This window comes from Streptomyces sp. Xyl84 (assembly GCF_059731885.1).
Map to the genome: position 1 here is coordinate 1885405 of NZ_AP029182.1, position 115343 is coordinate 2000747.

The 115343-nt window shown below is 71.7% G+C and carries 83 protein-coding genes, 1 tRNA gene, 3 rRNA genes and 1 pseudogene (2 of these 88 only partly in view); 28 read left to right on the forward strand and 60 right to left on the reverse strand.

The window, feature by feature from the left end; genetic code table 11:
* Together AC6I72_RS08020 and AC6I72_RS08025 are read right to left on the reverse strand one after the other, a co-directional pair.
* Positions 1-397: the start of an amylo-alpha-1,6-glucosidase gene (locus tag AC6I72_RS08020; RefSeq protein WP_498000173.1), read on the reverse strand. The gene continues 1766 nt to the left of window position 1, outside the view; only the first 397 of its 2163 coding nucleotides appear in the window; it begins with the start codon at positions 395-397; its stop codon lies beyond the left edge, outside the window.
* A 608-nt stretch (positions 398-1005) separates the two neighbouring features.
* On the reverse strand, positions 1006-2721 hold the full coding sequence (locus AC6I72_RS08025) for a DUF4192 domain-containing protein (RefSeq protein WP_498000174.1): 1716 nt from the start codon (positions 2719-2721) through the stop codon (positions 1006-1008).
* A 241-nt stretch (positions 2722-2962) separates the two neighbouring features.
* Between AC6I72_RS08025 and AC6I72_RS08030 the strand changes: the two genes are divergently transcribed.
* Together AC6I72_RS08030 and AC6I72_RS08035 are read left to right on the forward strand one after the other, a co-directional pair.
* Positions 2963-5128 carry a RecQ family ATP-dependent DNA helicase gene (locus AC6I72_RS08030; RefSeq protein ID WP_498000175.1) on the forward strand — a complete coding sequence of 722 codons (2166 nt, stop codon included), beginning with the start codon at positions 2963-2965 and terminating at the stop codon, positions 5126-5128.
* A 381-nt stretch (positions 5129-5509) separates the two neighbouring features.
* Positions 5510-6124: a hypothetical protein gene (locus tag AC6I72_RS08035; RefSeq protein WP_498000176.1), complete on the forward strand. Its 615-nt coding sequence runs from the start codon at positions 5510-5512 to the stop codon at positions 6122-6124.
* 282 nt (positions 6125-6406) lie between these two features.
* On the opposite strand, the gene AC6I72_RS08040 is transcribed toward AC6I72_RS08035, so the two are convergent.
* From AC6I72_RS08040 to AC6I72_RS08060, 5 genes are all read right to left on the reverse strand, one after another.
* The gene (locus AC6I72_RS08040) at positions 6407-7036 is read right to left on the reverse strand and encodes a hypothetical protein (protein ID WP_498000177.1); all 630 of its coding nucleotides are present in this window, start codon (positions 7034-7036) and stop codon (positions 6407-6409) included.
* Positions 7037-7103: 67 nt separating this feature from the next.
* Entirely contained in the window at positions 7104-7805 is a 702-nt protein-coding gene (gene rnhB / locus AC6I72_RS08045; RefSeq protein ID WP_498000178.1) for a ribonuclease HII, read from the reverse strand.
* A gap of 365 nt (positions 7806-8170) precedes the next feature.
* Positions 8171-9079 (reverse strand): ADP-ribosylglycohydrolase family protein, encoded by a 909-nt coding sequence (locus AC6I72_RS08050; RefSeq protein ID WP_498000179.1) that lies wholly within the window; start codon positions 9077-9079, stop codon positions 8171-8173.
* 11 nt (positions 9080-9090) lie between these two features.
* Positions 9091-9750 carry a histidine phosphatase family protein gene (locus tag AC6I72_RS08055; RefSeq protein WP_498000180.1) on the reverse strand — a complete coding sequence of 220 codons (660 nt, stop codon included), beginning with the start codon at positions 9748-9750 and terminating at the stop codon, positions 9091-9093.
* Positions 9751-9866: 116 nt separating this feature from the next.
* Positions 9867-10472, reverse strand: a complete 606-nt coding sequence (locus AC6I72_RS08060) for a YdbC family protein (RefSeq protein WP_498000181.1) — start codon at positions 10470-10472, stop codon at positions 9867-9869.
* Between the two features lie 158 nt (positions 10473-10630).
* Between AC6I72_RS08060 and AC6I72_RS08065 the strand changes: the two genes are divergently transcribed.
* Positions 10631-11164: a TerD family protein gene (locus AC6I72_RS08065; protein WP_498000182.1), complete on the forward strand. Its 534-nt coding sequence runs from the start codon at positions 10631-10633 to the stop codon at positions 11162-11164.
* A gap of 73 nt (positions 11165-11237) precedes the next feature.
* Here AC6I72_RS08065 and AC6I72_RS08070 read toward each other — a convergent pair whose 3' ends face one another.
* Positions 11238-14126 carry a vitamin B12-dependent ribonucleotide reductase gene (locus AC6I72_RS08070; protein WP_498000183.1) on the reverse strand — a complete coding sequence of 963 codons (2889 nt, stop codon included), beginning with the start codon at positions 14124-14126 and terminating at the stop codon, positions 11238-11240.
* A gap of 162 nt (positions 14127-14288) precedes the next feature.
* Positions 14289-14849, reverse strand: coding sequence for a transcriptional regulator NrdR (gene nrdR / locus AC6I72_RS08075; RefSeq protein ID WP_498000184.1), 561 nt, complete (start codon positions 14847-14849; stop codon positions 14289-14291).
* 579 nt (positions 14850-15428) lie between these two features.
* Between nrdR and lexA the strand changes: the two genes are divergently transcribed.
* Positions 15429-16208 (forward strand): transcriptional repressor LexA, encoded by a 780-nt coding sequence (gene lexA / locus AC6I72_RS08080; protein ID WP_037856788.1) that lies wholly within the window; start codon positions 15429-15431, stop codon positions 16206-16208.
* Positions 16209-16432: 224 nt separating this feature from the next.
* Here the strand turns inward: lexA and AC6I72_RS08085 are convergent, their stop codons facing one another.
* The 5 genes from AC6I72_RS08085 to AC6I72_RS08105 all read right to left on the reverse strand — a co-directional run bounded on the left by AC6I72_RS08085 (position 16433) and on the right by AC6I72_RS08105 (position 24339).
* A complete protein-coding gene (locus AC6I72_RS08085) occupies positions 16433-18421 on the reverse strand; it encodes an ATP-dependent DNA helicase (RefSeq protein ID WP_498000185.1) in 1989 nt (662 codons plus the stop codon).
* A 250-nt stretch (positions 18422-18671) separates the two neighbouring features.
* Positions 18672-19484 carry a GNAT family N-acetyltransferase gene (locus tag AC6I72_RS08090; RefSeq protein ID WP_498000186.1) on the reverse strand — a complete coding sequence of 271 codons (813 nt, stop codon included), beginning with the start codon at positions 19482-19484 and terminating at the stop codon, positions 18672-18674.
* A gap of 199 nt (positions 19485-19683) precedes the next feature.
* Positions 19684-21654, reverse strand: coding sequence for an IucA/IucC family protein (locus tag AC6I72_RS08095; RefSeq protein ID WP_498000187.1), 1971 nt, complete (start codon positions 21652-21654; stop codon positions 19684-19686).
* A gap of 189 nt (positions 21655-21843) precedes the next feature.
* Positions 21844-23418, reverse strand: coding sequence for a diaminobutyrate--2-oxoglutarate transaminase family protein (locus AC6I72_RS08100; protein ID WP_498000188.1), 1575 nt, complete (start codon positions 23416-23418; stop codon positions 21844-21846).
* Between the two features lie 330 nt (positions 23419-23748).
* Positions 23749-24339, reverse strand: coding sequence for a cysteine hydrolase family protein (locus AC6I72_RS08105; protein WP_498000189.1), 591 nt, complete (start codon positions 24337-24339; stop codon positions 23749-23751).
* Between the two features lie 213 nt (positions 24340-24552).
* Here AC6I72_RS08105 and AC6I72_RS08110 point away from each other — a divergent pair, with 213 nt between their 5' ends.
* The 3 genes from AC6I72_RS08110 (at position 24553) to AC6I72_RS08120 (ending at position 28340) form a co-directional block, all read left to right on the forward strand.
* Positions 24553-25575, forward strand: a complete 1023-nt coding sequence (locus tag AC6I72_RS08110; protein WP_498000190.1) for a GlxA family transcriptional regulator — start codon at positions 24553-24555, stop codon at positions 25573-25575.
* 179 nt (positions 25576-25754) lie between these two features.
* On the forward strand, positions 25755-26993 hold the full coding sequence (locus tag AC6I72_RS08115; RefSeq protein WP_498000191.1) for a trypsin-like serine peptidase: 1239 nt from the start codon (positions 25755-25757) through the stop codon (positions 26991-26993).
* A gap of 138 nt (positions 26994-27131) precedes the next feature.
* Positions 27132-28340 (forward strand): trypsin-like serine peptidase, encoded by a 1209-nt coding sequence (locus AC6I72_RS08120; protein ID WP_498000192.1) that lies wholly within the window; start codon positions 27132-27134, stop codon positions 28338-28340.
* 86 nt (positions 28341-28426) lie between these two features.
* On the opposite strand, the gene hflX is transcribed toward AC6I72_RS08120, so the two are convergent.
* The 6 genes from hflX to miaA all read right to left on the reverse strand — a co-directional run bounded on the left by hflX (position 28427) and on the right by miaA (position 37224).
* Complete coding sequence (gene hflX / locus AC6I72_RS08125) at positions 28427-29920, reverse strand: GTPase HflX (protein WP_498000193.1); 1494 nt, start codon at positions 29918-29920, stop codon at positions 28427-28429.
* Between the two features lie 220 nt (positions 29921-30140).
* Entirely contained in the window at positions 30141-31736 is a 1596-nt protein-coding gene (locus tag AC6I72_RS08130; protein WP_498000194.1) for a M1 family metallopeptidase, read from the reverse strand.
* 265 nt (positions 31737-32001) lie between these two features.
* On the reverse strand, positions 32002-34296 hold the full coding sequence (locus tag AC6I72_RS08135; RefSeq protein ID WP_498000195.1) for a RelA/SpoT family protein: 2295 nt from the start codon (positions 34294-34296) through the stop codon (positions 32002-32004).
* Between the two features lie 301 nt (positions 34297-34597).
* Positions 34598-35467 carry a diaminopimelate epimerase gene (dapF, locus tag AC6I72_RS08140; protein ID WP_498000196.1) on the reverse strand — a complete coding sequence of 290 codons (870 nt, stop codon included), beginning with the start codon at positions 35465-35467 and terminating at the stop codon, positions 34598-34600.
* Between the two features lie 177 nt (positions 35468-35644).
* Entirely contained in the window at positions 35645-36178 is a 534-nt protein-coding gene (locus AC6I72_RS08145) for a hypothetical protein (RefSeq protein ID WP_498004623.1), read from the reverse strand.
* 107 nt (positions 36179-36285) lie between these two features.
* Positions 36286-37224, reverse strand: coding sequence for a tRNA (adenosine(37)-N6)-dimethylallyltransferase MiaA (gene miaA, locus AC6I72_RS08150; protein WP_498000197.1), 939 nt, complete (start codon positions 37222-37224; stop codon positions 36286-36288).
* Positions 37225-37407: 183 nt separating this feature from the next.
* Here miaA and AC6I72_RS08155 point away from each other — a divergent pair, with 183 nt between their 5' ends.
* Both AC6I72_RS08155 and AC6I72_RS08160 read left to right on the forward strand, forming a co-directional pair.
* Positions 37408-37731 carry a hypothetical protein gene (locus AC6I72_RS08155; RefSeq protein ID WP_498000198.1) on the forward strand — a complete coding sequence of 108 codons (324 nt, stop codon included), beginning with the start codon at positions 37408-37410 and terminating at the stop codon, positions 37729-37731.
* A 24-nt stretch (positions 37732-37755) separates the two neighbouring features.
* Entirely contained in the window at positions 37756-38160 is a 405-nt protein-coding gene (locus AC6I72_RS08160; protein WP_498000199.1) for an antitoxin, read from the forward strand.
* A gap of 225 nt (positions 38161-38385) precedes the next feature.
* Here the strand turns inward: AC6I72_RS08160 and AC6I72_RS08165 are convergent, their stop codons facing one another.
* Both AC6I72_RS08165 and miaB read right to left on the reverse strand, forming a co-directional pair.
* Entirely contained in the window at positions 38386-39099 is a 714-nt protein-coding gene (locus AC6I72_RS08165) for a class III extradiol dioxygenase subunit B-like domain-containing protein (RefSeq protein WP_498000200.1), read from the reverse strand.
* Positions 39100-39366: 267 nt separating this feature from the next.
* Complete coding sequence (gene miaB / locus AC6I72_RS08170) at positions 39367-40887, reverse strand: tRNA (N6-isopentenyl adenosine(37)-C2)-methylthiotransferase MiaB (RefSeq protein WP_498000201.1); 1521 nt, start codon at positions 40885-40887, stop codon at positions 39367-39369.
* Between the two features lie 288 nt (positions 40888-41175).
* Between miaB and AC6I72_RS08175 the strand changes: the two genes are divergently transcribed.
* Positions 41176-42411: a glycosyltransferase family 87 protein gene (locus AC6I72_RS08175; RefSeq protein WP_498000202.1), complete on the forward strand. Its 1236-nt coding sequence runs from the start codon at positions 41176-41178 to the stop codon at positions 42409-42411.
* A 15-nt stretch (positions 42412-42426) separates the two neighbouring features.
* Here AC6I72_RS08175 and AC6I72_RS08180 read toward each other — a convergent pair whose 3' ends face one another.
* Entirely contained in the window at positions 42427-42831 is a 405-nt protein-coding gene (locus tag AC6I72_RS08180; RefSeq protein WP_498000203.1) for a pyrophosphohydrolase domain-containing protein, read from the reverse strand.
* 213 nt (positions 42832-43044) lie between these two features.
* On the opposite strand from AC6I72_RS08180, the gene AC6I72_RS08185 reads away from it, so the two are divergent.
* The gene (locus AC6I72_RS08185) at positions 43045-44043 is read left to right on the forward strand and encodes a TAXI family TRAP transporter solute-binding subunit (RefSeq protein ID WP_498000204.1); all 999 of its coding nucleotides are present in this window, start codon (positions 43045-43047) and stop codon (positions 44041-44043) included.
* 82 nt (positions 44044-44125) lie between these two features.
* Here AC6I72_RS08185 and AC6I72_RS08190 read toward each other — a convergent pair whose 3' ends face one another.
* Both AC6I72_RS08190 and AC6I72_RS08195 read right to left on the reverse strand, forming a co-directional pair.
* Positions 44126-45568: a sensor histidine kinase gene (locus AC6I72_RS08190; protein WP_498000205.1), complete on the reverse strand. Its 1443-nt coding sequence runs from the start codon at positions 45566-45568 to the stop codon at positions 44126-44128.
* Positions 45569-45577: 9 nt separating this feature from the next.
* Positions 45578-46264, reverse strand: coding sequence for a response regulator transcription factor (locus tag AC6I72_RS08195; protein ID WP_366727269.1), 687 nt, complete (start codon positions 46262-46264; stop codon positions 45578-45580).
* 295 nt (positions 46265-46559) lie between these two features.
* Between AC6I72_RS08195 and AC6I72_RS08200 the strand changes: the two genes are divergently transcribed.
* From AC6I72_RS08200 to AC6I72_RS08235, 8 genes are all read left to right on the forward strand, one after another.
* On the forward strand, positions 46560-47336 hold the full coding sequence (locus AC6I72_RS08200) for an amino acid ABC transporter ATP-binding protein (protein ID WP_498000206.1): 777 nt from the start codon (positions 46560-46562) through the stop codon (positions 47334-47336).
* Between the two features lie 342 nt (positions 47337-47678).
* On the forward strand, positions 47679-48512 hold the full coding sequence (locus tag AC6I72_RS08205) for a glutamate ABC transporter substrate-binding protein (RefSeq protein WP_498000207.1): 834 nt from the start codon (positions 47679-47681) through the stop codon (positions 48510-48512).
* Positions 48513-48588: 76 nt separating this feature from the next.
* Positions 48589-49254, forward strand: a complete 666-nt coding sequence (locus AC6I72_RS08210; RefSeq protein ID WP_037856832.1) for an amino acid ABC transporter permease — start codon at positions 48589-48591, stop codon at positions 49252-49254.
* Positions 49251-50138, forward strand: a complete 888-nt coding sequence (locus tag AC6I72_RS08215; RefSeq protein ID WP_498000208.1) for an amino acid ABC transporter permease — start codon at positions 49251-49253, stop codon at positions 50136-50138. The genes AC6I72_RS08210 and AC6I72_RS08215 overlap by 4 nt, the downstream gene beginning before the upstream one ends.
* Before the next feature lie 175 nt (positions 50139-50313).
* Positions 50314-51915: an FAD-dependent monooxygenase gene (locus AC6I72_RS08220; RefSeq protein ID WP_498000209.1), complete on the forward strand. Its 1602-nt coding sequence runs from the start codon at positions 50314-50316 to the stop codon at positions 51913-51915.
* 36 nt (positions 51916-51951) lie between these two features.
* Positions 51952-52419, forward strand: a complete 468-nt coding sequence (locus AC6I72_RS08225) for a putative leader peptide (protein ID WP_498000210.1) — start codon at positions 51952-51954, stop codon at positions 52417-52419.
* A 167-nt stretch (positions 52420-52586) separates the two neighbouring features.
* Positions 52587-53165 (forward strand): cupin domain-containing protein, encoded by a 579-nt coding sequence (locus AC6I72_RS08230; protein WP_498000211.1) that lies wholly within the window; start codon positions 52587-52589, stop codon positions 53163-53165.
* A 32-nt stretch (positions 53166-53197) separates the two neighbouring features.
* The gene (locus AC6I72_RS08235; RefSeq protein WP_498000212.1) at positions 53198-53611 is read left to right on the forward strand and encodes a rhodanese-like domain-containing protein; all 414 of its coding nucleotides are present in this window, start codon (positions 53198-53200) and stop codon (positions 53609-53611) included.
* A gap of 313 nt (positions 53612-53924) precedes the next feature.
* On the opposite strand, the gene recX is transcribed toward AC6I72_RS08235, so the two are convergent.
* Together recX and recA are read right to left on the reverse strand one after the other, a co-directional pair.
* Positions 53925-54830, reverse strand: a complete 906-nt coding sequence (recX, locus tag AC6I72_RS08240) for a recombination regulator RecX (protein WP_498000213.1) — start codon at positions 54828-54830, stop codon at positions 53925-53927.
* Positions 54831-54832: 2 nt separating this feature from the next.
* On the reverse strand, positions 54833-55960 hold the full coding sequence (gene recA, locus AC6I72_RS08245) for a recombinase RecA (protein ID WP_498000214.1): 1128 nt from the start codon (positions 55958-55960) through the stop codon (positions 54833-54835).
* Positions 55961-56262: 302 nt separating this feature from the next.
* Here recA and AC6I72_RS08250 point away from each other — a divergent pair.
* Positions 56263-56608: pseudogene (locus AC6I72_RS08250) on the forward strand (hypothetical protein); the annotation flags it as partial.
* Positions 56609-56620: 12 nt separating this feature from the next.
* Here the strand turns inward: AC6I72_RS08250 and AC6I72_RS08255 are convergent.
* Together AC6I72_RS08255 and AC6I72_RS08260 are read right to left on the reverse strand one after the other, a co-directional pair.
* Positions 56621-57964, reverse strand: coding sequence for an AI-2E family transporter (locus AC6I72_RS08255; protein WP_498004624.1), 1344 nt, complete (start codon positions 57962-57964; stop codon positions 56621-56623).
* A 60-nt stretch (positions 57965-58024) separates the two neighbouring features.
* Positions 58025-58219, reverse strand: a complete 195-nt coding sequence (locus AC6I72_RS08260) for a DUF3046 domain-containing protein (protein WP_037856847.1) — start codon at positions 58217-58219, stop codon at positions 58025-58027.
* 80 nt (positions 58220-58299) lie between these two features.
* On the opposite strand from AC6I72_RS08260, the gene AC6I72_RS08265 reads away from it, so the two are divergent.
* A complete protein-coding gene (locus tag AC6I72_RS08265) occupies positions 58300-59244 on the forward strand; it encodes a hypothetical protein (protein ID WP_498000215.1) in 945 nt (314 codons plus the stop codon).
* Positions 59245-59263: 19 nt separating this feature from the next.
* On the opposite strand, the gene AC6I72_RS08270 is transcribed toward AC6I72_RS08265, so the two are convergent.
* Genes AC6I72_RS08270 through AC6I72_RS08280 form a run of 3 tightly spaced genes read right to left on the reverse strand, consistent with a single transcriptional unit; the run spans position 59264 to position 61301 of the window.
* Complete coding sequence (locus AC6I72_RS08270) at positions 59264-59572, reverse strand: AzlD domain-containing protein (protein WP_498000216.1); 309 nt, start codon at positions 59570-59572, stop codon at positions 59264-59266.
* Entirely contained in the window at positions 59569-60408 is an 840-nt protein-coding gene (locus AC6I72_RS08275) for an AzlC family ABC transporter permease (RefSeq protein ID WP_498004625.1), read from the reverse strand. The genes AC6I72_RS08270 and AC6I72_RS08275 overlap by 4 nt, the downstream gene beginning before the upstream one ends.
* Entirely contained in the window at positions 60306-61301 is a 996-nt protein-coding gene (locus tag AC6I72_RS08280) for an AraC family ligand binding domain-containing protein (RefSeq protein ID WP_498000217.1), read from the reverse strand. Before AC6I72_RS08280 ends, AC6I72_RS08275 begins: the two co-directional genes overlap by 103 nt.
* A gap of 109 nt (positions 61302-61410) precedes the next feature.
* Between AC6I72_RS08280 and AC6I72_RS08285 the strand changes: the two genes are divergently transcribed.
* The gene (locus AC6I72_RS08285) at positions 61411-66384 is read left to right on the forward strand and encodes an ATP-dependent helicase (RefSeq protein ID WP_498000218.1); all 4974 of its coding nucleotides are present in this window, start codon (positions 61411-61413) and stop codon (positions 66382-66384) included.
* A gap of 318 nt (positions 66385-66702) precedes the next feature.
* Positions 66703-67581, forward strand: coding sequence for an Fpg/Nei family DNA glycosylase (locus AC6I72_RS08290; RefSeq protein WP_498000219.1), 879 nt, complete (start codon positions 66703-66705; stop codon positions 67579-67581).
* A gap of 7 nt (positions 67582-67588) precedes the next feature.
* Here AC6I72_RS08290 and AC6I72_RS08295 read toward each other — a convergent pair whose 3' ends face one another.
* From AC6I72_RS08295 to AC6I72_RS08335, 9 genes are all read right to left on the reverse strand, one after another.
* Positions 67589-68311, reverse strand: coding sequence for a hypothetical protein (locus AC6I72_RS08295; RefSeq protein ID WP_498000220.1), 723 nt, complete (start codon positions 68309-68311; stop codon positions 67589-67591).
* A 348-nt stretch (positions 68312-68659) separates the two neighbouring features.
* Positions 68660-69037 (reverse strand): helix-turn-helix domain-containing protein, encoded by a 378-nt coding sequence (locus tag AC6I72_RS08300; RefSeq protein WP_037856860.1) that lies wholly within the window; start codon positions 69035-69037, stop codon positions 68660-68662.
* A 109-nt stretch (positions 69038-69146) separates the two neighbouring features.
* Positions 69147-69692, reverse strand: a complete 546-nt coding sequence (locus AC6I72_RS08305) for a CinA family protein (RefSeq protein WP_498000221.1) — start codon at positions 69690-69692, stop codon at positions 69147-69149.
* On the reverse strand, positions 69689-70531 hold the full coding sequence (gene pgsA, locus AC6I72_RS08310) for a CDP-diacylglycerol--glycerol-3-phosphate 3-phosphatidyltransferase (RefSeq protein ID WP_498000222.1): 843 nt from the start codon (positions 70529-70531) through the stop codon (positions 69689-69691). Before pgsA ends, AC6I72_RS08305 begins: the two co-directional genes overlap by 4 nt.
* On the reverse strand, positions 70528-72000 hold the full coding sequence (rimO, locus tag AC6I72_RS08315; RefSeq protein ID WP_498000223.1) for a 30S ribosomal protein S12 methylthiotransferase RimO: 1473 nt from the start codon (positions 71998-72000) through the stop codon (positions 70528-70530). Before rimO ends, pgsA begins: the two co-directional genes overlap by 4 nt.
* Positions 72001-72138: 138 nt before the next feature.
* The gene (locus AC6I72_RS08320) at positions 72139-72984 is read right to left on the reverse strand and encodes a helix-turn-helix domain-containing protein (RefSeq protein WP_498000224.1); all 846 of its coding nucleotides are present in this window, start codon (positions 72982-72984) and stop codon (positions 72139-72141) included.
* A 400-nt stretch (positions 72985-73384) separates the two neighbouring features.
* Positions 73385-76189, reverse strand: a complete 2805-nt coding sequence (locus AC6I72_RS08325; protein ID WP_498000225.1) for a DNA translocase FtsK — start codon at positions 76187-76189, stop codon at positions 73385-73387.
* Between the two features lie 181 nt (positions 76190-76370).
* The gene (locus tag AC6I72_RS08330; RefSeq protein WP_498000226.1) at positions 76371-77051 is read right to left on the reverse strand and encodes a response regulator; all 681 of its coding nucleotides are present in this window, start codon (positions 77049-77051) and stop codon (positions 76371-76373) included.
* Between the two features lie 601 nt (positions 77052-77652).
* Positions 77653-83181, reverse strand: a complete 5529-nt coding sequence (locus AC6I72_RS08335; protein WP_498000227.1) for a HAMP domain-containing protein — start codon at positions 83179-83181, stop codon at positions 77653-77655.
* Between the two features lie 338 nt (positions 83182-83519).
* Between AC6I72_RS08335 and AC6I72_RS08340 the strand changes: the two genes are divergently transcribed.
* On the forward strand, positions 83520-86279 hold the full coding sequence (locus tag AC6I72_RS08340) for a SpoIIE family protein phosphatase (protein ID WP_498000228.1): 2760 nt from the start codon (positions 83520-83522) through the stop codon (positions 86277-86279).
* Positions 86280-86343: 64 nt separating this feature from the next.
* Here AC6I72_RS08340 and AC6I72_RS08345 read toward each other — a convergent pair.
* The 8 genes from AC6I72_RS08345 to thyX form a co-directional block, all read right to left on the reverse strand.
* Positions 86344-86416 (reverse strand) — tRNA-Thr (locus AC6I72_RS08345).
* A gap of 41 nt (positions 86417-86457) precedes the next feature.
* A complete protein-coding gene (locus tag AC6I72_RS08350; protein ID WP_498000229.1) occupies positions 86458-87153 on the reverse strand; it encodes a DegT/DnrJ/EryC1/StrS family aminotransferase in 696 nt (231 codons plus the stop codon).
* A gap of 99 nt (positions 87154-87252) precedes the next feature.
* A 5S ribosomal RNA gene (rrf, locus tag AC6I72_RS08355) occupies positions 87253-87369 on the reverse strand.
* A gap of 88 nt (positions 87370-87457) precedes the next feature.
* Positions 87458-90576, reverse strand: a 23S ribosomal RNA gene (locus tag AC6I72_RS08360).
* A 312-nt stretch (positions 90577-90888) separates the two neighbouring features.
* Positions 90889-92413: ribosomal RNA gene (locus AC6I72_RS08365) — 16S ribosomal RNA — on the reverse strand.
* Together the 16S, 23S and 5S rRNA genes form the textbook arrangement of a ribosomal RNA operon.
* A 526-nt stretch (positions 92414-92939) precedes the next feature.
* Positions 92940-94625, reverse strand: coding sequence for a ribonuclease J (locus AC6I72_RS08370; RefSeq protein ID WP_498000230.1), 1686 nt, complete (start codon positions 94623-94625; stop codon positions 92940-92942).
* Positions 94626-94819: 194 nt separating this feature from the next.
* Complete coding sequence (gene dapA, locus AC6I72_RS08375) at positions 94820-95719, reverse strand: 4-hydroxy-tetrahydrodipicolinate synthase (RefSeq protein WP_037861968.1); 900 nt, start codon at positions 95717-95719, stop codon at positions 94820-94822.
* A gap of 234 nt (positions 95720-95953) precedes the next feature.
* The gene (gene thyX / locus AC6I72_RS08380) at positions 95954-96694 is read right to left on the reverse strand and encodes an FAD-dependent thymidylate synthase (protein WP_498000231.1); all 741 of its coding nucleotides are present in this window, start codon (positions 96692-96694) and stop codon (positions 95954-95956) included.
* Positions 96695-96927: 233 nt separating this feature from the next.
* Here thyX and AC6I72_RS08385 point away from each other — a divergent pair, with 233 nt between their 5' ends.
* Positions 96928-97161 carry a hypothetical protein gene (locus AC6I72_RS08385; protein ID WP_498000232.1) on the forward strand — a complete coding sequence of 78 codons (234 nt, stop codon included), beginning with the start codon at positions 96928-96930 and terminating at the stop codon, positions 97159-97161.
* Between the two features lie 114 nt (positions 97162-97275).
* On the forward strand, positions 97276-97830 hold the full coding sequence (locus AC6I72_RS08390) for an SCO5741 family PH domain-containing membrane protein (protein WP_498000233.1): 555 nt from the start codon (positions 97276-97278) through the stop codon (positions 97828-97830).
* Between the two features lie 60 nt (positions 97831-97890).
* On the opposite strand, the gene AC6I72_RS08395 is transcribed toward AC6I72_RS08390, so the two are convergent.
* The 5 genes from AC6I72_RS08395 to rpsO all read right to left on the reverse strand — a co-directional run bounded on the left by AC6I72_RS08395 (position 97891) and on the right by rpsO (position 103512).
* Positions 97891-98346, reverse strand: coding sequence for a hypothetical protein (locus AC6I72_RS08395; protein ID WP_498000234.1), 456 nt, complete (start codon positions 98344-98346; stop codon positions 97891-97893).
* Between the two features lie 11 nt (positions 98347-98357).
* Entirely contained in the window at positions 98358-99110 is a 753-nt protein-coding gene (dapB, locus tag AC6I72_RS08400; RefSeq protein ID WP_498000235.1) for a 4-hydroxy-tetrahydrodipicolinate reductase, read from the reverse strand.
* Positions 99111-99207: 97 nt separating this feature from the next.
* The gene (locus AC6I72_RS08405) at positions 99208-100587 is read right to left on the reverse strand and encodes a M16 family metallopeptidase (RefSeq protein WP_498000236.1); all 1380 of its coding nucleotides are present in this window, start codon (positions 100585-100587) and stop codon (positions 99208-99210) included.
* A complete protein-coding gene (locus tag AC6I72_RS08410) occupies positions 100584-102803 on the reverse strand; it encodes a polyribonucleotide nucleotidyltransferase (RefSeq protein ID WP_498000237.1) in 2220 nt (739 codons plus the stop codon). The genes AC6I72_RS08405 and AC6I72_RS08410 overlap by 4 nt, the downstream gene beginning before the upstream one ends.
* Positions 102804-103224: 421 nt before the next feature.
* Positions 103225-103512, reverse strand: a complete 288-nt coding sequence (rpsO, locus tag AC6I72_RS08415) for a 30S ribosomal protein S15 (RefSeq protein ID WP_498000238.1) — start codon at positions 103510-103512, stop codon at positions 103225-103227.
* A 282-nt stretch (positions 103513-103794) separates the two neighbouring features.
* On the opposite strand from rpsO, the gene AC6I72_RS08420 reads away from it, so the two are divergent.
* On the forward strand, positions 103795-104094 hold the full coding sequence (locus tag AC6I72_RS08420; protein ID WP_498000239.1) for a DUF397 domain-containing protein: 300 nt from the start codon (positions 103795-103797) through the stop codon (positions 104092-104094).
* 72 nt (positions 104095-104166) lie between these two features.
* Here the strand turns inward: AC6I72_RS08420 and AC6I72_RS08425 are convergent, their stop codons facing one another.
* Both AC6I72_RS08425 and eccD read right to left on the reverse strand, forming a co-directional pair.
* Entirely contained in the window at positions 104167-105675 is a 1509-nt protein-coding gene (locus tag AC6I72_RS08425; RefSeq protein WP_498000240.1) for an outer membrane protein assembly factor BamB family protein, read from the reverse strand.
* Between the two features lie 131 nt (positions 105676-105806).
* Positions 105807-107321 carry a type VII secretion integral membrane protein EccD gene (gene eccD / locus AC6I72_RS08430; RefSeq protein ID WP_498000241.1) on the reverse strand — a complete coding sequence of 505 codons (1515 nt, stop codon included), beginning with the start codon at positions 107319-107321 and terminating at the stop codon, positions 105807-105809.
* Between the two features lie 339 nt (positions 107322-107660).
* Here eccD and eccCa point away from each other — a divergent pair, with 339 nt between their 5' ends.
* Positions 107661-111626 carry a type VII secretion protein EccCa gene (gene eccCa, locus AC6I72_RS08435; RefSeq protein ID WP_498000242.1) on the forward strand — a complete coding sequence of 1322 codons (3966 nt, stop codon included), beginning with the start codon at positions 107661-107663 and terminating at the stop codon, positions 111624-111626.
* Positions 111627-111695: 69 nt separating this feature from the next.
* On the opposite strand, the gene AC6I72_RS08440 is transcribed toward eccCa, so the two are convergent.
* The 4 genes from AC6I72_RS08440 to eccB form a co-directional block, all read right to left on the reverse strand.
* Positions 111696-111998 carry a WXG100 family type VII secretion target gene (locus tag AC6I72_RS08440; protein WP_037861952.1) on the reverse strand — a complete coding sequence of 101 codons (303 nt, stop codon included), beginning with the start codon at positions 111996-111998 and terminating at the stop codon, positions 111696-111698.
* A 59-nt stretch (positions 111999-112057) separates the two neighbouring features.
* Entirely contained in the window at positions 112058-112399 is a 342-nt protein-coding gene (locus tag AC6I72_RS08445; protein WP_498000243.1) for a WXG100 family type VII secretion target, read from the reverse strand.
* A gap of 302 nt (positions 112400-112701) precedes the next feature.
* Positions 112702-113952, reverse strand: coding sequence for a type VII secretion-associated serine protease mycosin (mycP, locus tag AC6I72_RS08450; protein WP_498000244.1), 1251 nt, complete (start codon positions 113950-113952; stop codon positions 112702-112704).
* Positions 113953-113969: 17 nt separating this feature from the next.
* Positions 113970-115343, reverse strand: the 3' portion of a protein-coding gene (gene eccB, locus AC6I72_RS08455) for a type VII secretion protein EccB (RefSeq protein WP_498000245.1). The gene runs 147 nt beyond the window's last position; 1374 of the gene's 1521 nt are visible here — the last part of the coding sequence; the start codon falls outside the window, past its right edge; it ends in the stop codon at positions 113970-113972.

Consider the following 115343-nt stretch of genomic DNA (forward strand, 5'->3'; position numbering starts at 1 on the left):
GGGCCTGGACGGCGAGCGGTTCGCGACCGGCGACCCGGACCTGGCAGCGGGAGAGCAGGCGTTTGCCGGCGCGGTAGAAGCCCTCCAGACCGCGACCGGTCAGCTGCCCCTGGGCGGTCGAGATCGCCAGCCCGGGGAGGGCGACGCAGATCAGGGCGTCGTGGGTGGGAGGCAGCTCGGCGGAAGGACGGGCGGCCGGCTGCCGCGCCGCGACCCTGGAGCCGCCACTGAGGGGCGCGGCGACGCGCGCGGGCGGAGAAGGGGGAACGGACGGGACAAGGCGTGTCTCCCGGACCGCCGTCCCGCGCCACGCCGGCCCGGCCGCCCACGTCTCGGAAGGGAGCACGGCCCCGGTGGGGGCGTCGCCGGTGGGGCAGGGCGGCGTCGGCTGGTGCATGGGACGGCTTCCTCTGCGCTCTGTGGGCCCCGGGCAGGCGGGGCGCCTGGCGTCGGCCCGCAGGGGGCCTGGGAACGGCGGCGGGGTGGCCCGGCCGGGCGCTCCGCCACTCAGGTGAACGCCGGGGAGCCGTCCCGGGTCACGCCTGCGGCGGGGGAAGCCGACCGAATGGCGGCTGTACGGAACCCACCGGCCGACGGGGTCGCCGACGCCCGGCCGCCGGTCCTCGTCCTGCGCGACGCGAGCCGCTCTTTCTGCCGGTGGCGGCGTTCCGGCCGACGAGAGCCGGACCGCGCCGCGCCGTCCCCCACCGCATCCTCCCGCGCCCGTCGGCTGATCGCCCGGTTCGCTGTCGCCCGCAGGCCGGTGGCCCGGCTCATGGTGCGGAGCCGACCGACCGTCCAGGCACGGCTCCCCGCGCTTGGCGGGCATCCCGCGCCCGCCCGGCCCCTTCCGCTCGCCCCGCCTCCCGCGCCGGCCCCGCCCCTCGCGCTCACCGTGTCTCCCGGGCGGACCGGGCAGCCGGTGACCGGACCGGTGACCGGCCGGCTTCCCCTGGGCCGCCGGGCAAAGCTTGAACCACCACCTCTGGATCGAACGGAGCGGGTTCATACGCCGTCCTCGGGCCTGTCGACCCGGGGCTTGCCGGTCGGCCGGCACCCGCCGCGGCGGTGTACGTCCCCCTTGGTCCGGGACCCGGCGCGTGGGCGGGTGCGTCCGGGCGCCCTGGAGGCCCCGGGGCGCGGGTGACCGCTGTCGGTGCGGGAGGTGACCGGGCGGGCCCCCTCCGCGCCGCCACCGTCCGGGACGGGTGTGTCGTGTCGCAGCCGGCGCCGGCGTCCGGACGACTCGCCCTTCACCGCCGGTGAGTGACCGCTGTCACCGGCGGTGACCAACGGCCGCACCGGGCCGCCCCCGGTTTCTGCCCCTTCCTCTTCCTCCGCCCTCCGCGCGCTGACCGCGTCCGCGGGGTCTTCCGCCTCTCCCGCCTCCCCCGCTTCTTCCGTCTCTCCCGCCCTTTCCGCTGCCGTGTCCACGACGGCTGCGTCCTGCGGGGCCATGGCGTCCGTCCCCTCCGCTTCCTCGACAGCCGCTGCCTGCGCAGCCGCGTCCCGTCCCGCGTCCTCGCCGACCGGTTCCGCGTCCGCCGGCCACGCGCGTCCCGCCCGTTCCGCACGCAGGCAGCGGCGGACCGATTCCGGATCCAGACCCTCGTTGCAGGCCTGGTGCAGCAGGCGGGCGAAGAGGTAGTCGGGGTCCGCGCCGAGCGCCATGGCGAGGGCTTCGCGAGCCTCCAGGTCGTCGCCCAGGGACCAGGCGACCCAGCCGGCGAGTGTCAGCGGCGCGGCCGCATGCTCCCCGTAGGTGCCGACGCAGCGGCGGGCCAGTGCCCGCCACAGACGGAGCGCCGCAGCCGCTTCCTCCCCTTCCATCCACTCGGCCGCCCGGTCACGCGTCGTCCGGTCCTGCAGGCCGAGGATCAGGAAGGCCGCTTCCTCGTCCTCCAGCAGTCGGTCGTCGCGCAGGTCGGAGGGGAGCGCGCCGGCGATGCCGGGCGCCTCGGCGAACCGCCACAGGACCCGCTCGGCCAGGTCGAGGGTCTCCTCGGCCACCGCGACACGGCTCGCCTCGTCGAGGATCCTGGGCACCAGGGCCCTGCCCGCCTTGTCCAGCGCGGTCTCCTGAGCCCGTGCGGCAGGGGTCTCCCAGGGAAGCAGCCTGGCCCGCAGCTCGCGCAGGCTGCCGCGCACCTGGATGCCCGCGTACGTCGCCGCGGCGGCCAGCACCGAGGTGCCGGGCAGCCCCATGGGCCATCCCTCGTCGGGGCAGCACCCGTCGGTCGGACAGCAGTAGGACCAGAAGCGGCCCCCGGAGATGCACAGGGCCTCGATCACCGGGACATCGAGGCGGCCGCACTCGGTGCGCAGTTTCTGCGCCAGCGGCTGCAACCGCCGTACGACGTCGCGCGGCGACTCACCGCTCGCGGGCTCCTGGCAGAGGAAGGCGACCATCTGCTCCGGTTTGGCGCCTCGGCGCTCGCTGCCCATGATCAGGCCGTGGGCCAGTTGCCGGGCCGCCGAGGGCCAGTCGCCCCGGCTCGGCGGAATACCGAGCCTGGCCCGGCCGCCGAACCTGCCCCGGCCGTCCTTGTCGTGCAGGGCGACCAGAACGATGCTGTCGTCCGGCCGGTAGCCGAGCAGATACGGGAGGGCGTCGGCCAGCTCGGCCGGAGTACGCAGGGTGACCTGATGTTCGGGTCCCGGTCCGTCGTAGGTGATGTGGCCGTTTCCGAAGGGTCCGGTCGTTTCGCTGTGGTTCGTCATGCGCCGACGATCTCGCGGAATTGAATCTTCCGCTTTTGCCTGTGGATAACCGCCCTGTGGACAAGCCCGGCGGGGACACGGCGGCGCAAGCCCCGGCCGCGGGCCCATGGCCGGGGCCCCGCCGCTGCGGACAGCCTGCCTCGTCCGGCTGTCTCCGAGCCCCGGCGGCCCCCACTCTCTCCGGTGACCGCCACCGTCCCGCTGTCTCCGATTGTCAGTGCCGTCCTGTTGTATGGGACGCATGGAGCACACGAGCAACGCGGAACTCCGGGCGGCGGCCGACGCGGTCCTCGCCCGCCTCGTCGGCGACGGCACGGGCACGGCCCGGCTGCGCGAGGACCAGTGGCGGGCGATCGAGGCGCTGGTCGCCGAGGGACGCCGGGCCCTGGTCGTCCAGCGCACCGGCTGGGGCAAGTCCGCGGTGTACTTCGTGGCCACCTCTCTGCTCCGGGCGCGCGGGAGCGGCCCCACGGTGATCGTCTCCCCCCTGCTGGCGCTGATGCGCAACCAGGTCGAGGCCGCCGCCCGCGCCGGCATCCACGCCCGTACGATCAACTCCGCGAACCCGGAGGAATGGGACACCGTCCAGGCGGAGGTCGCACAGGGCGCGGTCGATGTCCTGCTGGTCAGCCCGGAGCGGCTCAACAACCCCGACTTCCGGGACCAGGTCCTGCCGAAGCTCGCCGCCGCCACCGGTCTGCTCGTCGTGGACGAGGCCCACTGCATCTCGGACTGGGGGCACGACTTCCGCCCGGACTACCGGCGGCTTCGGACCATGCTCGGTGAACTCCCGGCGGGTGTCCCGGTGCTCGCCACCACCGCCACCGCCAACGCGCGTGTGACCGCCGACGTCGCCGAGCAGCTGGGGACGGGTGACGCCTCGGGCACGCTGGTGCTCCGCGGGCCCCTCGACCGGGAGAGCCTGAGCATGGGCGTGCTGCGGCTTCCGGACGCCGCACACCGGATGGCCTGGCTGGCGGACCACCTCGACGAGCTGCCCGGCTCCGGGATCATCTACACGCTCACCGTGGCCGCCGCCGAGGAGGTCACCGCCTTCCTGCGGCACCGCGGGCACGCCGTGGCGTCGTACACCGGCAAGACGGAGAACGCCGACCGGCAGCAGGCCGAGGAGGATCTGCTGGCGAACAAGGTCAAGGCCCTGGTGGCCACCTCGGCCCTCGGCATGGGCTTCGACAAGCCGGACCTGGGCTTCGTCGTGCACCTCGGTTCCCCGTCGTCGCCGATCGCCTACTACCAGCAGGTGGGCCGGGCCGGCCGCGGTGTCGAGCACGCGGAAGTGCTCCTTCTGCCCGGCAAGGAGGACGAGGCGATCTGGGAGTACTTCGCGTCGCTCGCGTTCCCCTCCGAGGAGCTGGTGCGCAGGACCCTCGACGTGCTCGCCCACGCCCCGGGACCGATGTCGCTGCCGGCTCTTGAGCCGCTGGTAGAGCTGCGCCGTTCGCGCCTCGAGGCGATGCTCAAGGTGCTCGACGTGGACGGGGCGGTCAAGCGGGTCAAGGGCGGATGGATCTCGACGGGCCTGCCGTGGACCTATGACGCGGAGCGCTACGACTGGGTCGCGCGGCAACGGGCGGCGGAGCAGCAGTCGATGCGCGAGTACGCGGCGACGACGGGCTGCCGGATGGAGTTCCTGCAGCGCCGGCTCGACGACGAGACCGCCAGGCCGTGCGGCCGCTGCGACAACTGCGCGGGGGCCCGGTTCACCGCCGACACCTCGGCCTCGGCGCTGGACGCCGCGCGCGTGGACCTGGGCCGGGCCGGGGTGGAGGTGGAACCGCGGCGCATGTGGCCGACCGGTCTCGCGGCGATCGGTGTCGCTCTCAAGGGGCGCATCCCGCCCGCCGAGCAGGCCTCTGAAGGGCGGGCACTGGGACGTCTGTCGGACATCGGCTGGGGCAACCGGTTGCGGCCCATGCTCGCTCCCCACGCGCCGGACGGCCCCCTGCCGGAGGACGTGGCCCGGGCCGTGGTGGGCGTGCTGGCCGACTGGGCGAAGGCACCGGGTGGCTGGGCCACGGGCGCGCCGGACGCGCAGCCGCGCCCGGTCGGTGTCGTCACCATCGCCTCGCGCACCCGGCCCCGGCTCGTCCAGTCCCTGGGCGCGCACATCTCCCAGGTCGGCCGGCTGCCGCTGCTGGGCACCGTCGAATACGCCGGGGACGCGCGTCCCGTGTCCCGCAGCAACAGTGCGCAGCGGCTCAAGGCCCTCGACGGTGCGCTCACCGTGCCGCCCTCGCTGGCCTCGGCACTCGTCGACCGTCCGGGGCCGGTGCTCCTCGTGGACGACTGCACCGAGACCGGCTGGACCCTCGCGGTCGCCGCCCGGCTGCTGAGAAAGGCGGGGGCCCAGGCAGTGCTGCCTCTGGTGCTCGCCGTCCAGGGCTGAGCGGAGCCGGTCGCGGCAGCCGGGCGGCGGCCGCTCCCGTCCGGCGGCCGGGTCCCGGGTGTCAGGCCCTGCTCGTCACGGTCCGTGGCGCGTGTGTGCCGTGGAAAGCGCGGTACCTGCTCCCCACCGGCGGTGGAGGCGTGACCGGCCGTGCACTTCAAGGCGTCGCGGGGCCGACCGCTGGGTAGGGATATAAGGCACGGGTCATCTGATAACGGTCGGTGACCCCAATTGCTCGTTGCCGCAACCCAGTTCGACAGGAAGAATTGAAGTCCGCTCCCCGCGCGGCCCCGGCCCGATCCGGGTAGGGCTCCGCCGCGGTGGGCGCTCCCCCGAATCCGACCCCGCCCGCAGTATGGGCGCGTAGCCGAAGGGAGGAACGTGACCTTCGGATTCGCTCCGTCCTCGGCGGCCTCGTTGTCGACGACCGCCGCCTCGGCCCATCGTGTACTCGAACCCGCGGAGTGGGCCGCCGCGGGCATTCCTCTGCTGCGCAACCCCCGGGAAGTCGTCAGCGGACTGCACTCCCGGCACCGTCCGGGGCCGGCCACCGCCGTGGTCGCGGTCCTCGACCCGGACGAGCGGCTACGGGCGAGCGCGTCGTTCATCCGCCGCCCCTCGCCCGCCGACGGCTGGATGTTCCGCAACGCGCTGCTCGCCCAGTTGCGCCGCGTCGTACCGCACGATCTGCGGCGCCGTACCCCGGTACGCACCGCGGTGCTGCTCTACTGCCGCGAGGGCGACGCGCGTTGGACGGAGGAGGACGGCGCGTGGATGTGGGGACTGCGTGACGCCTGCACCTTGCACGGGCTGCGCTGCGGGGCGTACATCACGCTGACCAGGGACGGGTGGCAGGTCCTCGGTGAGGGGCGAGGTGGCCGCAGACCGAGCGCCGTCTCGACGCCCGAAGCCCTCGGCACGGCGGAGGCACCGCCGCCGTCACCTCGTACCGGAGGCGCGGCCTCCGAGGTGCTGCGCCGCGCAGCGGCCCGCTGACACCGGCGCCGAACCCCGGCAGCACCGTTCCACGCCGCCCGGCGTGCACGGACGTCCACGACTGCAACCAGCCCGCACCCGAGCCCGGAGTGCGCCGTCCCGTCCGCGCCGCGGGCGCACAGAGGGACGCCACCGTGCAGGACGGCCGGACGCTCCCGGGCCACCGCCCATGCCGAAACAGCCGTCGCGCGGTGCTCCGCGACGACGGCTGTCGCCCACTGCGCCGGACGGACAGGCCGGACCGGGCGGGCAGGAGTCCCCGGCCGAGCTGCCGGGAACCCCTCAGACGCCTGCGCCCAGTACCGAGTTGATCTGCTGCGGGTCACCGCAGACGATCAGCAGCGCTCCGGCCCGGGTGTGGGCCAGCGGCAGGGCGGCGGCGACGGCGTCGGCGGTGCCGCCGTTGACGGCGACCACGACCACCGGCCGGGAGGCGGCACGCGAGGTTCCGGCGGCGTCCGTGTAGAAGACGTCGTCGCCCGCGTCGTGCTGCGCCCAGTAGGACGGTTCACCGAAGGACAACTCGTGGGCGGCCCAGGGGTGCGGGTCGCCGGTGGTGATCACCAGCACCTCCCCGGGGGCACGACCCGACTCCAGGAGCAGGTCGACCGCTTCCTCGGCGGCGTCGAGGGCACCCTCGGCCGAGGCGGGGATCAGCTGGATCTGCGGAGCCGCCGAGGCGGCGGGGACAGCCGGACCCGAAGGGGCGGGCTTGGTCGCGGCCACGTCCCGCGGCGTACGCTGCGCCGGCGGCGCGGGCCGCACGGGGCCGGGACGACCGGGACGCGACGGAGCCGCGGGACGGGGGCCGGGTACGGGACGGGGGGTCGGCGCGGTGCGGCCGGTGGCCGGAGTGGCGCGGGGACCCTGGGCACTCTCGTGAATCTGAGGCTCCTCGGGAATGAGAGGCATGAGCTGATATTTATCAAACGTTGGTACGGCCCGCGTGGGCGGGGGGCACATCCGGGCGAGCGGCCCGTCAGAAGTCGAAGCCGAGCTGGCCCTCGATCTGCGGAACGTTTCCCTCCAGCCAGACCCGGGCCTTCTTGAGGTGCTGCCAGCGCGGCAGCGCATCAAGATACGCCCACGACAGCCGGTGGTACGGGGTGGGCCCCCGCTCCTCCAGCGCGGCCTTGTGCACAGGCGACGGATAACCGGCGTTGGCCGCGAATCCGAAGTCTGCATGGTCGACACCCAGTTCGGCCATCATTTTGTCGCGGTGCACCTTGGCGATCACCGAGGCCGCCGCGACGGCCACGCACGAGCGGTCACCCTTGATGACCGTACGAACCCGCCAGGGAGCGCCGAGGTAGTCGTGCTTCCCGTCGAGGATGACCGCGTCAGGACGGACGGGCAGTCCTTCCAGGGCGCGCACGGCGGCGAGCCGCAGTGCCGCCGTCATCCCAAGCTCGTCGATCTCCTCCGGTGCGGCGTGCCCGAGGGCGTACGCCGTCACCCACTTCTCCAGTTCCACGGCGAGTTCCGTGCGCCGCTTGACGGTGAGCAGCTTGGAGTCGGTGAGCCCCAGAGGAGGCCGGCGCAGTCCGGTGACCGCGGCGCAGACGGTGACGGGACCGGCCCACGCACCCCGCCCCACCTCGTCGACACCTGCGATGACCTTGGCTCCGGTCGTTGCGCGAAGGGAGCGCTCGACGGTGTGAGTGGGTGGTTCGTACGGCATGGCGCCCTTAGCGTACGCCGCCCTGATCCCGATGCGACACCCCGGTTTCCCCCGGCGCTCGCAGCGCTTCCGCAGACCCCGTGGCCCGGGCAGCTGTCTTCACTCATGCACACCTTCGCGCGCGGGTCGGCGCAGCCGGTGCGGCAGCGAGGAGACGGGCGTCGGCCGCGCCGCTCAGCCCTCACCGGCCCGCTTCGGCGTCACCACGACACGGTGCGTGACCAATTCTCCCCCAGGCGGCGGCTCCGCGGATCCGCCCCACCGGGCTCGGGTCGCATTCGTGAATCACGCAGCGAAGCGCGGGACGCGGTACGGAGCGGAGCTGCCCCAGGGGTCCCGCCGGGCACAGCGGGCACGGAAGCGGATCAGGCCGGGACGGGCAGCCAGTCGGGCAGCGCCTCCGTGGAGCGCACCCATTCGGCGGGCGGACTGCCCGCCCCGCCCCCGGCGAGCACCCCGCCGACGATGGCGCAGGTGGTGTCCACGTCGCCGCCGGCCTGGGCCGTCCTCCAGAAGGCCTCCTCGAAGTCGCCTAGGCACCGGGCGGCCGACCAGAGCGCGAAGGGCACCGTGTCGTGGGCCGTCGTCCGCCGGCCGCAGCCGAGGACGGCCGCGACCGTGCTCGCGTCGCCGTAGTCGAGCATGTCGCGGGCGCGGCGCAGCCCGGCGCCGACGGCGCTGCGGGCGGGCACCAGCGCGATGACTCCGTCCAGGAGTGCTTCGGGGCGCGGCGGCCCGTCAGGGGCCGCGGCCAGGGCGGCTGCCGCTGCGACCGCCATGGCGCCCACGACGGCCTCGCGGTGCTGATGTGTCGGGTACGCCGAGATCTCGGCCTGGTGGGTGGCCTGCTCCGGGTCGTCCGCGTACCAGGCGCCCAGCGGGGCGATCCGCATCGCGGCACCGTTGCCCCAGGAACCCTGGCCGTTGAAGAGGGCCGCGGCCAGTTCCCGCCAGTCCCCGCCCTCCCGGACGAGACGCAGCAGGCGGTTCACCGCGGGGCCGTACCCCCGGTCGACGTCGTGGTGGCGGGCGAAGGAGTCGGCCAGGGCGTCCTGGTCGATGCGGTGGTGGGCGACGAGGACGGCCACCACGGAGCAGGCCATCTCGGTGTCGTCGGTCCACTGCCAGGGGCCGGGCGGCAGCTCACGGCGGTGAAGGAGGGGGTAGTTCGCCGGCACGAAGAACTGTGAGCCCAGCGCGTCCCCGACCGCGAGTCCGCGCGTGCTGGCCAGGGCGCGCTCCAGGCGCCCGCCGGGAGAGGAGTCTGAGGTCATCGCTCGCCACTCTATCCAGTCATCCCGTACGGTTCCGGGTCCCGCCACCGCTCGAACGGCCGGTCCATGGCGTACCTGCCGTCGTCACCGAGAACGAGCATCCGCATCTCGGCGTTCCCCGGATTCGACAGCGCCTCGAACTCCGCGACGGTCCAGTGGAACCACCTCATGCAGAACAGGCGCATCGCCAGGCCGTGGGTCACCAGGAGGACGTTGGGCGGGTGGTCGGGGGCTTCGAAGCTGCGGAAGAGGCTCTCCAGGAAGCCACCGACCCGGTCGTAGACGTCGGCGCCGGACTCACCCTGGGCGAAGCGGTAGAAGAAGTGGCCGTAGGCGTCCCGGTAGGCCTTCTGGAGGCGTACGTCGTCGCGGTCCTGCCAGTTTCCCCAGTCCTGCTCGCGCAGCCGTGGTTCCTCACGCACCCGTATGAGGCCGGGGTCCAGGTGGAAGGCATGGAGGGTCTCGTGGGTGCGGCGGTAGGGGGAGACGTACACGCTCACACGTTCGCGTCCGAACAGTTCGCGCAGTTCCTTGCCGGTGTCCTCGGCCTGCTGCCTGCCCCGCTCGGTGAGCGCCAGCGCGTGATCGGGCTCGCGCTCGTAGACGGAGTCATCGACATTGCCCGTCGACTCGCCGTGCCGGACAAGAACGATGCGCCGTGGTCGTGCCATGCCAAAACACTAGATCGGGCGAGGGCCGTTCGGAGAATCGAGCGGCCCTCGTACGGTGTAGGTCACACGTCCAGGCGTCATGGCCCGTCGGGGGCGCGTCCGGGCTCCCGCGCGGGTCACACGGTCCAGGTGGGCTCCAGGTCCACGATGGCGCCCGTCATGGACGCCACATCGGCCTCCGTCTGAGCACGCAGCGCCAGGCGCTCGACACGCTCGGTGCGGTACTTGCCGTGCTCGGCGGAGGACTGCCACATGGACAGGACGAGGAATTCGCTGCCCGGTGCCTCACCGAACAGGCCCCGGACCATGCCGGGCGAGCCGGCCATCGCCGGGTTCCACACCTTCTCCTGCATCAGGGTGAAGTGCTCGGCGCGCTCCTCATGGACCCTGCAGAGCGCGGCCCGGACCAGGTCGGCGTCCGTGAAGCGCGGCTGGAACCCCGTCTTCACATCGAATCTGTGATCGAAAAGCCGGATCTGCGCGTCCTTGAACGTTCCGGACTGGGCGGCCGCCAGCCGGTCGTGGGAGCGGGCCATGAACGAGTCGTAGAAGGCGCGGCTCTCCCAGAAGGCGAAGACGTGGGCCACCCCGTCCCGCCCCCGGCTCCAGCCGCCCCCCTGCCCCCGAAACCCCGGCTCTCCCAGAAGCCCCGCCCACTTTCGCTGCCCCCGCTCGAAGCCCCGGCGGTCCACCACGGTGCAGCGAATCCACTTGACCAGCACCGCGCCATCGTACGGCCCTGGAGCGTGGCGTCGGTCACTCTCCCGAAGACAACGCCCGCCCAGACGCACCGGCCGGCATGGCACGATGGACAACAAACGTTCGCATGCCGGAAGTTGGGGCAGGCGGGGCAACCGGAGCACGGGGAAGGGGGAGTCCGGTGAGCGGGCTCAGCAAGGGAATCCGCAAGATCGAGGTGGCGCTCAAGTGGGACCCCAGTCCGGCGGGGCAGCCGCCCACGGACCTGGACATCGTGGCCGGCACCTATCTGGCGGACGATCCGTACGGCGACCCCGTCTACGTGGTGCACTTCGACAGCCGCTCCCCCGACGGCACGATCTACCTGAACCGGGACAGCACGGACGGCAGGGGCTTCGGCTGGGACGAGGTCATGACGCTCGAACTCGACCGGCTCGACACCAGGTACGCGCGCGTGGTCGTCGGTGTCGTGATCCAGCAGCGCGCCGCGCACCGCGCCTTCGCCGACGTCCTCGACCCCGGGCTGCGGATCCGCGAGGGCTACACCGTCCTCGCCCAGGACGACTTCGGCGGTGTGCCCAGGGCCCGGGCCGCCGCCGTCGCGGAGTTCGCGCGCGACGAGTCGGGCGGCTGGGTCTTCCACCCCGGCGTCCACGGGTTCGACGACGACCCCGCGACGTTCACCCGCAGCATGGGGCGCATCCACCGGCCGTAGCCGGAGCGACGGGACGAAGGTGAGGGGCGCCGGCCGTGGCCGGCGCCTCTCACCTCATGGCCTGCCCGTCAGGTCAGCTGCAGCCGCTCGTGGAGCCGCAGCCCTCGCAGATGTAGCAGGAACCGGCGCGCTGCATCTTGGTGCCGCAGGAGAAGCAGAGCGGGGCGTCGGCCTGGATGCCCAGCTGCATCTCGACCAGCTCAGCGCTGGTGTGCGCCTCCTTCGGGGCGGGCGCGGCCACCTCGGCCTCGGCCTTCGGCGTGGCGACGGCCTTCAGGTCGGTCTGCCGGGGCGCCGACTGGGCCAGCCCCTCGACGTCGACCTCCTCGTCGATCGGCTCGTAGGAGCCGGTCTCCAGGTGGCGCTGACGCTCCTCGGCGGAGTGGATGCCGAGCGCGGAGCGCGTCTCGAAGGGCAGGAAGTCCAGCGCCAGGCGGCGGAAGATGTAGTCGACGATCGACTGGGCCATCCGCACGTCCGGGTCGTCGGTCATGCCGGCCGGCTCGAAGCGCATGTTGGTGAACTTCGAGACGTACGTCTCCAGCGGCACGCCGTACTGGAGGCCGACGGAGACCGCGATGGAGAAGGCGTCCATCATGCCCGCGAGGGTCGAGCCCTGCTTGGACATCTTCAGGAAGACCTCGCCGAGACCGTCGTCCGGGTAGGAGTTGGCGGTCATGTAGCCCTCTGCGCCGCCGACGGTGAAGGAGGTGGTGATGCCGGGCCGGCCCTTCGGGAGACGCTTGCGGACCGGGCGGTACTCGACGACCTTCTCGACCTTGGGCTGCTTCTCCTCGGCGGCCTCGGGCTTCTTGTCGGAGTCCTTGGTCTTGGCGGAGAGCGGCTGGCCGACCTTGCAGTTGTCGCGGTAGATCGCCAGCGCCTTGACGCCCAGCTTCCAGGCCTCGAAGTAGATCTCCTCGACCTCCTCGACGGTCGCCGACTCCGGCATGTTGACCGTCTTGGAGATGGCACCGGAGATCCACGGCTGGATCGCGGCCATCATGCGGACGTGGCCCATCGGGGAGATGGCGCGCTCGCCCATGGCGCAGTCGAACACCTCGTAGTGCTCCTGCTTGAGACCCGGGGCGTCGATCACATTGCCGTGCTCGGCGATGTGGGCGACGATCGCCTCGATCTGCTCCTCCTGGTAGCCCAGGCGGCGCAGGGCCTGCGGGACGGTGCCGTTGACGATCTGCATCGAGCCGCCGCCGACCAGCTTCTTGAACTTGACCAGCGCGAGGTCGGGCTCGACACCGGTGGTGTCGCACGACATCGCGAGGCCGATGGTGCCGGTCGGCGCGAGGACGGACGCCTGGGAGTTACGGAAACCGTTCTTCTCACCGAGGCGCAGCACGTCCTGCCAGGCCTCCGTGGCGGCGGCCCACACCGGGGTGTCCAGGTCGTCCATGCGCACGGCGACAGCGTTGGCGTCGGCGTGCTGCTTCATGACGCGCTGGTGCGGCTGCGCGTTGCGGGCGTAGCCGTCGTACGGTCCGACGACCGCGGCCAGCTCGGCGGAGCGCTTGTAGGCGGTGCCGGTCATCAGGGAGGTGATGGCACCGGCCAGCGCGCGGCCGCCGTCGGAGTCGTAGGCGTGGCCGGTCGCCATCAGCAGGGCGCCGAGGTTGGCGTAGCCGATGCCCAGCTGGCGGAAGGCGCGGGTGTTCTCGCCGATCTTCTGGGTCGGGAAGTCCGCGAAGCAGATCGAGATGTCCATCGCGGTGATGACCAGCTCGACGACCTTGGCGAAGCGCTCGGACTGGAAGGACTGGTTGCCCTTGCCGTCGTCCTTGAGGAACTTCATCAGGTTCAGCGAGGCGAGGTTGCAGGACGTGTTGTCCAGGTGCATGTACTCGCTGCAGGGATTCGAGCCGTTGATCCGGCCGGACTCCGGGCAGGTGTGCCAGTGGTTGATCGTGTCGTCGTACTGGATGCCCGGGTCGGCGCAGGCCCAGGCGGCCTCGGCCATCTTGCGGAAGAGGGACTTGGCCTCCACCTCCTCGATGACCTCGCCGGTCATCCGGGCGCGCAGACCGAACTTGCCGCCCTGCTCGACCGCCTTCATGAACTCGTCGTTCACACGGACGGAGTTGTTGGCGTTCTGGTACTGGACGGACGTGATGTCGTCGCCGCCCAGGTCCATGTCGAAGCCCGCGTCGCGCAGGGCGCGGATCTTCTCCTCCTCCTTGACCTTCGTCTCGATGAAGTCCTCCACGTCGGGGTGGTCGACGTCGAGGATGACCATCTTGGCGGCGCGGCGGGTGGCACCACCGGACTTGATGGTGCCGGCGGAGGCGTCGGCGCCGCGCATGAAGGAGACGGGGCCGGAGGCGTTGCCGCCGGAGGAGAGCAGTTCCTTGGAGGAACGGATCCGGGAGAGGTTCAGGCCGGCGCCGGAGCCGCCCTTGAAGATCATGCCCTCTTCCTTGTACCAGTCGAGGATCGACTCCATGGAGTCGTCGACGGACAGGATGAAGCAGGCGGAGACCTGCTGGGGCTGCGGGGTGCCCACGTTGAACCAGACGGGGCTGTTGAAGCTGAAGATCTGGTGCAGGAGGGCGTACGCCAGCTCGTGCTCGAAGATCTCGGCGTCGGCGGGCGAGGCGAAGTACTTGTAGTCCTCACCGGCCTTCCGGTACGTCTTCACGATGCGGTCGATCAGCTGCTTCAGGCTGGTCTCGCGCTGCGGGGTGCCGACGGCACCGCGGAAGTACTTGCTGGTGACGATGTTGACCGCGTTCACCGACCAGAAGTCGGGGAACTCGACGCCACGCTGCTCGAAGTTGACCGAGCCGTCGCGCCAGTTGGTCATGACGACGTCACGGCGCTCCCAGCTCACCTCGTCGTACGGGTGTACGCCGGGGGTGGTGTGGATGCGCTCGATGTGCAGCCCCTTGTTCCCAGCCTTGCCGCCCTTGGCGCGGGAACCTCGTGCCGGACCGCTCGCCGTCTCTGTCATGCCGCCTCCCTGATACGGGCGAAAACGCCCTGAAGTGTCCCGATGTTCCGAGACACGGTGTTCTGTCTGGTGCTGCGGGCACCCCTGTCGCTGCCGCCCGCAACCGTCTTCCTCGCCGCCGCACAGCCGGGTCCGGACCCGCGGTCCGGACCGGCCCGCCGATCAGTCGGCGGCGCGTGCGGGCAGGGGGACCTCAGCCGTCCCACCGCGCCCGCGATCGTCTTCCTGGCTCCCCGTGACGGCGCCGTCGCCGTCCTCCTCCTGCGCGCCGGGGCGTCGCGTTCCTTCCCTCAGCTCCGCGATGGCGGACTCGAAGTCCTCCAGCGAGTCGAACGCCCGGTACACGGACGCGAACCGCAGGTAGGCGACGAGGTCCAGCTCCCGCAGGGGGCCGAGTATGGCGAGCCCCACCTCGTGAGCGGCCACCTCGGCGCTCCCGCTGGCCCGCACCGCTTCCTCGACCCGCTGCCCCAGCTGGGCCAGCGCGTCCTCCGTGACAGGCCGCCCCTGGCACGCCTTGCGCACGCCGTTGATGACCTTGGTGCGACTGAAGGCCTCGGTGACTCCGGACCGCTTGACCACCATGAGCGAACACGTCTCGACGGTCGTGAACCGGCGAGAGCAGTCAGGGCACTGGCGGCGCCTGCGGATCGACGTGCCGTCGTCCGTCGTACGGCTGTCGACGACACGGCTGTCGGGGTGCCTGCAGAAGGGGCAGTGCATGGACTCCAACCCTCCTCACAGCAGACTCAATGGCTACGCAGGACCTCATGGGCCCCGCCGAAGCAGCCCCAAGCATAGGCGATGCCGGGAGGACCGAAGACCCGGGGGAACACAACTTGTGGGCTGCTGTAGCTATCCAACCACTAGATGTAGGGATTGGCTGGTACGTGCCCCGCAGGGCACGCGTGTCGCGGAAGGACGGGCCCCGGCCCGCGGAGCCGCCTCGGGCCCGCGCGGCGGAGGAAGACACGCCGACGCCCGCCGGCACCGCCCGCGGGCGTACGGAGATACCGTGAACGCCGCACGGAGGACGCGTGGGACTGTCCGGCAGATGAGCGACCGGCACCCTGTCGACGGGCCGCCGGATGGCAGACTGGGGCAGCGGTCCGAAGGGGCCGCACCCCGGCGGTGAAGAGTACAGCAATGGGCCCTTTTGCCTGCCGGGCACCGCGCCACCTATACACCCAGAAACATGATCAAGCCAGACCATTCGCGGTTTTTCACTCGAACGTGTGTTTGGCGCAACCTTTCGAAAGCAACTACCGTTGTGCCGGAGGGAGACCATCGAGAGGGGCCGACGTGACCACCACCGCAGACAGTGCCACCATCACTGCCCAGGACCGCCCCCAGGGCCGACTCGAGCCGGTGCATGCGATGAACGAAGCCGCGAACCCCGAGGGACACAAGCGCTCCCTGCCGGGGCGACCTCCAGGCATCCGGGCCGACAGCTCGGGACTCACCGATCGCCAGCGCCGGGTGATCGAAGTCATCAGGGACTCGGTGCAGCGACGGGGCTACCCGCCGTCCATGCGGGAGATCGGCCAGGCCGTGGGGCTGTCCAGCACCTCGTCGGTGGCCCACCAGCTGATGGCGCTGGAGCGCAAGGGCTTCCTGCGGCGCGACCCGCACCGCCCGCGCGCGTACGAGGTCCGCGGCTCCGACCAGGCCGCGACGCTGCAGCCCACGGACACCGTGGGCAAGCCGGCCGCGTCCTACGTCCCGCTCGTCGGGCGGATCGCCGCCGGCGGCCCGATCCTCGCCGAGGAGTCCGTCGAGGACGTCTTCCCGCTCCCCCGGCAGCTGGTCGGCGACGGTGAGCTGTTCGTCCTCAAGGTCGTCGGCGACTCGATGATCGAGGCCGCGATCTGCGACGGCGACTGGGTGACCGTCCGCCGCCAGCAGGTCGCCGAGAACGGCGACATCGTGGCCGCCATGATCGACGGAGAGGCCACGGTCAAGCGCTTCAAGCGTGAGGACGGGCACGTCTGGCTCCTCCCGCACAACGCGGCGTACGAACCGATCCCCGGTGACGACGCGACCATTCTCGGCAAGGTGGTCGCCGTCCTGCGGCGCGTCTGAGACCACCGCCGGACGGGTCCACCGACCCGCCCCTGACCGGGCCCCGGAACCCCTGCGCCGGTTCCGGGGTCCTGTGCTGTCCGGCCACCGACAGGCCGCGGCCCCGGCTCCGTGCCGTGCTCCGGGCCGGCTGGGGGGCCACGCGCACGACCCCGGGACAGGCGCGGACAGACGTGTTCCCCTCGCGGGGTGGCCTGAGCGGCGCCGCTCAGGCCACCCCGCGATCACTTCGCGACCTGCTCGCCCTCCACCTGCTGCGCCGCCGCGTCGATGGCCGCGAGCGACTTCCGCACCTGGTTGCGGTCGGTGGTGTACCAGAAGTCCGGCAGCGAGGCCTTCAGATAGCCCCCGTAGCGGGCCGTGGCCAGCCGCGGATCCAGGACGGCGACCACCCCCCGGTCCCCCGACGCACGGACGAGGCGCCCGGCGCCCTGGGCCATCAGGAGCGCCGCATGCGTCGCGGCGACGGCCATGAAGCCGTTCCCCCCGGCTTCCTCCACCGCCTTCTGGCGGGCGCTCATCAACGGGTCGTCCGGACGCGGGAAGGGGATCTTGTCCATCACGACCAGCTGGCAGCTGGGACCGGGGACGTCGACGCCCTGCCAGAGCGAGAGGGTGCCGAACAGGCAGGTCTTCGGATCGGCCGCGAAGTTCTTGATCAGCTCGCCCAGCGTCTCCTCACCCTGGAGCAGGATCGGGAACTCCGGGACGCGCGAGCGCAGCTCCTCCGCGGCGAGCTGGGCCGCCCTCATCGACGAGAACAGGCCGAGCGTCCGGCCGCCGGACGCCTGGATCAGCTCCGTCAGCTCGTCGAGCATGTCCCCGCGGTCACCGTCCCGCGCGGGGCGCGCCAGGTGCTTGGCGACGTACAGGATGCCCTGCCTGCGGTAGTCGAACGGCGAACCGACGTCCACCCCCTTCCACTGCGGCACGTCCTCGCCCTGCGTGCCCTCGGGGGCGAGGCCGAGCGAGGCGCCGACGCCGTTGAAGTCGCCGCCGAGCTTCAGGGTCGCGGAGGTGAGCACCACGGAGCGGTCGGTGAAGAGCTTCTCCCGCAGCAGGCCCGACACGGACATGGGGGCGACGCGCAGCGAGGCGCCGAAACGGTCGTGGCGCTCGTACCAGACCACGTCCCACTCGGAACCGTTGGTGATCCGCTCCGCCACATCGTGCACGTTCTCCACGGAGGCGAGCGCCTGTTTGCGGACCGCGTCCTCGTCCTGGACCGACTTGTCACGGGTGGCGCCGATGGCCGAGATGACGGTGCGGGAGGCGTCCCGCAACGCCATCAGCGCATAGCCGAGATCCTCCGGGATCTCCTCCAGACGACCGGGAAGGGCCAGCTCCATCAGCCGCTCGAAGCCCTCGGCGGCCGTCTGCAACTGGTCGGCGGCCTTCTCGTCGACCAGCTTCGCGGCGCGGCGCACGGCGCGGTTGACCTGCCCCGGGGTCAGCTCACCGGTGGCCACGCCCGTCACCCGCGAGACAAGCTCGTGCGCCTCGTCGACGATCAGTACCTCATGCTGCGGAAGGACCGGCGCGCCCTCGATGGCGTCGATCGCGAGCAGCGCGTGATTGGTGACGACCACCTCGGCGAGCTTGGCGCGCTCGCGGGCCATCTCGGCGAAGCACTCCGCCCCGTAGGCGCACTTCGAGGCGCCCAGGCACTCCCGGGAGGAGACCGAGACCTGCGCCCAGGCCCGGTCCGAGACGCCCGGTGTGAGGTCGTCCCGGTCCCCGGTCTCCGTCTCGTCCGACCAGTCGCGCAGCCGCAGCAGGTCCTGCCCCAGCCTGCTGGTGGGTGCTGCCGCCTCGAACTGGTCGAACAGGCCCTCCTCCTCGTCCTGCGGCACACCCTCGTGCAGGCGGTGCAGGCACAGGTAGTTCGACCGGCCCTTGAGCATCGCGAACTCCGGGCGGCGGCGCAGCAGCGGGTGCAGGGCGTCGACCGTGCGCGGCAGGTCCCGCTCGACCAGCTGGCGCTGCAGGGCCAGCGTGGCCGTCGCCACCACGACCCGGCCTCCGTGCGCGAGCGCCGGCACGAGGTAGCCGAGGGACTTTCCGGTGCCGGTGCCGGCCTGGACCAGCAGGTGCGAACCGTCGTCGATCGCGTCGGAGACGGTCTGGGCCATGGTCACCTGGCCGGGGCGCTCCGTGCCGCCGACGGCGGCGACGGCGGCATGCAGGAGTTCGGGGAGAGAGGGCTTCGTCATAGCGCGACCACCCTACGGCTCCGGACTGACAAACGGGTCCCGGACGCCGGGACGGGCGGCGGTGCACCGGTGCGCGGGACCCCCGGTCCGGTATCGGTGCCCGGCCCGTCCGGTCCGGTAACGGTGCGCGGCCCTTCCCGCCCGGGGCGCGGGGTGGAGCCGGAAGAGGGCGGCCCGGGACGGGGCGCTGGAAGGGGGAACCGATTCGCGTCGGCCGGTGCACCAGACGTGACGAGGACGGGGCGGACTGTCACAGCGGCCTGCGGGAGGTCCGGTCGCGAAGCATGAGCGCGGCCCGTTTGCCGGGCAGGTCCACCTCGGCGGAGAGCCGGAAGCCGGCGGCCCGGAAAGCGGAGAGGGAGGGGCCGTTGCGAAGATCGGGTTCCGCGACCACGCGGGAACAGGCGGGGCGCTCGGCGAGTACGAGGTCGGCCACCGCTCTCAGCAGGGCGCTGCCGACACCCCGGCCGCGGTCGGCGGCACTGCCGATGAGGAGGTGGACACCGGTGTCGTGCGGACGTGCGCAGTAGTGCCGGGCCAGCGGATCGAGATCGGCCCGGTAGATCTCCCAGTAGCTCATCGGCATGCCGTCCAGCAGTCCGATGCAGGGAACGCTGCGCCCGTCGCCGTCCACCTGCGCGCGCAGGTGTTCCTCGGTCACGCTCGGTGGCCCGGCCAGGTGCCAGAACTCGGCGACCGCGGGCTCGTTCATCCAGCGGCTGACGACCGGCAGGTCACGCTCGACCAGGACGGTGACCAACTGGAAGGTGCCGACGGGCGTGACGGTGGGTCCCCAGTCTCCGACGCCGTCGAGGAGGTCGGCCCGGCCGGCGGTGCGCGCTCGGGCCGGGTCGGCGAAGAGCGCGACGAAGTCCTCGGGCAGACGCAGGTCGAGCGTGTCCTCGGCGTCGGCGCACTCCTCGGCGGCCCGGGGGCGCGAGACGGGACCGGTCGTGCCCGGACCGGTGTCGCGGAGGCGGGCCGGGGGGCCGGGGTCCGTTCCGGCGGGGGACGGGGTGGCGGGGCCGTGGCAGGCGGCGGCGCCGGCGTCGATGGGAGACATGGGGCGCTCCTCTCGGAAGGCGGTGGCGGGAACGAGGTGGGACACGGTCCTCGGTGGCACGGGGCGCGGGGCTTGGGGCGTGCGGCGTGGGGCGTGGGGCGGGGCTGAACGAGGCTGACCGGAGGTGGAGCGGCGAGGAGGATCCGGTCCGGGACCGGCCCGTGGCACCGGCGGAGCCGTCGCGGGACCGTGGCGGCGTTCAGGAGTGGAGGGGGTTGGTGACGGTGACGTAGACGGACTGGGTGTCGACCGGACCGACGAGTTCGTCCAGGCCGTGCAGCCGGGTCAGCAGGTTGGCCTTGCAGGGCAGGACCGGTGAGTCGAGCAGGCGGGCCGGCAGTGTGGAGCGCATGCGCCCCGGACCGGTGGCGGCGTCGGCGAGGAAGCGGCGGAAGGCGGCCAGGAGCAGGCTCTCGTCGCCGAGGCGCTGGGAGCCGAAGGCGCCGATGAGCCCGAACACGTTGTTGAAGCCGAGGTAGTAGACGAAGCGGTCGTCGGTGACCTCGTCGGAGACGAAGGTGTCGCTGCGGGCGCCGATGCCGGGCAGCCGGGCGTCGAGTTCCGCGTGCCGCGAGGCGCGGAAGTAGTAGCCCTGGTTGTCGCGGTAGCGACCGCCTGCGGGCCAGCCGTCGGCATCGAGCAGGACCAGCGTGTTCTGCTGGTGCGCTTCGAGGGCGATCCCTGCCTCGCCGTCCAGCCACAGCACGGGCCGGATCACCTGTTCGAGGTAGCGCAGGAACCACTCGGCGGCGACGGCTCCCCGCGGACGTCCGGTTCGGGCGGCGAGACGCATGACGACCTCGGCGAGGCGGGAGCGCGTCGTCCGACCGGCCGCCGGCCGGGACCGGCTCCCCACCGGTGGCGGGCACGGCGCGCTCCGGGGGGAAGGCCTGGGGGCGACGAGCCCGGCGACACAGGAGACGTCGTCCGCCGGACGGAAAGGATTGTGCCGGATCATCACGTCCAGTCCGGGCACGGGAGTCCCGTCCGGGTCGTCGACGGCCAGCCAGGCCGGGTCGCGCACGATGTCGAAGCCGGGGTGGGCGGCCCGCCACTGCTGGGAGAGACCACCGCGCAGCAGGCGGTGGACCTCGACACCGCGGTGCAGTTCCTTGCGGAGGTTCTCACGACGGGAGTTGGTGATGCGAAGGCCCAGGGAGAGCTTGAGCATGGCGGGCGCGCCACTGCGGTGGACGGTCCGTACGGAGGAGGTCGGATGCCAGTCGGGGCCGTGAGGCCCGAGGTCGCGCAGCAGGCCCGCGGCGAGGAGTGCCCTCACCTCGGGGCGATGCAGTACCTCGCGCATCTGCCAGGGGTGCAGGGGCAGGAGGGCATGGCCGTCGGGCACCCTCGGTCCGTCCCCGGCGAGCCGGGCGGTGATGCGGTCGGCGGACACGGGTCGCCCGGACTCGGTCCAGGCCGAGTCGGCGGCGAGGACGGCAGGTGCCACTGCCATCCAGTGCAGGGCGAAGGACCCCCGTGACTCGGGTGAGCAGTGCCGGGCCTCGGTTTCCGAGAGCCCCTCGCGGCTCTTGGGGGCCGGGTGCAGCGGATGCCCGAACAGAAGGGCTTGTTCGGCGGAGAGGAAGCGGTCGGGGCCGTCGGCCGGGTCGGCGCGACGGTCGGCGAGGAAGAGAGCGGTACGTCGGACGGAGTCGGCGACGCGGGCCACCAGATCGGCCGCCTCGCCCTGGGGTCCCCTGGCGGAGGAGGCTGCCGGCGCCTGCGGTGTCAGGGGTGGGGCGGCCGGACCGGCCACTTCCCGGGCGAGCAGCGCGGCGACCGTGACGGCATCGGCCGGTGCGGCGCCCTGGGGAGCGTCGGCCAGGTGGGGCGGCCCGAAGCGGTGCCAGCCGGCCGGTGACCGGTGGTGGACCTGCACCAGCAGCGCGGTGCCACTGGCCGGGAGGGGGATGCGGAGGAAGCCGTCCCGGGGGGCGGAGACACCGGTCTCACGGACCCAGCAGCGCAGCAGGTTCTCGACTCCGGCGGCCTGGGCGGCTGTGAACGGGTCGGGGTGATCCAGCGGGTCGGCCGGGACGTCCGGGCCGGCAGCGGCCGTCGCCCGCGGCGGCTGGTGGGGGGAGGAAGTGCCCGGCTGGTGAGGGACTGTGTCGTTCGTTCCGGGGGGAGGTACGGAGTGACCGCGGTGTGTGGGGGTGGTGTTCAAGGCGGTTCCTCGGTGTCGGGGGCCGTCCGTGTCGCACGCGCTGCCTGCGTCGGCAAGGTCGGCCGCGTCGTCTGTGGTCTGTGTGGTCTGTGCGCCCTCTGCGCCGTCTGGGGTTCGCGGCCGTCTGTCCGTGCGCGCCCGGGGACAGGGCGGGCGGCGCGGTGGGCCACGGGGGTCTCGCCGCGGGCGTCAGCCCGTTCCGTCCGGACCGGTGGTGGACGGCGGTCGCCGTCGGAGCGGGGGGAACTGCCCGCCCACGCGTCCGGGCCGGCTCACGGCTGCGGCTTCGACCGCGTCGCACAACCGGTCGAGCACCGCCGCCGCCTGCTCGTCGGTGAGGGTCAGCGGGGGCAGGAGCCGGACCACACTGGCGTGACGGCCGCCGAGTTCGACGATCAGACCCCGTCGCAGGCACTCCCTCTGCACGGCGGCTGCGATCCCCGGCGCGGCGGGCGGCCGGCGCACCGCGGGGCCGGCCGGGAGCGCGACGGACCGCCGGGTGCCGTCGTCCGCAGCGGGAACCTCCGCCGGGCCGGCGGGGCCGGTGCCCGCACCGCTGCCCCGGCCCGTCGCGGTGGCCGCCCTCCGGCCCGGCTCCGTGGCCGCTTCCGACTCCGCATCGGGGTCGACCAGTTCGAGGCCGAGCATCAGCCCGCGGCCCCGCACGTCACCGACGCAGGCGTGGCGCCCGGCCAGTTCACGGAGCCGGGAGAGCATGCGGGAACCGAGGACGGCGGCGCGTTCGGCGAGACGGTTCTCGCGGACGTGGGCGAGGGTCGCGGTGCCCGCCGCCATGGCGAGCTGGTTGCCGCGGAAGGTTCCCGCGTGGGCTCCCGGTTCCCAGACGTCGAGGTCGTCGCGGTAGACGACGACGGCCAGCGGCAGGCTGCCGCCGATGGCCTTCGAGAGCACCATCACGTCCGGCGTCACCCCGCTGTGGTCCACCGCCCAGAAGGCGCCCGTGCGGCCGACTCCGGTCTGGATCTCGTCGGCGATCAAGGGCACGGACCGCTCCTCGGTGAGCTGCCGGATGCGGCGCATCCAGGAGTCCGGCGCGGGGATCACCCCGCCCTCGCCCTGCACGGGTTCAAGGATCATCCCGGCGGGCAGCGGGACCCCGGACTTGGGGTCGTCCAGCACGGACTCCGTCCAGCGGGCGGCGAGTTCGGCCCCGCGGGAGCCGCCGAGCCCGAAGGGACAGCGGTAGTCCTGCGGATAGGGCAGCCGGGCGACCCGTACGTCGCAAGCGTGGCCGGACGCGGCGAGCGCGGCCTCGGTCATCCCGTGGTAGGCGCCGGTGAAGGCCATGATGCCGCCGCGTCCGGTGGCCGTCCGGACGAGTTTGAACGCGGCCTCCACCGCGTCCGTCCCCGCGGGCCCGCAGAACTGCACGCGGGCCCGGTCCGCGAGGCCGGCCGGCAGGGTGCGGAACAGCTCGGTGACGAAGGCGTCCTTGACGGGGGTGGCCAGGTCGAGGGCGTGCAGGGGCGCACCGGAGTCGAGGACCTTGCGGATGGCTTCCAGGACGACCGGGTGGTTGTGCCCGAGGGCCAGGGTGCCCGCGCCCGAGAGGCAGTCCAGGTAGCGCCGGCCGTCCGCTCCCTCGATGGTGAGCCCGCGCGCCCTGACCGGCACGATCGGCAGGACGCGCGCGTAGGTGCGGGCCGCCGACTCACGCGCGGACTGGCGCCGCAGGATCCCGTCGTGCAGGAGGTGCGCGTCGTCCGACGCGCACCCCTCGTGCGCAGACTCCGTCACGGTCACGGCTCCCTGTCCTCCGCTGTCCCAGGAGACCGGCCAGCGCCATCGGCGGCGGGCCGGACTCGGGTCCCGCTGCCGCACGGCATCGGACGCCTGCGGCCCCCTCGGCCGTGTGGCGTCGATGTCGCGGCTCCGCTGAGGGCCGTACGCCGCGCGCGGACGCGGGCACCGACGGCGACGGCGTCTTCGGCGGTGCGGCGTTCGAGGGCGCGTGGGTCTGGTCATGGACAGCGGGAACCCCACCGCTATAACCGCGGACGATCCTCGCGGTTACGGGTCGGCCCGGGATCACGGTCAGGCGGGCGCGGGACCCGCTGCACGGAGCAGCCCGGCTCAGGTCAGGGACGCCTGCGACTCGACGACGACGCCGTAGAGGTCTCCGATCGTCGCCAGGGCGCTCTGGTGGATCTGCCGGGCGTCCAGCCAGGTGCCCACCGCCTGGAGCGGGCGCGTCGCGCACGCGTCGGCGACCACCGTGGGCCGGTTGCCGCGCAGGAAGGCGCCCTCGGTGGTGAACAGCACGCACATGTGCGTCATGAATCCGATGACGATGACGTCCTCGTTGCCGGCCGCGTCGACGTGCTTGCCGAGTTCGGTGTCGACGAACGCGTTGGGCGCCTTCTTCACGACTACGGGCTCGCCCTCGGACGGCGCGACGCTCGGGTGGATCCCGCCGATCTCCGCGCCGATGTCGTACGGGGTGCCTTCGCCGCCGTCGTGGACGACGTGGATGACCTTGGCGCCCGCCTGCCGGGCCCGGGCCAGCAGGGCGGCGGCGGAGTCGAGCGCGGCCTGCCAGCCTTCCAGCTCCATCACTCCGCCGACGTAGGTGTTCTGGTAGTCGACCAGGATCAGGGTCGAGTGCGCGAGCGAAGCCGGCGTCGCGTCGAGGCCGTTCAGTTCGCGGAGAGTCGTGGTCGTCATGGAAGTACCCCTCAGCCGATGCACCGGGCAGTCGAAGTCGCCCGGGTTCCTGGAACGCGGCCGTCCGTGCGGTGACCGGCCACGCACTTGAACCTACGAGCCGCCGCCGCGTGTCGGCAATGTCGCCTAACCTGCAGATCCAGACATCAGTTCCGGACGCAGGTTCCGGGAAGCAGCAGCGGACACCGGTTCCGCCGAACGGACGGAGATCCCGTGAGCGTCGTGGAACGACTCGTCGTCATCGTTCTCTTCGAGGGGGTCGACCTGCTCGACGTCACCGGTCCGCCCGAGGTGTTCTCCCTGGTCCAGCGCGAGATGCCGGAGCCGACGGGTTACCGGGTGGTCCTCGCCGCCGAGACGAGGGACCCCGTCACCACGTCCGCCGGTGTACGCCTGCTCCCCGACACCACCTTCGAGGAGGTGGCACGAGGCGGCGTCGACACCCTCATCGTGCCCGGTTCCGTCGAGGCGGACGGCGGGCAGGGGGTGCGGGCCCGGACCGACCCCTTGGTGGTCGAACGGGTGAGGACGCTCGCCCGCCGGGCGCGGAGAGTCGCCTCCGTCTGTGTGGGGGCGCACCTCCTGGCCGCCGCGGGTCTCCTCGACGGCAAACGCGCCACCACCCACTGGTCGACCGCCCGGCAACTCGCCGACGAGCACCCTGCGGTGCAGGTCGACGCCGATCCGATCTTCATCCGGGAGGGCGACACCTGGACCGGCGCGGGGATCAGCGCCTGCCTCGACCTGTCGCTCGCTCTCGTCGCCGACGACTTCGGCGAGACGGTCGCGCTGCGCGTCGCCCGCCAGTTGGTGATGTACCTGAAACGGCCCAGCGGGCAGAGCCAGTTCAGCGTTCCGCTGGAACCCGTGTCGCGGACGCGGCGCGTGGAGGAACTCCGCCACCACATCCTGCGGCACCTCGGGGAACAGCTCACCGTGGCGGACCTGGCCGAGCACGCCCGTCTCAGCGAGCGGCAGTTGACCCGGGTCTTCAAGGCGGAGCTGGGCATGACGCCGAGCGCGTACGTGGAAGCGGCCCGCGTGGAAGCGGCGCGCGGTCAGCTGGAGTCCACCGACGCCACCCTCGAACGCATCGTGTCGGTGTGCGGGTTCGGGACGGCGGACACGCTGGTCCGGGCGTTCCGCCGCCGGCTCGGCACGACGCCCACCGAGTACCGGCGCCGTTTCCGCTCCCCCTTCGGCGAACCGGTGCCGAACCGGGAGGTCTCCGGATGACCGGCCAGGTCAGACGGCTTGTAGCCGAACCGTTGCCGTTCCGTGGGCGGTGGCCCACAGCGAACGCATAGTGTGTGGTGCCGTTCCGGCCGCCGTGGCCGAGGCCCGTGTCCCACCCGGGACCGGTGTGCCGGCCCGGCGGTATCAGCATGTCCGTTCACAGCAGGGGGAGTCGAAACATGCGACCCATACGCCCATCCGTCACCGTTCGCCGGGGAGGGCGCGCCCGGCGCTCGCCGTTCCCCTCGCTGGCCGCCGTCGCACTGGTCTCGACTCTCGCGCTCACCGCCACCGGCTGCAACTCGGACGACACCGACGCGGCCGGACGGCCCTCCGCCTCCGCGGCCGCCGGTGACTCGGGGGCCACGGGCGACGGCAAGATCACGATCCCGGACGACATCCGGAAGAGGCTCAAGGAGCACGGGATCGACATCGACAAGTGGAAGAACGGCGCCTGGAAGAACTGGAACAAGGACGACTGGCTGCGCGAGGCGAACGACTTCGTCAACCCGATCATCCAGGGCCTGTGGGACCCGGACCGGATGCGCCGGGCCAACGACCCGGACAAGCGCGTCGACGACAACGACATCTCCGGTGACCAGGGCGTCACGGACCCGGCTCCGGCGCCCGTGCAGGCGCAGAAGGTGGCGCCGCCCTACCACACCAACGCGGCTACGGCGGGCAAGGTCTTCTTCGACTCCCCCGAAGGCACGATGGTCTGTTCGGCCACGGTCGTCGAGGACCCGGCCCACCCCGGCAAGTCCGACCTGGTGTGGACGGCGGGGCACTGCGTGCACGCCGGCAAGAAGGGCGGCTGGTACCGCAACATCGCCTTCGTGCCGTCGTACAACGACGCGGGCCGCAGCACCGCTCAACTGCAGGGCGCCGCACGGGAGCAGGTCGCCCCGTACGGGGTGTGGTGGGGCGACTGGGCGCAGACCTCCGACCAGTGGATCAAGCAGGGCGGCGCGACCGGCGGGCAGGGCGCGAGCTATGACTTCGCCGTCATCCACGTCACTCCGGAGAAGGGCGGCAAGGGCAAGTCGCTGGAGGAGACGGTCGGTTCGGCGCTCCCGGTGAACTTCGACGCGCCGGCCGTACCGAAGGTGCAGAGCATCACCGCGACCGGCTACCCGGCCGCGCCGCCGTACGACGGACAGTCGCTGTACCAGTGCCAGGACAAGCCGGGACGCCTGTCGGTCGCGGCCCCCGACCCGACGATGTACCGCATCGGCTGCACCATGACCGGCGGTTCCTCCGGCGGCGGCTGGGTCGAGAAGGGCACGGACGGCAAGCCGGCGCTGGTGTCCAACACCTCGATCGGCCCGGTGACGACGGGCTGGCTGGCCGGTCCGCGGCTGGGCACGGTGGCCAGGGGCGTCTACGACTCGGTCAGCAAGAAGTTCGCCGGGCAGTGAGCACGGCCGCAGGCCGGTGACCCGGCCACGGCGGTGGGGTGCCCTACGGAAACCTTCACCACCCCACCGCCGTTCGTACCCGTCCCCACCTGCATAGTGGGGCAGCACACACACGAACCAACGGGGGTTCCTCACATCATGCGTTCCACACGTACGTCCGCAGTGCCCCGGCGCGCGCGCCGGGGCACTGCCCTCGCCGCCACCGGTCTCGTCGCGGCGCTGACGCTCACCGCCACGGCCTGCAACGACTCGGGCGACGACGCGAGCGGCAAGCCCGGCACCAGCGGTTCGCAGGCCGCGGGCAGCGGCGACGGCAGGGCCCACGTCCCGGCCGACCTCGCGAAGAGGCTCAAGGAGCACGGGATCGACGTCGGCCGGTGGAAGAACGGCGGCTGGAAGAACTGGGACAAGGACAAGTGGCTCAGCGCCGCCGAGGACTTCGTCAACCCGGTGATCAAGGGGCTCTGGAAGCCTGAGCGGATGAAGTCCGCCAAGGAGGCCGACAAGACGGTGTCCACCCAGGACGCCGCCGCAGGCCAGGGCGTCAGCGACCCGGCGCCGCGCCCCGTCCAGGCCCAGGCCGAGAAGACCCCGTACCACCAGCACGCGGCCCCGGTCGGCAAGGTCTTCTTCGACTCCCCCCAGGGGTCGATGGTCTGCTCCGGCACGGTCGTCAAGGACGTCAACCACCCGGGCAGGTCGAACCTGGTGTGGACGGCGGGGCACTGCGTGCACGCCGGCCAGGGCGGCGGCTGGTACCGCAACATCGCCTTCGTGCCCGCCTACAACGACCTCGGCCGGTCCGCGTCGCAGCTGAGCGACGCCAGTCCGGCCGAGGTCGCCCCGTACGGCGCCTGGTGGGCCGACTGGGCGTCCACCTCGGGCCAGTGGATCCAGGGCGGCTCGGAGACGGGCGGTGCCGGTGCCGCGTACGACTACGCCGTGCTGCACGTGAAGCCGGAGACCGGTGCGAAGTCGCTGGAGGAGACGGTCGGGGCCGCACTCGACGTGGACTTCTCCGCCCCGCAGGCGCCGCAGGTCGCCACGATGGGTGCCTGGGGATACCCGGCCGCGCCGCCGTACAACGGTCTGACGATGTTCCGCTGCCTGGACCGGCCGGGCCGGCTGTCGCTGAGCCCGTCCCTGCCGACGATGTACCGGATCGGCTGCACCATGACCGGCGGGTCCTCAGGCGGCGGCTGGTTCCGCGTGGTGGGCGGGAAGACGGAACTGGTCTCCAACACCTCCATCGGTCCGTCCGACAACACCTGGCTCGCGGGCCCGCAGCTGGGCAAGGGCGCCGAGGCGCTGTACGAGAACATGAGCCGGACCTACGGCGGCCGGTGACACCGGCATGACTCGGGCCCGCCCCCCTTACGTCGAAGGGGGGCGGGCCCGTGTGCTGCTTGCCCCGGTGGTGGCCGCCGAGCGGGTCAGAGCGCGGGAACCGGCGTGTACGGCGTCAGGTCCGCGGCCAGCTCCTCGTGCACCAGTGCCCTGAGCAGGGTGCCCTCCGCCGTGTGCTCCTCGGAGATCACCTCGCCCTCGGTGTGGGCCCGGGCGACCAGCTTGCCGTGCGTGTAGGGCACGAGCGCCTCGATCTCCACGGAGGGCCGCGGCAGCTCGTCGTCGATCATGGCGAGCAGCTCCGCGATGCCGCGGCCGGTGCGGGCCGAGACCGCGATCGAGTGCTTCTCCACCCGCAGCAGCCGCTGCAGCACCAGCGGGTCGGCCGCGTCCGCCTTGTTCACCACGACGATCTCGGGTACGCCGGTGGCGCCGACGTCCCTGATCACCTCGCGCACGGCGGCCAGCTGCTCCTCCGGGTCCGGGTGCGAGCCGTCGACCACGTGCAGGATCAGGTCGGAGTCGCCGACCTCCTCCATGGTGGAGCGGAACGCCTCGACCAGGTGGTGCGGCAGGTGCCGGACGAAGCCGACCGTGTCGGCCAGCGTGTACAGCCGCCCGCTCGGCGTCTCGGCCCGGCGCACGGTCGGGTCCAGGGTCGCGAACAGCGCGTTCTCGACCAGGACGCCGGCGCCGGTGAGGCGGTTGAGCAGGGAGGACTTGCCGGCGTTGGTGTAGCCCGCGATGGCGACGGACGGCACCTTGTTGCGGCGCCGCTCCTGGCGCTTGATCTCACGGCCGGTCTTCATGGCCGCGATCTCCCGGCGCATCTTGGCCATCTTCTCGCGGATCCGCCGCCGGTCCGTCTCGATCTTGGTCTCACCGGGACCGCGGGTGGCGAGACCGCCGCCCTTGCCGCCGCCCATCTGCCGGGACAGCGACTGGCCCCAGCCGCGCAGCCGCGGCAGCATGTACTGCATCTGCGCGAGCGCGACCTGCGCCTTGCCCTCGCGGGACTTGGCGTGCTGGGCGAAGATGTCCAGGATCAGCGCCGTACGGTCGATGACCTTGACCTTGACGACGTCCTCGAGGTGGATCAGCTGGCCAGGGCTCAGCTCACCGTCGCAGATGACGGTGTCCGCGCCCGTCTCCAGGACGATGTCGCGCAGCTCGCCGGCCTTGCCGGAGCCGATGTAGGTGGCCGCGTCCGGCTTGTCGCGGCGCTGGATCACACCGTCGAGGACGACCGCGCCCGCGGTCTCCGCGAGGGCGGCCAGCTCGGCGAGAGAGTTCTCCGCGTCGTGCACGGTCCCCGAGGTCCAGACGCCGACGAGCACCACGCGCTCCAGACGGAGCTGCCGGTACTCGACCTCGGTGACGTCCTCCAGCTCGGTGGAGAGACCCGCGACACGGCGCAGGGCCGCGCGCTCGGAGCGGTCGAACTGGTCGCCGTCCCGCTCTCCGTCGATCTCGTGGCTCCAGGCGACGTCCTCTTCCATCAGGGCATCGGCCCGGAGACCTTCGGGATAGGTGTGCGCGAGGCGCTTGGCGGCCTGGGAAGAGGAAGAAGAGGAGGTCATTGGGTCCTTACGTCGTTGGGAATCCGTGGTGCGGCGACGGGGTCGCGGCCGAAGGCGAGGCGCCTCGACAGCTGATCCGTCACTTCACACAACGCGCGGGTGCCCCGGGAGATTCCCGTGCGCCGTGCCGTGCCGACCCGACGATCGTCGCACGGCACGGCCCGTCTCGTCACGGCGTTATTCCCGGCTGCCCGGCTGTCCGTCTCGCCGCTTCGCCCGCTCACTGCTTCCGGTGGGCGCCCCGCGCCCGCTCGGCCTTCACCACCGTCCTCGTCGCTGCCGCTTTCGCCGGTGCGGACGTCTTCGCCGTCTGTGCCGCCTTCGCCGGTGCGGTCCTGGGCGGCGGTGTCTGCTTCCAGTCCGGGTGGCCCGGCATGGGCGGCGTCTTCACACCGTAGAGCCACGCCTTGAAGAAGCCGCCGAGGTCCCGTCCGGCGACGGCCGAGGCGAGGCGCTCGAAGTCCGCCGTGTTCGCCGTCGAGTCCCGGTGCTCGCGCACCCAGGCGCGCTCCAGCCGTTCGAAGGCCGGCCTGCCGATCTCCTGGCGCAGGGCGTAGAGGACGAGAGCCGCGCCGTCGTAGACGTTCGCGCGGAAGATGCCGATCTTCTGGCCGGCCTTGGGCGGCTTGGGCAGCGCGGGCGGCCCTCCGGCCTCACGCCAGCGGTCGGAGGCCCCGTAGGCGGCCTTCATCCGGGCCTCCATGGACTTGTGCGCCTTCTCGTCGGCGTACAGGGCCTCGTACCAGGTCGCGTGTCCCTCGTTGAGCCACAGGTCGGACCAGCTGCGCGGACTGACGCTGTCGCCGAACCACTGGTGGGACAGTTCGTGCACCATCACCGACTCCACGTACCACTTGGGCCAGGCGGGATCGGTGAACAGTTCCTTCTCGAAGAGGGAGAGGGTCTGCGTCTCCAGTTCGAAACCGGTGGTGGCGGACGCCATGAGCAGGCCGTACGTCTCCAACGGGTAGCGTCCGACCTTGCTCTCCATCCAGGCGATCTGGCCGGGGGTCCTGGCCAGCCAGGGTTCGAGCGCCTCGCGGTCCCCGGTGGGGACGACGTCGCGCACGGGCAGGCCGTGCGGGCCGGTGCGGTGCAGGACGGTGGAGCGGCCGATGGAGACCTGCGCGAGTTCGGTGGCCATGGGGTGCCGGGTGCGGTACGTCCACGTGATCTGTCCGCCCCTTCGGGCGGTACCGGCGGGCAGGCCGTTGGCGACGGCCGTGTACCCCTCGGGCACGGTGACGTGGAAGGTGAACCTCGCCTTGTCGGAGGGGTGGTCGTTGCACGGGAACACCAGGTGGGCGACGTCGGCCTGGTTGGCCATGGCGAGCCCGTCCGCGGTGCGCACCCAGCCGCCGTCCCGGCCCTTCTCGGACACCGGGTCGCTGGTGTGGTGCACCGTGATGCGCGCCCAGCCGCGCCCGGGCAGCGGGACCTGGGGAGTGACCACCAGGTCCTCCCCCGCGGCGGCGAAGCGGGCCGGGAGTCCGTCGACCTCCACGGAGTCGACCTCGCCGTGCGTGAAGTCGAGGTTCAGGCGGTCGAGATCGTGGGTCGGCCGGACGTCGATGGTGGTGACGGCCCGCAGCGGCTTGCTGTTGTCCCCGGTGAAGGTGAAGGAGAGGTCGTACGACGTCACGTCGTATCCGGGGTTGCCCAGCTGCGGGAAGAGCCGGTCGCCCACGCCGAGCGCGGTGGGCGGGGCGCTCGCGGCGAGGAGACAGGCGCAGGCGCCGGACGCGGCGGACGCGAGGAGGGTCGCCTTGAGGGTTCTGAGGCGACGCGGGACACGGGGGCGGAGGGTGCGCGGCATGCACCACGGCTATCAGCGCGCGGCGCCGCTGCGGCGGCGACGCGCGCCCTTCCCACTCGAACGGGGCCCTCGGGAGTGCGCGCGGACCGCGTCGGCGCATGCGGTGTTCCGGAGGTGCGCGGCGTGCGCGGAGTTCACTCCGCGCACGCCGGGCGCGCCGCCGGACGCGTCCGCCGGGGTGCGGGCGCCCGCGCCGGGCGGGCGCCGGGGGCGACGGACGTGCGCGGCGGGTGCCCGCGCCGGGCCGCGGCCGTCGGACCCTGGCTCAGTCCCCCGGCGCCTGCGACTGGGCGCGGCTCACGTCGTAGACGCCCGGGACGTTGCGCATCGCCCGCATGAGGGCGGGCAGACGGGCGGCGTCGGGGAGCTGCAGGGTGTACGTGTGGTGGACGCGCTGCTGGGCCGGCGGGGCCACGGTGGCCGAGACGATCTCGACGCCTTCGAGGGCGATGGCCTCGGTCAGATCGGCGAGCAGGTGCGGGCGGCCGAACGATTCGGCGAGCAGGGTCACGCGGCAGGCGGCGGTGTCGCCCCAGCGCACGCCGATCTCCGCGCGCCCCGCGCTCTTCATCCGCGCGACCGTGGCGCACTCCACGCGGTGCACCGTCACCGCGCCCCCGCGCACGGCGAAGGCGGTGATGCGGTCGGGCGGCACGGGCGTACAGCAGCCCGCGAGCCGTACGGGGGCGCGGGGCAGGTCGGCGACGACCACGGTGGCCGTGCCTGGGCGCTCCTCCCGCGCGGGCGGCGCGGCTGCGCCGCCCCCTTCGGCCGTCACGGGCCCACCGGCCTGTCCGGGGCGGCCGGCTCCACCGGGGGTGAGCGCGCCCGGTCCGTCCACCCCGGTGAGCCCGCCGAGGCCCCCTGTGGTGTCCGCCGCTCCCGGGGAGGTGTCCTCGCGGGTCCCGGACGTGGCGTCCGGGTCGTCGGCCGGGGCGGGATGTGCGGCGAGCCACCGCTGGATGGCGATGCGGGCGGCGGGGGTGTGGGCGTGCTCCAGCCACTCACGGGAGGGCTCGGAAGCGGGGTCCTGGCCCATCAGGAGCTGGACGGTGTCGCCGTCCTGCAGGACGGTGCTCAGCCTGGCCAGACGCCCGTTGACGCGGGCGCCGATGCACGCGTGCGCGTCCTCGCCGTACTGGGCGTAGGCGGCGTCGATGCAGCTGGCGCCGGCGGGGAGGCCGAGCGTGCCGCCGTCGGGGCGGAAGACGGTGATCTCGCGGTCCTGGGCCAGGTCCTCGCGGAGCGTGGACCAGAAGGTGTCCGGGTCGGGGGCCGCCTGCTGCCAGTCGAGCAGCCGGGAGAGCCAGCCGGGGCGCGTCGGGTCGACGCGCTCGCCGTCGCCCGTCGGCTGGTCCTCCGCGGGCGGCGCGTAGGGGTTGCCGAGCGCGACGACCCCGGCCTCCGCGGTCTTGTGCATCTGGTGGGTGCGGATGAGGACCTCGACGACCTGGCCGTCCGTGGCCGCCCGCTCGGATCCGTCCGGGCGGGACGGCGGAAGGGCGACGGCGGTGTGCAGCGACTGGTACAGGTTGAACTTGGGTACGGCGATGAAGTCCTTGAACTCGGCGACGACCGGGGTCATACAGGTGTGCAGTTCACCGAGGACGGCGTAGCAGTCGGCGTCCTCGTTCACCAGGACGAGCAGCCGGCCGAAGTCGCAGCCGCGCAGCCGGCCGCGTTTGCGGGCCACGCGGTGCAGGGAGACGAAGTGCCGTGGCCTGACCAGGACTTCCGCGCTGATGCCGGCCTCGCGCAGCACGCCCCGGACCTGCTCGGCCACCTCGGTGAGCGGGTCGTGGGGACGGCTCGCGTTCTCCTCGATCAGTTCGCGGATGTGCGCGTACTCCTCGGGGTGGAGGATCGCGAAGACCAGGTCCTCCAGTTCCGTCTTGAGCGCCTGCACACCGAGCCGTTCGGCGAGCGGGATGAGCACGTCCCTGGTCACCTTGGCGATGCGGGCCTGTTTCTCCGGACGCATGACGCCGAGGGTGCGCATGTTGTGCAGCCGGTCGGCGAGTTTGATCGACATCACGCGGACGTCGTTGCCGGTGGCGACGAGCATCTTGCGGAAGGTCTCGGGTTCGGCGGCGGCGCCGTAGTCGACCTTCTCCAGTTTGGTGACGCCGTCGACGAGGTAGCGGACCTCCGCGCCGAACTGGTCGCCGACCTGGTCGAGCGTCACGTCGGTGTCCTCGACCGTGTCGTGCAGCAGGGAGGCCGTCAACGTGGTGGTCTCGGCACCGAGTTCGGCGAGGATGAGGGTGACGGCGAGCGGGTGCGTGATGTAGGGCTCGCCGCTCTTGCGCATCTGGCCGCGGTGCGAGGACTCGGCCAGCAGGTAGGCGTGGCGCAGGGGTTCGAGGTCGGCGTCGGGGAAGTGGGCGCGGTGTGCCTCGGCGACGTGCCCGATGGCGTCCGGGAGGCGGTCGCGGGCGGTGGGGCCGAGCAGGGCGGCCCGGCCCAGTCGGCGCAGGTCGATCCGCGGGCGGGCCCGCCTCCGGGGCGCCGACGGCGCCACCGGGCCCGGGGCCGCAGGGTTTGTGGCATCCGCACTCATGGGCACCTCCGGCTGCGTGGACCGGCGGACGGGATGCCCCAGGGCGTACGCGGCTCAGGGGTTGGCGTCGGATCCCCCGTCCGGGCCGGTGCTTGATGCTATCGAGCCCAGCACCCTCAGCCGACCGCCTCTCGGAGAGCGTGAAACGGATCACCCATTCGAGCGATGGCTCGGGAGGTTTACGGTTTTCGGTCAGGTGACAAGCGGGCACCCGTGGATTTCCCCCGGGGCCCGCCCCCGCGGCCTGGGTCCTGCCCGGCAGGGCGGGCTCCGGCCCTGCGATCTTGGGCCGGGTCCTGAGTCAGCCGACCGCTGTTTCCAGCCATTCCGTGTCGATCTCGCCCTCGGCCACGATCACGGCGGGGCCGGTCATCTCGATCTCGCCGTCCGCCCGCTCGGTGATGACCAGGGTGCCGCCGGGCACGTCGACGCGGTACGTCACCGGCGTGCCCGCGGCCGCGGGGTCGGCGCCGTCGCGGCGGGCGGCGGCCACGGCGACGGCACACGCGCCGGTGCCGCAGGAGCGGGTCTCGCCGGAACCGCGTTCGTGCACGCGCATCGCGACGTGGCGGGGGCCGCGGTCGACGACGAACTCGACGTTGACCCCGTCCGGGTAGGCGGCGGCCGGGCGGAACGGGGGCGGGGAGAGCAGGTCCCCGGCGTCCGCGAGGTCGTCGACGAAGGCGACCGCGTGCGGATTGCCCATGTTGACGTTGCGCGCGGGCCACTCGCGCTCGCCGACGCTCACGGTGACGTCGCCCTCCGGGAGCCGGGCCCTGCCCATGCCCACCGTGATGTCACCGTCCTTGGCGATGTGCACCGTCTTCACGCCCCCGCGGGTGGCGAGGGTGAGGTCGCCCTCCGTCGCGTGCCCGGCGTGCTGGAGGTAGCGCGCGAACACGCGTACGCCGTTGCCGCACATCTCCGCGACGGAACCGTCGCCGTTGCGGTAGTCCATGAACCACTCCGCCTCGGCCGCCATCTCCCGGGCCTCCGGGTGCGCGGCGGCGCGCACGACGTGCAGCACGCCGTCGCCGCCGATGCCCGCGCGGCGGTCGCAGAGGGCGGCGACGGCGGCCGGGGACAGCTCCACGGCGTTCTCCGGGTCGGGGATGATCACGAAGTCGTTCTCCGTGCCGTGCCCCTTGAGGAAGGCGATACGGGTGCTCATGCCTCGATCGTACGGCGTGGGTACGACAACCCCGCGATCACGGCCGCGGGGCGGGCCTTCTCACCGGCGGGGGTGCGCAAAGGCCGGCGGAGGAGGCCCTGGACCGGTCGAGGACGCCCCTGGAGGAGCCGGGGGCGCGGCGGCCGGTGCGTGGGGCGCGGTGGGTGCGGCGAGTGCTCAGCGCAGGCCCGCGACGCGCCACACCGCCAGGGCGACGACCACGGCGACCAGCAGGACGTACACGCCGATCATGCGCCAGGCGGGCCGCCGGCCGGTGTCGCGCGGCGGCAGCCCCGGCCAGGTGTACCCGACGCGGCGGGCGGCCATCGTGCCCCAGCCTGCCGCGCAGAGGCAGATCAGCAGCCCCAGCATGGCGATCATCGCGCCGCTGTCGCCGTCGAAGGCCAGCGGGAAGGCGAACATCAGCGAGCCGACGGCCGCAAGACCCACGATGGGCGCGAGCTGCCAGATGCGCAGCCGCCGCTGCGGGCGCAGCTCGACCTCGACCTCGGGCCCGGCGAACATCTCCTCGGGCTCCGGACCGTCGTCCGTGACACCGCCCTGCGTCTCGTCCGGGCCGTCGGGGCTCAGCGAGTCCTCGTCCTGGTCGTCACCGGCGCGCTCCACGGTGATGCGCTCGGTGACGCGCTCGGTGTCCGCAGCGGTGATGCGCTCCGTGCTCTGTGCGGTGTCGCGAGGGCCGGCCTCCATCGCCACGCGCCCTCCCAACCCAGGACTCATCTGTCGATCGAAGCTTGATGATGGCACGGCGCCGGAGGCCTGGATGACGGCCTGGGCTTCCCGATGCCATCACGTGATCAGGCTGTAACCGGTCGTTCCACCAACGCCATGGCCAGGTGCGGAAGTTCCCGGAGATCGGTGGCGGCTCCGCTCAGCCAGTGCACGCGCGGGTCGCGCCGGAACCAGGAGTCCTGGCGGCGTGCGAAGCGTTTGGTGGCACGCACGGTCTCCGCGCGCGCCTCCTCCAGCGTGCACTCCCCCGCGAGCGCCGCGAGGACCTGCTGGTACCCGAGTGCGCGCGAGGCCGTGCGCCCCGCGCGCAGGCCCTGCGCCTCCAGCGCGCGGACCTCCTCCACGAGCCCGGCGTCCCACATGCGGTCGACCCGGCGCGTGATGCGCTCGTCCAGCTCGGGCCGCGCCACGTCGACGCCGATCTGCACGGTGTCGTAGACCGAGTCGTGACCCGGGAGGTTGGCCGTGAAGGGCAGGCCGGTGATCTCGATGACCTCCAGCGCGCGCACGATACGGCGTCCGTTGCTGGGCAGGATGGCGCGTGCGGCCTCCGGGTCGGCGGCGGCGAGCCGCGCGTGCAGGGCGCCCGAGCCGCGCAGCGTCAGCTCCTCCTCCAGCCGGGCCCGCACCTCGGGGTCGGTACCGGGGAACTGCAGGTTGTCGACGGCCCCGCGGACGTACAGCCCGGAGCCGCCGACCAGGATCGGCCAGCGCCCCTCGGCGAGCAGGGCGTCGATGTGTTCCCGGGCGAGCCGCTGGTACTCGGCGACGGAGGCAGTGACGCTCACGTCCCAGACGTCCAGGAGGTGGTGCGGTACGCCACCGCGTTCCTCGGGCGTCAGCTTGGCGGTGCCGATGTCCATCCCTCGGTAGAGCTGCATGGAGTCGGCGTTGACGACCTCGCCGCCCAGGCGCTGGGCCAGGAACACGCCGAGATCGGACTTTCCGGCCGCGGTGGGGCCGACGACGGCGATGACGCGGGGGGCGGGGGGTGCGCTGCTCACCGCACCAGTCTCGCAAACCTTCGGCGGGCTCCTCGAACGAGTTACGTGACGGCACGCGAACAGGGTCGTTGCCCGTTGCGAGGTTCCCGCGGCCGGATACCGGCGGGCGGTCGTTCGAGCATCACGCACAGACGCACCGGGCTACGCGGGATGCCGCCCGCACGAGTAACGTATGGAGTTGATATGGGCGTTTTTGCAAGGATCTTCCGGAGGTCGAAGGCGGCTGAGGAGGTGCCGGGCGCCGAGGAGCCGGCCGGCGCGGTGACGAGCGGCGCGGCGGCGACCGGGTCCGAGGCGGACGGCGGTGCCGCGGCCGAGGGCGCCGCGGACGGCACGGCGGACGCGGTCAAGGCCGCGCGGACACCCGACGACGGCGGCGACACCGCGGGCGCGGAGGAGGACAGCGCCGCCGCCGGGAGCGCTGCCGCCGAGGGCGTGGAGATCCCCAAGCAGCAGTCCGCCGACGAGGCGGCCGGGCACGGAGCCGGAGAGAGCGCCCGCAGGTAGCTCTCCCGCCAGGGAAGGTGAACCATGGGTCTGCTGGACAACATGAAGGCCAGGCTGGGCCCGGCCAGGGACAAGGTGTCGGACCTCGCACAGCGCCACGGGGGCTCGATCGAGCACGGGCTCGACAAGGCCGCGAGGATGGTCGACGAGAAGACCAAGGGCAAGTACAGCGACAAGATCCACGCGGGCACGGGCAAGGCCAAGGAGGCCGTGGACCGGCTCGCGCACCGGGAGGGTCCGGGCCCGCACGGGACCGCCGACGCACCCACGGAGACTGCGGGGGGCACGGCGCCGGGTGGCTCCGACGCGAGTGGCCCGGCCACAGGCGGTCCGGCCACGGGTGGTCCGGGCACGGTCCCGGGCGGCGACGCCGGGCATACGCCTCCGCCCCCGCAGGAACCTCCGCAGGGGCCGCCGCCCGTGTCCTGAGCGACGCGGCCGGGGCGTGAGCGAGGTCCCCGGGGCATGGGCGGCCCCGGGGCGTGAGCGGCGGAGGCCGGCGGACGGCCGGGAGCAGGACATGGTGTCCCGGCCGTCCGCCGACCTCCGCCCGTCGTCCGCCGCCAACCGTCGGTCGTCCACCGTCCGCCAGCCCCCGTCCGCCGACGACCCGGCGCGCCGTGAGCACCCCGTCGGCTCGGGGCCCCCTCGGCGTCAGGACCAGGCGGCCACCAGGTAGCCCACGCCGTACGGTGCCTCGTCGTAGAGGAGCGCTCCGGTCAGGCCCGCGTCCTCGGCCGCGCCCGCGAGCACCTGCCACGGGGCCCGGCCCGACACCTTGAGTTCGTACGCCAGTTCCGCGTCGAGCGCGGTGAGGGCCGCGACGTCCGCGGCGCCGAGTGCCCGGGCGGCCTCGGTGTCGAAGGGCTCGGCCCGCTCGTCGAGGTATCCCGGCGCCTTCAGCGACCGGCAGGCGCTGCCGTCGCCCATCACCAGCATCGCCAGCCGTTCCGGCCGGGCGGCGATGTCCCGTCCGGCCGCCAGGCACCGGTCCGCTGCCAGGGACTCACCGACGCCCAGCCCCTCGACGGGGGCGGCCGACCAGCCGGTGCGTTCGAGCAGCCACGCCGCGACGGCGAGCGAGGGGGGCAGCTCGCGCTCGGGCGCGCTGCCCGTGGCCGACCCCAGCCGTACGTCAAGGTCCACGCCGAAGCCGCGGAACGACCCCCGGGCTCCCTGCGGGTGGGGGCCGCGCCCGGACTGCTCGGCGGGGCCCACGACCACGAGCCGGTCCGGCCGGGCGGCGGCGAGCACTCCCAGGGCGTCCGTGCACGCGGCGCGCGCGGCGTCCAGCTCGGGCGCGGCGCCCTGGGCGACCGCGGGCACGAGAAGGGGCGGGCAGGGACAGGCTGCGGCGGCGACAAGCATGACCGGCAGACTAGCCCGGAACGCCGGACGACGACGGGCCTCCCCCTCCGGCCCGGCCGCCTCGCCCCTGGGCCCTCCATCGGCTCACGTTCGGCCACGACCGGCCCGGATCCGGTCCCCCGGCGGACTCGGATCCGGTCCACCGCCTCACAGCCGGCCACCGGCCGACTCACACCGGCCCACCGGCTTCACGTCAGTGTCGTCCGTGAGCGCTGTCAGAGCCGTCCGCGACCGCGGCACGCTCCCGGTGGGCGGGACGAAAGCGGGTCAGTCGCAGCCGCAGCCGCTGTTCGCCGCGACCGGCAGCGGCTCCGGGACGCCGATCTTCGGCAGGCCCAGCATGACGCCGGCGGGCTTGGCCGCCCCGGCCGCGGTGCGCTTCTCCCAGGCGTCGCCCGCGCGGGTACGGCGCACCTCCAGCACCGGGCCCTCGGCGAGGAGGTGGTGCGGGGCGGCGTACGTGATCTCGACGGTGACCACGTCGCCGGGGCGGACGTCCTGGCCGGGCTTGGTGAAGTGGACCAGGCGGTTGTCGGGGGCGCGGCCGGAGAGGCGGTGGGTGGCGCCGTCCTTGCGCCCCTCACCCTCGGCGACCATCAGCTCCAGAGTGCGGCCGACCTGCTTCTTGTTCTCGTCCCAGGAGATCTCCTCCTGGAGGGCGACGAGCCGCTCGTAGCGCGCCTGGACGACCTCCTTGGGGATCTGGTCGTCCATCTCGGCGGCCGGGGTGCCGGGCCGCTTGGAGTACTGGAAGGTGAACGCCTGCGCGAACCGCGCCTCGCGCACCACGTGCAGCGTCTGCTCGAAGTCCTCCTCGGTCTCGCCGGGGAAGCCCACGATGATGTCGGTGGTGATCGCGGCGTGCGGGATGGCGGCGCGCACCTTCTCGATGATCCCGAGGTAGCGCTCCTGGCGGTAGGAGCGGCGCATCGCCTTCAGGACCGTGTCGGAGCCGGACTGCAGGGGCATGTGCAGCTGCGGCATCACGTTCGGCGTCTCGGCCATGGCGGCGATCACGTCGTCGGTGAAGTCCCGCGGGTGCGGGGAGGTGAAGCGGACGCGCTCCAGGCCGTCGATCGTCCCGCACGCGCGCAGCAGCTTGCTGAACGCCTCCCGGTCACCGATGTCGGAGCCGTAGGCGTTGACGTTCTGGCCGAGCAGCGTGATCTCGGAGACGCCCTCGCCGACCAGGGCCTCGACCTCGGCGAGGATGTCGCCCGGACGGCGGTCCTTCTCCTTGCCGCGCAGCGCCGGGACGATGCAGAAGGTGCACGTGTTGTTGCAGCCGACCGAGATGGACACCCAGGCCGCGTACGCGCTCTCGCGCCGCGTCGGCAGCGTGGAGGGGAACGCCTCCAGCGACTCGGCGATCTCGACCTGCGCCTCCTCCTGGACGCGGGCGCGCTCCAGCAGGACGGGCAGCTTGCCGATGTTGTGCGTGCCGAAGACGACGTCGACCCAGGGCGCCTTCTTGACGATGGTGTCGCGGTCCTTCTGGGCCAGGCAGCCGCCGACCGCGATCTGCATCCCGGGCCGCTTCGCCTTCTTCGGGGCGAGGTGGCCGAGGTTGCCGTAGAGCCGGTTGTCGGCGTTCTCCCGGACGGCGCAGGTGTTGAAGACGACGACGTCCGCGTCACCGTCGGAGCCCTCCGGGGCCCGTACGTAACCCGCGTCCTCGAGCAGCCCGGCCAGCCGCTCGGAGTCGTGGACGTTCATCTGGCACCCGTAGGTGCGGATCTCGTAGCTGCGCGTGACGCCCACTTCTCGGCTCCGGTCGATGCTGCTCATGCCCATAAGGGTAGGCGCTCGCGGAAGTGCACCCGGACGGCCGAGCCACCGCCGCCCTACGACCGGACCACCGCCGCCCGGCAGCCACCGACGGCCAGGCCCCCGCTCTGCCCGACAACCACCGACGCACGGTGACGCGGCGGCGCGGAGGCGCGGCGGCGGCCGCGACACGGCCGGAGTCGACCGGTCGTTGGCTCCGGGGACGGGGTGCCGGGCCCAGAATGGGGCGTACCAGCCCAGAAGCTTTGTTTCCCGCTCACGGCAGCCCCTCCCGGACAGGTACGTGTGATGCAGCTACGTGACGCCCTGCGGACCTCCGCCCCGGACGTGGCCCCGGCCGCCGCGCTGCGCGGCTGGCTGCTGCGCCCCGCCGGAGCGGCCTGGGTCGCCCTGCTCGCCGCCGTCCTGGTGGCGCGCACCGCGCACGTGGCGGTCGTGTACGCCCAGGGCGGCATGGACAACGCCTTCGTCGTCCGCGCCGGGCAGACGTGGCTGCACGGCGGTGCCCCGTACGCCGACCGGCGTTTCCTGTACCTTCCGAGCGCCGTGCTGTTCGCCGCGGGTCAGGCGGCGCTGCCGTCGGTCGTGCTGAGGGTCGCCGCGCCCGTGGTGTGCGTGGGGCTGGTCGCGGCCGGCTGGTGGTGCGCCGTGCGGCTGTTCCGGGTGCCGACGCGCAGCCGGTTCGCGGTGCTGGGGCTGCTCGCCCTGGTGCTGTGCTGGGCGCCCGTCGGACATCTGATCGACCTCGGCAACTGGACCGCGGTCAGTGCCCTGGCGCTGCCCCTGGCGCTGCTGCTGGCCGACCGTGGGCGCTGGGGCGCGGCCGGGGTGGTCCTGGGGGTGTCCGTCGCCGTCAAGCCGCTGCTCGTGCCCGTCGCCGTGCTGCTGCTCCTGGCCCGGCAGTGGCGCGCCCTGGCCTGGATGGTGACGCTGCCGCTGGCGCTGTCCGCCGCGATGGCGCTGGTCATGCCGGACCCGGGCGGGTTCTTCACGCGCACGCTGCCGTTCCTTCTCAGGGGCGGCGACGCCCTGATGCGGCCGTTCGACTGCTCGCTGCCCGCCGTGCTGCCGCGGCTCGGGGTGCCGCCGGTCCTCGCCGAGGCGGTGGCGCTTGCGGCGGCGGCGGCCGGCGTGGTGTGCGCCTGGCGGCGCTGGCGGCGCGCCGACCCCGGTCCGGCGCGGCTCGCGGACACAGCCGCCATGCTCATGCTCGCTTCGTACCTGCTGGCCCGGCCGTCCTACGAGCACTACCTGGTCGTCGTCGTGCCCCTGCTGGTCGCCGGGGCCTTCGAGGCCGGGTCGGTGACGCGCTCGCCGTGGTTCTGGGCCGTGCTGGTGCCGCAGGTGCCGGGGTTCGCGTTCCCGCACCTGGAGGCGTCGACACGGCGGGCGTTCAAGGACGCCGTCACGCTGTGCGGGCTCGCGCTGGTCCTCGGCCTGGGGTGCGCGCGGCGGCGACCGCCCCGCGCGCCCTCCCGGCGGACCGCCGATCCGGTGCCGGAGCTGTCCGGTCCGGTGCGCTGAGGGACGCGGGGCCCGTCAGGGGCGGTCCGGCTGCCAGCCCTGGCGGCGCAGCACCCCCGACACGTCCGGTGCCTCGTAGTGATCTCCCTTGAGCACCTTGCCGTCGGCGCGGCGGGCGACCTGGCCGTCGGGGCCGAGCTTGGTCATGTTCGAACGGTGGATCTCGGCGATCACCTCGTCGAGGTCGATGCCGTGCACCAGGGCGGTGCCGTACGCCACGTACACCACGTCGGCCAGTTCGTGCGCCAGCCGGTCGAGCGGGCCGTCGACCGAGACCTCGGCCACTTCGGCCGCCTCCTCGGCCAGCAGCTCCCCCCGGTGCGCCGCCAGCTCGGGCGGCACCCGTGCCGGTGTGCTGCGGACGTCGAGCCCGAAGGCCCGGTGGAACTGACGGACGAGGTCGGCGGGCGAGGAGCTCATACGGCGACTCTAACCGCCCCCTGTGACACGGCCGCACCGCCCGAGCGCCTCGCCGCCCACCCGCTCCGCCACCCCTCACCGCGCCCCATCGCCGCACCCGCTCCGCCACCACCCCCGTCGCCCCACGGCCGCATCCCCGCGGACCCCCGCGCCCCGGCCCCCGGCCCCGCCACCCCTGGCCAGTTCCGCACCCCGGCTGGCAGGATCGCGCGCATGTCCAAGCTGTTCCGCTCCGTCGGCAGGCGCCGTGGTCTGCAGGGCGCGGCCGTCCTCGCCGTCGTCCTCGGGCTGCTGCTGTGGTGGCTGCTGCCGCTGGGCGACGACCCGCCGCGGGGGACGATCGCCTTCAGCACCGGGACCACGCGCGGCGTCTACCACGAGTACGGCGTGCGGCTGCGCACCGCGTTCGCCAAGGACATGCCGGACCTGAAGGTGCGGTTGCTGACCAGCGACGGTTCGCAGGAGAACGTCGCGCGGGTGGCGACCCGCAAGGCCGACTTCACGATCGCCGCGGCCGACGCGGTGGAGACGTACGTACTGGACCACGGCCCGGGCGCGTCCCGGCTGCGCGGGGTCGCCCGCCTCTACGACGACTACGTGCAGCTCGTCGTGGCGCGTGACTCGCCGATCCGCTCGGTGGCGGACCTGCGCGGCAGGCGGGTGGCGGTCGGCCCGCCGGAGTCGGGCGTCCGGCTGATCGCGGACCGGGTGCTCAAGGCCGCCGGTATCGACCCGCGCACGGGCATCCGGCCCATGGCCGACGGGATCGACACCGGCCCGGGCCGGCTGCGTACGCACGCGATCGACGCGTTCTTCTGGTCGGGCGGGCTGCCCACGGACGGGCTCACCCAGCTCGCCTCCAAGTTCGCCTTCCGGTTCGTGCCGATCGACACCGACCTGGTGGCCAGGCTGCACGCCGAGGGCGGCGCCACCCGCTACTACCGCGCGACCAACATGCCGGAGTCGGCGTACCCGGCGGTGCAGGACGGCTCGACGGTGCCCACCATCGCCGTCTCCAACCTGCTGATGACCCGCGAGGACGTGGATCCCAGGCTCACCGAGTGGCTGACCCGGGCGGTGATCAAGAGCCGCGACCAGATCGGCGCCCACGTCCACTCCGCCCAGCTGGTCGACCTGCGCACCGCGATCTACACCGATCCGCTGGTCCTGCACGAGGGCGCCCGCCGCTACTACCGGTCCGTCAAGCCGTAGACGGCGCGGCTCCGGCCGGTGCCCGTCCCGGTCCGCACCCGCCGCCCCGCCGGCGCACACCTCCGTACGCGCCGGCGCCTGGTCAGGCCACCGGCGCGCCGGCCGGCGGAGCGGGGCGCGGGTCCGTCCTCGGGACGGTCACCGTCACCTTCAGCCCGCGCGGCTCCTCGGCGCGGTGGGCGGCGTACGAGAGGGAGCCGCCGCCCGCCGCGAGCAGCGCGCGGGAGACGGACAGGCCGAGTCCGGACCCGTTGACGTTCTGGTGGCGGCCGCTGCGCCAGAACCGGTCGCCGACGCGGGCCAGTTCGTCGTCGGTGAGGCCGGGGCCGTGGTCGGCGACCACGACCGTGGAGGTGTCGCCGCCGCCGGAGACCGTCACCTCGACGCGTTCGCCCTCCGGCGTGAACTTCACCGCGTTGTCGATCACCGCGTCCAGCGCGGAGGAGAGCGCCACCGGGTCGGCCCAGGCCGTGGTGGCCGGGCACTCCCCGACCAGGCGCACCCCCTTGGCCTCGGCGGCGGGCGACCAGGCGGCCACCCGCTCCTCGGTCAGCTCGCCGATGTCGATGAGCTGGAGGTCGGCCTCCGCGTGCTCGGCGAGCGCCAGGTCGAGCAGGTCGTCCAGGACCTGTGCGAGCCGCTTGCCCTCGGTACGGACGGAGGCGATCTCCTCGTTGTCCTCGGGCAGTTCCAGGGCGAGCAGTTCGATGCGCAGCAGGAGCGCGGCCAGCGGGTTGCGCAACTGGTGGGAGGCGTCGGCGACGAAGGCGCGCTGCTGCTCCAGGACGTCCTCGACGTTGCCCGCCATCTCGTTGAACGACCGGGCGAGCCGTCTGAGTTCGGGCGGGCCGCCGGCCACGGCGACCCGGGACTTCAGGCGCCCGGTGGCGATGTCGTGGGTGGTGGCGTCGAGGACCCGGACGGGCCGCAGCACCCAGCCGGTCAGGCGCAGCGCCGCGCCGACGGCGACCAGCATGGCGACGGTCTCGCCCGCGCCCAGGATCAGCCAGTCCTGCAGTGTCCGGGCGCGCATCTGTCCGGTCGGTGAGTCGGTGACGACGACCGCGACGACGTCACCGTCCCGGATGACGGGCGAGGCGACGACGAGCCGGTGCCGCTGCCAGGGCCAGACCTGTTCGGGGTCGTGGCTGCGGCGGCTCAGCTTGGCCTCGCCGAAGGCCTCGCGCACCTCTCCCTCGGCGGGCAGTGCCCAGTCGGCCGGGGCGCTGGCCATGGGGATGCCGGTGCGGTAGAAGACGCCGGCCCGGATGCCGTACACCTCGTGGTAGCTCGCGAGTTCGCGTCTGAGCGTCTCCAGCCGCTCGTCGGGGACGGTACGGCGCGAGCCCATGGGCCGGTCGGTGACGAACTGGGCGAGGGCGGCGAAGCGTGCCGTGTCGTCGATGCGGTCGACGACGACCTTCTGCTGTTCGCCCGCGGCGAGGCTGACGGCGAGCGGGAACCCGAGGGCGAGCAGGACCGCCGCCATCAGGACGATCAGCAGCGGCAGCAGACGTGTGCGCACCCGGACCCGCTACGTGGCCGGGGCGACGAGGCGGTAGCCGACGCCGCGGACGGTCTCGATCAGCGCCGGCATCCGCAGTTTGGAGCGCAGGGAGGCGACGTGCACCTCCAGGGTGCGGCCGGTGCCCTCCCAGCTGGTGCGCCACACCTCGCTGATGATCTGTTCCCGCCGGAAGACCACTCCGGGACGCTGGGCGAGCAGGGCGAGCAGGTCGAACTCCTTGCGGGTCAGCTGGACGGACGTGCCGTCCACGCTCACCTGCCGGGTGGGCAGTTCGATGTGGACCGGACCGAGCCGCAGGCCGCCCTCGGCGGCCCCGCCCGGGTCCTCGTGGACGGTGCGGCGGCTGACGGCGTGGATCCGGGCGAGCAGCTCGCCGGTGTCGTACGGCTTGACGACGTAGTCGTCGGCGCCGAGGTTGAGGCCGTGGATGCGCGAGCGGACGTCGGCCCGCGCGGTGACCATGATCACCGGGGTGCTGGTGCGCTTGCGGATCTTGCCGCAGACCTCGTAGCCGTCCTGGTCGGGCAGACCGAGGTCGAGCAGGACCACGCCGAAGCAGGCCCCCTCCGGGACGAGTGCCTGGAGTGCCTCCTCGCCGCTGCGGGCGTGGGTGACGTCGAAACCGTGCCGGGCCAGGATCGCGGACAGTGCGGCGGCGACGTGGTTGTCGTCCTCGACCAGGAGCAGTCTCAACCCGGGCCCCTCCCGTTCATCGTCATGTCGTCGTACGCCGGGCGCAGCGAAGCGGTGCGCACGCGCGCGTGGGTGCACCATGGCAGTCACGCCGATGGACGAGGACGTCGTCAAGAGGCTGCCGGTTGCGCGCCCCTGTCGTTATCCAGCCGGTACGCGCTTTCGTGCGACGCGCTACGACGGGTGTCCGATTGCTATCGGATCGTGATGCTCAGATGTACCTCAGATGTAATGACGCTGGTCGCGCGGCGTGGCTACTGTCCTCCGAAACCGATGAGGACGGAGCCTGAAAGCGATGACCGAAGTATCGGTGGCCAAGGAAGACGTGGCCTCGACCGGCGATCTGGTCGTTCTGAAGAGCGTCAACAAGCACTTCGGCGCGTTGCACGTGCTCCAGGACATCGAGCTGACGATCTCCCGCGGCGAGGTCGTCGTGGTCATCGGACCCTCCGGGTCCGGGAAGTCCACCCTGTGCCGCACCATCAACCGTCTGGAGACCATCGACTCCGGCACGATCACGATCGACGGCCGCCCGCTGCCCCCGGAGGGCAAGGAGCTGGCCCGGTTGCGTGCCGACGTCGGCATGGTCTTCCAGTCCTTCAACCTCTTCGCGCACAAGACCGTGCTGGAGAACGTGATGCTGGGCCAGATCAAGGTCCGCCGCACGGACAAGCAGGCGGCCGAGGAGCGGGCCCGGGCCCTGCTCGACCGGGTCGGCGTGGGCGCACAGGCGGACAAGTACCCGGCGCAGCTCTCCGGCGGCCAGCAGCAGCGCGTGGCGATCGCGCGGGCGCTGGCGATGGAGCCGAAGGTCATGCTCTTCGACGAGCCGACCTCCGCGCTGGACCCCGAGATGATCAACGAGGTGCTGGAGGTCATGCAGCAGCTCGCCCGGGACGGCATGACGATGATCGTCGTCACCCATGAGATGGGATTCGCCCGATCGGCCGCCAACCGGGTGGTCTTCATGGCGGACGGCCGGATCATCGAGCAGGCCGCGCCCGACCAGTTCTTCAGCAATCCGCGCAGCGACCGGGCCAAGGACTTCCTGTCGAAGATCCTGCACCACTGAGACCCCTCCGGCCGCGGGCGCCGCGCGCGGCCTGCGTCCGGCCCGCCGGACGGCGCACCGCCCACCGGCCGACGCCCCACCGATCGGACCGCGGCCACCGGCCGGCCACGTACGACGACCGGCCGGCCGGGCCACGCACCACCAGCCGGACCATGACCCACCAGCCGGTTCCACGCCACCGCCGGGCGGTGGACCGGCGGCCGCCCACCGGCGGCGCGGGGCGGCGTCCGGCCCCTTCCGGCACCCGTGCCGGCCTCCGTACCCGCCCCCACGGCGCCGTCACCCCCGCAGGGTTCCGGCTCCCGACCGGGCCTTTGAGCCTTTCAGCAAAGGAAGTTCAGCATGAAGCTCCGCAAGGTCACCGCCGCCTCGGCCGTCGTGCTCGCCCTCGCCGTCTCGGCGACGGCGTGCGGTTCCGACAAGAAGGACGGCGGGTCGTCGGGTGGCGGCAAGAAGATCGCCATCGGCATCAAGTACGACCAGCCCGGCCTCGGCCAGAAGACGCCGCAGGGCTACTCCGGCTTCGACGTGGACGTGGCCAAGTACGTCGCCAAGAAGCTCGGTTACAACGAGGACCAGATCGAGTGGAAGGAGTCGAAGAGCGCCGACCGCGAGACCATGCTGGCCCGCGGTGACGTGCAGTTCATCGCCGCCACCTACTCGATCACCCCGGAGCGCGAGAAGAAGGTCGACTTCGCCGGCCCGTACCTGCTCGCCCACCAGGACGTCCTGGTCCGCGCCGACGACGACTCGATCAAGTCGGCGGGCGACCTGAACAGCAAGAAGCTGTGTTCGGTCACCGGTTCGACCTCGGCGCAGAACGTCAAGGAGAAGCTGGCCCCCAAGGCGAACCTGCTGAAGTACCCGACGTACTCGGCCTGCCTCAACGGCCTGCAGAACAAGGCGATCGACGCCCTGACGACGGACGACTCGATCCTCGCCGGTTACGCCTCCCAGGCCCAGTTCAAGGGCAAGTTCAAGCTGGGCGGCCTGAAGATGACCAACGAGAACTACGGCATCGGCGTCAAGAAGGGCAGCGACCTCAAGGACAAGATCAACAAGGCGCTGACGGACATGGTCTCCGACGGTTCCTGGGAGAAGGCCGTGAAGGCCAACTTCGGTCCGGCGAACTACCAGTACGAGCAGGCGCCGAAGATCGGCGACGTCAAGAGCTGAGTCAGCGCCCGCCGGGTGTGCCGCTCCCCAGGGGGCGGCGCACCGGGGCCCACCACACGCGGAAGCGCGGGAGATCGTGTTCGACTTTCTTGAAGGCTACGACCTGCTGGGAGCCTTCTGGGTGACGGTGCAGCTCACCCTGCTCTCGGCCGTCGGTTCCCTGGTCTGGGGCACCCTGCTGGCCGCCATGCGCGTCGGCCCGGTGCCGCTCATGCGCGGCTTCGGCACCGCGTACGTCAACGTCGTGCGGAACATTCCGCTGACGGTGATCATCCTGTTCACCTCGCTGGGCCTGAACCAGACCCTCGGCGTGCGCCTCGGCTCGGAGAACTTCGACACCATCAACTTCCGGCTGGCCGTGCTCGGTCTGATCGCCTACACCTCGGCGTTCGTGTGCGAGGCCATCCGCTCCGGCATCAACACGGTGCCGGTCGGCCAGGCGGAGGCGGCCCGCGCGCTCGGGCTGAACTTCACCCAGGTGCTGACCCTGGTGGTGCTGCCGCAGGCGTTCCGTTCGGTCGTCGGCCCGCTCACCAACGTCCTGATCGCGCTCACCAAGAACACCACGGTGGCCGCTGCGATCGGTGTGGCCGAGGCCGCCCTGCTGATGAAGGACATCCTGGAGAACGAGGCACAGCTCCTGCTGACCGCGGCGGTCTTCGCGTTCGGCTTCGTGTGCCTGACGCTGCCGACCGGCCTGGTCCTCGGCTGGGTCAGCAAGAAGGTGGCGGTGAAGCGATGAGTTCCTCGGTGCTGTACGACGCTCAGGGGCCCAGGGCCAAACGGCGCAACGTCGTCTACTCGATCGTGTTCGTTCTCGCGCTCGCGGCCCTCCTGTGGTGGGTCTACCAGGGCCTGAGCGACAAGGGCCAGCTGGACTGGGAGAAGTGGAAGCCGTTCTTCGCCGGTTCCGAGGCGTGGACGACGTACATCCTGCCGGGACTGAAGAACACGCTGATCGCCGCCGCCCTGTCGATGGTCATCGCCTTGCCGCTGGGTGCGGTCTTCGGCATCGCGCGGCTCTCCGACCACGCCTGGATCCGGGTGCCGGCCGCCGTGATCGTGGAGTTCTTCCGCGCCATCCCGGTGCTGATGCTGATGATCTTCGGTCTGGCGCTGTTCGCCCAGTACACGAACGTCGGTTCGGACGACCGGCCGCTGTACGCCGTCGTCACCGGCCTGGTGCTCTACAACGCCTCGGTGCTGGCGGAGATCGTCCGGGCGGGCATCCTGTCGCTGCCCAAGGGGCAGGCCGAGGCGGGCCAGGCCATCGGTCTGCGCAAGACCCAGGTCATGACGTCGATCCTGCTGCCGCAGGCCGTCACCGCGATGCTGCCGGCCATCGTGAGCCAGCTCGTGGTGATCGTGAAGGACACCGCACTGGGCGGCGCGATCCTCACCTTCCCCGAACTGCTGGCGTCGGTCTCCCCGATGAGTTCGTACTACGGTGCGAACACCATCGCCAGCTTCACCATCGTCGCCGTCATCTACATCGCGCTGAACTTCAGCCTCACCAGCTTCGCGAGCTGGCTGGAACGCCGGCTGCGGCGGGCCAAGAAGTCCACCGGCGCGGTGCTCGCGCCGACCGCGGTGGCGGACGCGGAGTCGACGGGCGCCCCCGTCTGACGGCCGGTCACCCGGCAGACGCCACACGGGGGCAGCGGAATGATCACCGCTGCCCCCGTCACTTGACGCAAGCAGCGGCAATGGGTTGCATACGTTCTGTGATCGTGCACCCTGCTCCAGCCGTCTGTTCACGTCCGTCCGTCAGGACACCGCTGCGGGCAGGGGGCGCCGCGCCGTGGATCCGGTGATCGTCGTCGGAGCGGGGCCCGTCGGGCTCACGCTCGCCCTGGCGCTGGCACGTCAGGAAGTGCCGTCCGTCGTGCTCGACGAGACACCGGGCACGGAGCCGGTACGGGCGGCGCGCACCGTCGTCCTGCGCGAGGACACCGCCGCCCTCGTGGAGCGGCTGGCCGGTACCCCGCTCGGCCGGGCCGGACTGCGCTGGGCCGGGTGGTGGTCCATGCGGCGCAAACAGGTGACCGGCGAGGTCGCCTTCGACGCGGCCGATCCGGCGCCGCTGCACATCGCCCAGCACGACCTCACCGGCGCCCTGCGCGCCGCCGTGGCCCGCGAGCCGCTGATCGAACTGGCCACCGACAGCCGGCTCGACGCCCTGGAGCAGGAGACGGCGGGCGTGAGCGCGCACACCCGTGGAGCCGCCGGCACCTGGTGGCGCGGCAGCTACCTCGTCGGCTGCGACGGACCGCGCTCGACCGTGCGCAAACTCCAGGACATCCGCTTTCCCGGCCGCACCGCCGTCGAGCGGTACGCCGTGGCCGCGCTGCGCGCCGCACTGCCCCGGCCCGAGGAAGCGTTCCTCCACCGGAACCCGCCGTGGCGGACGTCCGGGCCTTCGGCCGGTGAGATCACCGCGCGGCCGCTGCCGGACGGCGTGTGGCGCCTCGACTGGCTGCTGCCGCCCGGCAAGGACCTGGTCACCCCGGAACTGCTGCTCGCCCGCATCCGCGAGACCCTCACCGGCTGGACCGGCGAGAGCGCACCGGCGTACGAACTGCTGGACACCGGCGTGCACACGGTGCACCACCGGGTGGCCCGGCGCTGGCGCAACGGACGCGTCCTCCTGGCCGGGGACGCGGCCCACCTGCTGGGCGCGTTCGGCACCCAGGGACTGGACGAGGGACTGCGGGACGCCGACAACCTCGCCTGGAAACTGGCCCTCACCTGGCACCACGGCCCGCACGAGGCGCTGCTCGACAGCTACCAGACGGAGCGGCGGGCGATCGTCGCCTCCCGGCTGCGCGCCGCCGACCAGTTGCTGCCCGTGCTGCGCGGGGGCGGCGGGCTGCGGTCCTACGTCCCCGGGGCGGCGCGCGGGCACGACGCGTCGCTGATGGACGGCCACCTGGGGCGCGGAACCCTGGGCGCGCCGGGGGCGTACGCCGACTCGCCGCTCGCAGCCCCGCACTTCGACGCGGAGGCACCCGTGGACACGCCCCCCGGAGCGGCGGTCGCGGACGTGGTGGTGACGGCGGAGGACGGCTCGTTCGTCCCGCTGCGGGACCGGCTCGGCCGCGGGGCGCTGCTGGTCGTGCTGGTGGCGCCGGGCACGGTGGTGTGGGAGCGCCGGCACTGGGTGAGCGCCGGGATCATGCCCCGGCTGGCCGCCGCGGTGGCCGCGCTGCCGCACCCCGCCGAACTGCTGGTGGCCGAGAGCTACCCGGGCGCGGCGCCGCACACCGTGCTCCTGGTGCGCCCCGACGGGCACCTGGTCACCGCGCTGAGCGGGGTCCGCCCGGCCGACCTGTACACCGCGGCCGAGGCCACCCTCGGCGGCGCGGCACCCGCCGACGCCCGGGCGGAGGCCGGCGCCCACTGAAACACCCGGCCGGGCGAGCGTTCAGGCCGTCCGGCCATGACCAGTCCGGGGCGGCGTGGGTGGCTCGGGCGGGCTGGAGGTTCTGGGGTGGCCTGGGCGTCCTGGGGTGGCTCGGGGGTCTGGGGTGGCTCCGGGCCTGGTCACCTTGGGTGGCTCGGGAACTGCGGTGGATCCGGGCCTGGGTGGCCCGGGGGGCTGGTGTGGTTCGAGGCCTGGGTTGGCCCGGGACCTGGGTTCGGGGTCTGGGCGCCCTGGGTGGCTCGGGGGCCTGGGTTGGTTCGAGGTCTGGGATGGCTCGGGGCCCGGGTTCGGGACGCGGCGCCCTGGGGTGGCCTTGGAACGGCCACTCACCGTCACCATCGTCCGCATGATGACAGCGTGTTGACCGCTTCCGTCCCCCATGGTGTACTCCGGATCGTGACCGACACCGATGTGCGCCTGTGGCGGAGGGTCCATATGGACCTCCTCCGCTATGCGGGCTGCGTGTGTCGCCCGTCCCGCTGAATTCGCGCCCCCTTCTGCTTCTCTCTTCCGCGCGCGACGCCGACGCCTGCTCAGCGCTGTTCACGCACTGTGTTCAGGTGCCGTGGCTCCAGGCTGTTCCCTCACCACGCTGTTCTGCGCAGGGTGCCGTCGCGCGCGTTCCGCGAACCCACTTCAGGACGGTGTGCATGTCTGTCTTCTCCTCCCCGTCGGCCCCCGCCCCCGCCCCCGCCCCCTCCCCCACCGCCTCCCTTCCCGCCGCGCCCACCGCGGAGCCGCCCACGCAGGCGGAACTCCTCGACTTCGTCCGACGCGCCGCCGCCGACGCGGAGCTGATCGCCTCGCTGCCGCTCGACCCCGAGGGCCGCACCTGGATCCGTCTGGACGGGCCCGGGGGCAGTGAGGCCTGGCTGATCGGCTGGCCGCCCCGCACCGGTACGGGCTGGCACGACCACGCCGACTCGGTCGGCGCCTTCGTCACCGCCACCGGCGAACTCACGGAGAACTCGCTCGCCGCACGGCTGCCCACCGACGGCTGGAAGACCCTGGAACTCACCGAGGGCGTGGACCGCGCACGACGGCTGCCGGCCGGCCGGGGTCGCGCCTTCGGCCGACACCACGTCCACGAGGTGCTGAACGAGTCGAGCGACCGGCACGCTGTGTCTGTGCACGCCTACTACCCGCCGCTTCCCCGGATCCGCCGTTACAGCCGCTCCGGACCGGTGCTGCGCCTGGAGCAGGTGGAGCGCCCCGAGGACTGGCAGTGAGCAGCGATGCGACAGACGCGAAAGGACCGGCAGTGAGCGACGTGAACGAAGAGCAGACCGGGATCGACGAGTTGCTGGAACAGGTGCGCCGCACCTACGTGCGTGTCGAACCCCACGAGGCGTACGCCGCCGCCCGGGCCGGCGAGGCCCTGCTGGTCGACATCCGCTATGCCGCGCTGCGGGAGCGGGACGGACTGGTGCCCGGTGCTCTGGTCGTCGAGCGCAACGAACTGGAGTGGCGGCTTGATCCCCAGGGCAGCCACCGTCTCCCCGAGGCCACCGGTCACGACCTGCGCGTCGTCGTCATCTGCAACGAGGGTTACGCGTCGAGCCTCGCGGCCGTCTCCCTGCACCAGCTCGGCCTGCGCCGGGCCACCGACCTGACCGGCGGATTCCAGGCGTGGCGATCGGCCGGTCTTCCGGTCCTGGCCCCGGCCGTCCCCTGAGACCCCGGGCCTGAATTCCGGGGCCCCGGGCTCGGACGTCACATTCCGGCGGCTTGGGGCCCTGGGCTCCGGTGCCACGCTCCCGCTCCGGCCTCGGGTCGCGGGCGGCTCGGACGCCACGTTCCGGCTCCGGGCCTTGGGCGCCCGCGTCACGCGCCGGCTCCAGCCCCGGCTCCCGGGCTCGGGCGTCGCACCCCGGCAATCACCTCTCTGGGCTGGGGCCTGGGCTCTGGCAGCGGCCTCGCCTCCCGGTCCGGGCGTCGGCCCGGCTCCCCTCTCGGGCTCCGGCCTCGGTCCTCCTGCTGGGGCTGCCTCAGTACCCCTCCTCCCCGAGGAACTCGGTGTCCTCGCCCTCCTCCTCCAGCGCCTGGCGCACCACCCGCAGGGCCAGGCCCTGGGAGTAGCCCTTGCGGGCGAGCATGCCCGCCAGCCGGCGCAGCCGTTTGTCGCGGTCCAGGCCCCGGGTGGAGCGCAGCTTGCGGGCGACCAGGTCCCGCGCGGTGGCTTCCTCCTGCTCGGCGTCGAGCCGGCCCACGGCCTCGTCGATCAGTGCCCCGTCGACCCCCTTGGTACGCAGTTCCTGGGCGAGCGCGCGACGGGCCAGTCCGCGCCCATGGTGCCGGGACTCCACCCAGGCGTCCGCGAACGCGCTGTCGTCGATCAGCCCGACCTCCTCGAAACGGGACAGCACCTCCTGCGCCGCGTCGTCCGGGATCTCCCGCTTGCGCAGGGCGTCCGCCAGTTGCTTGCGGGTACGCGGGGTCCCGGTGAGCAGGCGCAGACAGATCGCCCGCGCCCGCTCCACCGGGTCCGCCGGAGACTCCTCCTGTTCGGCCCTCGGCGAGGAAGAGATGTCTCCGTCCACCGCGGACGCCTCGCCGGTGCTCCGCCGACGGCGCCCGCGCCCGCCGTACGGCCCGCCGTCACGCGAGCCGCCCCGGCGTGCGCCACCTGCACCGGAGCCGGACGCGCCGCGCGACCCGCCCTGGGCCCGGCGCCGCCCGGCACCACGCCCGTCGCCTCCGTACGCGTCGGCGTCGTGGGGGTCATGAGGGTCGTGTCCGTGGACATCTCCCCCGTCGGCGTCGTCCCCGTGGACTCCCGGACCGGTGGACGCGCCGGCACCGAGGCGGTCTCCGGTGCCCCTCCCCCGTGGGGCACCGAAGGCCGGGTCCGCGTACCCGTCCTCGTCCTCGGGCCAGTCCGTTCGTCGTGTCACGGTCAGCTCTTGGCGGTGGCGGCCTTGGGCTTGGTGGCCTTGGCGGCTGCCGGGGCGGGCACCGTCTTGGCCGCGTCACCCGTGGCGGTGGCTGCCGTCGCGTCCGCGTCCGGCTCGGCGGCGGGCTCCTCCGGACGCACGCCGACGCCCAGCTTCACCTTGATCTTCTTCTCGATCTCGTTGGCCAGGTCGGGGTTGTCCTTCAGGAAGTTGCGCGCGTTCTCCTTGCCCTGGCCGAGCTGGTCGCCCTCGTACGTGTACCAGGCACCGGCCTTGCGGACGAAGCCGTGTTCCACGCCCATGTCGATCAGGCCGCCCTCACGGCTGATGCCCTGGCCGTAGAGGATGTCGAACTCCGCCTGCTTGAAGGGCGGCGCGACCTTGTTCTTGACGACCTTGCAGCGGGTGCGGTTGCCGACCGCCTCCGTGCCGTCCTTCAGGGTCTCGATGCGGCGGATGTCGATGCGCACCGAGGCGTAGAACTTCAGCGCGCGGCCACCGGTCGTGGTCTCCGGCGAGCCGAACATCACGCCGATCTTCTCGCGCAGCTGGTTGATGAAGATCGCGGTGGTCTTCGACTGGTTGAGCGCGCTGGTGATCTTGCGCAGGGCCTGGCTCATCAGACGGGCCTGCAGACCGACGTGGCTGTCGCCCATCTCGCCCTCGATCTCCGCGCGCGGCACGAGCGCGGCGACGGAGTCGATGACGATGAGGTCGAGCGCGCCGGAGCGGACCAGCATGTCCACGATCTCCAGCGCCTGCTCGCCGTTGTCCGGCTGGGAGAGGATCAGGTTGTCGATGTCGACGCCGAGCTTCTTCGCGTACTCGGGGTCGAGGGCGTGCTCGGCGTCCACGAAGGCGACCTGGCCGCCGGCCCGCTGCGCGTTCGCCACGGCGTGCAGGGTCAGGGTCGTCTTGCCGGAGGACTCCGGGCCGTAGATCTCCACGACGCGGCCGCGCGGCAGGCCGCCGACGCCGAGGGCCACGTCGAGCGCGGTCGACCCGGTCGGGATGACCTCGATGGGCTCCTTCGACCGCTCGCCCATGCGCATGACCGCGCCCTTGCCGAATTGCCGTTCAATCTGTGCGAGCGCGGCGTCCAGCGCCTTCTCGCGGTCGGTTCCTGCCATGGGTTCCACCCGGTTTGCTTGAGTCGATCGCTTCACGTCAAAGACGCTAACGCCTGCCACTGACAATGCGCCTCGACGCCCGTCCGGCCTGTGGATAACCAGGGGGCAAAACGCCCCATAAATGGGCGAAATCCCCTCGGTTGAGCCTCGCCGACGCCTCCATAAGAATGGATGTTCGATTTTTGTGTCAAGCGCACCACGCGCCACCCCGGCCCCGGGGGACGGCCCCTGAACCAGCCCCGTCCCCGCCTGCTCCCAGCGGGGTACGACAGGTGCCTCACCCGGACGGCGCCGGGACGCGGCGCCACCGGAAGGCTGCCGCCATGGCAGGTACCGCGGGAACGGCCCTCGCGCTGCGCCCCGGGTTCGCGATTCTGCTCGTCGCCCTCGCCTCGGGTGCCGCGATGCGCGCGCGGGGTGGTGCTCATCCGGACCGGTCGCCAGGAGGCGGCGTACCGCTCGACGGCCCCGCTCAGGCCGCTGCACGGCGTGAGCCTGCACGCCGTCCTGGTACTGCCCGCGCCGGCCCGGCTGCTGTCCCGCACCGCCCTGGACGAGCAGGTCCGCGGGCGGATCGTCACCACCGCGGCCGGCGTCTGTGCGACGGCGGTCGTCGGCGCCGGTGTCCGGCGGGGCCTCAGCCTGTGAGGCCCCGCCGGTTCACTCGCCGGTGGCGCCTTCCTCGGCCACCGCGGCGCCCCGGGGCTCCCCCGCCCGGGTCCCGGCCACCGCCGCCGCGGTACCGGACTCCTGCCGGGCGGCACCCGGCTCCTGCGTCCTTGCGGGCTCCGCCGCCCACAGCCGTCGTACGCGGGTGCGCAGGCCCGGTGCAGGGGCCCGGGTGCGGTGACCGTGGACGCGGGGGTCGTCGGTGACGGCGTACCGCTTCACGTACGCCCCCAGGAAGGCCTGCAGGGTGGCGACCGCCGGGATGGCGATCAGCGCGCCGACGGCACCGAGCAGCGCGGTGCCCGCGATGACCGAGCCGAAGGCGACCGCCGGGTGGATGTCGACGGTCTTCGCGGTCAGCTTGGGCTGCAGCATGTAGTTCTCGAACTGCTGGTAGACCACGACGAAGATCAGCACCCACAGCGCGTACCACGGGTTGACCGTGAAGGCGATCAGCATCGGCAGGGCGCCCGCGAGATAGGTGCCGATGGTGGGGATGAACTGCGACACGAGGCCCACCCACACGCCGAGCACGGGCGCGTACGGAACGCCGAGGGCCTGGAGCAGGACGTAGTGCGCGATCCCGGAGACGAGCGCCATCAGGCTGCGCGAGTACAGGTAGCCGCCCGTCTTGTCGACGGCGATCTCCCACGCGCGCAGCACCTCCGCCTGGCGGGCGGGCGGCAGCACCGAGCACAGGGCGCGGCGCAGCCGCGGCCCGTCGGCGGCGAAGTAGAACGAGAACAGGCCGATCGTGAGCATCTGGAAGAGTCCGCCGAGCACCTGGGTGGACACGTCGAGCACACCGGCGGCGCCGTTCTGCGCGTACTTGCGCAGCCAGTCGGAGTGGAGCAGCCCTTCCTGGATGTCGACCCGCCGCAGGTCGGTGTGGAACTTCGTGTTGACCCAGTGGATGACGGAGTCCAGGTACTCGGGGAAGCCCTCGACCATCTTGATGATCTGCCCGGCGAGCATCGACCCGAGCAGGGTGACGAAGCCCGCGACGGCGATCGTCAGACCCAGGAAGACCAGGAAGGTGGCGAATCCCCGGCGCATGCCGCGGGCCGCCATGCGGCTCACCGCGGGTTCGATGGCCAGGGCCAGGAAGAACGCGATGAGGATGTTGACCAGCAGGCCGGTCACCTGGTGGAAGGCCCAGCTGCCGAACTGGAAGGCGGCGACGAGCGCGAGGGCGAGCACCATGGCGCGGGGCAGCCAGCGGGGCATGCGTGCAGCCGGCCGGACAGCGCCCTCGGCGGGGGGCCGGGGAGGGGGTGTCGTACCGGTGGGGGCGGTGTGCGGGGTCGTCTGCCCGGACTCGTCAGTGGGTGCCACCATGCAAGTGTCGCCCACGCCACCGACAGTCCCGTACGGCCCGGCCGCCTTTGTGACCGGTCAGCGTCTTTCTCCCGGGACGTTCATCACGTGGCAGACCACGCGCCAGACGTCCTTGGCCTCCCAGCCGGCCGCCAGTGCCTCGTGCACCGTGCGCCCGCCCAGTTCGGACATGACGTGATCGCGTGCGAAGGTTTCGGCGTACCCGGCACCGAAGTGCTCCGCCATCCGCTCCCAGAAGACCGTCAACCGCATGCCCCCAGTATCCCGCCCCTGGGAGTGACCCCCGGCCGGGACGGCCTGCGCGGACGGTGGGGCACCCTACGGTCTGAACCATGGCCGAGACAGGAGCCCTCACCCCTTCCCCGCCGCCCCCGGCGGCCTCACCGCTGCTCCGCGCGGAGCACTTCGTGTGGCACACCGCGCGCGTACTGGAGCAGCGGCTCTTCGCACACCTCTTCCTGAACGGCGACGCGGCCCCCGTGGAGACCGCCCTCGACGCCTACGCCAACGACGACGGCGGGTACGGCCACGCCCTGGAGCCGGACCTGCGGGGGCCGGCCAGCCGGCCGCCGCACACCACGCACGCGCTGCACGTCCTGGACGCCCTCGGGCGGTGTGGCGGCCGGCGTGTGGAGCGCGTGTGCCGCTATCTGACCTCCGTGTCCACCCCGGAGGGCGCGCTCCCCGCAGTCCGGCCCGACGGGTACGACCGCCCGGCCGGCCCCCTCGTGCCGGCGGTGGACGCCCCGAAGGGCGACCTGTCGGCCACCGGCCCGGTGGTCGGCCTGCTGCACCGCAACGACGTGTGGCACGCCTGGCTGTTCCGGGCGACCGACTTCTGCTGGCAGCGGATCGAGTCCCTCGGCACGCCCCACCCCTGCGAGGTGCGGGCGGCCGTCGCCTTCCTGGACGCCGTACCCGACCGCACGCGCGCGCGGGCCGCCGCCGGCCGGCTCGGCGCCCTGGTCCGTGAGCAGCGGCTCGCGGTCCTGGACGCGCACGGCCCGCAGGACCGCCCGGCCGCTCCGGGTTACGCGCCGGGCGAGCACCACTTCCCGCACGACTTCGCGCGGACACCGGACTCCCTCGCGCGCGCGTGGTTCACCGACGAGGAGATGGCCCGTTCGCTCGACCTCCTCGCCGCCCGGCAGCAGGAGGACGGCGGCTGGCCGGTCACCCGGCGCCGATCGGCTCCCGGTGCCGCCCTGGAGGCGCGGTCCATGGCGACGATCGAGGCCCTGCGCACCCTGAGAGCCCACGGTCGTGTCATCGGCTGAAGGACGCCCCGTCCCTTCCTCAGCCCCCCATGGCGCGCACCCCGGCAGTCACCACCACGGCAGCGGCGACGATGACCAGGAAGGGTGCCCGCAGGACCAGTGCCACGGCGGCGGCAGCCAGGCCCGCCGCCCTGGCGTCCAGGACGAGGACCCGTCCGTCGGAGAACGTCTGCTGCGCGGTGAGGGCGGCGAGCAGGGCGACGGGAAGCAGCGCGGCGAGCCGCCGCACCAGGGGCCGCTCCAGGGCTCCCGCCGGAACGAGCAGCCCGGCGAGCTTGACGGCGTAGCAGCCGAGTGCGGTCACGACGACCGCGGTCCAGGTGTTCACCGGTCTTCCTTTCGTACATCGCTCTGGGGCCGTACGTCGTTCTGTGGCCGTACCTCGTTCTGGGGCCGCGCATCGTTCTCTGGCCGTACGTCGCTCTGGGGCCGTACATCGCTCTGTGTGCCGCCCCTGCGGCGGCCCTCCAGGTACAGCACGGCGGGTGCGGCCAGGGCTGCCACCAGGACCGGCACGCCGGCCGGCAGGACGGGCAGCAGACCGAGTCCGAGGAGCACCGCCACGGCAGCCACCGCCCGCTCCGTCGCGGTCTTCACCATGGGCGCGAGCAGGGCCAGGAACACGGCGGGCCCGGCCGCGTCCAGACCCCACGCGCGGGTGTCCCCGATGGCCTCGGCTCCCAGGGCGCCGAGCAGCGTGGTGAGGTTCCACAGGACGTAGAGGGTGACACCGGTGACGGTGAAACCGATCCGCGCGCTGCGCCGGCCGGGCTGTGCGAGGGCCACCGCGGTGGTCTCGTCGATGACCCACTGGGCTGCGAGGGGCCGTGCCCCGCGCGGGAGGGCCAGCAGCTGGGAGAGCCTGAGCCCGTAGAACGCGTTGCGCACTCCGAGGAAGAAGGCGCCCGCAGCGGCGGTGAGCGGGTTGCCCCCGGCCGCCAGCGCCCCGACGAGGGCGAACTGCGAGGCGCCGGTGAACACCAGGAGGCTGAGCACGCAGGTCTGGAGCAGGGTGAGCCCGCTGCCCGCCGAGGTCACCCCGAAGGCGAACCCGGACAGTCCTACGGCGACCCCGACCCCGAGGGCGTCCCGGACGACGGCGGCGTCCGGTTTCCCCCCGCCGGCTCCGTCTGCGCCGGCCGCCCCTCGGCGACCGGCGCGTATGTCTGCGCAAGCTGTCTCTTCTGCCACACACCGGACGGTAGGAGAAGACGCGACCGCGCGTCTTGTACGTTCTTGCGCTCGCGCTGGTAGGCGCCCGGGGGGACGCCGACGATCCGGGAGAAGTGCCGGCTGAGGTGGGACTGGTCGGTGAAGCCGACGGCCGCGGCGACGGCGGCCGGTGCGGTGCCCGCCTCCAGCAGCCGCAGCGCCCGGCGCACCCGGGCGTCGGTCAGCCAGGTGTGCGGCGGCATCCCGTAGGCGTCCCGGAAGGCCCGCAGCAGGGCGAAGGGGCTCGTCCCCAGCTCCGCCGCCAGGGCTTCCAGGGTCGGCGGCCGGGCCATCCGCTCCTCCAGGACGGCACGCGCGCGTGCCGCGATGCCGTGCCCCGCCGTGCGGACCTCGCGCTGGGGCAGGGTGCCGCCGTTCAGGCGCAGCAGCCGGGTCACGGCGACCCGCAGCAGCGTGTCGGCGGCGAGCGCGTTCCCCTCGTCCGCCGCGCGCAGCACCTGGTGGACCAGGTGGGCGGCGTAGGGGTCGTCGAGCACCGGGTTCACGAAACCCGGTGTCCCGCGGAGCGTGGTGGTCTCCGCGGCGATCTCGGCCACCAGTCCGGGCGCCGGGTACACCGCGCCGTAGCGCCACCCCTCGGGCACGCCCGCGCGGCCCGTGTGCGGTGTGTCCGGATTGACCAGCGCGAGGGCGCCCGTCCCGGCGTACTGGTCGGCCCCGCGGTGGTGGAACACCTCGACGCCCTCGGCGATGGCGGCGATCACGAAGTGCTCGTGGGTGTGCCGGACGAACTCCTTGCGGACGTAGCGGGCACGGAGCAGATCGACACCGGGCAGTTCCTCGTACTGCCAGTGCCGGGCCCGTTCCTCGCCCCGTTCCGCCATACGTCGATTCTCCGTCGCCGCCGGCCGCGACGCGTCCCGCGCCCTTCTCGAGGCGCGGCAAATGCCCAGGTCAGCCCGCATTGTCAGTGGTCGGGTGCAGGATGGACGCATGGTCAGCGACGCACACCGAGCCCTCGACGGCTTCTCCCCCGCGACCCGCGGCTGGTTCACGGGGGCGTTCTCCGCGCCCACCGCGGCCCAGGCCGGCGCGTGGCAGGCCATCGGTGCGGGCTCGGACGTCCTGGTGGTCGCCCCGACCGGTTCCGGCAAGACCCTGGCCGCGTTCCTCGCCGCCCTCGACCAGCTCGCCTCCACCCCGCCCCCCGCCGATCCGAAGAAGCGCTGCCGGGTCCTGTACGTCTCCCCGCTCAAGGCCCTCGCCGTCGACGTGGAGCGCAACCTGCGCAGCCCGCTCACCGGCATCCGCCAGGAGTCCGTCCGCCTGGGCCTGCCCGAACCGGAGGTGAAGGTCGGCATCCGCTCGGGCGACACCCCGGCCGCCGAGCGCCGCGCCCTGTCCACCCGCCCCCCGGACATCCTGATCACCACGCCCGAGTCCCTGTTCCTGATGCTCACCTCGGCCACCCGCGACGCGCTGACCGGTGTCGAGACGGTGATCCTGGACGAGGTGCACGCGGTGGCCGGCACCAAGCGCGGCGCCCACCTCGCGCTGTCCCTGGAGCGCCTGGACGAGCTGCTGCCCGCACCGGCCCGCCGCATCGGACTCTCCGCGACCGTCCGCCCGGTCGACGAGATCGCCCGTTATCTGTCGCCCCGCCGCAAGGTGGAGATCGTCCAGCCCGCCTCCGGCAAGGAGTTCGACCTGTCGGTCGTCGTCCCCGTGGAGGACCTCGGCGAGCTGGGCGCCTCCCGGGCCGCCGACGGTGACGACGGCGCGGAGCGGCCGTCGATCTGGCCGCACGTCGAGGAGCGGATCACCGACCTGGTCCAGGCGCACCGCTCGACGATCGTCTTCGCCAACTCCCGCCGGCTGGCCGAGCGCCTGTGCAACCGGCTCAACGAGATCGCCTACGAGCGGGCAACCGGGCAGCCCCTGGACGAGCACCACTCCCCGGCCGAGCTGATGGGCGGCTCCGGCGCGGCGCACGGCGCGCCGGCGGTCATCGCCCGCGCGCACCACGGATCGGTGTCCAAGGAGCAGCGCGCCCTGGTCGAGGAGGACCTGAAGGCGGGCCGTCTCCCGGCGGTGGTCGCCACCTCGAGCCTGGAGCTGGGCATCGACATGGGTGCCGTGGACCTCGTCGTCCAGGTCGAGTCACCGCCGTCCGTGGCCTCCGGCCTGCAGCGCGTCGGCCGCGCGGGACACCAGGTCGGCGCCGTCTCCACCGGTGTGGTCTTCCCGAAGTACCGCGGTGACCTGGTCCAGGCCGCGGTCGTCACCGAGCGGATGCGTTCCGGTGCCATCGAGTCCCTGAGAGTGCCCGCCAACCCGCTGGACGTCCTCGCCCAGCAGCTCGTCGCGATGACGGCCCTGGACACCTGGCAGGTCGACGACCTGCTCGCCCTGGTCCGCCGGGCGGCGCCGTTCGCCTCGCTGCCGGAGTCGGCGTTCACCGCCGTGCTCGACATGCTCGCCGGCCGCTACCCCTCGGACGCGTTCGCGGAGCTGCGCCCGCGCGTGGTGTGGGACCGCGTGGCGGGCACGGTCACCGGCCGTCCCGGTGCCCAGCGCCTCGCCGTCACCTCCGGCGGCACGATCCCCGACCGCGGCCTGTTCGGGGTCTTCCTCGCCGGTTCCGACCCCAAGAAGGGCGGCGGCCGGGTCGGCGAGCTGGACGAGGAGATGGTGTACGAGTCCCGGGTCGGCGACGTGTTCACCCTGGGCACGAGTTCCTGGCGCATCGAGGACATCACCCGCGACCGGGTCCTGGTCTCCCCCGCCCCCGGGGTGCCCGGCCGGCTGCCCTTCTGGAAGGGCGACCAGCTGGGCCGCCCGCTGGAGCTGGGCCGCGCGGTGGGCGCGTTCCTGCGCGAGGTCGGCGCCCTGTCCGACGAGGACGCGCGGCTGCGGCTCCTCGCGGCGGGCCTGGACGCATGGGCCGCGGACAACGTGCTGGCCTACCTGGCCGAGCAGCGCGAGGCCTGCGGTCATGTGCCGGACGACCGGACGATCGTCGTGGAGCGCTTCCGCGACGAACTGGGCGACTGGCGGGTCGTCGTGCACTCACCCTTCGGCGCCCAGGTGCACGCACCCTGGGCCCTGGCCCTGGGCGCCCGCCTGTCCGAGCGGTACGGCATGGACGCGCAGGTCATGCACGCGGACGACGGGATCGTGCTGCGCCTGCCCGACGCCGACCTCATGGGTCTGGACCTGCTCGACGCGCAGCCCGTGAAGACCGGTGCGGAGTACGACGCCGAGCAGGCCCCGGTCGGTGCCGCGGACGTCGCCTTCGACAAGGGCGAGGTCGACCAGATCGTCACCGACCAGGTCGGCGGCTCGGCGCTGTTCGCCTCCCGCTTCCGCGAGTGCGCCGCCCGCGCGCTGCTGCTGCCGCGCCGCAACCCGGGCAAGCGCACCCCGCTGTGGCAGCAGCGCCAGCGGGCCGCCCAGCTGCTGCAGGTGGCGAGCGAGTTCGGCTCGTTCCCGATCGTCCTGGAAGCGGTGCGCGAGTGCCTGCAGGACGTCTTCGACGTCCCGGGCCTGGTCGAGCTGATGGGAGACATCGAGTCCCGCAAGGTCCGCCTCGTCGAGGTGACCACCCCCGAGCCGTCCCCCTTCGCCCGCTCGCTGCTCTTCGGTTACGTCGCCCAGTTCCTGTACGAGGGCGACTCGCCGCTGGCCGAGCGCCGCGCCGCCGCGCTCTCCCTGGACTCCCGGCTGCTGGCCGAGCTGCTGGGCCAGGCGGAGCTGCGGGAACTGCTGGACGCCGATGTACTGGCCGAGCTGGAGCGCGAGCTGCAGTGGCTGACCGAGGACCGCCGGGTCAAGGACGTCGAAGGGGTCGCGGACGTCCTGCGGCTGCTCGGGCCGCTCACCGAGGCGGAACTGGCCGAGCGCGGTGCGGAGCCCGGCTGGGCCGAGGAGCTGGCCGGCCGGCGCCGCGCCATCCGGGTCAGGATCGCGGGCGCCGACCACTGGGCCGCCATCGAGGACGCCGGCCGCCTGCGCGACGCACTGGGCACCGCCCTGCCGGTCGGTGTCCCGGAGGCGTTCACCGAACCGGTCAAGGATCCCCTGGGCGACCTCCTCGCCCGTTACGCCCGCACGCACGGCCCGTTCACGTCGGCGGCCGCGGCGGCCCGTCTCGGCCTGGGCGCGGCGGTCACCGACGGCGCTTTGCAGCGGCTGGCCGCCGGGGGCCGGGTGGTGCAGGGCGAGTTCCACCCGGCGGGCATCGGCCAGGAGTGGTGCGACGCCTCCGTACTGCGCCGGCTGCGGCGCCGCTCGCTGGCCGCGCTGCGGCACGAACTGGAACCGGTCCCGCCGGCCGCACTCGCGCAGTTCCTGCCGCAGTGGCAGCACATCGGCAAGGGCCACGGGCTGCGCGGCGTCGACGGACTGGTACGCGCCATCGAGCAGGTGCAGGGGGCGTCCGTACCGGCGTCCGCGCTGGAGAAGCTCGTCCTGCCCTCCCGGGTGGCCGGCTACACGCCGTCCATGCTCGACGAACTCACCGCGGCCGGCGAGGTGGTGTGGGCGGGTGCGGGCGCGCTGCCCGGCAAGGACGGCTGGGTCGCGCTCTACCTGGCGGACGCGGCCCCGCTGCTCCTGCCGCCGCCGCACCCGCTGGAGCCGACCGCGCTGCACAGGTCCGTCCTCGACGCCCTCTCCGGCGGCTACGGCCTGTTCTTCCGCCAGATCGCCGACCAGGTCCGGGCGACCACCCACCCCGAGGCCACCGACCCCGAACTGGCCGACGCGCTGTGGGACCTCGCCTGGTCCGGACGGCTCACCAACGACACCCTCGCCCCGATGCGTGCCCTGCTCGGCTCGGGCCGCACCGCCGGGTCCACAGCCCACCGTGCCAGACGCGCCGTCCCGCGCGGGCGGTACGGCTCCCTGACGGCCGCGGCCCGCCCCGTCTCGCGCGGCGGGCCGCCGACCGTCGCCGGCCGCTGGTCCCTGCTGCCGGTCCGCGAGGACGACCCGACCGTCCGCGCCCACGCCCTGGCCCGCACGCTGCTCGACCGGCACGGTGTCGTCACCCGGGGAGCGGTGGCCGCGGAGGGCGTCGAGGGCGGTTTCTCCGCCGTGTACCGGATCCTTTCCGCTTTCGAGGACAGCGGCCAGGCCCGCCGTGGGTACGTCGTGGAAGGGCTGGGCGCCGCACAGTTCGCGATGGACGGCGCCGTCGACCGCCTCCGTGCCGTGGCTAACGCCCGGGAGCGGCGCGAGGGGCTGCCCGGCCCAGGGTTCGACACCGGCGGCCCGGACGGCTTCGGCCCGCCCGCCGGACGAGCCGGGCACGGCCCGCTGCCCGACACCGGTCCTTTTCCCTACGACGGCTTCGGCACGGCGGGTCCGGGCGCGGACCTGGACTGGTCGGGCGGACACCCGGAGCTGGACCGGCCGGCAACCGGTCGCCGCTCCCCGGGGGACTACGTCTCGCCCTCGGACATCGCCGACCCGGGCCGCGGCGGGCCCAGAGGCGGCGGGCACTCCTTCGCGTACGGCACGGGTCCCGGCAGCCGGCGAGGCGGTGGCCATGACGTCCCCGCCGGTTCCCGGGCGGTCGTGCTCGCGGCGGCCGATCCCGCGAACGCCTACGGTGCCGCCCTGGGCTGGCCCGAGCCGCCGACCGGCGCCGGGCACAAGCCGGGGCGCAAGGCCGGTTCCCTGGTGGTCCTCGTGGACGGCGAGCTGACGCTCTACATGGAGCGCGGCGGCAAGACCCTGCTGGCCTGGCCCGCCGACCCCGGCGCCGAGCCCTCCGCGGCCACCGACGATCCCCGTCTGGCGGAGGCCGCCGAAGGCCTGGCCGCGGCAGCCCGGGCGGGTTCCCTGGGCACCGTCACGGTGGAGCGGATCAACGGCGTCTCCGCACTGACCTCTCCCCTGGGCACCCTGCTGGAAGCAGCGGGTTTCATCGCGACCCCGCGCGGACTGCGTCTGCGCGCATGACCGGAACCGGACGGCCGAACCGTACGACCGGCACCCCACGCCCGGCACCGTGTTGGGCACCCCAGACCCGGCGCGCGCAGACCCGGTGCCGCACTCGGCACCCCACGCTCGGCACCACACCCGGCACCCCTCGCCGGGCGTCGCGGAGCTTCCCCCCCGGGCCGTGGCCCCCACCAGGGACCGGACGACCGCGGACCACACAGGGCCGGGCGTTCGCCCCCAGCCGGAAGGCCGCACCGTACCGCCCCGCCGCAGCCACAGCCACAGCCACAGCCACAGCCACAGCAGGAAGGCTCACCCCCATGTCACCCTTGACGCATGCCCGAGGGTGACACGGTCTGGCAGGCCGCGAGGCGGTTGCACGACGCGCTCGCGGGCAAGGTGCTGACCCGCAGCGACTTCCGGGTGCCGAAGTACGCCACGACCGACCTGGCCGGACGGACCGTGCTGAGCACCGTCTCGCGGGGCAAACACCTGCTCACCCGCTTCGAGGGCGGTCTCACCCTGCACTCGCACCTGCGGATGGAGGGTGCCTGGAAGGTCTACGGCAGCGGCGAACGCTGGAAGGGCGGCCCCGCCCACCAGATCCGGGCCGTCCTCACCACCGCCGACCGCGCCGCCGTCGGCTACCGCCTCCCCGTACTGGAACTGCTGCGCAGCACCGAGGAGGAGCGGGCCGTCGGCCACCTCGGCCCGGACCTCCTCGGCCCCGACTGGGACCCGGACCTGGCCCTGGCCAACCTCCTCGCCGAACCGTCCCGCGAACTGGGCGAGGCCCTGCTCGACCAGCGCAACCTCGCCGGAATCGGCAATGTCTACAAGAGCGAGCTGTGCTTCCTGCTCGGCGTGACCCCGTGGCTGCCCGTCGGCGCCCTGCCCGCCGACCGCGCGGCGCAGCTGCCCGCCCTGGCCCAGCGTCTCCTGGAGGTCAACCGCGACCGCCTGGTCCGCCGGACCACGGGCCTGCGCGGTCAGCGCGGTCAGCGCGGTCAAGGGAGCCAGGACCTGTTCGTCTACGGCCGTGCGCCGCGCCCCTGCCTGCGCTGCGGAACCTCCGTCCGCGTCGCCGACCAGGGCGACGGCTCCCAGGAGCGCCCCACCTACTGGTGCCCGGTCTGCCAGGCGGGTCCGGCCCCGCCGCCGGGTTCGCCGCAGAAGTGGCGGGACCGTTACTCGCATCCGCGGCCGTACCGCTGACGCTGCGTCAGGTGCCGTCCGCCTCTCCCGCTCCCCGCGGTCCCTCTCCGTCCCTCTCGTCGCCCCACAGGTCCCGCTGGTCCCGCTGGCCCCCGTCGTCGCGGAACGAGTCCTCTGCGGCCCCGAAGGGCCAGCCACCTCCCTCGGCGGACGGCGCGCGCCCGCCGTGGCCGTAGGGCCACCCTTGGGACTCCCCGAGCAGCGTCCCGCCGATCATGCCGACGGCGGAAGCCGGGGCACCGCTCTCCGCGGAGGCGGGCGGCAGCCCGGGAGCGGGACCGGGGCCGCTCGGCGTCGGTTCGCTGCCCTGCCGTCGGGACCCGAGGGAGCCGCGGACCTCAAGGCCGTCGCGACCGTCGGGACCGTCTCGCCCGTCACCGCCGTCTCGCCCGTCGCCGCCGTCAGGCCCACCGAGGCCGCCGAGGCCACCGCGCGCGTCAGGGCTGCCGTCCAGACTCCCGCGCACGTCAGGGCGGTCAGGGCGGTCGTCGAGGCCGGTGGAGTCTTCCGGGAGCCCGCCATCGTGGGAGGCGTCGGGACCCGTGGAGCGGCGCGGCGCCCGGACGCAGTGCAGGGGCAGCACGCTCAGCCCCCAACCGCCCGCCGTGACCGCCGCCTCCAGCAGTCCCCCGCCGCCCGTCAGCACCAGGCGCAGCACAGACCACCACCACACCACGCCGAGCGCCAACGCGGCGCCCCGGCGCACTATCGGCCCCGCGTCCGCACCCACGCATCCACCTCCAGCCCCGTGCCGCCCGCCGGGCGAACCGACACGCCACCAGAACACAGCCCTCACGTAGAGCAGGGCGCACCAGGGTCCGTGGAACGCTGTTTCCGCTCCACCGCCGGTCGACCGGAACCCTGCCCGGCCTCCACCATCACCGGACCTCCGCGCACCGGCAACGCGACAGGCGCTCGAGGTGGGCCCGGCCCGCGGCCTGGCACAGCAGGGCACGGTGCCGCGCGGCACGGGTGGCCCTCACCCAGCACGAAGGCCCCGGCCGAACTCCTCCGGTCTCCCGGAGAAGCCCCGGCCGGGGCCTCGCGACGTATGCGTCAGCTCACGCGCACGTGACCGTCACGCGGCGACCACGTCCACCGCCTCGGCGGCGGGCGCCTTGATCGTCACCCGTTCCGGTGGCACACCGGTCACCGACACCGAACCCAGCATCGGGCGAACCGGCGCAGGCACGTGATCGGTGGCCGCAGCAGACTGGGCCAGCTCAGCAAGGGCGAGTTCGTCGCTCACTTCTCGCATGAGCTCGGACATCCGTACGTCCAGCGCGTCGCAGATGGCGGAGAGCAGCTCGGAGGAAGCCTCCTTCTGCCCCCGCTCCACCTCGGAGAGATAGCCGAGCGAGACTCGGGCGGACGAGGAGACTTCGCGCAGAGTACGGCCCTGGCGTTGGCGCTGCCGACGCAGCACGTCACCCAGCAGGCGACGGAGCAGAATCATCGGTGGCTCCCTCCTCGGACCGCGTAGCCGCATCCTTCACGCCCCACCGTACCGCCTCGCGACGCGGCCGTGCGGGGAGCGATGTCGTGTTCACTCAGGGCTGCAAACATCAAAACCCCCCGTTCCGTTCCGTATCCTGTGCCCGCTCATTTCCGGTCTGTTCGCCCGCGATCTGCTCAAGGAGCAGTGCGAGTACGCTCCGTACACTCTCCATACGAATGTCCGCCCGGCCGCCGTTCAACCGCAGGGCAGCCGTTTTCCCGCCACGCGCCGCCTGGTTCAGCGGCCCGGGCGGCCCGTCCACGGCCACGAAGACCGTCCCGACGGGCTGTCCGTCCTGGGGGTCGGGGCCGGCGACTCCCGTGGTCGCGATGCCCCAGTCCGCACCGAGGGCCTCGCGCACTCCGGCCGCCATCTCGGCCGCGACCTGCGGATCCACCGCTCCGCGCTCGGCCAGCAGAGTGGCGTCCACGCCCAGGAGCCGGTGCTTCAGCTCCGTGGCGTAGGCGGTGACCGAGCCGCGGAAGACCCTGGACGCCCCCGGCACCGCGGTGATCTCCGCGGCGACCAGGCCACCGGTCAGCGACTCCGCGACGGCGAGCGTCTCGCCCCTCACCGTCAGTAGTTCCACGACCTCGGCGGCCCTCGAACTCACGCTTCCGATTCCTTCAACGCGGCCCGGCGCTCAGCGATTCCCCGCCTGCGCAGCACAATGGCCTGTTTCACATAGTCCAGTCCGGTCGCCACGGTCAGCACCACGGCCGCCGCCATCACCCAGAACCGGAGGGTGGCGAGCCAGCCCGTCAGCGCCAGGACGTACATTCCCACGGCCACGCCCTGTGTGAGCGTCTTGAGCTTGCCGCCCCGGCTGGCGGGGATGACCCCGTAGCGGATGACCAGGAAACGCAGGAGGGTGATCCCCAGTTCCCGGCCGAGGATCACCCCGGTCACCCACCAGGGCAGGTCGTCGAGCGCGGAGAGACAGATGAGCGCCGCTCCCATGATCGCCTTGTCGGCGATGGGGTCGGCGATCTTCCCGAAGTCGGTGACGAGGTCGTACGTGCGCGCCAGGTGTCCGTCGAACAGGTCGGTGATCATGGCGACGGCGAAGGCGGCCCAGGCGAACGACCGCCACGCCGGGTCGTACCCGCCGTCCGCCAGCATCAGGGTGACGAAGCCGGGCACCAGCAGCAGCCGGAGCATGGTCAGCAGATTGGCGACGTTCCACACGCTGGCCTGGTTGACGGCCGCGGCCGTGATCTTGCCGCCGCGGGCGGGCCTCCCGTCGTCCTGCTCCAGGACCGCTCCACCGGCTCCACCGGAGACCGTGGCACCGGACGTCACGTCACCGGGGCCGTCGCGGTCACCGGAGCCACCGGGCTTTCCGGCGGCGTTCGCGGTCCCGTCCGCACCCGAGCGGCGTGCGGCCGCTCCTTTGGCCGCCGGCCGCGCGCCGGAGGAGCCGCCCGCCGCGGATGCCGGGACTCCGGTCATCTGCCCGCCTCCTCACTCCGTCCGAGCGACCCGGTCAGCGGCTCGGCCACCAGGTCGACGCCCGCCGTGCCGACCACCTTCGCCTCGACCATACGGCCGGGGACCAGGCCCTCGCCGTCGGTGAGCAGCACCTGGCCGTCGGTCTCCGGTGCCTGGTGCGCGGCCCGGCCGGACACGCCGTCCTCGGGGTCCACGGTCTCGACGAGTACCCGGATCGTCTCGCCCACCCGCTCCTCGGCGCGCTGGGAGACGAGTTCCTCGGCAAGCCGGGAGACACGTGCCAGCCGCTCGGCGACGACCTCCTCGTCCAGCTTGTTCTCGTACGTGGCCGCTTCGGTGCCCTCCTCGTCGGAGTAGCCGAAGACACCGATCGCGTCGAGCCGCGCGCCGTTCAGGAACCGCTCCAGCTCGGCCAGGTCGGCCTCCGACTCGCCGGGGAAACCGACGATGAAGTTGGAGCGGACACCGGCCTGCGGCGCCTTGGAGCGGATGGTGTCGAGCAGCTCCAGGAAGCGGTCGGTGTCGCCGAAGCGGCGCATGGCGCGCAGCACGTCGGGCGCGGAGTGCTGGAAGGAGAGGTCGAAGTAGGGGGCGACCTTCGGGGTGGAGGTGAGGACGTCGATGAGGCCGGGGCGCATCTCGGCGGGCTGCAGGTAGCTGACCCGCACCCGCTCGATGCCGTCGACCTCCGCCAGCTCGGGCAGCAGGGACTCCAGCAGGCGGATGTCGCCGAGGTCCTTGCCGTAGGAGGTGTTGTTCTCGGAGACCAGCATGATCTCCTTGACGCCCTGCTCGGCCAGCCACCGCGTCTCGTTCAGCACGTCGCTGGGGCGGCGGGAGATGAAGGAGCCGCGGAAGGAGGGGATGGCGCAGAAGGAGCAGCGCCGGTCGCAGCCGGAGGCGAGCTTGACGGAGGCGACCGGGGCGCCGTCGAGGCGGCGGCGCAGCGGCGCGCGGGGTCCGGACGCCGGGGCGACGCCCTCGGGCAGGTCGGCGGGGCCGTGGCCGGGCAGGGCGACGGCCGCGCCGGCCTCCTGGCGCTGGGCCGGGCTGATCGGCAGGAGCTTGCGGCGGTCGCGCGGGGTGTGCGCGGCGTGGATGCCGCCGCTGAGGATGGTCTGCAGGCGGTCGGAGATGTCGGCGTAGTCGTCGAAGCCGAGCACGCCGTCGGCCTCGGGAAGGGCCTCGGCCAGTTCCTTGCCGTACCGCTCGGCCATGCAGCCGACCGCGACGACGGCCTGCGTTCTGCCGTGGTCCTTGAGGTCGTTGGCCTCCAGGAGGGCGTCGACGGAGTCCTTCTTGGCGGCTTCCACGAAGCCACAGGTGTTGACGACGGCGACATCGGCGTCCGCGGCGTCCTCGACGAGCTGCCAGCCGTCCGCCTCCAAACGGCCTGCGAGCTCCTCCGAGTCCACCTCGTTGCGGGCGCAGCCGAGAGTGACGAGTGCGACGGTACGGCGTTCAGGCATGGGCTCAAGACTACTTTGTCCGGCCGACACCCCACGTCGAAGGGGTTGGCCGAGATCGGCCAACCCCTTCGACGCCTGCCTGCCCGGGCCCCGGCGCACGGGCTGACCCCTTGGGCCGCCCGGCCTGCGGGCCCCCGGTCACCCGATCTGGGGGTCACCCTTGGTGTACGTGAGGCGTTCCACGGCACCCGGCTGGAACTGGTCCTCGATCTTCTTGCCGTTGACGTAGAGCTGGACCGCGCCGGCGTCGCCGAGGATCAGGTTGATCTTCGTGCTGTCCTGGAAGGTCTTGGACTCGCCCTTGTTCAGCAGCCCGTCGAAGAGCATGCGGCCGTTGTGGTCCTTGGCGGAGATCCAGCTGCGCCCGTTCGGTGCGCTGACCTGGACGGTCACCTTGTCCTGGGGCGCGGCGGCGATGGCGCTGTCGGAAGGAGCGGGCTTCGGGGCGGCGGGCTTGGTGTGCTTCGGGCGGGGTGAGGCCGGGGTGCTGGTGCTCGGCGTGGATCCCTCGGCGGCCTGCGCCTTGGCACTGCTGTCACCGCTGTCGCCGCCCTTGAAGGCGGTGAAGCCGACGAAACCGATGACGACGACGATCGCCGCGACCATGGCGGCGGTCCAGTTGGGGCCGCGCCGTTCCGGGCGGATACGTTCCGCCTCGAAGAGCGGGGCGGCGGGGGTCGGCGCGGGGCGCCCACCGTGTTCGGCGTCGTACTGGGCGAGCAGCGGGGCGGGATCGAGGTGCACCTCGCGCGCCAGGGTGCGGATGTGCCCGCGCGCGTAGACGTCCCCTCCGCAGGGGGCGAAGTCGTCGGACTCGATGGCGTGCACGATGGCGACCCGGACGCGGGTGGCGGTGCTGACCTCGTCGACGGTCAGCCCGGCGGCGAGCCGGGCGTCCTTCAGGACTCGGCCGATGGAGGGGCGGGCTTCCTCGGAAACGTCTTCGAACGGACGCTCGTCTTCAGGAGAGTTGCCGATGGACACGGGGGCGCCTTTCGAGCGTGTAGCCGCCTGTGCTGGAGGTTCAGTCTAGGGGTGTGCCAAAGGGTGGAGCGACCCGGCGGCGGTACTTTGTACGCCATCGGAATGGCCGGACAATCCGACGGTGTGACAGGGTGCGGGAGCGCAGGTGCCGCCCGCACCGGGTGTCTCGCTCAACTTGACGTACGGCCGGGCGAAAGGGTTGCCCGCCGTCGGCTAACGGGTGGATCACGGCCCACCCGTGCGGCCCACGGCGCCGCGTCCGCCGGGCGGCCGTCGGCCCCGGCGGACGTCCCTCGCGCCTACCCCCCGAACCGGCCCCCGAATCCGCCTGCCCGGCGATCCGCCCCCCGATCCGGTGATCCGTCCCTCGATCGGGTGCTCTTGCCGCGGGCCGTGCCGCCTATCCCTCCGTCTCGCCCCGGATCACGGCCAGCACGCCGTCCAGTTCGTCGGCCTTCACCAGCACGTCCCGCGCCTTGGACCCCTCGCTGGGGCCGACGATGTTCCGCGACTCCATCAGGTCCATGAGCCGGCCGGCCTTGGCGAAGCCGACGCGCAGCTTGCGCTGGAGCATGGACGTGGACCCGAACTGCGTGGAGACGACCAGTTCGGCGGCCTGGCACAACAGGTCGAGGTCGTCACCGATGTCCTCGTCGATCTCCTTCTTCTGCTTGCTGCCGACGACGACGTCGTCCCGGAAGACCGGCGTCATCTGGTCCTTGCAGTGCTGGACGACGGCCGCGACCTCGGCCTCGGTGACGAAGGCGCCCTGCAGCCGGGTCGGCTTGCTCGCCCCCATCGGCAGGAAGAGCCCGTCGCCCTTGCCGATCAGCTTCTCGGCGCCGGGCTGGTCGAGGATGACGCGGCTGTCGGCGAGCGAGGAGGTGGCGAACGCGAGCCGGGAGGGCACGTTGGCCTTGATCAGGCCGGTGACGACGTCGACCGAGGGCCGCTGGGTGGCGAGCACCAGGTGGATGCCGGCCGCGCGGGCGAGCTGGGTGATGCGCACGATCGCGTCCTCGACGTCCCGCGGCGCCACCATCATCAGGTCGGCCAGCTCGTCCACGATCACCAGCAGGTACGGGTACGGCTGCAGCTCGCGCTCGCTGCCCTCGGGCGACTTCACCTTGCCGCTGCGCACGGCCGCGTTGAAGTCGTCGATGTGCCGGAAGCCGTACGCGGCCAGGTCGTCGTAGCGCAGGTCCATCTCGCGGACGACCCACTGCAGCGCCTCGGCGGCCCGCTTGGGGTTGGTGATGATCGGCGTGATCAGGTGCGGGATGCCCTCGTACGCGGTCAGTTCGACGCGCTTGGGGTCGACCAGGACCATGCGGACGTCCTCCGGTGTCGCCCGCATCATGATCGAGGTGATCAGGCAGTTGATGCAGGACGACTTGCCGGAGCCGGTCGCGCCGGCGACCAGGATGTGCGGCATCTTCGCGATGTTGGCCATCACGTAGCCGCCCTCGACGTCCTTGCCGAGCGCGACCAGCATCGGGTGGTCGTCCTCGGCCGCGTCCGCCAGGCGCAGCACGTCCCCGAGGTTGACCATCTCCCGGTCGGTGTTGGGGATCTCGATGCCGACCGCGGACTTGCCGGGGATCGGGCTGATGATCCGTACGTCCGGGCTGGCGACGGCGTACGCGATGTTCTTCGTCAGGGCGGTGATCCGCTCGACCTTCACGGCCGGGCCGAGTTCCACCTCGTAGCGGGTGACCGTCGGGCCGCGGGTGAAGCCGGTGACCCGGGCGTCGACCTTGAACTCGGTGAAGACGTTGGTCAGCGCGTCCACGATGGCGTCGTTGGCGGCGCTGCGCGCCTTGCCGGGGCCGCCCCGCTCCAGGAGGTCCAGCACGGGCAGGGAGTAGGTGATGTCGCCGGAGAGCTGGAGCTGTTCGGCGCGCGGCGGCAGGTCCCGGGTCTCGGCGGGCGGGGCCTTGGTGAGGTCGGGGACCCCGGCGATCGACTCCTTGGGCTCCGGGCGCGCCGGTGCCTCGGCCCTCGGGCGCGCGACCGGAACGTCCTGCTCGGGGCGCGCGGTGGGGACCGGGGTCGGGGTGGGGGTCTCGGCGCGGTCGCCCACGCTGACGCCCTGGGTGAGGTCGGCGACGACGGGCGAGGGCGGCATGCCGTGCAGCACGGCACCGTCGAGCGCGGCGGCAGCGGCGGCCGCCACGTCCACGGCGTCCAGCTGGCGTTCCATGTCGGGCTGCGGTACGGCGGAACGCCGGGGCCGGCCGCGCCGCTTGGCCAGCGCCTCCTGCTCCGCCCGGTCGGGGTCGTGTTCCTGGGGGGCGCTCTGACGTCTACGGGGGCGCGCGGGCAGCGCTTGGCGCCACTGCTCGTCGTAGCGCGCGTCGTCCTCGGAGTACTCCGGGTACTCGGCGTCCTCTTCGTCCTCCGGGTCGGGCAGCAGGCCGAGCTTCACGCCGAGCAGCCGCAGCCGCTGCGGGATGGCGTTGACGGGGGTGGCGGTGACGACCAGCAGACCGAACACGGTGAGCAGCACCAGCAGCGGTACGGCGAGCACCTCGCCCATGGAGTACGTCAGCGGGGTAGCCGCCCCCCAGCCGATGAGGCCGCCGGCGTCCCTTATCGCCTGCATGCCGTCACTGCGGGCGGGCGAGCCGCAGGCGATGTGCACCTGGCCGAGCACGCCCAGGACGAGCGCGGACAGGCCGATGACGATACGGCCGTTGGCCTCGGGCTGTTCGGGGTGCCGGATGAAGCGCACGGCGATGATCCCGACCAGGATCGGCACCAGCAGGTCGAGCCGGCCGAACGCGCCGGTGACCAGGATCTCGACCAGGTCCCCGACGGGGCCGCGCAGGTCGGCCCAGGTGCCCGCGGCGACGATCAGGGCGACGGCGAGCAGCAGCAGGGCGATGCCGTCCTTGCGGTGCGCGGGGTCGAGGTTCCGGGCGCCCTGCCCTATGCCGCGGAAGACGGCGCCGACGGCGTGCGCGAGGCCGAGCCAGAGGGCGCGCACGAGACGGAACACGCCCCCGGTGGGGCTCGGCGCGGGCCGGGGCGCGGGCCTGCTCGCCGCGGCCTTCTTGGCCGGCGCCTTCCGGGCGGGAGCCTTCTTGGCGGCGGCCTTCCTGGCCGGCGCTTTTTTCGCGGCGGCCTTCTTCGCCGGAGCCTTCGCGGAAGCAGCCGCCTTCTTCGCGGGCGGCTTGTTGGCTGCGGAGGGACGTGAGGCCATAGGTGCGAGATTACCGTCGCGGGCGACGCCGGACACGTGTGCCCAGTGCTTCACCCGTTCGTGTCGCGCCTGGGCGGTCGGCAGTTGACCAGGCCTCACCCGGCTTGCGGGGCGACAGGAGTTGCCCGGTCAGGGGGCGGTGGGACCTCACCCGGCCGCCCCAACGCGCCCAGGGCATGCGTCAGTTCTGCGACGGGAGCGAGGAGGGGGTGCCCGTGCCCGGCTCCAGCGCGTCCAGCGCCCGGCGCAGACCCGTCAGCTTGCGCTCGAGGTGGGCCGCCGTGGCCACCGCCGCGGCGTCCGCGGAGTCGTCGTCGAGCTGCTTGGAGAGGGCTTCCGCCTGCTCCTCCACGGCCGCGAGACGCGCGGACAGCTCCGCGAGCAGTCCGGCCGCCTCCTTGCCCTCGCCGACGCCGCCCTTGCCACCGCCCTCCAGCTGGAGCCGGAGCAGGGCCGCCTGCTCCTTCAGCTGACAGTTCTTCATGTACAGGTCCACGAAGACCGAGACCTTGGCGCGCAGCACCCACGGGTCGAACGGCTTGGAGATGTAGTCCACCGCGCCCGCCGCGTAACCGCGGAAGGTGTGGTGGGGACCGTGGTTGATCGCGGTGAGGAAGATGATCGGGATGTCCCGGGTCCTCTCCCGCCGCTTGATGTGCGCGGCCGTCTCGAAACCGTCCATGCCCGGCATCTGGACGTCCAGCAGAATGACCGCGAAGTCGTCCGTGAGCAGTGCTTTGAGCGCTTCCTCCCCGGACGATGCCCGCACCAGCGTCTGATCGAGCGCAGAGAGGATGGCCTCCAGCGCCAGCAGATTCTCCGGCCGGTCATCGACCAGGAGGATCTTGGCCTTCTGCACCATGGCCCGCCCTCCTCGCCCCGGCTTGGGGCCGCCCCTGTCCGCAGGAACCGGGGCAGCACCGGTGGATGCCGCCCCAGAGGACGACTCCCTTGCGCCGCCCGTCCTTGTGCCGGTCATCGTAGCCGCACCCCGCCTGTCACCACACCCTGTCACCGCGATGTCACTGTGCACGTAGCAGAAACGCGGCAGGAGACCAGAAGGTTCCCCGAATCCCGCACCTCTACACGGCATCGCGCACCCTGAGTCAACAACTTCGCGCGCCTGCGAAAGGTTCCCCGAACCGGAAACCGGATCACTCCGGTCTCCGGCGGCCACCAGAAAGCGGGGCGTTTCGGGCCTGGGCACCCACCGCGGGGCCGGCCGCCCGGCCCCCTGCGCCCGCCGAAGTCCGGCTCCCGACCACCCCGAGGCCCCGGCGGGCCCACCGCGGCTCTGATGGATCGCCCCGGACCCCGGCCCCCGCCAAAAGCCCGGTTCCCGGTCACCCCGGGCCCGGCCACGCCGAGCCCCGGTCACCGCGAGCCGCAGCACCGAGCCGCGGTCACCGCGAGCCCCGCGCATCCACCGCGGCCCCAGCCGCGCCGGCCCCGGGGCCGGTGCCTCACTCCTCGCTCATCCACTGCCGCATCACGCCCAGCAGGTGATCGGGGTCGACCGGCTTGGTCACGTAGTCGGAGGCGCCCGACTCGATCGCCTTCTCCCGGTCTCCCTTCATCGCCTTCGCGGTCAGCGCGATGATCGGCAGCCCGGCGAACTGCGGCATCCTGCGGATCGCCGTGGTCGTCGCGTACCCGTCCATCTCGGGCATCATGATGTCCATCAGGACGACCGCCACGTCGTCGTGCTGTTCCAGGACCTCGATGCCCTCGCGGCCGTTCTCGGCGTACAGCACCGACAGGCCGTGCTGTTCCAGGACGCTGGTCAGCGCGAAGACGTTGCGGATGTCGTCGTCGACGATGAGCACCTTCTCGCCGCCGAACCGGACGTCCCGGCTCCCCTGCGGCGCCCCGTCGGGCTGCCCGGCCTCCCGGGCCGGCCACTGCTCGTGCCGGTCCTCGTGCCCCTGCCGCTCGGCGGCGGGCAGCGCCCTGCGGCGGCGCCGGAACAGCGCGGCGGCGCCGTTCTGCGTCTCCTGGTACGACTTCACCTCCGCCGGCGTCTCGACCTGTGCGGCCGTCAGCTCGGAGGCGTGCGAGACGCCGGGCCGCTCCGCCAGGTGCGGCTCACCGCCGGCCGCCAGGTCGTCGGCGTCCAGGCCCGTCACCGGCTGCTGGTAGCCGTGCGGCGGCAACTCGCCCGGGTGCAGCGGCAGGTAGAGGGTGAACGTGGAACCGCGGCCGGGCTCGCTCTGGGCGTGGATCTCACCGCCGAGCAGCTGCGCGATCTCCCGCGAGATGGACAGCCCGAGGCCCGTCCCGCCGTACTTGCGGCTGGTGGTGCCGTCGGCCTGCTTGAACGCCTCGAAGATCACGCCCATCTTGCTGGCCGCGATGCCGATGCCGGTGTCGGTCACCGAGAACGCGATCATCTCCGTGTCCGGATCGGTCAGCGAGCCGGCCTCCAGCAACTGCTCCCGGATCGCCTGCGGCACGTCCCCGCGCGCGGGACGGATGACGAGTTCGACCGACCCGGAGTCGGTGAACTTCACCGCGTTGGACAGCAGGTTGCGCAGCACCTGGAGCAGCCGCTGCTCGTCGGTGTGCAGTGTGGCGGGCAGTTCCGGCGACACCCGCACCGACAGGTCCAGGCCCTTCTCCGCGGTCAGCGGCCGGAAGGTGGCCTCGACGTAGTCGATCAGCTCGACGAGCGCGATACGCGTCGGGGAGACGTCCATCTTGCCCGCCTCGACCTTCGCCAGGTCCAGGATGTCGTTGATCAGCTGGAGCAGGTCGGACCCCGCGCCGTGGATCGTCTCGGCGAACTCCACCTGCTTCGGCGAGAGGTTCCCCTCCGCGTTGTCGGCGAGCAGCTTGGCCAGGATCAGCAGGGAGTTCAGCGGCGTGCGCAGCTCGTGCGACATGTTCGCCAGGAACTCGCTGCGGTAGCGCATGGAGACCGCGAGCTGTTCGGCGCGCTCCTCCAGGACCTGCCGCGCCTCCTCGATCTCGGAGTTCTTCGCCTCGATGTCGCGGTTCTGCTGGGCCAGCAGCTCGGCCTTCTCCTCCAGTTCGGCGTTGGACGCCTGGAGGGCCTTCTGCCGCTGCTCCAGCTCCTCCGAGCGCAGCCGCAACTGCTCGGTCAGCTCCTGGGACTGTTTCAGCAGCTGCTCGGTCTTGGTGTTGACGGAGATGGTGTTGACGCTGGTGGCGATCATCTCCGCGATCTGGTTGAGGAAGTCCTTCTGGATGTGCGTGAACGGCGTGAAGGAGGCCAGTTCGATCACGCCGAGCACCTTGCCCTCGAACAGCACCGGCAGCACGATCACCTGCGCGGGCGGCGCCTCGCCGAGCCCGGAGGAGATCTTCAGGTAGCCGCTGGGCGCCCGCTCCACCAGGATCGTGCGCTTCTCCTGCGCGGCCGTCCCGATCAGCGCCTCACCCGGCCGGAACGAGGTCGGCATGGACCCCATCGAGTAGCCGTAGGAGCCGAGCATCCGTAGCTCGTAGGCGTTCTCCGGGTCGTCGGCGAAGTCCTTGTCGTCGGCCCGGGGCACGGCGACGAAGAAGGCGCCGTGCTGGGCGGAGACGACCGGCGTCAGCTCGCTCATGATCAGCGAGGCCACGTCCTGGAGGTCGCGGCGGCCCTGCATCAGCGCGGAGATGCGGGCCAGGTTGCCCTTGAGCCAGTCCTGCTCCTTGTTGGCGATCGTGGTGTCGCGCAGGTTGGCGATCATCTTGTTGATGTAGTCCTGCAGTTCCTGGATCTCGCCGGAGGCGTCGACGTCGATCTTCAGGTTGAGGTCGCCGCGGGTCACGGCGGTCGCCACGCGCGCGATGGCACGCACCTGCCGGGTCAGGTTCCCGGCCATCTCGTTGACCGACTCGGTCAGGTCGCGCCAGGTGCCGTCGACGTCCCGCACCCGCGCCTGCCCGCCGAGCTGCCCCTCGGTGCCCACCTCGCGGGCCACCCGGGTGACCTCCTCGGCGAAGGACGAGAGCTGGTCCACCATCGTGTTGATGGTCGTCTTCAGCTCCAGGATCTCCCCGCGCGCGTCGATGTCGATCTTCTTCGTCAGATCGCCCTTGGCGATGGCGGTCGTCACCATGGCGATGTTGCGCACCTGACCGGTCAGGTTGGACGCCATCTGGTTCACCGACTCGGTGAGGTCCTTCCAGGTGCCGGCCACCCCCGGGACGTACGCCTGCCCGCCCAGGATGCCGTCCGTGCCCACCTCGCGGGCCACCTTGGTGACCTGGTCGGCGAACGAACTCAGCGTCTTCACCATCGTGTTGAAGGTGTCGGCGAGCTGCGCCACCTCGCCGCGCGCCTCGATCGTCACCGTCCGCGTCAGGTCGCCGTTGGCGACCGCCGCGGCGACCTGGGAGATGTTGCGCACCTGCATGGTGAGGTTGTTGGCCATCAGGTTGACGTTGTCGCTGAGGTCCTTCCAGATGCCGACCACGCCCGGCACGTGCGCCTGGCCGCCCAGGATGCCCTCCGTGCCCACCTCGCGGGCGACCCGGGTGACCTGCTCGGCGAAGGACGACAGCTGGTCGACCATCGTGTTGACGGTGGTGACCAGCTCCAGGATCTCGCCCTTGGCGTCGACGGTGATCTTCTTCGACAGGTCGCCCTTGGCGACCGCGGTGGTGACCTCGGCGATGTTGCGGACCTGGATGGTCAGGTTGTTCGCCATGAAGTTCACGGACTGGGTCAGGTCCTTCCAGGTGCCCGCCACCCCCTGGACCTCGGCCTGGCCGCCCAGGATGCCCTCGGTGCCCACCTCGCGGGCCACGCGGGTGACCTCCTGGGCGAACGAGGAGAGCTGGTCCACCATCGTGTTCAGGGTGTTCTTCAGCTCCTGGATCTCCCCGCGCGCGTCCACGGTGATCTTCTGGGAGAGGTCACCGCGGGCCACGGCGGTGGCGACCTGCGCGATGTTGCGCACCTGGGAGGTGAGGTTGCCCGCCATGCCGTTCACCGAGTCGGTGAGGTCCCGCCACACGCCCGCGACGCCCGGCACCTGCGCCTGACCGCCCAGGCGGCCCTCGGTGCCCACCTCGCGGGCCACCTTGGTCACCTGGTCGGCGAAGGCGGAGAGCTGGTCGACCATCGTGTTGATGGTGTTCTTCAGCTCCAGGATCTCCCCGCGCGCGTCGACGTCGATCTTCTGCGAGAGGTCACCGCGGGCCACCGCCGTCGTCACCTGGGCGATGTTCCTCACCTGACCGGTCAGGTTCGACGCCATGGAGTTGACGGAGTCGGTCAGTTCCTTCCAGGTGCCCGACACGCCGTCCACGCGCGCCTGGCCGCCCAGCCGGCCCTCCGTGCCCACGTCCCGGGCCATCCGGGTCACCTGGTCGGCGAACGAGGACAGCTGGTCCACCATCGTGTTGACGGTGTTCTTCAGCTGGAGCATCTCCCCGGAGACGTCCACGGTGACCTTCTGCGACAGGTCACCGTTGGCCACGGCCGTCGTCACCTGCGCGATGTTCCTCACCTGTCCGGTGAGGTTGCGGAACGCCGTGTTGACGGAGTCGGTGAGGTCCTTCCACGTGCCCGCCGCACCCGGCACCTGCGCCTGGCCGCCCAGCTCACCCTCGACACCGATCTCCCGCGCCACCCGCGTGACCTCGGCACCGAACGCCGAGAGCTGGTCGACCATCGTGTTGACGGTGTTCTTCAGCTCCAGCATCTCACCGGCCACATCCACGGTGACCTTCTGCGACAGGTCACCGCTGGCGACCGCCGTCGTCACCGCGGCGATGTCCCGCACCTGCGTGGTCAGGTTCCGGAACACCGTGTTGACGGAGTCCGTCAGGTCCTTCCACGTCCCGGCCACGCCCGGCACGATCGCCTGACCGCCCAGGCGCCCTTCCGCGCCGACCTCGTTGGCCACGCGGGTGACCTCGTCCGCGAAGATCCGCAGCGTCTCGGTCATCTGGTTGATCGTCTCGGCCAGCCGCGCGACCTCACCGCGCGCCGGGACGGTCACCTTCTGCGACAGGTCACCGTTGGCCACGGCCGTCGTCACCTGCGCGATCCCGCGCACCTGGGCCGTCAGGTTGCCGGCCATCAGGTTCACCGAGTCGGTGAGTTCCTTCCAGGTGCCGTCCACCCCCGGCACGTGCGCCTGGCCGCCCAGGATGCCGTCGGTGCCCACCTCACGGGCGACCCGCGTCACCTCCGAGGAGAAGGCGGACAGCTGGTCGACCATCGTGTTGACGGTGTTCTTCAGCTCCAGCATCTCGCCGGCGACGTCCACGGTGACCTTCCGGGACAGGTCGCCCTTGGCCACCGCCGTCGTCACCAGCGCGATGTCGCGCACCTGCGCCGTCAGCCGGGACGCCATCGTGTTGACGGAGTCCGTGAGGTCCTTCCAGGACCCCGACAGGCCCCGCACCCGCGCCTGACCGCCCAGCTTGCCCTCGGTGCCCACCTCGCTGGCCACGCGCGTGACCTCGTCGGTGAACGTGGAGAGCTGGTCCACCAGATTGTTGACGGTCCGCCCGACCTTCAGGAACTCGCCGCGCAGCGGATGCCCGGCACCGTCCGTCACCTGCGTGCGCAGCTCCATCCGCGGGGACAGATCGCCCTCGGCGACCGCGGACAGCACCCGGCCGACCTCGGAGACGGGCCGCACGAGATCGTCGACCAGGGCGTTGGAGTTCTCGATCGCGGCCGCCCAGGAGCCCTCACAGGCACCGGTCTCCAGCCGCTCCGTGAGCTTTCCCTCACGTCCCACCATGCGCCGCACCCGCGCCAGCTCGCCCGTCAGATGCAGATTGCGGTCGGCCACCTCGTTGAAGACCGCGGCGATCTCCGACATCACGCCGTCCCCGGACACCGTGAGCCGCTTGCGGAAGTTCCCGTCCCGCATCCCCGCCAGCGCCGCCAGGAGCCGGTTCAGTGCGGCCGTGTCGACCACCGTGGTCGCGCCCCGCGGCGTGCGCCGGCTGCTCGGGGACTGGCCGGACTGTCCGCCTTTCGCGCGCGTCTTCGTGCTCCGCGTCGCTGCGCCAGACTCCACTGTGTCCCTCCCGCAGGGATCGACCGTCACTGCTGCGTCGTTACCGCCCGCTACCACCAGGCCGCACGAGGTGCTGCTGCCCCGCACGGGAAGACCGCACTCGGCCTGCCCGTACCGTCGACAGAAGCCTGCCCAGTGTTTCACCCCCACCGAACCAGGCCATAACAGTTCGGCAGCTTCGCACACCGTCCGCACACCCTCCGGGCGAAATCAGTGGTGACCGGCATCCGCACGGACGGCGAAGGTAAGTAACCTTGCATGCGGCTGTCCAGCCGAGCCGGTCCGTCCGGCCTGGGCGGTGGCACGGAACGAGCGGGCATCGGAGGGCGGCCTCACACATGACCACCGGAGTGATCCCCCCGGGACAGTCCCCGGAGCCGCGGCCGACGGGGCCCGAGGGCCCCCAGCTGCCGGAGCAGCGGGGCGAGCCGGACGGCCTCCGAGAGCTGCAAGACAACCGGACGAGGAGTTCTGTGATCACCGCGCGCGCGGCCGCCAGCTTCGAGCCCCTGGGGCGATCGGTCGCGACCGCCCGGTCCTTCGTCCGCGACACGCTCCAGGGATGGGGCTTCGCTGACGTCGTCGACGACGCCGTCGTCCTCACCAGCGAACTGGTGACCAACGCCGTCGTCCACGCGGGCACCGCCGCGGACGTCCTGTGCCTGCGCAGTGACCACGGGGTGCGGATCGAGGTCGCCGACCGCTATCCCGAACGCGAGGTCCCGCTGCAGAGCGCCGCGGTCTCCATGGGCAGCCCCGACCGCGAGGGCGGCCGCGGCCTCCAGCTGTGCGCGGCCCTGGCCGGCCGCTGGGGCGTGGAGTACACCCCCACGCACAAGAACGTCTGGTTCCAGCTGGACCTTCCCGAACGCCCGGTCGGCACCCGCACCGCGGGCCCCTCGCTGCCCGCCGAACTCCTTCCGGTCGCCGACGGCCGGGTCCGCGTGGCCGTCGTCCAGATCGACCGCGGCGGCGCCATCACCGCCTGGAACGAGGACGCCGAGGAACTCTTCGGCTACGCCGCCGAGCAGGTCACCGGCAAGCCCCTCACCGATCTCGCCGCCTGGCCGCACACGCCCGGCACCGGCACCGGCATCGCCGAGGCGCTCCGGCTCTCCCGCTGGGAGGGCAGCTACGGCGTCCGCGGCGCCCACGGCCGCGTCATCCCGGTCTACGCCTCCCATCTCCGCGTCCGCGACACCGGCGGCGAACCCTCCACGGTCTGCCTCCTGGTACGCGACCACGAGCGCGCCGTCCTGCAGACCCCGCTGCGCACCCCCGCGAGCAACGACACCAAGAGCACGTCCTCCGACGGCGCCGACCCCTTCGAGGTCTTCATCGGCTCCCCCGCCCCCGACGACCTCGACGGGCTCCTGCAGCGCACGGTGGAACGCGCCCGCGACATGCTCGACGGCGACGCCGCCTTCCTGCTCCTGGCCACCGACGACGAGACGGAACTGGAGGTCCGCGCCTCCACGGGCCTGCCCTCCGCGCGCCAGCGCTTCGCGCGCGTCCCCGTCGAGGCCGGTCCCGGCCGCTACGGCTCGGCCCGGATGCCCGCCGTCCACGACGACCTGACCGCCGCCCCCGGCGCCGTCCCCCTGCTCGGCGGTACCGGCATGCGCTCCGTCGTCACCGTCCCGCTCAAGGTCGAGGGCCGTCTCACCGGCTCCCTGGGCGTCGCGGCCGAAGGAGCCGGCCGGTACTCCAACGAGGAGGCGCTGCGCCTGCAGTTCGCCGCCGACCGCATCGCCCTGGCCGTCGAATCGGCCCGCCTGGGCGAGCTGGAGCGGCTGCGCCGCGGTTCGCTGAGCTTCCTCGTCGAGGCCTCCGACCTGCTGGCGGGCACCCTCGACCGCGACCAGACCCTCGCCCTGATGGCCCAGATGACGGTCCCCACCCTGGCCACCTGGTGCGCCGTCTACACGATCGCCGACCAGGCCTCCGAGCCCTACCTGTCCTACGTCCTGCACGAGGACGAGGAGCTGATCGACGGCATCAAGTCCCTGCTGTCGAAGATCGCCCCGCCCGACCCGGTGCCGACGCCCGGGGCCCGCGTCTGGTCCGCCCCCGGCGAGGCCGCCCACCAGGCGGCCCTGCGCAGTTCCATGCGCAGCCTCAGCCTCGGCGACTCCGACCACCGCATCGGTACGACCATCGGCCCGACCCTCGCCACGGCCTCCGCCGTCGGCGGCGAGACGGTCGTCCTGCCCCTGGTGGCCCGCAACCGCGTGATCGGCATGCTCACCCTCGGCAAGCCCACCGACGAACACTTCCGTCAGGAGATCCTGGAACTCGCCGAGGACCTCAGCCGCCGCGCCGCCCTCGCCCTGGACAACGCCCGCCTGTACTCCGAGCGCACGGCCATCAGCCAGTCCCTCCAGCGCAGCCTCCTGCCGCCGGGACTCCCGCAGGTCGACGGCGTCGAGGTCGACGTCATCTACCGCGCGGCCGGCGAGGGCAACGAGGTCGGCGGCGACTTCTACGACCTCTTCCCCATCCGCGACGGCGCCTACGGCTTCGCCATCGGCGACGTCTGCGGTACGGGCCCGGAGGCGGCGGCCGTCACGGGCCTGGCCCGGCACGCGCTGCGCCTGCTGGCCCGTGAGGGCTACGGCGGCCCGGCCGTACTGGAGCGCCTGAACTCCGCGATCCTCGACGAGGGCGCCCGCAGCCGCTTCCTCACGCTCCTGTACGGCGAGTTGTGGCCCCAGGAGGACGGCAGCGCGCACTTGAAGGTCGTCTGCGCCGGCCACCCGCTGCCGCTGCGCCTGCGCCAGGACGGCACGGTCGAGCCCGCCGCGGAACCGCAGCCGCTGCTCGGCGTCATGGAGGACCTGGAGCTGTACGAGCAGTCGGTCACGCTGGACCCGGGCGACGTCCTTCTCTGTGTCACCGACGGCGTCACCGAGCGCCGCGAGGGCACGCGCATGCTGGGCGACGACGGCCTCGCGGACGTCCTCACCACCTGCACGGGCCTGACTGCGGGCGCGGTCGCCGCCCGCATCATGCGCGCCGTGGAGCGCTTCGCCTCGGACGCGCCGTCCGACGACATGGCGATCCTGGCCATGCGGGTCCCGGAGGTCCTGACCGACTGAGGCCGGCGACCTGCCCCGGACATGCGAAAGACCCCGCCCGGAAGGGCGGGGTCTTTCGTCTCGGAGCCCCCAAACGGAATCGAACCGTTGACCTTCTCCTTACCATGGAGACGCTCTGCCGACTGAGCTATAGGGGCCTGTCGCCCTTTCGGGGTTTCCCCCGCGGCAACGGAATAGATCATACCCCGAACACGGCCGTGCTCCCAACCACGACCGGACCGCCGAGCGCATTGCAGACGGCCACGATCCGCTGCATCTCGCGCCGCGTCAGCGAGGCGTCCACCGGCAGCGCCAGGGTGTCCCCGGCGGCCCGCTCGGTCTCCGGCAGGGACACGCAGCGCCGGAACTCGGGCAGCCGGTGCACGGGTGTCTTCACCGGCACCCGGCAGTCGACTCCCTTCGCCCGTACGGCCCTTGCGAAGGCGTCACGGTCGGGCCGGCCGTTGCCCGGCACCCGCACCACGTACTGCTGGTAGGCGTGTCCGTCGCCCCCGTCGGGCGTCCGCACCCCCCGCAGCCTGGCGTCCAGATAGGCCGCACGCTCCCTGCGCCGCGCCCTCTCGTCGTACGGCGCCTCGGACTCGGCGTGCTCCAGCACGAGCAGCCCGTGCCGCCGTCCGACCCCGCGCAGCCCCGCGAGGTCCGCGGTCCGGCCGAAGCGGTGGACGGCAACGACGGCCGCGGTCCGGGGAGTTATGGCCGCTTCGACGGCGGACGGGTCGAGGCAGTAGGTCGCGGGGTCTATGTCGGCGAACACCGGCAGCGCACCCACCTGGACGGCCGCCTCGGCCACCTCGACATTGCCGAACGCCGGAACGACGACCTCATCACCGACTCCTACGCCGGCGGCTCTGAGCAGAGCAGCAGTACCCATGCGGCGGATGCTGCTCCGGCAACGTGAACGTCAAGTGACGGGAAACAAAAAAGGGTTGGACCCGGAACCGAAGTTCCAGGTCCAACCCTTTGAATGATTGTTCGGCGGTGTCCTACTCTCCCACAGGGTCCCCCCTGCAGTACCATCGGCGCTGTAAGGCTTAGCTTCCGGGTTCGGAATGTAACCGGGCGTTTCCCTCACGCTATGACCACCGAAACACTATGAAACTGTCAACCGCACCACACCATAACCTGGCATGGGGTTGTTCGTGGTTTCAGAACCAACACAGTGGACGCGAGCAACTGAGGACAAGCCCTCGGCCTATTAGTACCGGTCACCTCCACACGTTACCGTGCTTCCAGATCCGGCCTATCAACCCAGTCGTCTACTGGGAGCCTTACCCCATCAAGTGGGTGGGAGTCCTCATCTCGAAGCAGGCTTCCCGCTTAGATGCTTTCAGCGGTTATCCCTCCCGAACGTAGCCAACCAGCCATGCCCTTGGCAGAACAACTGGCACACCAGAGGTTCGTCCGTCCCGGTCCTCTCGTACTAGGGACAGCCCTTCTCAAGACTCCTACGCGCACAGCGGATAGGGACCGAACTGTCTCACGACGTTCTAAACCCAGCTCGCGTACCGCTTTAATGGGCGAACAGCCCAACCCTTGGGACCGACTCCAGCCCCAGGATGCGACGAGCCGACATCGAGGTGCCAAACCATCCCGTCGATATGGACTCTTGGGGAAGATCAGCCTGTTATCCCCGGGGTACCTTTTATCCGTTGAGCGACGGCGCTTCCACAAGCCACCGCCGGATCACTAGTCCCGACTTTCGTCCCTGCTCGACCCGTCGGTCTCACAGTCAAGCTCCCTTGTGCACTTACACTCAACACCTGATTGCCAACCAGGCTGAGGGAACCTTTGGGCGCCTCCGTTACCCTTTAGGAGGCAACCGCCCCAGTTAAACTACCCATCAGACACTGTCCCTGATCCGGATCACGGACCCAGGTTAGACATCCAGCACGACCAGACTGGTATTTCAACGACGACTCCACACACACTGGCGTGCATGCTTCAAAGTCTCCCAGCTATCCTACACAAGCCGAACCGAACACCAATATCAAACTGTAGTAAAGGTCCCGGGGTCTTTCCGTCCTGCTGCGCGAAACGAGCATCTTTACTCGTAGTGCAATTTCACCGGGCCTATGGTTGAGACAGTCGAGAAGTCGTTACGCCATTCGTGCAGGTCGGAACTTACCCGACAAGGAATTTCGCTACCTTAGGATGGTTATAGTTACCACCGCCGTTTACTGGCGCTTAAGTTCTCAGCTTCGCCCCACCGAAATGAAGCTAACCGGTCCCCTTAACGTTCCAGCACCGGGCAGGCGTCAGTCCGTATACATCGCCTTACGGCTTCGCACGGACCTGTGTTTTTAGTAAACAGTCGCTTCTCGCTGGTCTCTGCGGCCACCCCCAGCTCGAACAGCAAGTGCTCTCACCAGGTGTGGCCCCCCTTCTCCCGAAGTTACGGGGGCATTTTGCCGAGTTCCTTAACCATAGTTCACCCGAACGCCTCGGTATTCTCTACCTGACCACCTGAGTCGGTTTAGGGTACGGGCCGCCATGAAACTCGCTAGAGGCTTTTCTCGACAGCATAGGATCATCCACTTCACCACAATCGGCTCGGCATCAGGTCTCAGCCGAATGCAAGGCGGATTTACCTACCTTGCGGCCTACACCCTTACCCCGGGACAACCACCGCCCGGGATGGACTACCTTCCTGCGTCACCCCATCACTCACCTACTAACCGCTTGGGCCGGCGGCTCCACCACTCCCCTCAACTCCGAAGAGATCAGGGCGGCTTCACGGCCTTAGCATCACGATGCTCGATGTTTGACGCTTCACAGCGGGTACCGGAATATCAACCGGTTATCCATCGACTACGCCTGTCGGCCTCGCCTTAGGTCCCGACTTACCCTGGGCAGATCAGCTTGACCCAGGAACCCTTAGTCAATCGGCGCACACGTTTCTCACGTGTGAATCGCTACTCATGCCTGCATTCTCACTCGTCAACCGTCCACAACTACCTTCCGGTGCTGCTTCACCCGGCAGACGACGCTCCCCTACCCATCCACACAGGCGTTGGCCCTATTGTGTGAATGACACGACTTCGGCGGTACGCTTGAGCCCCGCTACATTGTCGGCGCGGAATCACTAGACCAGTGAGCTATTACGCACTCTTTCAAGGGTGGCTGCTTCTAAGCCAACCTCCTGGTTGTCTCTGCGACTCCACATCCTTTCCCACTTAGCGTACGCTTAGGGGCCTTAGTCGATGCTCTGGGCTGTTTCCCTCTCGACCATGGAGCTTATCCCCCACAGTCTCACTGCCGCGCTCTCACTTACCGGCATTCGGAGTTTGGCTAAGGTCAGTAACCCGGTAGGGCCCATCGCCTATCCAGTGCTCTACCTCCGGCAAGAAACACACGACGCTGCACCTAAATGCATTTCGGGGAGAACCAGCTATCACGGAGTTTGATTGGCCTTTCACCCCTAACCACAGGTCATCCCCCAGGTTTTCAACCCTGGTGGGTTCGGTCCTCCACGAAGTCTTACCTCCGCTTCAACCTGCCCATGGCTAGATCACTCCGCTTCGGGTCTTGAGCGTGCTACTGAAACGCCCTGTTCGGACTCGCTTTCGCTACGGCTACCCCACCCGGGTTAACCTCGCAACACACCGCAAACTCGCAGGCTCATTCTTCAAAAGGCACGCAGTCACGAGAATGTGCAAGCACATTCCGACGCTCCCACGGCTTGTAGGCACACGGTTTCAGGTACTATTTCACTCCCCTCCCGGGGTACTTTTCACCATTCCCTCACGGTACTATCCGCTATCGGTCACCAGGGAATATTTAGGCTTAGCGGGTGGTCCCGCCAGATTCACACGGGATTTCTCGGGCCCCGTGCTACTTGGGTGTCTCTCAAACGAGCCGCTGACGTTTCGACTACGGGGGTCTTACCCTCTACGCCGGACCTTTCGCATGTCCTTCGCCTACATCAACGGTTTCTGACTCGTCTCACAGCCGGCAGACTGTGAAAGAGAGATCCCACAACCCCGTATACGCAACCCCTGCCGGGTCTCACACGCATACGGTTTGGCCTCATCCGGTTTCGCTCGCCACTACTCCCGGAATCACGGTTGTTTTCTCTTCCTGCGGGTACTGAGATGTTTCACTTCCCCGCGTTCCCTCCACACTGCCTATGTGTTCAGCAGCGGGTGACAGCCCATGACGACTGCCGGGTTTCCCCATTCGGAAACCCCCGGATCAAAGCCTGGTTGACGACTCCCCGGGGACTATCGTGGCCTCCCACGTCCTTCATCGGTTCCTGGTGCCAAGGCATCCACCGTGCGCCCTTAAAAACTTGGCCACAGATGCTCGCGTCCACTGTGCAGTTCTCAAACAACGACCAACCACCCATCACCCCGGGAACAACATCCCGAGTGCACTGGGGCCGGCATCCCGAAGGACGAGCAACGCTCGCACCCTCAGACACCCAACAGCGTGCCCGACACGACCAGCCGTCCAGATCAGCGTTCCACGCTCCGAAGAGCAGTACTAGCGCCTGGCCCATCCTGGACCGTGCCGAGTAGTCAACGTTCCACCCATGAGCAACCAGCATCAGACATTCGCTGATGTACTGGCCCCTGGACCGCCGAAGCGGCCTAGAAGTGCTCCTTAGAAAGGAGGTGATCCAGCCGCACCTTCCGGTACGGCTACCTTGTTACGACTTCGTCCCAATCGCCAGTCCCACCTTCGACAGCTCCCTCCCACAAGGGGTTGGGCCACCGGCTTCGGGTGTTACCGACTTTCGTGACGTGACGGGCGGTGTGTACAAGGCCCGGGAACGTATTCACCGCAGCAATGCTGATCTGCGATTACTAGCGACTCCGACTTCATGGGGTCGAGTTGCAGACCCCAATCCGAACTGAGACCGGCTTTTTGAGATTCGCTCCACCTCACGGTATCGCAGCTCATTGTACCGGCCATTGTAGCACGTGTGCAGCCCAAGACATAAGGGGCATGATGACTTGACGTCGTCCCCACCTTCCTCCGAGTTGACCCCGGCGGTCTCCCGTGAGTCCCCAGCACCACAAGGGCCTGCTGGCAACACGGGACAAGGGTTGCGCTCGTTGCGGGACTTAACCCAACATCTCACGACACGAGCTGACGACAGCCATGCACCACCTGTACACCGACCACAAGGGGGACCCTGTCTCCAGGGTTTTCCGGTGTATGTCAAGCCTTGGTAAGGTTCTTCGCGTTGCGTCGAATTAAGCCACATGCTCCGCCGCTTGTGCGGGCCCCCGTCAATTCCTTTGAGTTTTAGCCTTGCGGCCGTACTCCCCAGGCGGGGCACTTAATGCGTTAGCTGCGGCACGGACGACGTGGAATGTCGCCCACACCTAGTGCCCACCGTTTACGGCGTGGACTACCAGGGTATCTAATCCTGTTCGCTCCCCACGCTTTCGCTCCTCAGCGTCAGTATCGGCCCAGAGATCCGCCTTCGCCACCGGTGTTCCTCCTGATATCTGCGCATTTCACCGCTACACCAGGAATTCCGATCTCCCCTACCGAACTCTAGCCTGCCCGTATCGACTGCAGACCCGGGGTTAAGCCCCGGGCTTTCACAACCGACGTGACAAGCCGCCTACGAGCTCTTTACGCCCAATAATTCCGGACAACGCTTGCGCCCTACGTATTACCGCGGCTGCTGGCACGTAGTTAGCCGGCGCTTCTTCTGCAGGTACCGTCACTTTCGCTTCTTCCCTGCTGAAAGAGGTTTACAACCCGAAGGCCGTCATCCCTCACGCGGCGTCGCTGCATCAGGCTTTCGCCCATTGTGCAATATTCCCCACTGCTGCCTCCCGTAGGAGTCTGGGCCGTGTCTCAGTCCCAGTGTGGCCGGTCGCCCTCTCAGGCCGGCTACCCGTCGTCGCCTTGGTGAGCCGTTACCTCACCAACAAGCTGATAGGCCGCGGGCTCATCCTGCACCGCCGGAGCTTTACAGCCTCCAAGATGCCTTGGAGACTCATATCCGGTATTAGACCCCGTTTCCAGGGCTTGTCCCAGAGTGCAGGGCAGATTGCCCACGTGTTACTCACCCGTTCGCCACTAATCCCCACCGAAGTGGTTCATCGTTCGACTTGCATGTGTTAAGCACGCCGCCAGCGTTCGTCCTGAGCCAGGATCAAACTCTCCGTGAATGTTTACCGGTAATCCGGTGCAACACCACGAGAGCGGAACCAGGAGAAGGAATGTTCTCCTGGTTCACAGCGTCCTCGCTGTGTTTTTTCAAAGGAACCTCGACCATCGGATGATTCCGACGGACGGGGTATCAACATATCTGGCGTTGACTTTTGGCACGCTGTTGAGTTCTCAAGGAACGGACGCTTCCTTTGTACTCACCCTCTCGGGCTTTCCTCCGGGCGCTTCCCTTCGGTCTTGCGTTTCCGACTCTATCAGATCTTTCCGATCCGATTTCCTCGGTGCTTTCCAGGTTCCCGCTCCGCTTTCGCTTCGCGTTTCCCTTTCCGGCGGTTCCGACTTTATCAGAAGTTCTGAGTCGGATTTTCCACCTCTCCGGGAACGTCCTCCGGTGCGCACGAGGCGTTCCGGGTTCCCGTCCTGGCGGAGCCGTAAACGTACTGGAGCGGGGCGCCTCGATGCAAATCGAGGCGCCCCGCCACCAGTTCGCGCGTACGAGCTGCCGTAGGACAGTCGTACGGTCCGTCAGACCTCCACGACGACCGGGAGGATCATCGGCCGGCGCCGGTAGGTGTCCGAGACCCACTTGCCCAGCGTGCGGCGGATGAGCTGCTGCAACTGGTGGGAGTCGGCGATGCCTTCCTGGGCGGACTTCTCCAGGGACTCCGCGATCTTCGGGATGACCGCACCGAACGCGGAGTCCTCGATGCCCGAGCCGCGGGCCTGGATGTGCGGGCCGCCGGTGACCTTGCCGGTCGTGGAGTCGACCACCACGAACACCGAGATGATGCCCTCGTCCCCGAGGATCTTGCGGTCCTTCAGGGCGGGCTCGCCCACGTCGCCGACGGAGAGCCCGTCGACGTAGACGTAACCGGCCTGGACCTTGCCGGAGATCTTGGCCTTGCCCTCGACGAGGTCGACGGTCACGCCGTCCTCCGCGATGACGATCCGGTCGTGCGGAACGCCGGTCATCGCGCCCAGTTCGGCGTTGGCGCGCAGGTGGCGCCATTCGCCGTGGACCGGCATCAGGTTCCTGGGCCGGCAGATGTTGTAGAAGTACAGCAGTTCGCCGGCCGAGGCGTGGCCCGAGACGTGCACCTTGGCGTTGCCCTTGTGGACGACGTCGGCGCCCCAGCGGGTCAGGCCGTTGATGACCCGGTACACCGCGTTCTCGTTGCCGGGGATCAGCGAGGAGGCCAGGATCACCGTGTCGCCCTCGACGATGCGGATCTGGTGGTCCCGGTTGGCCATGCGGGAGAGGGCGGCCATCGGTTCGCCCTGCGAGCCCGTGCAGACGAGGACCACCTCGTGGTCGGGCAGGTCGTCGAGCGTGCGGACGTCCACCACCAGGCCCGGCGGCACCTTCAGGTAGCCGAGGTCCCGGGCGATGCCCATGTTGCGGACCATGGAGCGGCCGACGAAGGCGACCCGGCGGCCGTACTCGTGGGCGGCGTCCAGGATCTGCTGGATGCGGTGGACGTGGCTGGCGAAGCTCGCCACGATGATCCTCTTGCGGGCGCCGGCGAAGACCTGGCGCAGCACACCGGAGATGTCCCGCTCGGGCGGGACGAATCCCGGCACCTCGGCGTTGGTGGAGTCGGCGAGGAGGAGGTCGATGCCCTCTTCGCTCAGCCGTGCGAACGCGTGCAGGTCGGTGAGCCGGCGGTCCAGCGGGAGCTGGTCCATCTTGAAGTCGCCGGTGTGGACCACCATGCCGGCGGGTGTGCGGATGGCGACGGCCAGCGCGTCCGGGATGGAGTGGTTGACCGCGACGAACTCGCAGTCGAAGGGCCCGATGCGCTCCCGGTTCCCCTCCACGACCTCGAGGGTGTAGGGGCGGATGCGGTGCTCCTGGAGCTTGGCCTCGATGAGCGCGAGGGTCAGCTTGGAGCCGATCAGGGGGATGTCCGGCTTCTCCCGCAGGAGGTAGGGGACGCCGCCGATGTGGTCCTCGTGGCCGTGCGTGAGGACGATGCCCTCGATGTCGTCGAGGCGGTCCCGGATGGACGAGAAGTCCGGCAGGATCAGGTCGATTCCGGGCTGCTCCTCCTCGGGGAAGAGCACTCCGCAGTCGACGATCAGCAGGCGTCCGTCGTACTCGAAGACCGTCATGTTGCGGCCGATCTCCCCGAGGCCGCCGAGCGGGGTGACGCGGAGGCCTCCGTCGGCGAGCGGCGGGGGCGGCGCGAGTTCAGGATGCGGATGACTCAAAAGACCCTCCTCACCACGCGCGCCACGTACCGGTGGCACGTGGCGCGCGTGACGTTCGTGCAGAAGCAGTTGTCGTTGTGGCGTGCAGGCACCGGTGGCCTGCGGTTTCGTGCTTGTTCAGTTGTGGTGCCCGGTTCCCGGGTGTGGTTCCGGGTGGAGCCGGGCGGTGCGAGGGACCTCGCGAAGTCTCGTTGTCAGAGCTGTACCCCGCCGGCGGCAAGATCGATCTTGAGCTGTTCGGTCTCCTCGGGCGCCAGCTCGACCATGGGCAGCCGCAGCGGCCCGCCGGGCAGGCCCCGCAGGGCGAGCGCGGCCTTGGTGGTCATGACGCCCTGGGTGCGGAACATGCCGGTGTAGACGGGCAGCAGCTTCTGGTGGATCTCGGTGGCCTTCTGCACGTCACCGGAGGTGTAGGCCTCGATGAGGGCGCGCAGGTCGGGGGTGACGAGGTGGCCGACGACCGAGACGAAGCCGACCGCGCCGACCGAGAGCAGCGGCAGGTTCAGCATGTCGTCGCCGGAGTACCAGGCGAGGCCGGAGCGGGCGATGGCCCAGCTCGCGCGGCCGAGGTCGCCCTTGGCGTCCTTGTTGGCGACGATCCTGGGGTGCTCGGCGAGGCGGACGATCGTCTCCGTGTTGATCGGGACGCCGCTGCGGCCGGGGATGTCGTAGAGCATGACGGGCAGGCCGGTCGCGTCGGCGACGGCCGTGAAGTGCCGGTACAGGCCCTCCTGCGGGGGCTTGTTGTAGTACGGCGTGACGGTCAGCAGGCCGTGCGCGCCGGCCTGCTCGGCGGCGCGGGCCAGTTCGATGCTGTGGTGGGTGTCGTTGGTGCCGACGCCGGCCACCACGTGGGCCCGGTCTCCGACGGCCGCCACGACCGCGCGTACCAGCTCCGATTTCTCCGCATCGCTGGTGGTGGGGGACTCGCCGGTGGTGCCGTTGACGACCAGGCCGTCGTTGCCTGCGTCCACCAGGTGGGCGGCGAGCCGCTGCGCGCCGTCGAGGTCGAGTGCGCCGTCCGCCGTGAAGGGCGTGACCATGGCGGTGAGGACCCGCCCGAAGGGGGTCTGCGGAGTCGAGGTCGGAGCCATGGGTAACACGCTACTCGTTGCTCAGGGCGGGGTCTGCCCTCGGGGCGGCCGACAAGTCGTGACAAAGGTGGAGCCCGGCACTGCCTGCTCGGGGGTTCAAGCAGTGCCGGGTCCGTTCGATCAGGCTAGATAACTTCCATAAATGCCGCAATACGGACACTTCGCATGGCTGATCCGTACATCTGTCCCTGGTCCCGCCCCCGCGGCGGGACGGGGGCGCGTGCCGGACAGGGCCTACGGCGCGACCCGGCCGTTGGCGTTGAAGGCGGCGTAGGTGAGGGGCATGAGCTTCGCCCACTCGGCCTCCATCCGCTCACCGACCATCTCGATCTCCCGCTGCGGGAAGGACGGCACCTTGGCCAGTTCGTGCTGGGTGCGCAGGCCGAGGAAGTGCATCAGCGAGCGGGCGTTGCAGGTGGCGTACATGGAGGAGAACAGGCCGACGGGGAGGACCGCGCGGGCGACCTCGCGGGCGACGCCGGCGGCGAGCATCTCCTGGTAGGCCTCGTACGCCTGCCGGTAGGAGTCCTCCATGACCCGGCCGACCAGTTCCTGCTGGCCCTGGGTGCCCTCGACGAAGCGGTACTTGCCGGGGCGGCCCTCCTGGACGAGCTTGCGCGAGGCGTCGGGCACGTAGAAGACGGGCTGCAGCTCCCGGTAGCGGCCGGACTCCTCGTTGTAGGACCAGCCGACGCGGTGCCGCATGAACTCACGGAAGACGAAGATCGGCGCGCTGATGAGGAAGGTCATCGAGTTGTGCTCGAAGGGGCTGCCGTGCCGGTCCCGCATCAGGTAGTTGATCAGGCCCCGGGAGCGCTCCGGGTCCTTGTCCAGCTCGTCCAGGGACTGCTCGCCGATGGTCGAGACGCGGGCCGCGAAGAGCACGTCGGTGTCCGACGCGGTGTGCTTGACCAGCTCGACGGTGACATCGCTGCGGAAGCTCGGCTTCAGGTCGTCGGCGGGGGTGTCGGTCACGGTGCGGGGAGTCCCTTCCTTCACGTCTGACGGGCGGCGCCCACTCTACGTGGGCGGCCCCTCCTGTCCTCGTCCGCACTCGGGTCCCGGTCAATTTCCGGAAATGGGCACCTTTCGGGACACTCATGCGTCTGTATGAGTGAGACACGCCCGTTCGACCCCCGGTCCGTTCGTTCCCACCCTCCGAACCGTCCGGCCCGAACACCCCGACCCCGAAGGGAGCCGTACCCGCGATGTTCCGTCGGCGTGAGCCCGTCCCGTTCGCCTTCGTCGCCGAGGCCGACCGGTTCCGCAGCAATGTCACTCCCCCGCCCCGGCGGCGGGCGTCGGCGGCCCAGATAGCCGGGCGCTGTCTGCTGGGCCTGACCATCGTGGCGGGCCTCGTGGGCTCCCTGGTCGTGGGGATGCCCGCGCTGGCGACCTCCCACTCCCCCACGCAGACGCAGCAGGCCTCGCACGGGCGCTGAGACAGGCGGCGAAAGGTCCGGCCACTCACCTGGACCCCCGCGAGTGGTGAGCGACGACACAGCCGGATAGCCTCACCGGGCACAGCCCCCGCGTGGATTGAGTGAGGAACCGCCGTGCCCCTGCCCTTCCTGACGGCCGACCGCGCCTTCGACGCAGCGGACGACGTCGCGCTGCCGTTCGACGACCGCGAGCGCTGGCGGCGCCCCTACCGGCCCGGCCCCTGGCGGGTGGGCGTGGCCGCACTGGTGCTGCTGGTCGCCTCGTTCGTGCTGCTCTCGGCGGTCGTGATCGCGCTGACCGGCGCGGTGGCGGGCGGCGCGGCCTGTCTCGGCGTGGGTCTCGTCGTGGTCGCCGTGGCACTGCGGCTGCTGCGCATGGGCGTGTGGGTCGGTGCGCGCGGACTGCGGCACGTCAGCTTCCTGATCACCCGTACGACGCCGTGGGCACAGGTCGTCAGTGTCCGCACGGTGCAGCAGCCGGTGCGCTGGCTCGGCCTGCCGCGGACGGTGCAGGGCCAGGCGCTGCTGCTCGGCCGCAGGGGCCGGCCCCAGGAGTCCGCGCCGCCCCTGCTGACCACGCACAACGCCGACTTCCTGGGCCGCGTGACGGCGTTCGACCGCGCGGCGGACATGGTGGAGGCGTGGGCCGAGGAGTACCGGCCCCGCTGAACCGGAACCCGCCCCGGGCGTACGCGCCCGGGGCGGGCGGACGGTGGTCCTGCGCCGTGCTCAGGCCACCTGGACGGGCTTGCCGTCGTGCAGGGCGATCGCGCGCTGCATCGCCTTGCGGGCGCGAGGCGTGTCGCGGGCGTCGTGGTAGGCGACGGCCAGGCGGAACCAGGTGCGCCAGTCGTCGGGGGCGTCCTCCGTCTCGGCCTTGCGCCTGGCGAAGACCTCGTCGGCCGAGTCCCGGTCGATGCGCCCGCTGGGCGTGCGCTCGAGTTCGTCGACGGGCAGGCCGCCCTCGGCGTCGAGTTCGGCGGCGAGCCGGTTGGCGTTGCGGACGAACTGGGTGTTCTTCCACAGGAACCACAGGCCGATCACCGGCAGGATCAGCACGGCGACCCCGAAGGTGACCGTCACGAGCGTGCCGGACTCGATGAGCAGGACGCCGCGGCTGCCGACCAGGACGAAGTAGAAGACGAGGACGGCGGCCGTGACGAGGTAGGTGATCTTCGCGCGCATGGGCTCGGGGCTCAGTTCAGGTCGAGGAAGTGCTCCAGGCCGAAGGTCAGGCCCGGAGTGGTCACCACGCGGCGCGCGCCGAGCAGGATGCCCGGCATGAAGCTGCTGTGGTGGAGCGAGTCGTGGCGGATGGTGAGCGTCTCGCCCTCGCCGCCCAGCAGGACCTCCTGGTGGGCGAGCAGGCCGCGCAGCCGCACCGCGTGCACCGGCACGCCGTCGACGTCGGCGCCGCGGGCGCCGTCCAGCGCGGTCGCGGTGGCGTCCGGCGCCGGGGCCGTACCGGCCTTGGCGCGGGCCTCGGCGATGAGCTGGGCGGTGCGCGTGGCCGTGCCGCTGGGGGCGTCGACCTTGTTGGGGTGGTGCAGCTCGACGACCTCGACGGACTCGAAGTACGGCGCGGCGAGCTGGGCGAACTTCATGGTGAGGACGGCCCCGATGGAAAAGTTCGGGGCGATGAGCACGCCGGTGGACGGGGACCGGTCGAGCCAGCCCCTCAGCTGCGCGAGGCGGTCGTCGCTCCAGCCGGTGGTGCCGACCACGGCGTGGATGCCGTTGCGGACGCAGAAGTCGAGGTTGTCCATGACCGAGGCCGGAGTGGTCAGCTCGACGGCGACCTGGGCGCCGCTCTCGGTGAGGGTCTCCAGCCCGTCGCCCCGGCCGAGGGCGGCGACCAGCTCCATGTCCTCGGCGGCCTCCACCGCCCGTACGGCCTCCGAACCGATACGGCCCCGGGCACCGAGGACCGCCACGCGCAGCTTGCTCATCTCTTGCTTCCTTAAGACCGATGGGGTTGCCGACCGAAGTGTTGCCGACCGGGGGCGCCGCCGGCCGAGGCTGTCGCGGCCGGGGCGCCCCGGGGGTTCACGCGACCGCGTCGTGCAGACGCGCGGCCTGCTTGTCCTTGAGCGGTCCGATGACCGACAGCGACGGGCGCTGTCCCAGGATGTCCCGGGCGACCTCGCGGACCTCGTCCGGGGTCACCGCGGCCATCCGGGCCAGCATGTCGTCGACGGAGATCTGCTCGCCCCAGCACAGCTCGCTCTTGCCGATACGGTTCATCAGCGCGCCCGTGTCCTCCAGCCCGAGGACGGTCGAGCCCTGGAGCTGGCCGATGGCGCGGCCGATCTCGTCGTCGGACAGGCCGTGCTCGGCGACGTGGTCGAGCTCCTCGCGGCAGATCCGCAGCACGTCGTGCACCTGGCTGGGCCGGCACCCGGCGTAGACGCCGAACAGGCCGCAGTCGGCGAAGCCCGAGGTGTAGGAGTAGACGCTGTAGGCCAGACCGCGCTTCTCCCGGACCTCCTGGAACAGCCGCGACGACATGCCGCCGCCGAGGGCGGTGTTCAGGACGCCGAGGGCCCAGCGGCGGTCGTCGGTGCGGGCGAGGCCGGGCATGCCGAGGACGACGTGGGCCTGTTCCGTCTTCCTGTTCTGCAGTTCGACGCGGCCCGCGGTGCGCAGGGCGCGTCGGCCGTCGCGCGGGGCGAGGGGGACGGCCCCGGTGCTCCCGAGGGCGCCGGCCTTCTCGAAGGCGGCGCGGACCTGGCGTACGACCTTGGCGTGGTCGACGTTGCCGGCACAGGCGACGACGAGGTGGGTCGGGTCGTAGTGCTTCTTGTAGAAGCGGCGGATGCGGTCGGCGGTGAGGGCGTTGACCGTGTCGACCGTGCCGAGGACCGGGCGGCCGAGGGGGTTGTCACCGAACATGGTGTGCGCGAACAGGTCGTGCACGCAGTCGCCGGGGTCGTCCTCGGTCATGGCGATCTCTTCGAGGATCGCGCCGCGCTCGACGTCGACGTCCTCCTCGCGGATCAGCGAGCCGGTGAGCATGTCGCAGACCACGTCGATGGCGAGCGGCAGGTCGGTGTCGAGCACGCGTGCGTAGTAGCACGTGTACTCCTTGGCCGTGAACGCGTTCATCTCGCCGCCGACGGCGTCCAGGGCGGCGGAGATGTCCAGGGCCGAGCGCCGTTCGGTGCCCTTGAAGAGCAGGTGTTCCAGGTAGTGCGTGGCACCGCCCAGCGAGCGGGTCTCGTCGCGGGAGCCGACGTGCGCCCAGATGCCGAAGGTGGCCGAGCGCACGGAGGGGAGGGTCTCGGTGACGATGCGCAGGCCGCCGGGGAGGGTGGTGCGGCGCACGGTGCCGATGCCGTTGGTGCCCTTGATCAGGGTTTGGGTACGGGCGACGGCCCGCGCCTCCGAGGAGGTGCGGGCCGTCGCCTTCAAGCCACGGGACGTCACTTGGCGGCGTCGTCCTTCTGCTCTTCTGCGTCCTCTTCGCCCTCGATCACGGGGACGAGGGAGAGCTTGCCGCGGGAGTCGATCTCGGCGATCTCGACCTGGACCTTCTGGCCCACGCCGAGCACGTCCTCGACGTTCTCCACGCGCTTGCCGCCGGCCAGCTTGCGGATCTGCGAGATGTGCAGCAGACCGTCCTTGCCGGGCAGCAGGGAGACGAAGGCGCCGAAGGTCGTCGTCTTCACGACCGTACCCAGGTAGCGCTCGCCGACCTCGGGCATCGTCGGGTTGGCGATGCCGTTGATGGTGGTACGGGCGGCCTCGGCGGACGGGCCGTCGGCGGCACCGATGTAGATGGTGCCGTCGTCCTCGATGGTGATCTCGGCGCCGGTGTCCTCCTGGATCTGGTTGATCATCTTGCCCTTGGGGCCGATGACCTCGCCGATCTTGTCGACCGGGATCTTCACGGTGATGATCCGCGGCGCGTTCGGGGACATCTCGTCCGGCGTGTCGATCGCTTCCATCATCACGTCGAGGATGTGGAGGCGGGCGTCACGGGCCTGCTTGAGGGCGGCGGCCAGGACGGAGGCGGGGATGCCGTCCAGCTTGGTGTCGAGCTGGAGGGCGGTGACGAACTCCTTGGTGCCGGCGACCTTGAAGTCCATGTCGCCGAAGGCGTCCTCCGCACCGAGGATGTCGGTGAGGGTGACGTAGTGCGTCTCGCCCTCGATCTCCTGGGAGATGAGGCCCATGGCGATACCGGCGACGGGGGCCTTCAGCGGCACACCGGCGTTCAGCAGCGACATGGTGGAGGCGCAGACCGAGCCCATCGACGTCGAGCCGTTGGAGCCGAGGGCCTCGGACACCTGGCGGATCGCGTAGGGGAACTCCTCGCGGGTGGGCAGCACCGGCACGAGCGCGCGCTCGGCGAGGGCGCCGTGGCCGATCTCGCGGCGCTTGGGGGAGCCGACGCGGCCGGTCTCACCGGTGGAGTACGGCGGGAAGTTGTAGTTGTGCATGTAGCGCTTGCGGGTCACCGGGGAGAGGGTGTCCAGCTGCTGCTCCATGCGGAGCATGTTGAGGGTGGTGACGCCCAGGATCTGGGTCTCGCCACGCTCGAACAGCGCCGAGCCGTGCACCCGCGGGATGGCCTCGACCTCGGCGGCGAGCGTACGGATGTCCGTGACGCCGCGGCCGTCGATGCGCTTCTTCTCCTTGATGACGCGCTCGCGGACCAGCTGCTTGGTCAGCGCGCGGTACGCGGCGGAGATCTCCTTCTCGCGGCCCTCGAACTCGGGCAGCAGCTTCTCGGCGGCCAGGCCCTTGACGCGGTCCAGCTCGGCCTCGCGCTCCTGCTTGCCGGCGATGGTGAGCGCCTGGGCCAGCTCGGGGCGGACGGCACCGGTGAGCGCCTCCAGGACGTCGTCCTGGTAGTCGAGGAAGATCGGGAACTCGCCGGTGGGCTTGGCGGCCTTGGCGGCGAGGTCCGACTGGGCCTTGCACAGCACCTTGATGAAGGGCTTCGCGGCCTCCAGACCGGCGGCGACGACCTCCTCGGTGGGGGCCTCGGAGCCGCCCTCGACCAGCTGGATGGTCTTCTCGGTGGCCTCGGCCTCGACCATCATGATCGCGACGTCGCCGTCCTCCAGGACGCGGCCGGCGACGACCATGTCGAAGACGGCGTCCTCCAGCTCGCTGTGGGTCGGGAACGCGACCCACTGGCCGTTGATCAGCGCGACGCGGACGCCGCCGATCGGGCCGGAGAAGGGCAGGCCGGCCAGCTGCGTCGAGGCGGAGGCGGCGTTGATCGCGACCACGTCGTACAGGTGGTCGGGGTTGAGCGCCATGACCGTGCACACGACCTGGATCTCGTTGCGCAGGCCCTTCTTGAAGGACGGGCGCAGCGGCCGGTCGATCAGGCGGCAGGTGAGGATCGCGTCCTCGCTGGGCCGGCCCTCGCGGCGGAAGAAGCTGCCGGGGATCTTGCCGGCGGCGTACATCCGCTCCTCGACGTCCACCGTGAGGGGGAAGAAGTCGAGCTGGTCCTTGGGGTTCTTCGAGGCGGTGGTCGCCGACAGCACCATGGTGTCGTCGTCCAGGTAGGCCACGGCGGAGCCGGCGGCCTGCTTGGCCAGGCGGCCCGTCTCGAAGCGGATGGTGCGGGTGCCGAAGGAACCGTTGTCGATGACGGCTTCGGCGTAGTGGGTCTCGTTCTCCACCAGCGTTTTCTCCGTTACTTGTCGTCTTTCGTCCCGCCTCGCCCGTGTGGCGGGGGGACGGTGGCGGAGAAGCGCTCCGTCTGGTGCGGGCCGGTCTTCGATCGAAGCACCCGGGGCTCACATCGCCCGGGGGCCACTACCGAGGACCGGCGGCGGCGAGGTGCGCTCCTCCTCGTTCTGTGTGCGTGCTGGGCGCGTGTACGGATTCGTACCGCGCTTTCGCACGCGTATGCGTACTGTTCCGTACCGCGTTCCGTGCGGTACGTCGTGCGTCGTGCTACCACACTACAAAGCGTGAGTGACACTCCGCACGTTTCCGCACATCCGGCGGAGTTCTCCGTACCCACGGCGAGTCCCGCCGCACGTACGGCAAAGGGAGCGGCCCCCGATCCTGACCGGGAACCGCTCCCTTCACGGCGTCCTACTTGGCGCCCGCCGCACCGCGGCGGATGCCGAGGCGGTCGACCAGCGCACGGAAGCGCTGGATGTCCTTCTTCGCCAGGTACTGCAGCAGGCGACGGCGCTGACCGACCAGGATCAGCAGGCCACGACGGGAGTGGTGGTCGTGCTTGTGGGTCTTGAGGTGCTCGGTCAGGTCGGAGATCCGACGGGACAGCAGGGCGACCTGGACCTCGGGGGAGCCGGTGTCACCCTCCTTGGCACCGAACTCGCCGATGATCTGCTTCTTCGTAGCGGCGTCGAGCGACACGCGTACTCCTCATGGTCTGCAAGTGGCCACCGAGTGCCCCAGCTCTGTGTCTCTGGGGAGCTTCCGTGACTCGGGAGGCGGGGTCCGCTGGGCGCGATCTCCAGGGCCCGCAGGGTTGCCTGCAACGGCGCCGGGGGTGCGTACACAAACGGCCGTCGACCAGGTTACCAGGCGGTGGCGGCCGTCCTTCACCCGGTTTCCCGAACGCCCCGCGCCGCGCGCCCCGGCCACTAGGGTGAGCGCTGGCACCGTGTACGTACGTCGGGAAGGGGTCGCTGCGAGATGGCGGAGACGGAAGCGGAGATCAAGGCACGCAAGGAGCGCGAGCGCGACGAACTGTACGCGCTCGACATCTCCGGCGTGGAGTGGCACTGCGCGCCGGGCACGGAGCAGCACGAGGAGCGCGTCGAGATCGCCTACCTGCCCGACGGCGCCGTGGCCATGCGGTCCTCCCTCGACCACGACACGGTGCTGCGTTACACGGAGGCGGAGTGGCGGGCGTTCGTGCTCGGCGCACGCGACGGCGAGTTCGATCTGGAGCCGGCCGAGCACAACGGGGGGCTCGAGGCGGCGGCGGAGTAGCGGTCCGGCCGACGGACGGGGAGGGGCGGCGCGGGGTTGCGTGCCGCCCCTCCCCCTGTCCGGTGGGGCCGGTCAGTGCTGCGCGGCCGCGCTGCCGATGCCGAGGACGGCGTCCACCGGGTAGGTGGGGTGCTTGTCGTCGGCGGTCAGCTCACGCTTGGCGAAGTAGACCCGGCCCTGCGCGACCAGGATGTCCGAGTGCTCGATGTCGGCGAAGTCTCCCTCGTCGTCCGCCGGGAACCCGAAGAGGAGGAACGGTGTCTCCTTGCCGGTGCGCGGGTCCCACGTGACGACCGAGGACGGCTCGACCTCGGAGTAGCTGCGCCGGAACACCAGCAGGCCGTCCCCACTGGCCTGCAGCGGGGTGAGCGGCTGGGAGGGCCGGGCGTCCAGCTTGCGGCCCGCCTTCCCGGTCGTGACGTCGAAGGCCACGATCCAGTTGGCCGCCTGGCGCAGCTCGGTGGTCTCCTTGCTGACCACGTACACCTGGTGGCGTCCGACGACCACGCCGTCGCAGTACTCCACCGTCCCGAAGAAACCGGCGCCGAAGTCACGTTCGCCGCACTTGGGGTCGTAGCCGGTGAGGGAGATGGTGGCCAGGCGCTTGCCGGCGTCGTCGAGTGTGATCAGGTCGGTCACCGAGCTGTCGCCGGCGGCGACGGCGAGCACCGGCGGGTCGGAGGAGGGCAGGTAGACGTCCTCGACCCCGTTCGCCACCTTGTACGTCCACAGGGGCTTTCCGGTACGCGGGTCCAGCTTCTCGACCCGGTAGGTGGGGTCGGGCGACTGGGCGCCGCACTCTTCCAGGACCAGCAGGGCCCGGCCGCCCGCGAAGCCGTTGTCCTCGCAGGCGGAGACCGTCGTGCTGTTCCAGAGCTGCTTGCCGCTCTTCATGTCGTAGGCCACCGAACCGCCGCCCCAGGCGACGGCGACGACGCCCTTGGTCATGGTCAGGTTCGTGTTGGTCACGAAGGCGGAGGTGGCCGAGGGCATCTTCGCCTGCCACAGCTTCTTGCCGGTGTTCACGTCGAAGAACACCACCTCGTCGCACACACCCCGTTGCGCCGCGGTGGTGCCGGACTTCTTGGGCTGGACGACGACCGCGGTACGGCCGTCCGCGGTGATGTGCTTGCTGGTGGCGCAGAGATGGCCCTCGAGATGCAGGGTCCAGGCCTTCTCCGGGCCGGTGGCCGCGGTGGTGAGACCCTCGATCCGGTCGGCCATGCCCTTGGCGAGCACCTTGTCCGTGGCCCAGGTGCCCGGCGCGTACCGGGGGTCGCCCTTGACCGTCTTGGCGAGGTTGCCCTCCCTGTACTCGACCAGCAGCCGGCCTTCGGGGGAGGCCGGGGTCTTCTCCGTCAGCTCCCGGATGTCGTCCGGGCTCTGCGCGGTGGCCGACGGCTTCGGGTCGGCGGATGCCCCGTCGTCCCCCGTGGACGACAGGATCCAGCCGCCGACGCCGACAGCGGCGGCCACGACGACGGCCACGGCTCCCAGCATCCGGATGCGGCGGCGTCTGCGGTTCTGGTCCGCGGCCAGGGCGGACTGGGTGTAGGCGGACGGTGGTGGGCCGAAGCTCACGCGAGGAGATCCCTTCGTGCGGGGTGGGCCTGCGCCCGGGGCGGCCGGCCGCCCCGGGAGGGCGGCGCGGGCGTGCGGGCACGGAGCAGCGGGTGCGGCACGCGCGCGTGCCGCACCGCCGGGCGGCCGGGTCAGCTGGTCATCGACCGGACGGTCGCGTACACGTCGAAGACGGCGAGGGCCAGGGGCACCAGTGTCAGCAGGACGAAGCCCTCGGCGATCTCCATGAAGCGGCCCCAGAACGGGCTGAGTCCGCTGCGCGGCACGATGAGGCCGATCGCGGTGACGAGGGCGGCCGCCGCCGCGATCGCCGCGACGAGCCAGACGGTCCTGATGTCGAGGTCGCCGCGGTCGCCGCGCAGGGCCGCGGTGACGACCGCGCGCGGCGGGTCGAGCGCGAGTCCCAGGCCGAGCAGGACGAGCGCGCCGAGCCCCGCGGCCAGCACCGGGGCGACCTGGGCGGTGTAACGGAAGAGCTGCGCCCGCGTCAGCAGGGCGAGCCCGGTGGCCAGGGCGAGCAGTTGGGCCCATGCGTCGTGCGAGAAGCCGAGCACCGCCGACGCCCCGACGGCGGTGACCGCGCAGCCGCCGACCAGGCCGACGAGGAGTTCGTGGCCGCGGCGTGCCTGGGCGGCGATCCGCTCGGCGTCGACCGGTTCGGGGTCCGTGGCATCCGTGCCGTAGGCGGGACGCGGGGCGGTGTCCGGCGGATCGAAGCCGATGGGCAGCCGGGCGAAGCGCATCGCCATGCCCGGCAGGAAGGCCAGGGCCCCGACGGCGGCCGGCGCGCAGAGCGCCGCGGTCTCCGACGGCGTCCAGTGCGCGAGGATCGCCGCGAACACCGCGAGGGAGCTGATGGCGCCCGCTAGGACGAACGCGACGAAGGGCCCGTCCCCGCTCGGCGCGCACAGGGTGAGGACCACCGAGGCCAGCAGGACGGCGACGCAGGCCAGGAGGAACTGCAGCTTCCCGATGCCCTGGCCGTCGGCGAGCGGCAGCAGCCCCGACCCCGCGACGCCGGCGTTGGGCAGGGCGCCCAGCCCCAGGGCGACGGCCGAGGCGCGGTCGTCGTACACGCGGGCGCGTACGCAGGCGAGCACGAGCAGGAGCACCCCTGCCACCGCCGCGAGGACGCCCGGGAGGCTGTGCATGTCGTGGCGCGGGTCGGCGGACCAGGCGACGAAGGCGAGCAGGGCGGGCAGCACGCCCCCGCCGACGAGCCCGGCGGCCCGCGTCAGGTCACCGCTCCACAGGGTGTGGTCGCGGGTCACCGCGGAGGCGACGGCATCGGACACGTCGTCGAAGACAGCGGGGGGCAGGGAGTCGGAGAAGGGCCGCAGGGTGAGCAGTTCGCCGTCGAGAATGCGCTGGGCGGCGAACGAACGGGAGCTGTCGAGGACCGTGCCGTCCCTGCGGACGAGGTGGTAGCCGACGGGTGCGCCCTCGGCGGGGCTCTGCCGGGAGAGCCTGAGAATCTCCGGGTGGATGTCGGCGACCGGGATGTCGTCGGGCAGGGCCACGTCGATCCGGCTGTCGGGCGCGACGATGGTGACCCGGCAGAAACCGAGCCCGGTCCCGGTCCCGGCGGGCACACCCGTGCCGGGGCCGGCCGCCCCGCCGGCTGTCGCGGAGGCCGTCATGCTCACCTGCTGCTCCCCCTCGGTGATGAATCTGCGTCAGTGGTGTGAAGGACCCGCGGCGCGCTGTCCGGTCCGCGGCTCCGGCGAGGCGCGGGGTGCGGCGGAAGGGCTCCGCGGGGCCCGTCGGCGGGACGGCACACCGCTCCACATGCCATGGAATGCCCCCGTTTTCCGACCGGTCACGCGTGTGCTCACGCGAACCCCCGGCACCCTACCGCCCCTTGGTGCCCGGCGAAGTCAGTAGGATCACGCGGCGGCCTGCGTCTCCCGGCTCGGGATGACGGCGTCCGCCTGACACGGGGTGGCGGACGGGACCCTCGGGCCCGGCATGGGAATTGGTGAGCAGTGAGCCACATCGTCGTCAAGCGCCCGCCGAGGGCGCTGCCGTCCGAAGTGCCCACGGAGGAAGTCTTCCTGCAGCCTCCGCCCGAACTGCCGCGAGGGCACCAGGAGAGCGTCCTGATGCAGTTGCTGCCCACGCTGGGCATGGGCGGCTCGGTGGTGTTCTTCTTCACCAACGGCCAGCCGTTCATGAAGATCATGGGCATGGTGATGATCGCCTCGACGGTGGCGATGTCCGTCGCGATGGTGGTGCGTTTCCGGCGCGGCTCCCAGGGCCAGCTGGCGGACCTGCGCCGCGACTACCTGAGCTACCTCGCGCAGACCCGGCGCGCCGCCCTGGACACCGCGCGCGCACAGCGCGACGCGCAGTACTACCTCCACCCCTCCCCCGACCAGTTGTGGGCGCTGGTCGCCGAGGGCAGCCGGGTGTGGGAACGGCGGCCGGGCGACGAGGACTTCGCGCAGATCCGCGTCGGTCTGGGCCCGCAGGCGCTCGCCACCGCCCTGGTCGCCCCGGAGACCGCCCCGGTGGAGCAGCTGGAGCCGTTGACGGCGGGCGCGCTGCGGCGCTTCCTGGCCGTCCACGGCACGCTGGACGACCTGCCGATGGCGATCTCCCTGCGGGCCTTCCACCACGTCACCCTCAGCGGCGAACCCCAGGCGGTGCGTTCCTCGGCGCGGGCGCTGGCCGCCTCGCTCGCCGCCCTGCACTCACCGCAGGACCTCGTCCTCGCCGTGGCGGCGGGCGGGGACGCGCCGGCGCACTGGGAGTGGGCCAAGTGGCTGCCGCACGCCCAGGCGGCCGGTGCCGTCGACGGCGCGGGCAGCCGCCGGCTGATCAGCGGGGACGGCCGCGAGCTGGAGGAGCTGCTCTCCGCCCGGCTCACCGGACGCCCCCGCTTCCATCCGAACGCGGCACCGCTGCCCGACGAACCGCACATCGTCGTCTTCGTGGACGGCCTGTCGCTGCCCGCGGACTGCGTCCTCGCGGGCCCCGAGGGCCTGCAAGGGGTCACGGTCGTCGAGGTGGCCCCGGGCGAGCCGGCCCGTGCGCCGGGTGATCTCTCCGTCGTCGTGGGCGGCGGCTCGCTGCGCCTGGAATCGCCGGACGGCTCCGTGTACGAGGGGACGGCCGACGCGCTCTCCTACGAGTCCGCGGAGGCCCTGGCCCGGCAGCTGGCGCCGTTGCGGATGGCGGCCGGGCGGGACGACGACGAACCACTGCTGGCCAACCTGGAGTTCACGGACCTGCTGGGTCTCGGTGACGCGGCCTCCGTCGACACCCGGCGGACCTGGCGGCCCCGGGCGCTGGCCGAACGGCTGCGGGTACCGATCGGTGTCGGTGAGGACGGCCGCCCGGTGATGCTGGACCTCAAGGAGGCCGCGCAGGAGGGCATGGGCCCGCACGGCCTGTGCGTGGGCGCCACCGGTTCGGGCAAGTCGGAGCTGCTGCGCACCCTCGTGCTGGGCCTGGCCGTCACCCACTCCTCGGAGACGCTGAACTTCGTCCTCGCGGACTTCAAGGGCGGCGCGACCTTCGCCGGCATGGCCCAGATGCCGCACGTGGCCGCCGTGATCACGAACCTCGCGGACGACCTGACCCTGGTGGACCGCATGGGCGACTCCATCCGCGGCGAGCTCAACCGCCGCCAGGAGATGCTGCGCGACGCGGGGAACTACGCCAACATCCACGACTACGAGAAGGCCCGCGCCGCGGGCGCCCCGCTCCAGCCGATCCCCTCACTGGTCCTGGTGATCGACGAGTTCAGCGAACTGCTCACCGCGAAGCCCGACTTCATCGAGATGTTCGTGCAGATCGGACGCATCGGCCGCTCGCTGGGGGTCCATCTGCTGCTCGCCTCGCAGCGCCTGGAGGAGGGCCGGCTGCGCGGCCTGGAGACCTACCTGTCCTACCGGATCGGCCTGCGGACCTTCTCCGCTGCCGAGTCCCGCGCCGCGCTGGGCGTGCCGGACGCGTACGAGCTGCCCAACGTCCCCGGCTCGGGTTTCCTGAAGTTCGGGACCGACGAGATGGTGCGGTTCAAGGCGGCCTACGTGTCCGGCGCGTACCGCTCGGGCGCGCAGCACCCGCCCGTGGCCGGCGGGCCGCTGCCCGTGGACCGGCGGCCGGTGCTCTTCACCGCCGCGGAGGTGCCCGTGCGGTACGCGCCGGTGCCGCGGCCGCGGGCGGGGACGGGCCCCGAGGTGGACGAGGCGCTCGCGGACACGGTGCTCGACGTGATCGTGCGCCGGCTGGAGGCCCAGGGGCCGGCGGCCCACCAGGTGTGGCTGCCGCCGCTGGACAGCCCTCCGGCGCTGGACGGGCTGCTGCCCGGCCTCACCGCGGTGCGGGGCCGCGGTCTGACCCAGCCGGGGTACGAGGGCGCGGGACGGCTCGTGGTGCCCGTCGGCCTGGTCGACAAGCCGTACGAGCAGCGCCGTGACCCGCTGTGGGTGGACTTCTCCGGTGCGGCGGGCCACATGCAGATCGTCGGCGGTCCGCAGTCGGGCAAGTCGACGCTGCTGCGCTCGCTGATCGCCGCGTTCGCCCTGACGCACACGCCCCACGAGGTCCAGTTCTACGGGCTGGACTTCGGTGGCGGCGGCATGGCGGCGGTGGCCGGACTGCCGCACGTGGGCGGGGTCGCCTCGCGGCTCGACCCGGAGAAGGTGCGGCGGACGGTCGCCGAGGTGTACGGCGTGATGACCCGCCGCGAGGAGTACTTCCGCTCGTCGGGCATCGCGTCGATCGCGGACTTCCGTGCCCGCCGGGCGCGGGGCGAGATCTCCGTCACCGACCAGCCGTGGGGCGATGTCTTCCTGGTCGTCGACGGCTGGGGCAGCTTCCGCACCGACTACGAGGCGCTGGAGGCGGTCGTCCTGGACATCGCGGCGCGCGGTCTGGGCTACGGCATCCACGTGATCCTCACCGCGTCGCGCTCGATGGAGGTCCGGGCGAACATCAAGGACCACCTGATGAACCGCCTGGAACTGCGCCTCGGTGACACGATGGACTCCGAGATCGACCGGAAGGTGGCGGCCAACGTCCCGGCGGGCGTGCCGGGGCGCGGTGTGTCCCCGCAGAAGCTGCACTTCATGGCGGCGGTGCCGCGCATCGACGGCCTGGCCTCCGACAGGGACCTCGCCGCGGCCACCCAGGCGCTGGCGGCGGAGGTGTCCCGGCACTGGCAGGAGCCGGGGGCGCCCGGCGTGCGCCTGCTGCCGCGTGAGCTGCCGGCGGGTGAACTGCCCGCGGGTGACCGCTTCCCGCAGCGCGGAGTCGCCTTCGCCCTCGACGAGGACAACCTGGAACCGGTGTTCGTCGACTTCGAACAGGACCCGTTCTTCCTCGTGTTCGGCGAGAGCGAGTCCGGGAAGTCCAACCTGCTGCGGCTGCTGATCAAGCAGCTGACGGAGCGCTATTCCGGTGACGAGTGCAAGTTCTTCGTCGTCGACAACCGGCGCACGCTGCTGGACGTCACCCCCGCCTCCCATCTGGCGGAGTACATCCCGATGTCCAACAGCATGGAGCACCACATGGCCGCGCTGGCCGACCTGATGCAGCGGCGCACGCCCACGGCGGAGGTGACGGCGCAGCAGCTGCGTGAGCGGAGCTGGTGGCGCGGGCCGACGGTGTACGTCGTCGTGGACGACTACGACCTGGTCTCCACGTCGAGCGGCAACCCGCTGGGGGGCCTGACCGAGCTGCTTCCGTTCGCCCGGGACGTGGGCGTGCGGTTCATCATCGCGCGCTCGACGGCGGGGGCGGGGCGTGCCTCGTACGAGTCCTTCATGCAGCGGATGACGGAACTGGGGGCCCAGGGCGTGGTGCTCGCCGGTGATCCCAGTGAGGGCGATCTGCTCGGCGGGGTCAGGCCGCGGCCGATGCCGGTGGGCCGGGGGGTCTTCGTGTCACGGCGGCGGGGCAGGCCGCTGGTGCAGACGGGGCTGGTGCCCGAGCGGCACTGAGCACAACGCAGCGGGGTGGGCGCCTCCCGTGCGCGCCCACCCCGCTGCCCTACGGCCGTCCGGCCCTGCTCACTCGAAGTAGCTCGCTCCCTTGAGGTCACCGGCGCGGTAGTCACCGCCGGCCTCGTGGATGCGGTGACCGATGGTCAGCAGCGCCTGGTGGATGCCGTTGGCGTGCATGTCCCACTTCTTGTGCTGCTTGGTGAAGGCCTCGTAGGCCTCACCGCCCCAGCCCTCGGCGATCTTCTGCACGTCGGCCTGGAGCGCCTTGATGTCCTCCTCGAACTTCTTGGCGATGCCGCCGAGTTCGGTGGTCAGCGCGTCGAGGACGCCGTACTTGACGGCGAGGTCCCGGTTGTGGACGTTCGTCATGGTGGTCCCGTCTCTTCGGTCGGATCGGTCCGCTCGCCACGGAGCGGGAACGGCACGGCTCAGTAGCTGCTGAGGGCCGAGGTCTTGCCGCCCAGGTCCTGGACGTCGATCTGCCGGATCCGGCCGTGCAGTTCGTCCTCGAGCTTCTCCTTGTCCTTGCGGTTGATGTTGACACCGTCAAGGACCTTCTCGAGCATCTGCCCGAGCGCGACCACGTGGTCGTTGATCTCCGTCTGCTTGGCGTTGAAGGCCCCCGCGCCCTGTCCCGTCCAGTTGTTCTCGATCATGTCGATCGTCCCCTGGAGGCGGCGGAGCTGCCCCTGGATCGACTCGTACCGATGGACGATGGACTGTTCGAGCCTGATGGCCTCGCCACTGTCGAGCTTCCGGCCGTCCGCCATGTTCCTGCTCCTTCTCGTCATTCGTGGACGTGTGTCGTCCGCGTTCCGGCGCGCCCGGGAAGCGCGTCGTACCGGTTCAGGAGCACCGGACGTCCCCCTTCCCCGTGGCCCCCGCCCCGAGGGGCGACGGCGCCCTGCCGACGTTCCGGCTCACAGCACCGTTCACTCTAGTCACCGGCAGTCAGGGGCCCAACTGCCTTGACCGCGGTGCCTGTCGACCCTATGCGCCCGCCCGTTCCTGGTCCTGAGTACGCGTACTCAACCGCGCCGGTGCGCGCGGGATCGCGGCGGCGCGCCGCCGCTCAGCGGGCACGCGCGACGCGGCGCGCCCTTCGGCGCGCGTCCCGCACCGCCACGGCGGTGCCGCCGAGCGCGGCCACCAGGACCCCGGCGCCGAGGGCCACGTACACGGCGAGGCGGGTGTTGCGTTCGTCGGCACTCTCGCCGAGCCGGAGACGCGCGGGGGTGGGGGCCTGCGCCCGGGTGAGTCCGTCGTGCGGGTCGGGGGACTCGACCGGGTGGTCGTCCTCGGTCAGCGCACGGACCGGGTCCACCACGCCCCAGCCGACGAGGCGGTCGTGGCCGGCGATGGTCCGCTCCGCGGTCTGCTCGATCTGCGCGACCACCTCGCGCGCGGTCCAGTCCGGGTGCCTGGCCTTGATCAGCGCCGCCACACCGGCCACGTAGGGCGCGGAGAAGCTGGTGCCGTTGTCGACGCACTGGCCGCCCTGCGGCACGGTCGAGATCATGTCGACGCCGGGGGCGGCCACGCCGACGAAGTCGCCGGACTGGGAGAAGGCGGCGCGTTCGTTGTTGCGGTCGGAGGCCGCCACCGCGAGCACTCCTTCGTAGGAGGCCGGGTACGTCTTCTTGACGTTGCCGCCCATGCCGTCGTTGCCCGCGGAGGCCACCACGACGATCCCGGCGCCGAGTGCGGCGTCGATCGCCTCCCGCAGCGCGGGGGCCGGTGCGACCGCGTTCGAGGTGTCCTGGGAGATGTTGATGACGTCGGCCTTGGCGGCGATGGCGTAGCGGACCGCGTCGGCCAGCGTCCGGGCCGTGCCGTGCCCCTCGGCGTCGTTCTGCTTCAGCGGGATGACGGTGGCCTCGGGGGCCAGGCCGGCGAAGCCGCTGCCCTTCATGGGCCGGGCGGCGATGATCCCGGCGACCTTGGTGCCGTGGCCGACCGTGTCCGTCGTGGCGGGCGTCCCGGCGCCCTCCACCTTCTTGCCCTTGTCGTCCTCGGAGGGCAGGAAGTTCTTGCCGCTCTTCGCGTCGACCGCGTGGGCGAGCTGCCGGTTCTTCACGTCGACGCCGGTGTCGATCACCGCCACGCGGACGCCCTTGCCACGCGACCGGCTCCACAACTGGTCCAGGTTGACCCGCTGCAGGGCCCATGGCCGCCCCTCGTAGACCTGTCTGCTGGGGAACGTGCACTGGTCGGAGAAGGAGTCGCCGGCGGCAGCGGGAACGGCGACGGTCACGGCCACGGCCAGGCCGGCGGCCGTCACCGCCGCCGCCCGCGGGAAGGGGGAGGCGAACGCGCGAGGCATGCTCTTCGACTTCCTCTCTAGGAGCCCTGCGGCTGGCGTGCGGCGGCCGTCGACAGACGCGGGCCGGTGGGCAGGAACTCGGACCACGCGGCGGGGACCGGCGCGGGGCTCACCCCGGCGTAGCCCAGGCGGGTCTGCGCCTGCTGGGCCTCCTGGGCCAGCTCCTTCCTCTCCTTGTCGGTCATGCCGATGCCCGCGTCACTCGTGGCGCTGTCCGAGTTGGACTGCAGTACGTAGCGCAGCCCTGTGTCCGTGACCAGGAAGACAGGGCCGGCCTTGGTGGCGTTGCCCTGGAACTGGCGGTAGAGCTGACCGGATCCGGGGGTGACGTAGGCGCTGGCCGATCCGATGGGAAGCGGCGCGGGAAAGTCCGTTCCGGCCCAGGTGCTGAGGGTCGTGCCGCCGTCGGCGGAGACACCGCGCAGCACGTTGCAGACGGTGCTGCGGCTGCCCGCCCTCTCGGACGCCTCGTTGACGGCGACGGGCACCGCGGACGGCCAGGTGTGCTCCGCACCGAAGGCGCCGCCGGGCACCAGGGCGCCGGGGCTCATCTCCCGGGCGTGACCGGCCTGTCCCAGCCGCGCCAGGTCCCGGCTGTAGAGGAGGAGCTGGGCGACGAAGTCGGAGACGGGCGCGACCCGGCCGGGCAGGACGACGTAGTACCGCTCCTGGTTGGCGTCGAACGCCTTGAGGACCATGCCGACCCTGTTGACCGACGCGTCGAGCTGGCCGGGGGCGTGGGCCGGGGCACCGGGAGCGCCGTCGATCCTCGGGAACGTGATCCGGTCACCGCGGTGCAGGGTGGCCAGCCATTCCCCGGAGACCCGTTCGGGCTCGCGGCCCGAACCGACCACGGTGCGCAGCAGCAACTCGTCGTCCGCGCCCAGCGGATAGGCCGTACCGCCCGCGTCCACGACGTAGCGGTTCTTGTCCGGGTCCATGACGTAGAGCAGCTCGCCGCCGCGCAGCCGCTGCCTGCCCTCGCTGCGCCCCATGTCGCGCCGGTCCAGGACGAGCGCGGCCTTCCGGATGGACCGGCCGCCGGCGCTGGGCCGCTCGCACACCATCCAGCGCTTGGCCGCGCCGGCCTGCTGCGCGGACGGCAGCCGGTCGGGGGCGTAGGGGATTCCGATGGTGACGCCGTGCGGGACCTCGCCGCTGTCGAGGACGGACTCGGCCACGGTGACGACCTGGCCCTGTCCCGGGTCGAGGAGGAGTTTGGCGGAGGCCATGTTCAGGACGGGGTGCAGCTGCGCCTTGCCGCCGGTCTTCAGCACGACGTACCGGGTGGTGGACCGGTCGGCGACGATGACCTTGGCGTTGGGGGTGCCCCAGCCCTGCGGCGCGGTCGGCTTGAACATCCCCCAGGCGCCGAAGACCGCCATCACGAC

What these genes read in the sequence shown, in the direction of transcription:
- dapB (WP_498000235.1), bottom strand. Translation starts at nt 99,110, where the DNA reads ATGAGCAAGCTGCGCGTGGCGGTCCTCGGTGCCCGGGGCCGTATCGGT.
- AC6I72_RS08445 (WP_498000243.1), bottom strand. Translation starts at nt 112,399, where the DNA reads ATGGCGGACGGCCGGAAGCTCGACAGTGGCGAGGCCATCAGGCTCGAA.
- AC6I72_RS08200 (WP_498000206.1), top strand. Translation starts at nt 46,560, where the DNA reads ATGACCGAAGTATCGGTGGCCAAGGAAGACGTGGCCTCGACCGGCGAT.
- AC6I72_RS08225 (WP_498000210.1), top strand. Translation starts at nt 51,952, where the DNA reads ATGACCAGTCCGGGGCGGCGTGGGTGGCTCGGGCGGGCTGGAGGTTCT.
- AC6I72_RS08040 (WP_498000177.1), bottom strand. Translation starts at nt 7,036, where the DNA reads ATGCCTCTCATTCCCGAGGAGCCTCAGATTCACGAGAGTGCCCAGGGT.
- rimO (WP_498000223.1), bottom strand. Translation starts at nt 72,000, where the DNA reads ATGCCTGAACGCCGTACCGTCGCACTCGTCACTCTCGGCTGCGCCCGC.
- pgsA (WP_498000222.1), bottom strand. Translation starts at nt 70,531, where the DNA reads ATGACCGGAGTCCCGGCATCCGCGGCGGGCGGCTCCTCCGGCGCGCGG.
- dapF (WP_498000196.1), bottom strand. Translation starts at nt 35,467, where the DNA reads ATGAGCACCCGTATCGCCTTCCTCAAGGGGCACGGCACGGAGAACGAC.
- AC6I72_RS08340 (WP_498000228.1), top strand. Translation starts at nt 83,520, where the DNA reads ATGACCACCGGAGTGATCCCCCCGGGACAGTCCCCGGAGCCGCGGCCG.
- AC6I72_RS08050 (WP_498000179.1), bottom strand. Translation starts at nt 9,079, where the DNA reads ATGACCTCAGACTCCTCTCCCGGCGGGCGCCTGGAGCGCGCCCTGGCC.
- recA (WP_498000214.1), bottom strand. Translation starts at nt 55,960, where the DNA reads ATGGCAGGAACCGACCGCGAGAAGGCGCTGGACGCCGCGCTCGCACAG.
- AC6I72_RS08350 (WP_498000229.1), bottom strand. Translation starts at nt 87,153, where the DNA reads ATGGGTACTGCTGCTCTGCTCAGAGCCGCCGGCGTAGGAGTCGGTGAT.
- AC6I72_RS08280 (WP_498000217.1), bottom strand. Translation starts at nt 61,301, where the DNA reads ATGGCGGAACGGGGCGAGGAACGGGCCCGGCACTGGCAGTACGAGGAA.
- AC6I72_RS08230 (WP_498000211.1), top strand. Translation starts at nt 52,587, where the DNA reads ATGTCTGTCTTCTCCTCCCCGTCGGCCCCCGCCCCCGCCCCCGCCCCC.
- AC6I72_RS08090 (WP_498000186.1), bottom strand. Translation starts at nt 19,484, where the DNA reads ATGTCTCCCATCGACGCCGGCGCCGCCGCCTGCCACGGCCCCGCCACC.
- AC6I72_RS08300 (WP_037856860.1), bottom strand. Translation starts at nt 69,037, where the DNA reads ATGATTCTGCTCCGTCGCCTGCTGGGTGACGTGCTGCGTCGGCAGCGC.
- AC6I72_RS08175 (WP_498000202.1), top strand. Translation starts at nt 41,176, where the DNA reads ATGCAGCTACGTGACGCCCTGCGGACCTCCGCCCCGGACGTGGCCCCG.
- AC6I72_RS08085 (WP_498000185.1), bottom strand. Translation starts at nt 18,421, where the DNA reads ATGACGAAGCCCTCTCTCCCCGAACTCCTGCATGCCGCCGTCGCCGCC.
- AC6I72_RS08180 (WP_498000203.1), bottom strand. Translation starts at nt 42,831, where the DNA reads ATGAGCTCCTCGCCCGCCGACCTCGTCCGTCAGTTCCACCGGGCCTTC.
- miaB (WP_498000201.1), bottom strand. Translation starts at nt 40,887, where the DNA reads ATGAGCAGCATCGACCGGAGCCGAGAAGTGGGCGTCACGCGCAGCTAC.
- AC6I72_RS08070 (WP_498000183.1), bottom strand. Translation starts at nt 14,126, where the DNA reads ATGACAGAGACGGCGAGCGGTCCGGCACGAGGTTCCCGCGCCAAGGGC.
- AC6I72_RS08145 (WP_498004623.1), bottom strand. Translation starts at nt 36,178, where the DNA reads ATGGAGGCCGGCCCTCGCGACACCGCACAGAGCACGGAGCGCATCACC.
- AC6I72_RS08055 (WP_498000180.1), bottom strand. Translation starts at nt 9,750, where the DNA reads ATGGCACGACCACGGCGCATCGTTCTTGTCCGGCACGGCGAGTCGACG.
- AC6I72_RS08165 (WP_498000200.1), bottom strand. Translation starts at nt 39,099, where the DNA reads ATGCTTGTCGCCGCCGCAGCCTGTCCCTGCCCGCCCCTTCTCGTGCCC.
- AC6I72_RS08025 (WP_498000174.1), bottom strand. Translation starts at nt 2,721, where the DNA reads ATGACGAACCACAGCGAAACGACCGGACCCTTCGGAAACGGCCACATC.
- AC6I72_RS08285 (WP_498000218.1), top strand. Translation starts at nt 61,411, where the DNA reads ATGGTCAGCGACGCACACCGAGCCCTCGACGGCTTCTCCCCCGCGACC.
- AC6I72_RS08290 (WP_498000219.1), top strand. Translation starts at nt 66,703, where the DNA reads ATGCCCGAGGGTGACACGGTCTGGCAGGCCGCGAGGCGGTTGCACGAC.
- AC6I72_RS08030 (WP_498000175.1), top strand. Translation starts at nt 2,963, where the DNA reads ATGGAGCACACGAGCAACGCGGAACTCCGGGCGGCGGCCGACGCGGTC.
- AC6I72_RS08420 (WP_498000239.1), top strand. Translation starts at nt 103,795, where the DNA reads ATGGCGGAGACGGAAGCGGAGATCAAGGCACGCAAGGAGCGCGAGCGC.
- AC6I72_RS08215 (WP_498000208.1), top strand. Translation starts at nt 49,251, where the DNA reads ATGAGTTCCTCGGTGCTGTACGACGCTCAGGGGCCCAGGGCCAAACGG.
- AC6I72_RS08160 (WP_498000199.1), top strand. Translation starts at nt 37,756, where the DNA reads ATGGGTCTGCTGGACAACATGAAGGCCAGGCTGGGCCCGGCCAGGGAC.
- AC6I72_RS08265 (WP_498000215.1), top strand. Translation starts at nt 58,300, where the DNA reads ATGGCCGAGACAGGAGCCCTCACCCCTTCCCCGCCGCCCCCGGCGGCC.
- AC6I72_RS08130 (WP_498000194.1), bottom strand. Translation starts at nt 31,736, where the DNA reads ATGCCGCGCACCCTCCGCCCCCGTGTCCCGCGTCGCCTCAGAACCCTC.
- AC6I72_RS08105 (WP_498000189.1), bottom strand. Translation starts at nt 24,339, where the DNA reads ATGACGACCACGACTCTCCGCGAACTGAACGGCCTCGACGCGACGCCG.
- mycP (WP_498000244.1), bottom strand. Translation starts at nt 113,952, where the DNA reads ATGCCTCGCGCGTTCGCCTCCCCCTTCCCGCGGGCGGCGGCGGTGACG.
- AC6I72_RS08440 (WP_037861952.1), bottom strand. Translation starts at nt 111,998, where the DNA reads ATGACGAACGTCCACAACCGGGACCTCGCCGTCAAGTACGGCGTCCTC.
- AC6I72_RS08185 (WP_498000204.1), top strand. Translation starts at nt 43,045, where the DNA reads ATGTCCAAGCTGTTCCGCTCCGTCGGCAGGCGCCGTGGTCTGCAGGGC.
- hflX (WP_498000193.1), bottom strand. Translation starts at nt 29,920, where the DNA reads ATGACCTCCTCTTCTTCCTCTTCCCAGGCCGCCAAGCGCCTCGCGCAC.
- AC6I72_RS08385 (WP_498000232.1), top strand. Translation starts at nt 96,928, where the DNA reads ATGTTCCGTCGGCGTGAGCCCGTCCCGTTCGCCTTCGTCGCCGAGGCC.
- AC6I72_RS08325 (WP_498000225.1), bottom strand. Translation starts at nt 76,189, where the DNA reads ATGGCCTCACGTCCCTCCGCAGCCAACAAGCCGCCCGCGAAGAAGGCG.
- AC6I72_RS08155 (WP_498000198.1), top strand. Translation starts at nt 37,408, where the DNA reads ATGGGCGTTTTTGCAAGGATCTTCCGGAGGTCGAAGGCGGCTGAGGAG.
- rnhB (WP_498000178.1), bottom strand. Translation starts at nt 7,805, where the DNA reads ATGCCGTACGAACCACCCACTCACACCGTCGAGCGCTCCCTTCGCGCA.
- dapA (WP_037861968.1), bottom strand. Translation starts at nt 95,719, where the DNA reads ATGGCTCCGACCTCGACTCCGCAGACCCCCTTCGGGCGGGTCCTCACC.
- AC6I72_RS08115 (WP_498000191.1), top strand. Translation starts at nt 25,755, where the DNA reads ATGCGACCCATACGCCCATCCGTCACCGTTCGCCGGGGAGGGCGCGCC.
- AC6I72_RS08260 (WP_037856847.1), bottom strand. Translation starts at nt 58,219, where the DNA reads ATGCGGTTGACGGTCTTCTGGGAGCGGATGGCGGAGCACTTCGGTGCC.
- AC6I72_RS08395 (WP_498000234.1), bottom strand. Translation starts at nt 98,346, where the DNA reads ATGCGCGCGAAGATCACCTACCTCGTCACGGCCGCCGTCCTCGTCTTC.
- AC6I72_RS08330 (WP_498000226.1), bottom strand. Translation starts at nt 77,051, where the DNA reads ATGGTGCAGAAGGCCAAGATCCTCCTGGTCGATGACCGGCCGGAGAAT.
- AC6I72_RS08205 (WP_498000207.1), top strand. Translation starts at nt 47,679, where the DNA reads ATGAAGCTCCGCAAGGTCACCGCCGCCTCGGCCGTCGTGCTCGCCCTC.
- AC6I72_RS08120 (WP_498000192.1), top strand. Translation starts at nt 27,132, where the DNA reads ATGCGTTCCACACGTACGTCCGCAGTGCCCCGGCGCGCGCGCCGGGGC.
- nrdR (WP_498000184.1), bottom strand. Translation starts at nt 14,849, where the DNA reads ATGCACTGCCCCTTCTGCAGGCACCCCGACAGCCGTGTCGTCGACAGC.
- AC6I72_RS08135 (WP_498000195.1), bottom strand. Translation starts at nt 34,296, where the DNA reads ATGAGTGCGGATGCCACAAACCCTGCGGCCCCGGGCCCGGTGGCGCCG.